This is a genomic window from Flavobacterium sp. FlaQc-48 (genome assembly GCF_044007335.1).
Taxonomy (GTDB): Bacteria; Bacteroidota; Bacteroidia; order Flavobacteriales; family Flavobacteriaceae; genus Flavobacterium.
On sequence record NZ_JBIPCR010000004.1, the window covers coordinates 115,344 to 230,686 of the forward strand.

103 protein-coding genes and 1 pseudogene are annotated in these 115,343 nt (G+C 35.2%); 34 read left to right on the forward strand and 70 right to left on the reverse strand.

Annotated features, from left to right (window positions below; translation table 11 throughout):
• Positions 1-59 precede the first annotated feature (59 nt).
• The 5 genes from ACHRWY_RS07960 to ACHRWY_RS07980 form a co-directional block, all read right to left on the reverse strand.
• Positions 60-2,369: a DNA topoisomerase 3 gene (locus tag ACHRWY_RS07960; RefSeq protein WP_395353730.1), complete on the reverse strand. Its 2,310-nt coding sequence runs from the start codon at positions 2,367-2,369 to the stop codon at positions 60-62.
• Between the two features lie 271 nt (positions 2,370-2,640).
• Positions 2,641-3,306: a hypothetical protein gene (locus ACHRWY_RS07965; RefSeq protein ID WP_395353731.1), complete on the reverse strand. Its 666-nt coding sequence runs from the start codon at positions 3,304-3,306 to the stop codon at positions 2,641-2,643.
• Positions 3,307-3,372: 66 nt separating this feature from the next.
• The gene (locus ACHRWY_RS07970; protein ID WP_395353732.1) at positions 3,373-3,813 is read right to left on the reverse strand and encodes a hypothetical protein; all 441 of its coding nucleotides are present in this window, start codon (positions 3,811-3,813) and stop codon (positions 3,373-3,375) included.
• A gap of 58 nt (positions 3,814-3,871) precedes the next feature.
• A complete protein-coding gene (locus ACHRWY_RS07975) occupies positions 3,872-4,951 on the reverse strand; it encodes an acyltransferase family protein (protein ID WP_395353733.1) in 1,080 nt (359 codons plus the stop codon).
• 68 nt (positions 4,952-5,019) lie between these two features.
• The gene (locus ACHRWY_RS07980) at positions 5,020-5,208 is read right to left on the reverse strand and encodes a hypothetical protein (RefSeq protein WP_395353734.1); all 189 of its coding nucleotides are present in this window, start codon (positions 5,206-5,208) and stop codon (positions 5,020-5,022) included.
• A 317-nt stretch (positions 5,209-5,525) separates the two neighbouring features.
• Between ACHRWY_RS07980 and ACHRWY_RS07985 the strand changes: the two genes are divergently transcribed.
• Positions 5,526-6,002 carry a DUF6932 family protein gene (locus ACHRWY_RS07985; RefSeq protein WP_395353735.1) on the forward strand — a complete coding sequence of 159 codons (477 nt, stop codon included), beginning with the start codon at positions 5,526-5,528 and terminating at the stop codon, positions 6,000-6,002.
• Positions 6,003-6,007: 5 nt separating this feature from the next.
• Positions 6,008-6,310 (forward strand): hypothetical protein, encoded by a 303-nt coding sequence (locus tag ACHRWY_RS07990; RefSeq protein ID WP_395353736.1) that lies wholly within the window; start codon positions 6,008-6,010, stop codon positions 6,308-6,310.
• A gap of 103 nt (positions 6,311-6,413) precedes the next feature.
• Here the strand turns inward: ACHRWY_RS07990 and ACHRWY_RS07995 are convergent, their stop codons facing one another.
• The 9 genes and pseudogenes from ACHRWY_RS07995 to ACHRWY_RS08035 form a co-directional block, all read right to left on the reverse strand.
• Entirely contained in the window at positions 6,414-6,872 is a 459-nt protein-coding gene (locus ACHRWY_RS07995; protein ID WP_395353737.1) for a hypothetical protein, read from the reverse strand.
• 44 nt (positions 6,873-6,916) lie between these two features.
• Positions 6,917-7,345 carry a copper resistance protein NlpE N-terminal domain-containing protein gene (locus tag ACHRWY_RS08000; RefSeq protein WP_395353738.1) on the reverse strand — a complete coding sequence of 143 codons (429 nt, stop codon included), beginning with the start codon at positions 7,343-7,345 and terminating at the stop codon, positions 6,917-6,919.
• Positions 7,342-7,791 (reverse strand): hypothetical protein, encoded by a 450-nt coding sequence (locus ACHRWY_RS08005; protein ID WP_395353739.1) that lies wholly within the window; start codon positions 7,789-7,791, stop codon positions 7,342-7,344. The genes ACHRWY_RS08000 and ACHRWY_RS08005 overlap by 4 nt, the downstream gene beginning before the upstream one ends.
• A 253-nt stretch (positions 7,792-8,044) precedes the next feature.
• On the reverse strand, positions 8,045-9,493 hold the full coding sequence (locus tag ACHRWY_RS08010) for a hypothetical protein (RefSeq protein ID WP_395353740.1): 1,449 nt from the start codon (positions 9,491-9,493) through the stop codon (positions 8,045-8,047).
• A gap of 263 nt (positions 9,494-9,756) precedes the next feature.
• Complete coding sequence (locus tag ACHRWY_RS08015; protein WP_395353741.1) at positions 9,757-10,263, reverse strand: hypothetical protein; 507 nt, start codon at positions 10,261-10,263, stop codon at positions 9,757-9,759.
• A 1-nt stretch (position 10,264) separates the two neighbouring features.
• Positions 10,265-10,390: a hypothetical protein gene (locus ACHRWY_RS08020; RefSeq protein WP_395353742.1), complete on the reverse strand. Its 126-nt coding sequence runs from the start codon at positions 10,388-10,390 to the stop codon at positions 10,265-10,267.
• 121 nt (positions 10,391-10,511) lie between these two features.
• Positions 10,512-10,670 carry a hypothetical protein gene (locus tag ACHRWY_RS08025; RefSeq protein ID WP_395353743.1) on the reverse strand — a complete coding sequence of 53 codons (159 nt, stop codon included), beginning with the start codon at positions 10,668-10,670 and terminating at the stop codon, positions 10,512-10,514.
• A 1-nt stretch (position 10,671) separates the two neighbouring features.
• Positions 10,672-10,998: pseudogene (locus ACHRWY_RS08030) on the reverse strand (DUF6934 family protein).
• Positions 10,999-11,331: 333 nt separating this feature from the next.
• Positions 11,332-11,808 (reverse strand): DUF3592 domain-containing protein, encoded by a 477-nt coding sequence (locus ACHRWY_RS08035; protein ID WP_395353744.1) that lies wholly within the window; start codon positions 11,806-11,808, stop codon positions 11,332-11,334.
• A gap of 195 nt (positions 11,809-12,003) precedes the next feature.
• On the opposite strand from ACHRWY_RS08035, the gene ACHRWY_RS08040 reads away from it, so the two are divergent.
• Positions 12,004-12,342, forward strand: a complete 339-nt coding sequence (locus ACHRWY_RS08040) for a hypothetical protein (protein ID WP_395353745.1) — start codon at positions 12,004-12,006, stop codon at positions 12,340-12,342.
• Positions 12,343-12,663: 321 nt separating this feature from the next.
• On the opposite strand, the gene ACHRWY_RS08045 is transcribed toward ACHRWY_RS08040, so the two are convergent.
• The 3 genes from ACHRWY_RS08045 to ACHRWY_RS08055 all read right to left on the reverse strand — a co-directional run bounded on the left by ACHRWY_RS08045 (position 12,664) and on the right by ACHRWY_RS08055 (position 15,490).
• Positions 12,664-13,182 carry a hypothetical protein gene (locus ACHRWY_RS08045; RefSeq protein ID WP_395353746.1) on the reverse strand — a complete coding sequence of 173 codons (519 nt, stop codon included), beginning with the start codon at positions 13,180-13,182 and terminating at the stop codon, positions 12,664-12,666.
• A gap of 197 nt (positions 13,183-13,379) precedes the next feature.
• The gene (locus tag ACHRWY_RS08050) at positions 13,380-14,570 is read right to left on the reverse strand and encodes a hypothetical protein (RefSeq protein WP_395353747.1); all 1,191 of its coding nucleotides are present in this window, start codon (positions 14,568-14,570) and stop codon (positions 13,380-13,382) included.
• Between the two features lie 530 nt (positions 14,571-15,100).
• Positions 15,101-15,490, reverse strand: a complete 390-nt coding sequence (locus ACHRWY_RS08055) for a hypothetical protein (protein WP_395353748.1) — start codon at positions 15,488-15,490, stop codon at positions 15,101-15,103.
• Between the two features lie 378 nt (positions 15,491-15,868).
• Here ACHRWY_RS08055 and prfA point away from each other — a divergent pair, with 378 nt between their 5' ends.
• Complete coding sequence (prfA, locus tag ACHRWY_RS08060; RefSeq protein ID WP_026981929.1) at positions 15,869-16,945, forward strand: peptide chain release factor 1; 1,077 nt, start codon at positions 15,869-15,871, stop codon at positions 16,943-16,945.
• Positions 16,946-17,540: 595 nt separating this feature from the next.
• On the opposite strand, the gene ACHRWY_RS08065 is transcribed toward prfA, so the two are convergent.
• The 11 genes from ACHRWY_RS08065 to ACHRWY_RS08115 form a co-directional block, all read right to left on the reverse strand.
• The gene (locus tag ACHRWY_RS08065) at positions 17,541-17,912 is read right to left on the reverse strand and encodes a hypothetical protein (RefSeq protein ID WP_395353749.1); all 372 of its coding nucleotides are present in this window, start codon (positions 17,910-17,912) and stop codon (positions 17,541-17,543) included.
• Positions 17,913-17,935: 23 nt separating this feature from the next.
• Positions 17,936-18,316 (reverse strand): hypothetical protein, encoded by a 381-nt coding sequence (locus ACHRWY_RS08070; RefSeq protein WP_395353750.1) that lies wholly within the window; start codon positions 18,314-18,316, stop codon positions 17,936-17,938.
• A gap of 35 nt (positions 18,317-18,351) precedes the next feature.
• Positions 18,352-18,636 carry a YtxH domain-containing protein gene (locus ACHRWY_RS08075; RefSeq protein ID WP_395353751.1) on the reverse strand — a complete coding sequence of 95 codons (285 nt, stop codon included), beginning with the start codon at positions 18,634-18,636 and terminating at the stop codon, positions 18,352-18,354.
• A 54-nt stretch (positions 18,637-18,690) separates the two neighbouring features.
• Entirely contained in the window at positions 18,691-18,843 is a 153-nt protein-coding gene (locus ACHRWY_RS08080) for a lmo0937 family membrane protein (RefSeq protein ID WP_109746162.1), read from the reverse strand.
• A 37-nt stretch (positions 18,844-18,880) separates the two neighbouring features.
• A complete protein-coding gene (locus ACHRWY_RS08085; RefSeq protein ID WP_395353752.1) occupies positions 18,881-19,534 on the reverse strand; it encodes a porin family protein in 654 nt (217 codons plus the stop codon).
• A gap of 39 nt (positions 19,535-19,573) precedes the next feature.
• Entirely contained in the window at positions 19,574-20,143 is a 570-nt protein-coding gene (locus ACHRWY_RS08090) for a DUF4142 domain-containing protein (protein ID WP_395353753.1), read from the reverse strand.
• Between the two features lie 311 nt (positions 20,144-20,454).
• Complete coding sequence (locus tag ACHRWY_RS08095) at positions 20,455-22,239, reverse strand: CHASE3 domain-containing protein (protein ID WP_395353754.1); 1,785 nt, start codon at positions 22,237-22,239, stop codon at positions 20,455-20,457.
• Between the two features lie 10 nt (positions 22,240-22,249).
• Positions 22,250-22,699, reverse strand: a complete 450-nt coding sequence (locus tag ACHRWY_RS08100; protein ID WP_395353755.1) for a response regulator — start codon at positions 22,697-22,699, stop codon at positions 22,250-22,252.
• Between the two features lie 20 nt (positions 22,700-22,719).
• Complete coding sequence (locus tag ACHRWY_RS08105; RefSeq protein ID WP_395353756.1) at positions 22,720-23,271, reverse strand: helix-turn-helix domain-containing protein; 552 nt, start codon at positions 23,269-23,271, stop codon at positions 22,720-22,722.
• 157 nt (positions 23,272-23,428) lie between these two features.
• Positions 23,429-23,614 carry a CsbD family protein gene (locus ACHRWY_RS08110; RefSeq protein ID WP_055098382.1) on the reverse strand — a complete coding sequence of 62 codons (186 nt, stop codon included), beginning with the start codon at positions 23,612-23,614 and terminating at the stop codon, positions 23,429-23,431.
• 107 nt (positions 23,615-23,721) lie between these two features.
• On the reverse strand, positions 23,722-24,195 hold the full coding sequence (locus tag ACHRWY_RS08115; protein ID WP_395353757.1) for a Dps family protein: 474 nt from the start codon (positions 24,193-24,195) through the stop codon (positions 23,722-23,724).
• A 164-nt stretch (positions 24,196-24,359) separates the two neighbouring features.
• On the opposite strand from ACHRWY_RS08115, the gene ACHRWY_RS08120 reads away from it, so the two are divergent.
• The 3 genes from ACHRWY_RS08120 to ACHRWY_RS08130 all read left to right on the forward strand — a co-directional run bounded on the left by ACHRWY_RS08120 (position 24,360) and on the right by ACHRWY_RS08130 (position 28,514).
• The gene (locus tag ACHRWY_RS08120; protein WP_395353758.1) at positions 24,360-26,543 is read left to right on the forward strand and encodes a DUF5723 family protein; all 2,184 of its coding nucleotides are present in this window, start codon (positions 24,360-24,362) and stop codon (positions 26,541-26,543) included.
• 115 nt (positions 26,544-26,658) lie between these two features.
• Positions 26,659-27,501 (forward strand): orotidine-5'-phosphate decarboxylase, encoded by an 843-nt coding sequence (gene pyrF / locus ACHRWY_RS08125; protein WP_395353759.1) that lies wholly within the window; start codon positions 26,659-26,661, stop codon positions 27,499-27,501.
• A gap of 212 nt (positions 27,502-27,713) precedes the next feature.
• On the forward strand, positions 27,714-28,514 hold the full coding sequence (locus tag ACHRWY_RS08130; protein WP_395353760.1) for an ABC transporter substrate-binding protein: 801 nt from the start codon (positions 27,714-27,716) through the stop codon (positions 28,512-28,514).
• 150 nt (positions 28,515-28,664) lie between these two features.
• On the opposite strand, the gene ACHRWY_RS08135 is transcribed toward ACHRWY_RS08130, so the two are convergent.
• A complete protein-coding gene (locus tag ACHRWY_RS08135) occupies positions 28,665-29,585 on the reverse strand; it encodes a helix-turn-helix domain-containing protein (protein ID WP_395353761.1) in 921 nt (306 codons plus the stop codon).
• A gap of 76 nt (positions 29,586-29,661) precedes the next feature.
• Positions 29,662-30,672, reverse strand: a complete 1,011-nt coding sequence (locus tag ACHRWY_RS08140; RefSeq protein WP_395353762.1) for an aldo/keto reductase — start codon at positions 30,670-30,672, stop codon at positions 29,662-29,664.
• 654 nt (positions 30,673-31,326) lie between these two features.
• Here ACHRWY_RS08140 and ACHRWY_RS08145 point away from each other — a divergent pair.
• Positions 31,327-32,820, forward strand: a complete 1,494-nt coding sequence (locus ACHRWY_RS08145) for a catalase (protein ID WP_395353763.1) — start codon at positions 31,327-31,329, stop codon at positions 32,818-32,820.
• Between the two features lie 158 nt (positions 32,821-32,978).
• On the opposite strand, the gene purU is transcribed toward ACHRWY_RS08145, so the two are convergent.
• The 6 genes from purU to ACHRWY_RS08175 form a co-directional block, all read right to left on the reverse strand.
• Positions 32,979-33,833, reverse strand: coding sequence for a formyltetrahydrofolate deformylase (gene purU / locus ACHRWY_RS08150; RefSeq protein ID WP_395353764.1), 855 nt, complete (start codon positions 33,831-33,833; stop codon positions 32,979-32,981).
• 104 nt (positions 33,834-33,937) lie between these two features.
• Complete coding sequence (locus ACHRWY_RS08155; RefSeq protein WP_395353765.1) at positions 33,938-34,660, reverse strand: DUF4197 domain-containing protein; 723 nt, start codon at positions 34,658-34,660, stop codon at positions 33,938-33,940.
• Between the two features lie 231 nt (positions 34,661-34,891).
• Positions 34,892-35,449 carry a hypothetical protein gene (locus ACHRWY_RS08160; RefSeq protein ID WP_395353766.1) on the reverse strand — a complete coding sequence of 186 codons (558 nt, stop codon included), beginning with the start codon at positions 35,447-35,449 and terminating at the stop codon, positions 34,892-34,894.
• A gap of 18 nt (positions 35,450-35,467) precedes the next feature.
• Positions 35,468-36,067, reverse strand: a complete 600-nt coding sequence (locus ACHRWY_RS08165; protein ID WP_395353767.1) for a hypothetical protein — start codon at positions 36,065-36,067, stop codon at positions 35,468-35,470.
• 22 nt (positions 36,068-36,089) lie between these two features.
• Complete coding sequence (locus ACHRWY_RS08170; RefSeq protein ID WP_395353768.1) at positions 36,090-36,509, reverse strand: cytochrome c oxidase assembly factor Coa1 family protein; 420 nt, start codon at positions 36,507-36,509, stop codon at positions 36,090-36,092.
• 219 nt (positions 36,510-36,728) lie between these two features.
• Positions 36,729-38,303, reverse strand: coding sequence for a murein L,D-transpeptidase (locus ACHRWY_RS08175; protein WP_395353769.1), 1,575 nt, complete (start codon positions 38,301-38,303; stop codon positions 36,729-36,731).
• Positions 38,304-38,596: 293 nt separating this feature from the next.
• On the opposite strand from ACHRWY_RS08175, the gene ACHRWY_RS08180 reads away from it, so the two are divergent.
• Both ACHRWY_RS08180 and ACHRWY_RS08185 read left to right on the forward strand, forming a co-directional pair.
• Complete coding sequence (locus ACHRWY_RS08180; protein ID WP_395353770.1) at positions 38,597-42,037, forward strand: methylmalonyl-CoA mutase family protein; 3,441 nt, start codon at positions 38,597-38,599, stop codon at positions 42,035-42,037.
• A 161-nt stretch (positions 42,038-42,198) separates the two neighbouring features.
• Positions 42,199-42,873 carry a hypothetical protein gene (locus ACHRWY_RS08185; RefSeq protein ID WP_395353771.1) on the forward strand — a complete coding sequence of 225 codons (675 nt, stop codon included), beginning with the start codon at positions 42,199-42,201 and terminating at the stop codon, positions 42,871-42,873.
• A 1,035-nt stretch (positions 42,874-43,908) separates the two neighbouring features.
• On the opposite strand, the gene ACHRWY_RS08190 is transcribed toward ACHRWY_RS08185, so the two are convergent.
• A complete protein-coding gene (locus tag ACHRWY_RS08190) occupies positions 43,909-44,226 on the reverse strand; it encodes a hypothetical protein (protein ID WP_395353772.1) in 318 nt (105 codons plus the stop codon).
• 189 nt (positions 44,227-44,415) lie between these two features.
• Here ACHRWY_RS08190 and ACHRWY_RS08195 point away from each other — a divergent pair, with 189 nt between their 5' ends.
• Positions 44,416-44,838, forward strand: coding sequence for a helix-turn-helix domain-containing protein (locus ACHRWY_RS08195; RefSeq protein WP_395353773.1), 423 nt, complete (start codon positions 44,416-44,418; stop codon positions 44,836-44,838).
• Positions 44,839-44,956: 118 nt separating this feature from the next.
• Positions 44,957-45,562 (forward strand): hypothetical protein, encoded by a 606-nt coding sequence (locus tag ACHRWY_RS08200; protein WP_395353774.1) that lies wholly within the window; start codon positions 44,957-44,959, stop codon positions 45,560-45,562.
• 57 nt (positions 45,563-45,619) lie between these two features.
• Here the strand turns inward: ACHRWY_RS08200 and ACHRWY_RS08205 are convergent, their stop codons facing one another.
• The 3 genes from ACHRWY_RS08205 to ACHRWY_RS08215 all read right to left on the reverse strand — a co-directional run bounded on the left by ACHRWY_RS08205 (position 45,620) and on the right by ACHRWY_RS08215 (position 47,718).
• The gene (locus tag ACHRWY_RS08205) at positions 45,620-46,006 is read right to left on the reverse strand and encodes a secretion protein (protein WP_395353775.1); all 387 of its coding nucleotides are present in this window, start codon (positions 46,004-46,006) and stop codon (positions 45,620-45,622) included.
• A 366-nt stretch (positions 46,007-46,372) separates the two neighbouring features.
• Positions 46,373-46,780, reverse strand: a complete 408-nt coding sequence (locus tag ACHRWY_RS08210; protein ID WP_395353776.1) for a T9SS type A sorting domain-containing protein — start codon at positions 46,778-46,780, stop codon at positions 46,373-46,375.
• A 512-nt stretch (positions 46,781-47,292) separates the two neighbouring features.
• Positions 47,293-47,718 carry a T9SS type A sorting domain-containing protein gene (locus ACHRWY_RS08215; protein ID WP_395353777.1) on the reverse strand — a complete coding sequence of 142 codons (426 nt, stop codon included), beginning with the start codon at positions 47,716-47,718 and terminating at the stop codon, positions 47,293-47,295.
• 449 nt (positions 47,719-48,167) lie between these two features.
• On the opposite strand from ACHRWY_RS08215, the gene ACHRWY_RS08220 reads away from it, so the two are divergent.
• The 4 genes from ACHRWY_RS08220 to ACHRWY_RS08235 all read left to right on the forward strand — a co-directional run bounded on the left by ACHRWY_RS08220 (position 48,168) and on the right by ACHRWY_RS08235 (position 53,179).
• Positions 48,168-49,040: an AraC family transcriptional regulator gene (locus ACHRWY_RS08220; RefSeq protein WP_395353778.1), complete on the forward strand. Its 873-nt coding sequence runs from the start codon at positions 48,168-48,170 to the stop codon at positions 49,038-49,040.
• A gap of 282 nt (positions 49,041-49,322) precedes the next feature.
• Positions 49,323-51,359 (forward strand): M13 family metallopeptidase, encoded by a 2,037-nt coding sequence (locus tag ACHRWY_RS08225; protein WP_395353779.1) that lies wholly within the window; start codon positions 49,323-49,325, stop codon positions 51,357-51,359.
• A gap of 337 nt (positions 51,360-51,696) precedes the next feature.
• Positions 51,697-52,566, forward strand: a complete 870-nt coding sequence (locus ACHRWY_RS08230; protein WP_395353780.1) for an alpha/beta hydrolase — start codon at positions 51,697-51,699, stop codon at positions 52,564-52,566.
• A 106-nt stretch (positions 52,567-52,672) separates the two neighbouring features.
• Entirely contained in the window at positions 52,673-53,179 is a 507-nt protein-coding gene (locus ACHRWY_RS08235; RefSeq protein ID WP_395353781.1) for a hypothetical protein, read from the forward strand.
• A 74-nt stretch (positions 53,180-53,253) separates the two neighbouring features.
• On the opposite strand, the gene ACHRWY_RS08240 is transcribed toward ACHRWY_RS08235, so the two are convergent.
• The 3 genes from ACHRWY_RS08240 to ACHRWY_RS08250 form a co-directional block, all read right to left on the reverse strand.
• The gene (locus ACHRWY_RS08240; RefSeq protein WP_395353782.1) at positions 53,254-55,062 is read right to left on the reverse strand and encodes a T9SS type A sorting domain-containing protein; all 1,809 of its coding nucleotides are present in this window, start codon (positions 55,060-55,062) and stop codon (positions 53,254-53,256) included.
• 169 nt (positions 55,063-55,231) lie between these two features.
• Positions 55,232-56,200 carry a TerC family protein gene (locus tag ACHRWY_RS08245; protein ID WP_395353783.1) on the reverse strand — a complete coding sequence of 323 codons (969 nt, stop codon included), beginning with the start codon at positions 56,198-56,200 and terminating at the stop codon, positions 55,232-55,234.
• 230 nt (positions 56,201-56,430) lie between these two features.
• On the reverse strand, positions 56,431-57,447 hold the full coding sequence (locus ACHRWY_RS08250) for a glutamine synthetase beta-grasp domain-containing protein (protein ID WP_055098610.1): 1,017 nt from the start codon (positions 57,445-57,447) through the stop codon (positions 56,431-56,433).
• 428 nt (positions 57,448-57,875) lie between these two features.
• Here ACHRWY_RS08250 and ACHRWY_RS08255 point away from each other — a divergent pair, with 428 nt between their 5' ends.
• The 11 genes from ACHRWY_RS08255 (at position 57,876) to ACHRWY_RS08305 (ending at position 68,589) form a co-directional block, all read left to right on the forward strand.
• Complete coding sequence (locus ACHRWY_RS08255) at positions 57,876-60,065, forward strand: glutamine synthetase III (RefSeq protein WP_395353784.1); 2,190 nt, start codon at positions 57,876-57,878, stop codon at positions 60,063-60,065.
• A gap of 398 nt (positions 60,066-60,463) precedes the next feature.
• Positions 60,464-61,309, forward strand: coding sequence for a hypothetical protein (locus tag ACHRWY_RS08260; protein WP_395353785.1), 846 nt, complete (start codon positions 60,464-60,466; stop codon positions 61,307-61,309).
• A gap of 70 nt (positions 61,310-61,379) precedes the next feature.
• Positions 61,380-61,901: a hypothetical protein gene (locus tag ACHRWY_RS08265; RefSeq protein ID WP_395353786.1), complete on the forward strand. Its 522-nt coding sequence runs from the start codon at positions 61,380-61,382 to the stop codon at positions 61,899-61,901.
• Positions 61,902-61,911: 10 nt separating this feature from the next.
• Positions 61,912-62,316: a hypothetical protein gene (locus ACHRWY_RS08270; RefSeq protein WP_395353787.1), complete on the forward strand. Its 405-nt coding sequence runs from the start codon at positions 61,912-61,914 to the stop codon at positions 62,314-62,316.
• Between the two features lie 23 nt (positions 62,317-62,339).
• Positions 62,340-62,642, forward strand: coding sequence for a CsgE family curli-type amyloid fiber assembly protein (locus ACHRWY_RS08275; protein ID WP_055098609.1), 303 nt, complete (start codon positions 62,340-62,342; stop codon positions 62,640-62,642).
• Between the two features lie 16 nt (positions 62,643-62,658).
• Positions 62,659-63,063, forward strand: coding sequence for a curli production assembly/transport component CsgF (locus ACHRWY_RS08280; RefSeq protein WP_395353788.1), 405 nt, complete (start codon positions 62,659-62,661; stop codon positions 63,061-63,063).
• A 1-nt stretch (position 63,064) separates the two neighbouring features.
• Positions 63,065-64,426 (forward strand): CsgG/HfaB family protein, encoded by a 1,362-nt coding sequence (locus ACHRWY_RS08285; protein WP_395353789.1) that lies wholly within the window; start codon positions 63,065-63,067, stop codon positions 64,424-64,426.
• A gap of 64 nt (positions 64,427-64,490) precedes the next feature.
• Complete coding sequence (locus tag ACHRWY_RS08290; RefSeq protein ID WP_395353790.1) at positions 64,491-65,975, forward strand: carboxypeptidase regulatory-like domain-containing protein; 1,485 nt, start codon at positions 64,491-64,493, stop codon at positions 65,973-65,975.
• A gap of 166 nt (positions 65,976-66,141) precedes the next feature.
• A complete protein-coding gene (locus tag ACHRWY_RS08295; protein ID WP_395353791.1) occupies positions 66,142-67,320 on the forward strand; it encodes an AIR synthase related protein in 1,179 nt (392 codons plus the stop codon).
• A 190-nt stretch (positions 67,321-67,510) separates the two neighbouring features.
• The gene (locus tag ACHRWY_RS08300) at positions 67,511-67,867 is read left to right on the forward strand and encodes a hypothetical protein (RefSeq protein ID WP_395353792.1); all 357 of its coding nucleotides are present in this window, start codon (positions 67,511-67,513) and stop codon (positions 67,865-67,867) included.
• Between the two features lie 116 nt (positions 67,868-67,983).
• A complete protein-coding gene (locus ACHRWY_RS08305) occupies positions 67,984-68,589 on the forward strand; it encodes a GNAT family N-acetyltransferase (RefSeq protein WP_395353793.1) in 606 nt (201 codons plus the stop codon).
• A gap of 45 nt (positions 68,590-68,634) precedes the next feature.
• Here ACHRWY_RS08305 and ACHRWY_RS08310 read toward each other — a convergent pair whose 3' ends face one another.
• Positions 68,635-69,258, reverse strand: a complete 624-nt coding sequence (locus ACHRWY_RS08310; protein ID WP_395353794.1) for a M949_RS01915 family surface polysaccharide biosynthesis protein — start codon at positions 69,256-69,258, stop codon at positions 68,635-68,637.
• A gap of 168 nt (positions 69,259-69,426) precedes the next feature.
• On the opposite strand from ACHRWY_RS08310, the gene ACHRWY_RS08315 reads away from it, so the two are divergent.
• On the forward strand, positions 69,427-71,760 hold the full coding sequence (locus tag ACHRWY_RS08315) for a GH92 family glycosyl hydrolase (RefSeq protein WP_395353795.1): 2,334 nt from the start codon (positions 69,427-69,429) through the stop codon (positions 71,758-71,760).
• 216 nt (positions 71,761-71,976) lie between these two features.
• Complete coding sequence (locus tag ACHRWY_RS08320; RefSeq protein ID WP_395353796.1) at positions 71,977-72,420, forward strand: hypothetical protein; 444 nt, start codon at positions 71,977-71,979, stop codon at positions 72,418-72,420.
• 210 nt (positions 72,421-72,630) lie between these two features.
• Here ACHRWY_RS08320 and ACHRWY_RS08325 read toward each other — a convergent pair whose 3' ends face one another.
• From ACHRWY_RS08325 to ACHRWY_RS08395, 15 genes are all read right to left on the reverse strand, one after another.
• Positions 72,631-74,490 carry a peptidase M61 gene (locus ACHRWY_RS08325; protein WP_395353797.1) on the reverse strand — a complete coding sequence of 620 codons (1,860 nt, stop codon included), beginning with the start codon at positions 74,488-74,490 and terminating at the stop codon, positions 72,631-72,633.
• A gap of 99 nt (positions 74,491-74,589) precedes the next feature.
• Entirely contained in the window at positions 74,590-74,868 is a 279-nt protein-coding gene (locus tag ACHRWY_RS08330) for a DUF2805 domain-containing protein (protein WP_055098339.1), read from the reverse strand.
• Between the two features lie 120 nt (positions 74,869-74,988).
• Positions 74,989-75,816: a sterol desaturase family protein gene (locus ACHRWY_RS08335; protein ID WP_395353798.1), complete on the reverse strand. Its 828-nt coding sequence runs from the start codon at positions 75,814-75,816 to the stop codon at positions 74,989-74,991.
• 124 nt (positions 75,817-75,940) lie between these two features.
• Positions 75,941-76,180, reverse strand: a complete 240-nt coding sequence (locus ACHRWY_RS08340; protein WP_395353799.1) for a GlsB/YeaQ/YmgE family stress response membrane protein — start codon at positions 76,178-76,180, stop codon at positions 75,941-75,943.
• A gap of 33 nt (positions 76,181-76,213) precedes the next feature.
• Positions 76,214-76,921 (reverse strand): aquaporin Z, encoded by a 708-nt coding sequence (gene aqpZ, locus ACHRWY_RS08345; RefSeq protein WP_395353800.1) that lies wholly within the window; start codon positions 76,919-76,921, stop codon positions 76,214-76,216.
• 31 nt (positions 76,922-76,952) lie between these two features.
• The gene (locus ACHRWY_RS08350) at positions 76,953-77,309 is read right to left on the reverse strand and encodes a MauE/DoxX family redox-associated membrane protein (RefSeq protein ID WP_395353801.1); all 357 of its coding nucleotides are present in this window, start codon (positions 77,307-77,309) and stop codon (positions 76,953-76,955) included.
• Positions 77,310-77,396: 87 nt separating this feature from the next.
• Positions 77,397-78,293 carry an EamA family transporter gene (locus ACHRWY_RS08355; protein ID WP_395353802.1) on the reverse strand — a complete coding sequence of 299 codons (897 nt, stop codon included), beginning with the start codon at positions 78,291-78,293 and terminating at the stop codon, positions 77,397-77,399.
• A 213-nt stretch (positions 78,294-78,506) separates the two neighbouring features.
• Positions 78,507-79,649, reverse strand: coding sequence for a peptidylprolyl isomerase (locus ACHRWY_RS08360; protein ID WP_395353803.1), 1,143 nt, complete (start codon positions 79,647-79,649; stop codon positions 78,507-78,509).
• Between the two features lie 40 nt (positions 79,650-79,689).
• A complete protein-coding gene (locus ACHRWY_RS08365) occupies positions 79,690-80,766 on the reverse strand; it encodes a peptidylprolyl isomerase (protein WP_395353804.1) in 1,077 nt (358 codons plus the stop codon).
• Between the two features lie 16 nt (positions 80,767-80,782).
• Positions 80,783-81,430, reverse strand: coding sequence for a gliding motility-associated peptidyl-prolyl isomerase GldI (gene gldI, locus ACHRWY_RS08370; protein WP_395353805.1), 648 nt, complete (start codon positions 81,428-81,430; stop codon positions 80,783-80,785).
• 6 nt (positions 81,431-81,436) lie between these two features.
• Positions 81,437-82,441, reverse strand: coding sequence for a bifunctional oligoribonuclease/PAP phosphatase NrnA (locus tag ACHRWY_RS08375; RefSeq protein WP_395353806.1), 1,005 nt, complete (start codon positions 82,439-82,441; stop codon positions 81,437-81,439).
• 225 nt (positions 82,442-82,666) lie between these two features.
• Entirely contained in the window at positions 82,667-83,911 is a 1,245-nt protein-coding gene (locus ACHRWY_RS08380; protein WP_395353807.1) for a voltage-gated chloride channel family protein, read from the reverse strand.
• 184 nt (positions 83,912-84,095) lie between these two features.
• Entirely contained in the window at positions 84,096-84,482 is a 387-nt protein-coding gene (locus tag ACHRWY_RS08385) for a RidA family protein (protein WP_395353808.1), read from the reverse strand.
• Between the two features lie 167 nt (positions 84,483-84,649).
• Positions 84,650-84,955 carry a chaperone modulator CbpM gene (locus tag ACHRWY_RS08390; protein ID WP_395353809.1) on the reverse strand — a complete coding sequence of 102 codons (306 nt, stop codon included), beginning with the start codon at positions 84,953-84,955 and terminating at the stop codon, positions 84,650-84,652.
• A complete protein-coding gene (locus tag ACHRWY_RS08395; RefSeq protein ID WP_395353810.1) occupies positions 84,948-85,871 on the reverse strand; it encodes a DnaJ C-terminal domain-containing protein in 924 nt (307 codons plus the stop codon). The genes ACHRWY_RS08390 and ACHRWY_RS08395 overlap by 8 nt, the downstream gene beginning before the upstream one ends.
• Positions 85,872-86,174: 303 nt before the next feature.
• Between ACHRWY_RS08395 and ACHRWY_RS08400 the strand changes: the two genes are divergently transcribed.
• On the forward strand, positions 86,175-86,891 hold the full coding sequence (locus tag ACHRWY_RS08400; RefSeq protein ID WP_395353811.1) for a hypothetical protein: 717 nt from the start codon (positions 86,175-86,177) through the stop codon (positions 86,889-86,891).
• Between the two features lie 54 nt (positions 86,892-86,945).
• On the opposite strand, the gene ACHRWY_RS08405 is transcribed toward ACHRWY_RS08400, so the two are convergent.
• The 3 genes from ACHRWY_RS08405 to ACHRWY_RS08415 all read right to left on the reverse strand — a co-directional run bounded on the left by ACHRWY_RS08405 (position 86,946) and on the right by ACHRWY_RS08415 (position 90,808).
• Positions 86,946-88,193: an MFS transporter gene (locus tag ACHRWY_RS08405; RefSeq protein WP_395353812.1), complete on the reverse strand. Its 1,248-nt coding sequence runs from the start codon at positions 88,191-88,193 to the stop codon at positions 86,946-86,948.
• 28 nt (positions 88,194-88,221) lie between these two features.
• A complete protein-coding gene (locus ACHRWY_RS08410; protein ID WP_395353813.1) occupies positions 88,222-89,958 on the reverse strand; it encodes a thiamine pyrophosphate-dependent enzyme in 1,737 nt (578 codons plus the stop codon).
• Positions 89,959-90,280: 322 nt separating this feature from the next.
• A complete protein-coding gene (locus ACHRWY_RS08415; protein WP_395353814.1) occupies positions 90,281-90,808 on the reverse strand; it encodes a hypothetical protein in 528 nt (175 codons plus the stop codon).
• Positions 90,809-91,146: 338 nt separating this feature from the next.
• Here ACHRWY_RS08415 and guaA point away from each other — a divergent pair, with 338 nt between their 5' ends.
• The 4 genes from guaA to ACHRWY_RS08435 all read left to right on the forward strand — a co-directional run bounded on the left by guaA (position 91,147) and on the right by ACHRWY_RS08435 (position 97,246).
• Positions 91,147-92,676: a glutamine-hydrolyzing GMP synthase gene (gene guaA / locus ACHRWY_RS08420; RefSeq protein WP_395353815.1), complete on the forward strand. Its 1,530-nt coding sequence runs from the start codon at positions 91,147-91,149 to the stop codon at positions 92,674-92,676.
• 62 nt (positions 92,677-92,738) lie between these two features.
• Entirely contained in the window at positions 92,739-94,655 is a 1,917-nt protein-coding gene (locus tag ACHRWY_RS08425) for a LysM peptidoglycan-binding domain-containing protein (protein ID WP_395353816.1), read from the forward strand.
• A 93-nt stretch (positions 94,656-94,748) separates the two neighbouring features.
• Entirely contained in the window at positions 94,749-96,845 is a 2,097-nt protein-coding gene (locus tag ACHRWY_RS08430; RefSeq protein WP_395353817.1) for a LysM peptidoglycan-binding domain-containing protein, read from the forward strand.
• Positions 96,845-97,246, forward strand: a complete 402-nt coding sequence (locus ACHRWY_RS08435) for an OsmC family protein (protein ID WP_395353818.1) — start codon at positions 96,845-96,847, stop codon at positions 97,244-97,246. The genes ACHRWY_RS08430 and ACHRWY_RS08435 overlap by 1 nt, the downstream gene beginning before the upstream one ends.
• 83 nt (positions 97,247-97,329) lie before the next feature.
• Here the strand turns inward: ACHRWY_RS08435 and ACHRWY_RS08440 are convergent, their stop codons facing one another.
• The 8 genes from ACHRWY_RS08440 to ACHRWY_RS08475 all read right to left on the reverse strand — a co-directional run bounded on the left by ACHRWY_RS08440 (position 97,330) and on the right by ACHRWY_RS08475 (position 114,866).
• The gene (locus ACHRWY_RS08440; RefSeq protein ID WP_395354063.1) at positions 97,330-98,652 is read right to left on the reverse strand and encodes a Gfo/Idh/MocA family protein; all 1,323 of its coding nucleotides are present in this window, start codon (positions 98,650-98,652) and stop codon (positions 97,330-97,332) included.
• Positions 98,653-98,905: 253 nt separating this feature from the next.
• On the reverse strand, positions 98,906-101,086 hold the full coding sequence (locus ACHRWY_RS08445; RefSeq protein ID WP_395353819.1) for a M1 family aminopeptidase: 2,181 nt from the start codon (positions 101,084-101,086) through the stop codon (positions 98,906-98,908).
• Positions 101,087-101,096: 10 nt separating this feature from the next.
• Complete coding sequence (locus tag ACHRWY_RS08450) at positions 101,097-104,201, reverse strand: DUF5107 domain-containing protein (protein WP_395353820.1); 3,105 nt, start codon at positions 104,199-104,201, stop codon at positions 101,097-101,099.
• Positions 104,202-104,363: 162 nt separating this feature from the next.
• Entirely contained in the window at positions 104,364-107,372 is a 3,009-nt protein-coding gene (locus tag ACHRWY_RS08455) for a glycoside hydrolase domain-containing protein (RefSeq protein WP_395353821.1), read from the reverse strand.
• Positions 107,373-107,415: 43 nt separating this feature from the next.
• Positions 107,416-108,405, reverse strand: coding sequence for a c-type cytochrome (locus tag ACHRWY_RS08460; protein WP_395353822.1), 990 nt, complete (start codon positions 108,403-108,405; stop codon positions 107,416-107,418).
• 296 nt (positions 108,406-108,701) lie between these two features.
• Positions 108,702-110,114, reverse strand: a complete 1,413-nt coding sequence (locus ACHRWY_RS08465; protein WP_395353823.1) for an aryl-sulfate sulfotransferase — start codon at positions 110,112-110,114, stop codon at positions 108,702-108,704.
• A gap of 97 nt (positions 110,115-110,211) precedes the next feature.
• Positions 110,212-111,723, reverse strand: coding sequence for a RagB/SusD family nutrient uptake outer membrane protein (locus tag ACHRWY_RS08470; RefSeq protein ID WP_395353824.1), 1,512 nt, complete (start codon positions 111,721-111,723; stop codon positions 110,212-110,214).
• Positions 111,724-111,761: 38 nt separating this feature from the next.
• Positions 111,762-114,866 (reverse strand): SusC/RagA family TonB-linked outer membrane protein, encoded by a 3,105-nt coding sequence (locus tag ACHRWY_RS08475; RefSeq protein ID WP_395353825.1) that lies wholly within the window; start codon positions 114,864-114,866, stop codon positions 111,762-111,764.
• Positions 114,867-115,343: the final 477 nt, after the last annotated feature.

A 115,343-nucleotide genomic window follows, 5' to 3' on the forward strand; every position in this document is an offset into this window, starting at 1 on the left:
CAAAAAGACACAACAAAAAAAGCATTTTAATCCTTTTGATCCGTGGCAGGAAAGATACGTTAAACGCTTTCGCCCAAAATAGCGTAAACTAATTCTTTTGTTGGTTTTTGATCTTTTAATTTAGCTCTTACATCATCAAAAGTCACTTTAAAATCGCAACCCAGTTTATAATCGCCACAGCCATAAGCAGTTTTTCCTTTCATGATGGTTCCTTTTTTACATTTTGGGCATGTTAAGGCATCCGAATCAGCTGTTGTAGTTGGTTTTGCTTTTGGTGCTGTTTTTTTGACTTCTAATTTTAGTTTATAGTTTTCTTCAAAACGAATTAAACCTTCTACAGTTCCTTCTTCGGTTTTAAAGCCTTTGATATTTACTGTTGATCCTTTTTGGACTAATCGTAAATATTGGTTCTCGGATATTTTTTTCTCTGCAAAAGTATAAGGTAAAACAAAATCACAACCTCCTTTATAATTGCCACATCCAAAAGCCGATTTTCCTTTTATTAAGGTTGCTTTCTGGCATTTCGGACAGGTTTCTGCCAAAATTCCTGCAGCTTTCTTTTTCTCTGCTTTTACGACCGGTTTTTCAATGGTTGCCGCATGTGATATATTGGCATGTCTGGTTTCACTTCTTACTTCAGTAACCAAAGCTTCGACCATTCGTTTCATGTTTTTGATAAACGCTCCGGCGGTAAAAGTGCCTTTTTCGATATCTTTTAACTGTTTTTCCCACGAACCCGTAAGCTCGGCCGATTTGATCAGTTCATTCTGAATCGTATCAATCAGCTGGATTCCGGTTGGTGTTGGTAAAACCTGCTTTTTATTTCGAACAATGTATTGACGCTTAAAAAGGGTTTCAATGATGTTTGCTCGTGTTGACGGGCGACCAATACCATTTTCTTTCATCAATTCGCGTAAATCCTCATCATCGACTTGTTTACCGGCCGTTTCCATGGCACGCAATAAAGTTGCCTCTGTAAACTGATTGGGCGGTTTGGTTTCTTTTTCTAAAAACGACGGTTCGTGCGGGCCTTTTTCTCCCACAACAAAACTCGGTAATAAATCGGCTTCTTTTTCTTTGGCGTTTGGGTCTTCAAACACAACACGGAAACCTTTTTTCAGGATTTCTTTTCCGGTGGTTTTAAACATGACTTCGGCAGCTTTTCCAATTACCGTGGTATTGGCAACGAGACAATCATCATAAAATACCGCAATAAAACGTCTTGTAATAATATCGTAAACCTGTTGCTGATTGTATTGCAAATTAGATTCTATTCCCGTTGGAATAATCGCGTGGTGATCCGTAACTTTTTTATCGTTGAAAACCTTAGGTGATTTTTTTATTTTTTTTCCTAAAAGCGGTTGCGTTAATTCGGCGTATTTGGATAATTTTTGCAGAATTCCCGGTACTTTTGGATAGATATCGTTTGGTAAAAAAGTCGTATCGACTCTGGGATAGGTTACTACTTTTTGTTCGTACAAAGTCTGTACAATTTTAAGCGTTTCATCTGCCGAAAATCCAAACTTGGTATTGCAATATACCTGTAAACCCGTTAAGTCGAATAACTTTGGAGCGTATTCGTTTCCGTTCTTTTTCTCAACCGAAACAATTTCGAACTCACTTTCTTTGACTTTGTTGGCTAAAAGCTCACCATCTTCTTTTTTCAGAAAACGTCCTTCTTCATAACTAAAAAGGGTTTCTCTGTATAAAGTCTGTAATTCCCAGTAGGGCTGAGGTTTAAAATTCTCGATTTCTTTCCAGCGGTCGACAACCATGGCCAATGTCGGCGTTTGTACGCGCCCAATAGACAATACTTGTTTGTAGCCGCCATGTTTTACGGTGTACAAACGTGTGGCATTCATACCCAATAACCAATCGCCAATGGCTCTGGAAAATCCGGCGTAGAATAAATTATCGTAGTTGGCAGAGGGTTTTAAGTTTTCGAAACCTTCTTTTATCGCTTCGGTTGTCAGGGATGAAATCCATAAACGCTGTACTTCGCCTTTGTAGTGGGCTTCGTTCATGACCCAACGCTGAATCAGTTCTCCTTCCTGCCCGGCATCCCCGCAGTTGATGACCAACTCGGCTTTGTCGAATAGACTTTTTACAATTTTAAACTGCTTTTGGATTCCTGAATTCTCAACGACTTTGGTTTCGAATTTCTCCGGAAGCATAGGCAGGTTGTTCAAATCCCAGCTTTTCCAGTGCGGTTTGTAGTCGTTAGGTTCTTTTAAGGTACATAAATGTCCAAAAGTGTAGGTCACGGCATAACCGTTTCCTTCAAAATATCCATCGTGTTTGGTATTAGCGCCCAAAACGGATGCGATTTCTCGTGCTACACTTGGTTTTTCAGCAATACATACCTTCATTTTTCTCCTTCTAATTTGAATGCGAAATTAAGGATTTTTTATAAGAAAGGAGCAAAGGTTCTTAGGAACAAAGGGACAAAGGTTTTTTCTGTGTGTTTTTTAATCGCGCAAAGTCACAGAGCCGCCACGTTTTTCTTTATTAAGTTTTTTTTTACGAAGGTTTTAAAAGATTTAAGCAGAGAATTTAATGAAATCTGTCAAATCAGCAGAATCTGTGTCAAATAAAAAATAAATCTGTTTTTGGGTGGTTTTACTATCCAGACAAGGAGTTTTAAAATCCTTTGGGTCTGTCTTCAGTTTTAATTGGGGAAATATTGAGATCCGAATTGTCTTTTGTTAAATTGCGGATTCCATTGTACAAATGCTCTCCTTGCACCGGAATAGGTGTGGTAGATTCAAGAGAGTAGAATTTATTATAGCCGTCCATTCCTACGGGAAAATTGGTTCTTTCAACCCAATTCTTTTCGAGTAATTCAGGAATAGGATTTATTTCGGCTTTCTCATCAAAACTTTTTTTAGCTCTGGCAATAAATTGCTCGTCAATATTAGAAGATACATTAGAAAAATATTCGATTCCATTGGCAGGAATGTGCAGAAGAAAAATTTGGGTTTTGTCCTTAAGTTTATAGATGTTCAATATTTTAAAATAGCTATTGGCATTAATACAGCAATGTCCGTATTTTTCGACATCAGGATTGATTTCGTATAATTTTGCTGCTTTAGAGGATGCAATAATAAATCGGGTATTTTTGTCTGTTCCTCCGCCTTTATAGCTTACGTCAAGAAAATAACCGTTTCTTAAAATCTGGCCTTCCTTGTATAATTCAAGTACCTTATTTTCGAGGTTGCAATCTCTGTAATATAAAGTAGCACCAGGATAGGTCCAATTGAAAATTGCTTCGGTATTTTTTAAAAATTTAGAATTGCTGTCTTCCATTATTACTTTTAGTTAATGAATTTTTATTTTTTATTTTGTACTAGGTGAGTCGACATCTTATTTTTATTATAAAACATCATTAAAATATAGTACTGCTTCTTCTCTCACATGTTCCAAATCTTCTTTGGCATTTAATAATACTGACATTTTCAAGCTACCTTCAAAAGTGCAGCCGCCACATACATGAACAAGCTCATCAGAATGATACAAATTTTTAATTTTATCCAAATCTTTTTGTGTGAGTTCTATTTTTCTTTTTTCAGCAAGTTTCTCACAAATTATAACTGCTAAAAATTTTTCAGCAGGACTTTTGGAATATAATAATTTGGTGACTTCCTGAAATTTCTTTTCAACCATAGTCTGGTAAACATGATGAACAGCTTTTGTCGCATTTCCGGTTCCGCCACAAGCAAATCCTAAAATTGTATTTGAATTCTTTTGCTGTGAGTACGTTAAAAAGCTTAAAAGGGAAACTATAATTGAAATGATTAGCTTTATTTTTTCCATAAATATTGAAAGAATTGTATCTTTAGAATATAAAAATACTGTTTGTTCTTTTAAATAATTAAGCCTTCTTGCTTCTTTCAGTTAAATACTTACGAATAGGAGTGTCATATAAAACCATCGTTAAATAAGCGATTCCCAATAACAGAATTGTTCCCGTAATCATAATCAAAGCCAGTTGACCCGCTGCAGGTTTGTATTTGGTGTAATAGTGGGCAAACATCCACATTACGGCATAATGCGTCATGTATAACGGATACGATATTTTTCCGAGGAAGATACAAAGTCTTTTTAAACCTTGTTTTAGTGTTGCTCCGGCTCCCATTACAATCAATAACGGAAAATAAATCAGCACTACAAAAGGTTCTGTGAGCCAGTTCCAGTTAGAAAAAGGCATGAAGAAGGTTAAAAGGAGCAATACGGAAAGACCAACAAAACCCAGTTTTGATTTGATAATCCAATTAGAACGGTAAATAAACATACCGGCTAAAAAAGAATACGAGATACGCGCGCAGCCATCCCAAAAGGTTTCTCCGCTCCATCCGCCCATTAAAGAACCTCCTGCACGCTGGCTGACAAAACAAATTCCTGCTGCAGCCAAAACGGTTAATAAAAAGAGCGAACGACGGCTTAGTTTATAAAGAAAAAGCGCATACAAAATATTGGCAACATATTCCCAAAACAACGACCAACCAGGGGCGTTTAAACCAAACAAATTAAAATAACGATCTGCCATTACCGGAAACGGAATCAGAAAAACCGAAGCCAGAACAATCAGAATCAGTTTACCGGTGTCATAGGTTTCAGGATGCCCGCCAAACGGGTCAAAAAGAAAAGCCAATACACCTAATACAGAACCAAAGACAACCAAAGGATGCAACCTGATCAGTCTTAATTTAAAAAAATCACTAAGTTTCATTTTGCCAATTCGGTCGTGATAGGCATAAGCAATAACAAATCCGGAAAGACAAAAGAAAAAATCAACCGCTAAAAAACCATGCGCAATAAAATTTTCGTTTGGAGGATAGACGATTTCCATAAAATGAAAAAAGACAATCGCCAGAGCGGCTACTCCTCTTAAACCGTCAAGGATTTCAAAATGTTGTTTGGGTTTTAGAGTTTCGGTATTTGGTGCGGTCATGTTTTTTATTTTGATATTTTGGCTTATAAATGGTTAAAGTTAAGTATAGGATACTTATGCTGGCTGAGTTAAGAGTTGTTTTCTTTTTTGCATTTCCCGTTTATTTCTTTAAATAATTCTGTAATTTCAGGAGTTTGAAATTTTCTGACTTTTGCAATTAACTGATCTGCAAATTCTTCTGTTTTATTACCTGCATACCATGACAATGTTCTAAATAATTCAGATAATTCATTTATTACTATTTCGTGATCTTTCATGTATTCTAAACAATATTATTGAATTCTTGGTTTAGGGTAGGTAAATAATACGTATAAAGCCAGTCCGGTTTACCATTCTTAAATTTGCTCAGCCTATGCTGTTTTTAACATATTTATTGTTTTTCAAATATATAACTTAACATTGAAAGACTTATAAAAATAGTGTTCCAAACCTGACTCTTTTTTTGATTTAGAAGCATCGAGAAAAATTTAAATAATTTATGCCTCTTTTTATTATGATGCAGGTTTTTGGCTGATGGGATATGTAACTGTCTGAAGTTTTATTTATTATCTTTGAATATAATTTTTTTTTAGATATGCTAAATTTTAATCATTCTGGCTTACTTGTTCCTGATGCTTTAATCAAATCAACACTTCATGAATTAGAGAATGAATTTGTAGACAAGATTCAAACTGAAAAGCGAAAAGAGTTATTTGACAATTATGTTAAATATAGTAATGATTTAAAAGAGGTATTTAATTTAAAAGAACTTCAACAATGGATTAACGGTTCATATGTTACGCAGAAAAGAAATCCGGGAGATATAGATTTGGTTACTTTTATAGACTATGATGTAATAAAACGATTAGGAGATACAGTAAATAAATTTATATTTCCGGCCTCTGAATCAATTTACGGAGTTGATGCTTATATTATTGAAGTATATCCCCAAGACCATAAAGACTATTTCAAGTATAGAGCAGACTATGCACATTGGTACGAGATATTTACAAGAACAAGAAGAATTAGGGGAAATAAATTAGCAAAAGGATTTTTAGAAATTTTTATTTAATTAGTATGAAAGACAATAAATTATATACTATTTTGGATCTTATTGAAGAAATAAACAAAGTAGATCAAATGATCGAAATTCATAAGACTACAGATTCTGCTTTAATGTTAAATCAGTATTCTCATAAAAAATTGAAATTATCAGGCTTTTTATTTAAAGAACTTTTGTCAAATAGTGGCAATAGTTCAGAGGTCATGCACGTCATTAAATTGTTTATTGAAAAATTTTACAGTAAAGAATTAAGTAATGTAAATTTTGAAAAAGACAATGATTTTAAGCAAATTGAAGATGTCTTTTTGCAGCATTAAAACTAAGTTAAACTAATCAGGATGGCAGGCAGCATTGGAAATAATGTCTTTTCAAAGCTGGATCATTTTGGGTACAGAGTCATTTGATCCGGTTTTATTCATTTTACCAATTCTCGTTTATATACTTAATCCTCATGTTTTTATAATTGGGATATTTTTTCTTGTTGATTTCCAGGCAAATCAAAGTAGAAGCAGCTTCACCAACAGGGCCTTTAATTGAATTTCCGGTATATTTAATGAGTACGCTATTATTTTTAATTTCTGCGGAGCATTTTTCTATAGGAACGTAGGTTCCGCCACCGCCAACTATAAATAAAAATTGTGCGGTTTCCTGATATAAACTATCTAAATTTCTTTTGTCCAGGCTTGAATCGAAGGTAAGTTTTGTTTTAAGGGCTTGTTGTTTATTTTCAACCCATTTGCTGTAATTGACCGGGTCGTTGTACTGAAGCTGATCAAACCCGCACGAATAAAGTTTAAAATCCGGATTCTCTGTTTTACAGCTTGTGATAATAGTTGTTATAAGTAATATGATCCCAAATTTGAAGTTGTTTTTCATCATAAGCTGAGTATTGTTTTTTACAAATAGTAGTATTTTTATTGTTTTTACACTTTAAAAACATCAAGCCTTTGCATCCATCGAATTTCTGATGCTACAAAAGTAAGTCTTGTTTTAACGACCTGATCTGTTTTGTCTCTGGGGTTTTTAGTTACAAATCTCGCTTGAGAATTATTAAAATCGAGGGTGTATTTTTCGTTAAAATCTTCTTTGTTGTTAGAAGAAAAAGTAATTATATTGTTTTTTGCAGTCCATTTTCCTTTTCCGTATGTATTGACTTCTGGTGGCGTGGCGCCCTGTATTTTCGAATAGGAGTGAAACACAAATGTTCCGTCTGCATTTAGAGTTAGTTTATATTCAATAATATGTTTTCCTTCTTCACTAAGGGAACGTGTATAATCGCCAACAAATTGATTTGATTGTGCAAATACTGTCAGGCTAAAAATTAAAAAAAAGGAGGTAATTACTAGTTTCATTGGTTTAGTTTTAAGTTTTTATTTTTCTTTTTGTAAAACGGAAAGACCCAAAGATCATATCCATCGGGCACGTATGTGCTGCAATCTTCTATTTTGCAAATTTGAAAGGAACGAATCAACTCCTCGTACGAAGTTTTTTTATTAAATTTTAAATGAATGCCTTTGTGAGGATCTTGGGCTTTGATTATTTTTTTTATTTCCAGTTGAAAAAGGTTTAAAATACGATCATCATATTTTTCGTTTCCGATAAGTTTTAATGAAACGATAGATTTTGTTTTAAGATATTCTTCTAAAGTATATCCCAGCGTTTTTTCAACCTCTTTATCGCGATAAAAAATAGTAGTAGCTCTTTGTGAGAATGTTCTGTTGCTTAGTATCCATAACAAACACGCCGAGATGAAAATGATAGCGAATGCACTATAAAAATAAAAAGGTTTTGGTTTCATGGCTTTAGTTTTTTATTGTTCTAAAAACAGATTAAAAAGCTTTTACCAAAACTAATTAGTTTAAAATCAAATTCCTTACGTGAAGCCGTAAACGCTGAATAAAGATTTATGAAATAAAATTAGCTTCTAAAACAATTACCGGATTTCCTTTTAATCTGATGGCCCATTTATAAAACATAAAAACCACAAACAGAAGCTTGTGGTTTTTGGTACTTATCAATTTTAGCTTTGCTTAAAAAGGTAAAGTGACTTGTTATTTTGATTGTCTTAATTTTAGACGCAAATTGAATTGTTTCTTAATTTCATTAACATGTGCCTGTTTGATTTGTTTTCTGTTTAAGCCCTGCAGATTTTCTACATATCCTGTAAAAACGTGGCTTATATAGAGCGGAGAAACAGTTCCGCCACTAGATGTATTATGGCAAGAGAAGCAATTAACAAGGTTGCCTACTGAATTCCCGTGTATTGATGTTGGACTAAAACCTACCTGAACATAGGTTTCCATAGTAATATTGTAGGCTGCAACGGAGCCTCTGGTTAATTTTCCGGGTGCAGAATTGGAAAGAGTATAACTTAACGAGTCTAATAAAGCAGCCTGAGCCTGATTAGTATTGTACCCTGCAGTATTAATCCATAGTGAACCATTGTAGAAATAATTGTTCCAGATACCTTTTAGTTGATTTTTAACACTTTGATTAATAGTACGAATATTATTGAAGTTTTGCGAACCATTTTGGCTTGTTTGCATATAAAGCTGAACATTATGAGATCCTTTCATTGCTTTTTCGACAGGAACGCCATATTTGTAAACAGAAAAAACATCGGTGTAAATTCCGTTTCCAGAAGTTATATTGTTAACCGTTGCCGTGGTGCTTTTATTAAAAAAAGGATAATCAACAGTACTCGTCACCGGCGCATCAGTTGTTGGCGTAGCTTTTGACCAGTCGTAAGCAGGTGCAAGATTTTCATGTTCAAAAGTAGCCCATACAAATTCAGGGTGATTTTGTACAACTCCCACTACATGCATTCCCAAAAGTGCTACTTTTGTTTTTACTCCATTGATTACTCCCTGAGTAATAAAATAAGTAGAAGGATCTTTAAGAACGCTCGCATCAATCCAGGAGGTTTTAAGTTCTAATGCGCCTACAGGAAAAGTGATACCTTTTACTTTTGAAGGATCATTTTTTGCTATTGGACCATATTTGAGCATTGTTCCATAAAGAAGGTTGTCCATAAATATAGAATAATATACCGTAGTAGATTTAGGAACACCCGACGGATAATTAGGCGTTTTTAAAATATCAGTCGTACCACTTGCCTGAGCAGTATCTGTCAAAACAATTCCATTAGTTGGGTCTAGTTTCTGACCTGCTGCATTGACCTGAATCAGATTCGTCATAAAAAAGGGCTTTCCGTTGACTTCATTGGTGAGCCAAAGAAATTTTTGCCACGACCATTGATGAAAGTCACAATTGGTTACCGTTGCATTGTTGGCAAATACGCTTGTTGGTCCTTCATTTGGCGGAGGAGTCTGGCGGGTGTTGTTTACGATTGCAAACCAACTGGCAGGAGCTAAACACTCAGAATCAGCAGCGCTATTTTTTAGAGTCGTATAATTATCTTTTTCTCCTTTTGGGTCCTTTTTACAGGCACACAATGAGATTAGCGTGATAAAAAGCAATACCATTTTTGTAGTTTTCATAATACGGGGCTTTAGTTAATTTTTGTAGTTATCTGTTTTTGAAGACCTGAAAGTAAATAATTAAGAAAGCGATTTCTGAAAAAATGTCATAAGGCCTTCATATTTAGGTATAAAGCCAATAAAAATGTGTATTAAAAGAGCAGCTAAGTTTCTAAGATGCTAAGCTGCTAAGTTTTTGTATGTAGTAGTGCTGACTTTTGTGAAGTCACGAGGAGGATTTTTTTGTTTTAGGATTGCGGGTAATTTCGTGCGATCTTGATTTATTAATAATTTAGATTTGTGTTTTTAGTAATAAAATCAATTGCCAATTTTGCTTTTTCTGATTTAGTCAAAGTCAAAATCTTTTTTGTATGAGTTTTGTTTTCGTCAGCCACTAATAGGTTAAAACAACGTACCGAATAATTTAAATCAGGTTCCCAATTATGCAATTCTTTAATGTCGTAACTATAAGCATAATTAGTTGAAAGCTTTCCTTGAGTCACAAAAAGGTGTTGAAAATCTGAGATTTCAATCAGGTTTTTTCGAAGATTGAAGCCAAACAAAAAAACAGCATTATAAAGTTTTTGATTTTCTATCAATAACCCTTTCTTCGTAAATAAGATGGAAATGAAGATTATAGTCAAAAAAAATAAAACAATCTCAATATGATAATAAGAATGAAAATCAACTGAGCAAATCATTCCAAGAAACATCATTGCTGTAACAAAAGTCAAAGCAACTAGATTTTGAAATTGTTTGAAATCTAAATTTCTTTCCAGAATAATTTTCATTTTAGTGCAAGGAATATTGTGATAGTTGTAAGTTTTGTGCAATCGCCAGAGCGGCTACTTCTCTTAATCCGTCAAGGATTTCAAAATGTTGTTTGGATTTTAAAGTTTCGGTTTGAGGTTTGGTCATGTTATTGGCTTTTCGATAGGAACTTAAATAAAATTAAGAAATAAAAAACAAAACCGTTACAAGAAAGTTCTTGTAACGGTTTAATTAATATAATATATATAGCTTTTTAAGGCAGAACAATTTATTTGAAACTTAGTTTAAATTCAACTTTTTTTATTTCTTCAGGCTTATTAGAGGTAAATTTTATGTTTTTTATGTTATCTAATTTTACATCTACTTTTACTGTAGAATTTACTTTTGCCTGTTTAGTAATCTCAGTATTTTTAATTAGTGTTTTCATGTTATTTTCTTTTAATAATAAATCCGTAAAAATCACCATTTGGATCAAAAGGAACGTCAAAAACATCTCCATTTTTATCTTCCATTGCACGAAAGATATGAAATGTTTCTGACAACTCTTCAAGATTAAGTGATATAGCTCTTCTGTATAATCTAGTTCATGCTTTAGTACTGCCTTTAATGAAAATATTTCTCTCTGGATATATTTCTGAAAATGTATAAGCTGATTTGGCAACTGTAGCCAAAACTTCATTCCTGTCTCCATTATCACTTACAACTAAATCGTCTATGATGTATATATTTTGGATTGGGTCAAAAACTAAATAAATCTTGCTGTCGAATTATTAAAATTTAAAGTATATTTCTCGTCAAAATCTTCATTTTTGTTATAGGAAAAAGTAATCATATTGTCTTTTGCGGTCCATTTTCCTTTTCCATAGTTATTGGTTTCCGGTGCAGTTCCGCCCTGATTTAAGGTTAGTTTATATTCTATGATATGTTTCCCTTCTTCACCAAGTGAACGTGTATAATTGCCAACGAAATTGTTTGATTGTGCGAATATTGTAGGTTGAAAATTAAAAGTAAAGTGGTTAGTAGTAGTTTCATCGACTTAAATTTTAAGATATTGTGTGATCTGTATTTTCGGAAAGGTTTTTAGTTTATTAAAATATATCATTATATCCGAGCAAATTTCCAACCGAAATCCAGCTAAAAACTAAGCCTACAACAATCAGGATTATTAAGCCAAAGTAGTTAAAATTATCTTTTAGAATAAATTTTTCAGGATCATTTGGATTGTAGATTATTTTAATAGTTTTATTTAGGTTTCTCTGGTAAGATTGAAATTTATCTAAATCTGATGATGTATGTAAAAAAGGTTTTCCTGTAAAATTGATTCCTTCAGAGATTTCAAACTCAATGATAGGCGTTTTATAACCTTCCTCATCTAATTCGTACGATACAATTTTCGCATGCTTCTCGATGCCGTTTTTGTTAATCCGAATCAAAAATGAAAAACTGTAAATGGCATAATATAATGCTAATGTTCCCATCATTAAGAAACAAATTACGGGTTTGTAAAGCATGAAGAAAATAAAAGCAATAGCGAAAACTACCCCAAATTCTTTGTTTAACTGCATTTAATATTGGTTTTACTTTTAATGTTTTAATGATTTAAATTATGACGAATATAAAGTTAAATATTCTAATTTAATACTCTTTTTTATACAATCGGTTGAATACAACTGATTGTATGCAATCACCTAAAAATAATCTATTGTTTGTAGTTTCGTTTTGATGAAAATCAAAATCAAAAATTCAATTAAATTTCAATCATGGAAATACAACATACACAACAAGTCAGAGATTTTTTAGAATCAATGAGTAGAATGAATAAATTCACTACGCTAAAATCAGAGGATAATAATGATAATTCGTTTAGTGTACCGCTAAAGGTTTCCGGTTATAACGAACTTAATCTAATGGTTTCAGATCTTCTGAAAGCAAGTATCGTTTTAATGAATAAGGAAGCCCGAAGTTTGGCTGTTTTTGAATCAGATACGGATATTAATGTCGTGACTTTGCTTGAAATTGCCTTGCAGCTTTTACCTGATCAGGAAATGGAAATATTGGATGATTTGCATAAGATTTGTTTAAAGTCTAATGCGAAATAAGATTTCTATTTCAATCAATGTTAGGTATTAAAAATGACCAATAAAAATATAAGTGTTCCAAAGAATATGACTCCAACCATATGATTTAAAGAGCTGTTTCCTTCCTTTTTTTTGTTACTGCCATTTGGTGACCATATACTTGAGAATGTCGTAAAGTCATCGTCGTTTAGTAAACATCTTAAGTTTAAATAAAGGAATCTAACTAATGCTCCTAAATACTCCAATAAAATTCGACCAGAAATTATTTCTATAAAATCCATTTGTATGAATTCTTGTTTAGGATTAGCGTAATGATTGAGTTTTCAGTTTTGTGTTCTTCGGCTAGCGCGAGCGTCGCGCTCGTGTTCGCGAAAAGATATATCTTTTTTTCCACCAAAATATATTCCAATTATATCTAATTCCGCCCAATTCCCAATTAACATCAAATTTATTTTTTTTGTTATTTAGATATGGAGGTAATGCTATTTTACAATGCAACATTGGTGGATTGTTAACTATTGTTTTTATATAATCAGGAGGCAGTTCGCTTTTAAGAAAATAGCTTATTTCGATTATGGTTCTATGCTTTTCTGATTTATAAACATGTAGATTTACATCATAAATCAAATCGTAAATTTCTTTTAGGCTAATTGTTACTTCTTTAAAGCTTTTTGGTATTTTCTTCTTATTGAGCTTATTTCTATTACTACGTTGAATAAAAAAGTTTTCACCTTCTGCTTCGGAAATATTTGAAAGTATAAACATTAAATTTCTTGAAATAGCATTCCAACAATTTAGATTTACCAGATCAAGTAATCTTATTGTTAGATTTTCTATTTCTTCTTCAATATTCTTTTCCATATTCCAATGCTTGATTATGTATATTTCTCGTTGTTATATTTTGCAATAATATGATTTTATTTCTTTGTGGCTTATTGAAGTGTGTACGAAGTCGGGAGACTTCGCACAGCGATCGCGATAATGGAAACACTTCGTAGAGCGGGGGGGGGGGGGGGGCTTGGGAAAGTAGGCATATTTTTTTTTATTAAATTAAAACACTACTTAATTATGAAATCAATAATATTCTTCTCTAAGTCCTTTAAAATTAAGTTAATAAGTTCATTGCCTTCAATATATGGCTTAAAAATCATTTTATTCTTAATGGATTCTTTAAACTTGGTAAGTCTATTCCATTCAGTTTCTATTTTAAGTTTTTCTGGTGAATCTAAAGATATAACAGGTGCTGTTGAAAAAAAATAAGCCATACCAATTGGATGATTTGATTTTGATGTATCTAGAGCTTGAAATAACTCTTCTACGGTACCTGATTCAAATCTTTCACTATTAGTATTTATATCAATTGTTGGTGTTCCTAATTTATGTTTGAAAATGGTCACCACGAAATCAGATTCTGTGATTATTTTTTCATTTATTACATCTTGAGGATAACCATTTTGTGATGCCAAATCTTCCCAACCATTAACTATTATTCTAAATCCACAATGCTTTTCGTGTAAATCTCTTCTGAATTTAACTTCCAGTGAATCAAGAAGTATTTTTCTTTCAGACGCAGTATCACCAGGAGAAGCAATAACGACCCGAATCGCATCAGATTTTTTTGCTTTTCTTTTTTGTATTTTACTTGTACTTTTTTTAATATCTGATAGAATATTCTTGTTCCATCTTGAGTATTCTGATAAAACATTCATTAAGACTTTTAAATCTTTAAAAATTTTAAAGTCATCTTCCGACATTAATGATTCTGAAATTCTTTCCAAACAATTTGAACAAAAGCCTGCTTGTCTCATTCCTGAATCAATTCCACTTTTGTCATATAAAAAATCATACATACACCCAGTATTTTCATAATGTCTAAATTCTGGGCGATTTATATAAAGTGCCAAATAATATATTATAAAATGCAATGTCCCATTTGACATTGGTAAATCTGTTAAATAATCCCAATCATAAAATGAAAAAATGGCTAAATTATTTTCATCATGCATAAAAAAATTATCTATGTATTGTTTGTCAGTAAAACAAAATAATTTATCATATTCTTTAGAAACAACTTTTATTTGATTTTCAACATCTTCAAATGTTTTAGACTTTGTCATTAATTCATTAGGAAAAGATATTAAATTTGAGTTGAATTCAAATTTAACAAAATCTGTTTTTTGATTTAAAAACTTAGTTAGTAATTCAAAATTAATTGGTAAATCCTTATCAAGAAGTAAAAGTATTTTCATAAATTTATTTGTATCTGGTTGTTTCTACATTGCTAAAAAATTGATTTATGAGCACAGAGTAAAAATCCGCACAATCTAAAGTGAAAATTTATTTACTATATGAATTATTTAGTTTTTATAAATTTTTACCAATTTGTAAATCATATAATTTTTACAAAAAACAAACTTCGTCTTTAATTTAAATTAATCACCACGTAAAAACACCTGATTTTATTTAATGATTTTCGATAAAATTAAATCCCTATAATTCAAATATTTTACGGAAATCCATAAAAGCCAATTAAAACCCGACAACCCTAGCCCTGATAGAAGCGGCATCCTTTTTAGGTAAACGAAAACATCTCATTTGTCTCTAAAAGATCTGCCTAAAAAGATATAGCGGATAGCAGGAAACAGCTCCTAAAAACCTTTCTAATCAGTTCAAATTTAAAACCTTAAAGAAACTAGCTCTGATAGAAGTAACAATAAAAAATACGCAAAAAGTCAGAAAAACTTTTTGCGCATTTTTACTTCAGCACTAAAGAGTTTAGTTACTGTGTTTGTTTTGTCAATATTTTAAATTGTAATTTAAAACTTTCCAGTTTAATTAGATAGAATATAGAAAACAGTAACACCCAGGCAATAAATGTCAAAAGTAGACTTGTGAAATTATAATCTATAAATGCGGCATATTGGCAAAAGAAACCAAAAAATATAAGCAGAATAAAATTATACAAAATGGCATTTTTTAAATTCATTTTGATACAGCCCGTTAGAAAATTCCAATTGGCAAGATGGTCAGAGATTATAATTTTTGAGGAATTTGATAAATCAAATACAACATTTTGAGAAAATTCGAGGGACACAACAATAACCTGATTTTTTACTTTGTATTTGTAATTATTCTCCTCTAAGATTTTTGTGATTTTATTTAGTTCCATCTTTAGATTTATTTTGTTTCTGATTTTTTAGATTGTGACAGGCCTATTTTTTCTCATTAGAAATTCAAATATAGATGTTTAGTAAGTAAAGTATTAATCGATAATCGGGTATTTCTAGTCGAAATTCGGTTAAATGGACGTATTAAGAAGATTTTATTTTGTGAATCATTATGTGGTGATTAACATTGATTCGGATTGTAAAAGCCTAAAAAGATAAAGCGGATAGCAGGACAGGGGAGATAGCGATTGACGAAGTACGAAGCTCCAAAAAACGAACCTAATTCCACTAAATTTCATGCTCAAAAAACACAAACCATCAATACTAGAATTTTAAACAAAAATTTCGTAAATTTGCACTCCAATAAAAGGAATTAGAAAATGTTAGATAGACTTCAAATAGTAAAACAACGTTTCGACGAGATTTCGGACTTGATTATCCAGCCGGATGTTATTTCTGATCAGAAACGTTATGTGCAATTGAATCAGGAGTACAAAAACCTGAAAGCATTGGCTGAAAAGCGTGATGAATATGTGCTTTTGATGGCTAATATAGATGAGGCAAACGAAATTATTGCTGATGGAAGTGATGCAGATATGACCGAAATGGCCAAAATGCAGCTAGATGAAGCAAAAGAAAGATTGCCGGAACTTGAAGAAGAAATCAAGTTTATGTTGATCCCTAAAGATCCTGAAGATGCTAAAAACGTAATGGTCGAGATTCGTGCCGGAACGGGTGGGGATGAAGCGAGTATCTTTGCAGGAGATTTATTCAGAATGTATACGAAGTATTGCGAGAACCAGGGTTGGAGAACTTCTGTAGTAGATATGAACGAAGGAACTTCCGGAGGTTTCAAAGAGGTTATTTTTGAAGTTTCGGGCGAGGATGTTTACGGAACTTTGAAGTTTGAAGCCGGAGTACACCGTGTACAACGTGTGCCTCAGACTGAAACACAGGGTCGTGTGCATACCTCTGCGGCTACGGTAATGGTTTTACCGGAAGCAGAAGAGTTTGATGTACAAATTGATATGAACGACGTTCGTGTTGATTTCTTCTGTTCATCAGGACCTGGAGGACAATCTGTAAATACAACGAAATCTGCAGTACGTTTAACGCACATTCCAACCGGATTGGTGGCGCAATGTCAGGATCAGAAATCACAGCATAAAAACAAAGATAAAGCACTGAACGTTTTACGTTCTCGTTTATACGAACAGGAATTGGCTAAGAAAGAGGCCGAAGATGCTACAAAACGTACATCACAGGTAAGTTCAGGTGACCGTTCGGCTAAAATTCGTACCTACAACTACGCACAAGGCCGTGTAACCGATCACCGTGTTGGTTTGACATTATACGATTTAGGAAATATCATGAATGGTGACATTCAGAAAATTGTTGCCGAGCTTCAATTGGTAAACAATATGGAGAAATTGAAGGAAGCTTCAGAAGTTTTTTAAATTTCTTAGACTTCTTAGACTTCTTAGATTTTTAGATTTTTAGATTGTTGGACTTCTTAGATTGTTGGACTTCTTAGATTATAAAAAAATATCCCGTTTCACTAATCGTGAAACGGGATATTTTTTTGATGTATAGGGATTAATAAACTGAATATAAACATGGATCAAGGTTTCGACCTTGGGGTGTGATAGTGATCATTTATTGTAATTATGTATTGTTATTACATCATATTCCTTGGGTAAACCTTTTTTTTCTTAGCAGCTTAGAGACTTAGCAAACTTAGCCACTTAAAACAAAAAGAGACTGTTTCACTATGGTGTAACAGTCTCTTTTTTAGTTCAGACTAAGTCTTGTTTTAAGTTTGCAAAGAAACCTTTGCGCCTTTGTAACTTAGTGTCTTTGAACCTCAATAAAATATATAGTGAAGGATATTAACTCTTTAACCGTTTGTTTAAAAACGTATAAAGCAAGTTAGATACCTAGAAATACTCTCGAGAATTCGAAACATTTATATAGGTTCGAGTAAACGTATACACCATTTTTTAATACTATTTCGCTTAACTTTTCCATAATACATAAATTTATGTTAGACAATTACTCTCTTGATGGTTCTTGTTGATATGATTCCTCACGGGAGGCTTCATGTGTTTTTTTTGAAACTAAATTAGTCACGGCAAGTTGTAATACAGATCCCAAAATGCTTTTAAACATCGAAGTGCTTTTTCCTACTACAAATCGTTTTGCGAGGTAGCCAATTCCGATACTTATGGCAGATTGTGCCATGTTGCTTTTAAATCCCACAGTTTCGTTCATTTCCTCGACTGTGTTTTTGATGAGGTTCAGGGGCTTTAAATTGTCCTTAATTTCATCGATTTCGTCTTTAATAGAACACCATTCTCTTTCCTGTCGAATTTCTAATTCCTGAATCTTCTGATCTAATGAATCAAAGGTGTAAATAGTTTCCATAACAGTCTTTTTTAGGGTATTGATTAATTTAAATCAGGATTAGTTTCTTTTTTAGTTTCTTTTAAAATACTGGAAATAATCATGTTTCCAATAGGTGTTTTAATAATCTTGTGTTGCAGGCTGTGCATGACCACGGCAACGACCAGATAAAAAAGGGCTACGATAAAAAAACCGTAATAATATTCTCCAAGGAGTTTACCAAGCCATAAACTAATCCCTATATTCAGGAACAGGGTAAAAAATGCAACAACAGCTCCAACTGCTATTCTAGATGTAAGTGTTGATAAAACATCAGCTACTGCAGATACCGTTTTAAGTTTTAGTAATTCTAAACTTGTTTTGGTATAATTCTCTGCTTTTTCATAAAGATTTAAGTTCTCGTTTGTCGTTGCATTTGATTCCATGATATAGGGTATTTATGGTTTAAAAAGTTCACTCTTTAGTAGTTCGTTTTTACAGTTTTTGCTTCATCTTTAATAGTGTTGAAGTCTTCTTTTGCCTGGTTGAATTTTGCTTTTCCTTCTTCGATAATATCTTTACCGTTTGAAGTAATTGTGCTTACAATATCATCAAATTTGGCTTTTGCTTTATCTCCGTAATCTTTAGATTTATCTGAGATTTTTTTTCTTGTGTTTGACCCTTTGTCCGGTGCAAATAATACACCTAAAAATGCTCCTGCAGCTGCAGCTCCTAAAATTCCTAAAATTGTGTTACTCGTTTTCATAATATTTGATTTAGTGATTAATATAATTATTTAATAATGTTTGATTTCTTTTTTTTAAACTTCACGACCTTTAATAAGTCGGAACAGAATTGCGATAATGGCAATTACCAGTAATATGTGTATGATACTTCCAAGGCTGTAAACAAAGAACCCAAGGGCCCATAGAATCACCAGGATTACTGCGATTGTATATAATAAATTTGACATGGTTTTTATATTAAGGGGTTAATAATTGTGTTTTTTCCTAGTTTAACTTATACGAAAGGTATAAAGTCAAATTGCTGTTTTTTGCATCCGGGAAAGTATAAGTTGTTCCTGTTATTGCATCAGTTCTTTCTTTACCAACATTTGTTAGACCGTAGTTGTAACGTAAACCTATACTAATTGGGTTAAAATCTACTCCAACACCTGCAGCAATACCGGCATCAAACTTGTTTAGATCATCTCTGTCAATTTCTTGTTCAAAACTTACATCTCCGCTACCCGTTACTTTTGAACTTACCAGGTATGATGCATAACCACCGGCATGAACGTTAAAATTTTTGGTGATATTTACCCTTACTAATAAAGGAACTTCGATATAGTTTAATTTGAATTTTGCATCTCCTGAAGCAAAGGCATTGTCATATTCTAATTTTGCTCCTTTTGTAGTAAACAAAATCTCTGGCTGTATGGCTACGAAATCTGAAATAGGTAATGTGGCATAAACCCCTGCGTTAAATCCGTATAATACATTATTGTCATTTACGTCATCTCCGCTACCGTATAGATTAGACATGTTAAATCCTCCTTTAACACCAAACTCTGTATTTACATTATTGTCCTGAGCGTGTAGCATTCCAAATGAAGCTGTTAAAAAAAGTGTTAAGGCGCATAAAAAATTTGATTGCATTTTCATAGTTAAAAATAATTTAGTTAATAATAGATATATAGGCATTTAATTAATCTCGTTTTTAATCTTTTGCATTTCGCGCAAAATCTGATACTGTTCAGGTAAATATTGTAATACCAGTTTTAATATTGTTTTGTCGTTTGTTTCTCTCGAAATCGATTCTAACAACTTAATTTGCTCTTGTAAGGATTCTGTAACAGAATTCAGATAAGTGGCATTAAAATCAGTACTACTGGCGTCAATCAGGTCGTATAAATCTATTTTATGTGTTGCATTTATTTCGGTAATGATAACGAGCTTTCTGTTCGCCATTTCGGATATATCCTGCAACAATTGGTTCTGATTGATTTCTATTTTTTTACTCAACTCCAGTATCGTAAAATCTGAACTTTTTTGTTGTGCAATTTGACTTTTCGAAATAATGGATTTACTCACATTTGCCGTTGCAATAAAAAAGAAGGCTTCGATTTCTTCTTTTTCCGTTTTAGTAAAAGTTTCATTTTTTAAAGAGATTTCTACCGGATTTATTTTTTTGCATGAAGCCATACAAACTGTGATTGCCAATAAAAAAAGTACTCTAAAAATTGTCGCTTTTATGCGGGGCGCTGCTTTCATTCTTACTTCATAAAGTATTACATTACAAAGATGCTAACGAAACAAACATTTTACTTTACAGCATAAAAAAGAATCTTTATATAATTCCCATAATCGATTTATTTACGAGATTATCCTTTGGTTTTCAAGGGTTTGTTGAAGGTGGGTTTAAGGCAAAAAAAAAGAAACCATAGTAGTTGCTATGATTTCTTTTTGTGTTGGGATAAAATGCAGTACACTTTTATTTTCTTACATATTAATATAGTCCCTGGTTTTTAGTTTCGGTTTTCGGTTGGTTGTTGTTGCAAACTGAGACTGAAAACTCAAAACTTCTATTCCGGAAGAAAAACGGTAAAAACAGATCCTTTTCCAGGAGTGCTGTCGGCTACAATATGTCCTTTATGATTGTCGACGATTTTTTTGCAAATGGCTAAACCAATTCCGGTTCCCGGATAATCAGTTTTAGAATGCAAACGCTGAAACAAAACAAAAATAGTTTCTTTAAACTGAGGGTCAAACCCCATTCCGTTATCCGTGAAAGTAATTTTATGGAATTTCTTAATATTCGGTTCCAGTAAATCCGGATAATCGCTTGAATTAACTTTTTCGCTTTCGATTGTAATTTCAGGTATACTGTCTGGCTGACTGTATTTTAAAGAATTTCCAATCAGGTTTATAAAAAGTTGTTCAATCTGATACGGTATAACAGCAAGTTTAGGCAATTTTGATGTCGTAATTATGGCTTTCTTTTCTTCGATTATTTCAGCCAGTTCCGATTCTGCATTTTCAAGCAAATCGTTTAAGCTTAGTTTTATAAACTCCTTTTTAGTGGTATTGGTTCTCGAGAATAAAAGCAAATCGTCAATTAAAACACGCATTCTTTTTGCCGAAACTTCAATTTTAGAAAGGTAATCCCTGGCACTTTGAGACATAACAGCTTTGTCAGCATCTGAAACCCTTGAAATAAAGGTCTGGATTTTTCGTAATGGCTCTTGTAAATCGTGACTCGCAACATGGTTAAAAGAGGCTAGTTCTTTATTGCTTTTTTCCAGTTCTCTGTTACGTTCCTGAAGTTCTATGTTGAGCAAATGCTCATCGGTAATATCAAAGTTAATTCCCAGTAAAATTTTGCTTCCGTGCTGATCCGTTAGCAGTTTTCCGGTCGATTTAAAATACCTGATTTCATAATCCGGACGTGTTATTTTGTAATAGACAAACGGCAATTGTTTTTTCTCGACAATGCCTTCCATTGATTTTGCAACGGTTGCCCTGTCATCAGGATGTACAAATTCAAGAAAAGTGGCTTTTTCAGGAACAAAGGCATTGGGTTCAAAGCCCAATAAACGATATTGGTTGTCAGAATAATCGATTTTATTCGAATCTAAGTCCCATTGCCAGGTGCTGAATTTTCCAATACTTTCAGATTCGGCCATCAGTCCGCTCGAAATCAATAGTTTTTTATTGTAGATTTTGAGACGTTCAAAGTCACGGCTAATTTGTCTGTAGGCCAATAAAATAAAACTTAACGCTACGAGAAACAAGGAAATAGAAAATATAGGGCTTAGAGAAATTTCGGCAGCATAAATTTTAAGTCTTTTTGCTAAGTAATTTTTCTCGATGTCGTTCATTTCGTCTACCTGAAAACGAATGTTCTCCATCAGGATTCGACCGCCAAACATATGATTGTCGAGTTTTCGCTTATCATATGTTTTGGGATCGCTGTATTTTAAACAATTTTCAAAAGAAACAAAACGCTGAATAATGAGTTTAAATAACTTTTGAAGATTTTGCTGCTGTTTTGGGTTATCAGCAGTTAGTTTTTTTAAGGTAATGAACGAGGTGTTGACTTTATCGCGTGAATAAATATAAGGCGTCAAAAATCGGGCATTTCGTGTTATAATATAACCACGTTGTCCCGTTTCGGCGTCTTTTATTGCAGACATTAATCGCTCTAATTGAATGTTTATTTCGTACGTATGCATGACCACTTTACTGGACTCATCGAGATCCCGATTGTGTTTGTATGCAATAGAAGAAAGAAATAACAGAATGAAAACCGCGATTACAAATATAACTCTCAATGAGTTTGAAGAATTAAAATTTGGGATCCATTTCATTGGTAAACTCTTATTTTAGGCGCAACAAGAAATTATCACGATTTAACCCGGAGGTATGATAGTGCCAGTTTACAGTAACGACTTCATTAATTATTTTTTTAAGCGTATTAAAATCGCTTGGCTTTTTGATATAAATATTGGCTCCCTCAATAAAAGTATCTTCAATATCTTCTTCAGATGATGAAGTAGAATAGATGGCAATAATTATGTTTTTAAGGTGTTCTGTTTTTTTAATTTCAATCAGACATTCTTTACCGGTTTTTTTCGGCATATTCAAATCCAGAAACAAAATATCCGGCAATTTATTGTCCGGATTCATTAAATGATCCATTAATTGCATTCCGTCATGAACAAAATCAACTTTTGTCTGAATTTTTATTTCTTCAAAAGCATCCTTAAAAAAAAGGCGATCATCTTCGTCGTCATCAGCCAATAGAATGTATAATGCGTTTTTTTGCATTTTAGTGGGGTATTTGGGTTTTATTTTAAATTTTCTCTACGTTTCTTAATTATTCTCTGAAAAGCCGATGGCGTAATTCCGGTTGTATTTTTAAACTGGGTACTCAAATGGGCAACACTCGAATAGTTCAGTAAAAAAGCAATCTCGGTCAAACTCATTTCATTAATAATAATTAATTGCTTGGCTCTTTCAATTTTTTGTAAAATGATAAAATTTTCAATAGAAGAATAGGTTACTTCAGAAAAAACATTCGATAAATAACCATAACTGTGGTTGAGTTTCTCTGCTAAAAATACAGAACTTTTATAATTATTACTGTCTTCCATGAAAACAAGTTCAATTATGGCGTCTTTTATTTTCTGGACCAAAACGCTTTTCTGATTTTCAACCACTTCAAAACCACAAGGTAATAAATTATTTTTTAAAGCCTCGAGTGCATCCGCATCAAAATTGTCTGCAATTTCAATTTCACCAAATCCCAGGGTAGTAAAACTTACGTTGTTTTGTTCCAGGTTTTGTTTTAAAAATAGCGAACAAATGGTGTTTATGTCGAACTTTATAAATAGCTTCATTTTATAAAAATTTGGTTAAAGATAATTAATTTATTTTTGGTTATAGAGTTTAATGCCGGTTAGCGATTTGCATCATGACAATATTTAAATAAAAGTCTCAAAAAAATACCGTCTAATAGGTGGTACTAGACGGTATTTTTGATTGAATAAGAAGGGGTTACAAATCTGCAATAATTTTACGAACCTCATCTTTAGTTTTTCCTAATTTTTGTTGAAGTTTTCCGTACATTTCGTCTTCTTTTCCTTCATCATATAGTAAATCATCATCTGTCAGGTCAGCATATTGTTGTTTTAATTTCCCTTTCAGCTCGTTCCAGTTTCCTTTTATTTCTGTAGTATTCATGATAATAGTTTTTTTGTTGTTTATAATAATGTAAAATTCCAAAATCTTCTTTGCATCTCTGTTATATGAATTTTGCAAAGCGTTTCATAATTCACATTTTGCTTTTTTTAGACCTGATAGCGGCGTAAAACCCAGGCCATTTTTTCATGTTCCTGAAGCAGGCCCGTTACAAAATCAGCTGATCCGGCATCGTGGCTTTCGTTTTCAAAAACCGGAATAAAACCTCTTAATTCTGTCACCACCTGTTCATGGTTTTCCAGAAGCTCTTCCAGCATGTGTTTTTGCGAAGCATATTCTTTTGGAGATTCTTTCAGGGTCGAATTCTCGATAAACTCCTTCATTGTTCCAATTGTTTTTTCGCCAAGCTGACTAATGCGTTCTGCAACTTCGTCGATATTGGCTTCCAGAATCCTGTATTGATCTTCAAATAATTTGTGCAGCTCCATAAAACTGTTTCCTGAAATGTTCCAGTGAAACTTTCTGGTTTTTACATATAGGGTCATTTCGTTTGATAATATCGTGGCAAGCATAGTAGTGCTTTTTTTTAAATTTTGCGGCGTGATTCCAATATGCAGACTCATAATGATTTGATTTAGGGTTCGTTACCAAAAATATAAAATAAGCAATTTGTTTTTCTTACATAATTTGTTGCAGATGTTACATGAATTCAATGTTTGCGTAACATAGATATGAATCTAAAAGTGTAGTTTTGCCGCCGAATTTACCTTAATAAACCAAATATTAAATGAAAAAAACTTTACTCAGTTTATTACTTATTACTCTTGCTTTTTCAGCCAAAGCCCAGTCTTATATGGGATATACGCATGATAATTATGCAGGTGTTCAGAGCGTGCTTTTTAATCCGGCATCGATTGCCGATTCCCGTTTTAAAACGGATATCAATTTGTTCTCTATTAGCGGATCTGTAGCAAATGATTTGTACGGAGTAAGCCTTTTTGATACCTATAAAAAAGGGTATGATTTTGACAGTCAGGCTAAAATGACACCAAAAAGCAACAATAATGGTATCGCAAATTTTGATATAATGGGCCCCTCTTTTATGTTTAATATTGCTCCCAAACACACTATTGCTTTGTTTACAAGAGCAAGATCTGTTACAAACGTAAGAAACATCAACGGAAGCCTTGTAGATCAGGTTAAAGAAGGACTGGATAAAGCGAGCGATTTTAATTTTAATGCCGGAAATGCCAATGGCGCTTCGAATACCTGGGCAGAACTTGGACTTTCGTATGCCGCAGTTTTATACCAGCAAAACCAACATTTTCTTAAAGGAGGTTTAACGGCAAAATACCTTCAGGGTGGCGTTAACGGATATGTTAAAGGAAATAATGTTACTTTAAAATACAATGAAAATACGGTACGCCCTGATCTGGGAACCCTTGTTTCAAGCGGACAAATTAGCGTGGGAACAAGTCAGGATTTTGAAGCAAAAGAAGATTACGAATTTGATTCAGCTGCAAGAGGGTTTGGTTTTGATCTGGGATTGGTGTACGAATGGAGACCGGATTATGAAAAATACGATTTAAGTAAAGCTAAAAAAGCAGATAATAACTTTCGCGACTTAAATAAATATAAAGTACGTTTTGGATTATCGGTTACGGATATCGGATCAATCAATTACAAAAATGCAAGACAGGATACCTACAATGTAAATGGTGTTATAACACAGCAAATGATTGATAATGCTGATAATTTCTATGATTTTCTTAACGAGCATTATACCAAAACATCTTCGACAAAAGGTATGAAAACCAATTTGCCTACAGCACTTCACGCAGATGTAGACTGGAATATGTACCGAAAATTTTATTTGAATGTTAACGGAGACATCAACATAGTTTCGGCCAATAAAATAAACGGTTACGGAATTGCAGATCGTGTAACTCTGACACCGCGTTACGAAAGCAGATGGTTTAGCTTTTATGTACCCGTGACGTATATGGAGTACAGCGGCATGCAGGTGGGTTCAGGATTACGGGTTGGGGCTTTCTTTATTGGTTCCGGATCTGTATGGACCAATTTAGTTTCGAAAGAATCAAAAGCTGCTGATTTTCATCTTGGGATAAAAATTCCGGTTTATGAGAAGAAATTCAAAGATACAGACGGAGACGGAATTATCGATAAAGAAGATGCCTGCAGAAAAGTAGCAGGCCCGGAAGAAAATAAAGGCTGTCCGTGGCCCGATACAGATGGAGATAAAGTTTTTGATAAAGACGATGCTTGTCCGGATGTTGCCGGTCCTGTAGAAAATAAAGGATGTCCCTGGAAAGATTCTGATGGCGATACGCTGTTGGACAATGTAGATGCTTGTCCTGCAATTGCCGGTCCGGTAGAAAACAAAGGTTGTCCGTGGCCAGACACAGACGGAGATGGAATTTTGGATAAAGACGATGCCTGCCCAACCGTTGCCGGTTTAGCCGAATACAAAGGTTGCCCGGTTTTAGACGCTGATAAAGACGGAGTTGCGGATAATGTAGATGACTGCCCGTTAATTTATGGTCCTGCAGATAATAAAGGGTGTCCTAAAGTTTCAAAAGCGACACTGGAGCAATTGAGGATGGAAGCAAAATCAATCTTTTTCACAACGGGTAAAGCTACTTTAAACGATGCCAGAAAAGGAGATACATCCGGAAGATTAGATGCGATAAAAGAAATTTTAAAGAACTATCCAAATGCTAAATTTGCTATTAACGGACACACAGATAATGTTGGAAATGCAAAAGCAAACCAAAAGTTATCCGAAGCCAGAGCAAAAGTGATTATGGACCTGTTAATTGAAAAAGGAGTAAATCCGGCAAACTTAACTTCTAAAGGTTATGGTGCTGCAAAACCGGTTAAATCAAATAAAACAGCTGCCGGAAGAGCAGAGAACAGAAGAACAGAAATTGTTTATTTGGGTAATTTATAAGCCTGAAATGAATATAAAGCCAAAAAGCCATTCGTAATTGAATGGCTTTTTTTATTTTTGCGTACTTCTAAAACAGAACTACTTCTAATGTAGTAGAAGAACTAAAAAATCAAGAATGACTACACAACAACTACACGAACAAATTCTTTTAAAAAAATCATTTTTATGCGTTGGATTAGATCCCGATCTGACCAAAATCCCGCCTCATTTATTAGAAACCGAAGATCCTATTTTCGAATTCAATAAAGCCATAATTGATGCCACGCATGATCTGGCAGTAGGGTACAAACCCAATACTGCATTTTTTGAGGCCTATGGTATAAAAGGATGGCTATCCTTGCAAAAGACAATAAACTATATCAACGGGAATTTTCCTGAAATTTTTACCATTGCCGATGCAAAACGTGGTGATATAGGCAATACGTCAAGCATGTATGCAAAAGCTTTTTTTGAAGATTTAAATTTTGACAGTGTAACCGTTGCGCCTTATATGGGCAAGGATTCAGTGGAGCCCTTTCTGGCTTTCGAAAACAAACATACGATCATGTTGGCATTGACTTCTAACGAAGGTGCTTTTGATTTTCAAACTTTAACCACAAACGGAACCCGAGGCGAAGCTAAAGAATTATACAAACAAGTTTTGGAAACGTCTAAAACCTGGAAAAACAGCCACAATCTAATGTATGTAGTTGGCGCTACCAAAGCAGAATATTTTGCCGATATCAGAAAAATTGTTCCGGACAGTTTTTTATTAGTTCCCGGAATTGGCGCTCAGGGCGGAAGTTTATCCGAAGTCTGCAAATACGGAATGAACGATCAAATCGGTTTATTGGTCAACTCAGCAAGGGCGATTATCTACGCTTCAAAAGGAACCGACTTTGCCGAAAAGGCAAGAGAAGAAGCTTTGAAGGTTCAACAGGAAATGGAAGAAATAATTAGTTTAAAGTTTCAGGTTTAAAGTTACTTTACTTTGAACATATATTTAACCGCAAAGTGAGCCAAGTTTTTTGGATCCTCGTGATTTTATAAAAATGCAAAGTTCGCAAAGCTTTATGTTCATTTAGCTTAGCGAACTTTGTGTTTACTGAACATACAATTAGATAAAAAACTTGACGCACTTTGCGGTAAAACCACACAATCCAACAACTTGAAACCTGAAACAAAATAAACATGAAACAACTAATTGATCAGCTCGGTACTATACATTCTTTTGAAAATTCTCCAAAAAGAATCATTTCTTTGGTGCCCTCTCAAACTGAATTGCTTTATGATTTGGGTTTAGAAGATAAAATCATCGGAATCACTAAATTTTGTGTACATCCATATCACTTAAAAGCAACAAAGAAAATCGTTGGTGGAACCAAGAAAATTCATTTTGAAAAGATAAAATTGCTGCAGCCTGATATCATCATTTGTAACAAAGAAGAAAACACAGCTGAAATAGTGGAGCAATTAAGTACCATTTGCCCGGTTTGGGTTACGAATATTGTTACTGTCGAAGATAATTTTCAGATGATTTCAGATTTTGGTCAACTCTTCAATTGCAGGACAGAATCTCAAAAATGGAATGACAAGCTGACTTTTGCTTTAAGCGATTTTAAAAAATATATTGAGGATATTCCGGTACAAAAAGCAGCTTATTTTATCTGGAAAAATCCGTTTATGGTGGCCGGAAATGATACTTATATCAATGAATTACTAAAACTTAATCATTTCTCTAATATCTACGAAAGCAAAGGGCGTTATCCTGAAATTGAACTCAAAAAAATGCGTCTGGAAGGCGATCCTGATATTGTTTTTCTTTCATCAGAGCCTTATCCGTTTAAAGAAGAAGATGCTTTCGAAATTGGACGTTTTACACATCATGCCAAAACCATCTTCGTCGATGGCGAAATGTTCTCCTGGCACGGCAGCCGATTGTTAAAGGCTTTTCCGTACTTTAAAATACTTCACGAAAGACTGAAAAACTAAAATTTAGTCTTAGGTTTTCTTTACTTTGAATATCATTTTACCGCAAAGTCCGCAAAGTTTTTTTAGGATTACGTTTTTATAAAAAAGAGAAGTTCGCAAAGCTTTGTATTGATTTAGCTTTGCGATAAAACATCCCCTTTTATTTAAAATTTAATTAAAGGAACTCCTGAATTCTAAAGGTGAAACATGGGTTTTGCTTTTAAATAATTTATTGAACGATTGCGGATATTCAAAACCCAATTGATACGCCATTTCACTTACACTTAAAGAGGTGGTAGTAAGTAACTCTTTTGCTTTTTCGATGATTTTATTATGAATGTGATGTTGGGTGCTTTGTCCCGTTAAAGAACGCAGCATATCACTCAGATAATTAGGAGAAACATGCAATTCATCAGAGATATAGGCCACAGTTGGTAATCCGAATTGCTGTACTTTATCACTTTCAAAATAATCAGACAATAACGCTTCTAATTGGGTTAAAAGAGTATTGTTGGCAGATTTTCGGGTAAGAAACTGTCGGTTGTAAAATCTGTTGCAGTAGTTAAGCAGTAATTCGATATGAGAAACCATCACGTCCTGACTAAAAGCATCAATAGATGAAGTATATTCATGCTCGATGTTTTTCATGATTCCGGTAATCATTCCCTGTTCCTTTTCAGAAAGATGCAAAGCTTCACTCACCGCATACGAGAAATAGCCGTAATCCTTGATGTTTTTGGCTAATGCGTAGTTCTGAATAAAATCAGGATGAATCACCAGCATTGCGCCGTATACGGATGTGTCAACAGAAACTTCTGTAGAAATAACCTGTCCGGGCGACATAAAAGTCATCACACCTTCGTCAAAATCATAATAATTTTGTCCGTATTTCATTTTTCCTGTAAAGCCTTTTTTGATGCAAACCGTATAAAAATCATAAACCACACTTTTTAAATTGTCATCAAAATGGCAGCTGATTTTACTTAAATCGACAAAACTCACAAGGGGATGTTCCGGTTTTGGAATTCTCAATAGGGCATGCATTTCTGAAATCGAATGAATCGTATACGGAATATGGGCTTCTTTTTTCATGATACAATATATAGGATATTTAAAGAAAGGTATAAGGAGGAAAAGCTACCGTAAAGATACCTTTTCCTAAGTAATTTTATTGATCTACTGATGCCATATTAGCTTCGTCGTAACGCATTCCGGTTTCAGTTCCCAACGGAATAATTTTTTCCAGGCGATGCATCTCATCTGCGGTTAATGTTATTTGAGCCGCTGCGATATTTTCTTCGACATATTTCACACGTTTTGTTCCCGGAATGGGTAAAATATTTTTAGCGACAATCCACGAAAGTGCTAATTGTGAAGCTGTAATCTGCTTTTCTTCGGCCATTTTTCTGATTTCATTGACCAGTTGAATGTTTTTCTCAAATTGCTCCCCCTGAAAACGTGGCAGGCTTCTTCTAAAATCATCAGCTGCAAAATCATCCGGACTTTTAATAGCTCCGGATATAAAACCTCTTCCAAGTGGAGAATATGCTACAAAACCAATTTCCAGTTGATCCAGGGTATCTAAGATCAAAAGTTCTTCGACGCTTCTTTCAAACAAAGAATACTCGGTTTGTACAGCAGTCAACGGATGAATTTGGTGGGCTCGTCGAATCGTGTCTGAAGAAACTTCAGATAAACCAATGTAACCCACTTTTCCTTCCTTAACCAATTCAGCCATAGCGGCAACGGTTTCTTCAATTGGCGTAGCAGGATCAAGGCGGTGTAAGTAATACAAATCAATATAATCGGTTCCTAAGTTTTTAAGTGAGCGCTCTACCGCTTTTTTCACATAATCCTTTTTACCGTTAAATTTCCAGGTCAGTTGCTCGTTATCGTCAATTTCAAAGCCAAATTTAGTAGCAATACTATAACCATTACGATTGCCTTTGATCGCTTTTGCAATTAATCTTTCGTTGTGTAATGGTCCGTACAGATCTGCGGTGTCTAGAAAGTTGCCGCCCAATTCAAGCGAGCGGTGAATAGTAGCAATAGCTTCTTTTTCATCGGCTTTACCATAAATATCAGCACCGGCAATTTGGGTCATTCCCATGCAGCCCAAACCAATATTGGGAACAATAAGTCCCTGATTTCCTAATTTAATCGTTTTGATTGTACCCATAACTTCGTTTGTTAATTTTAGTTTGAAAATTATAAGGCAAAGATCCGTGGGTATTTCTTTTATAAAGTATCTAAATCTCGTGTAGTTGTATCCAAAATGTAGATTTTTTGGTTTCAGGTTTCACGTTTTTTGTTTCAGGTTTCAAGTTTCAGGTTTCAAGTTTCAGGTTGTTGGATTGTGTTGTTGCCACAAAGTGCCACAAGGATTTTCGCAGCGTTTCACAAAGCGCTGTGTGTAAAATATTGTAATAAAAAAACTTTGGGAAACGCTGCTAAAACTACGCGAATCTTTGCAGTAAAATTATACTCAAAGTAAATCAACCTGAAACCTGAAACCTGAAACAAAAAAAACAAAAATTACCATAAAAAAAGAATGCCGGCATCTCGAAGACGCCGGCATCATTTAACTAACCAAAACCAAAATAATAAATAACCAGTTTATTACACTACAAAGATCCAACATATATGAATGTTTTGCTGTTAAGGTTTTGTTATTACTTTGTTGAACATAAGTTAAGATTTTTTAATAGTGGATTCTGAGCTTTCTGCAACGTTTAATAACTTTTAGTTATTAAAATATAATAACAATCAATTTTGTTTATTAATATCGTAAATATATCTTCTTATATTTGATAAAACATTAAATATCAGCAATATGGATTCAAACAAAAAATTAACAACTGCAACAGGAACCCCTGTTCCGGACAATCAAAATATTCAAACAGCAGGTCCGCGAGGACCCGTTTTATTGCAGGATTTTTGGTTTTTAGAAAAAATGGCACATTTTGATCGTGAGGTAATTCCGGAACGAAGAATGCATGCCAAAGGTTCAGGAGCTTACGGAACTTTTACTGTAACTCATGATATCACCAAATATACAAGAGCCGATTTGTTTTCGGAAATTGGTAAAAAGACAGAAATGTTTGCGCGTTTTTCAACTGTTGCAGGTGAAAGAGGTGCAGCTGATGCTGAAAGAGATATTCGTGGTTTTGCCCTGAAATTTTATACCAATGAAGGAAATTGGGATTTGGTAGGAAATAATACTCCGGTTTTCTTTTTTCGTGATCCAATGAAATTTCCGGATTTAAATCATGCCGTAAAACGTGATCCAAGAACCAATTTAAGAAGTGCTGATAACAATTGGGATTTTTGGACTTTATTGCCCGAAGCTTTACATCAGATAACAATAGTAATGAGTGATCGCGGAATTCCAAGATCCTACAGACAAATGCACGGATTTGGAAGCCATACGTTTAGTTTCCTGAATGCGCAGAACGAAAGGCATTATGTGAAATTTCACTTTGTAACACAACAAGGTATCGATAACCTTTCTGATGAAGAAGCCGCTAAATTGGTAGGTGGTGATCGTGAGAGCCATCAAAGAGATTTATATGATGCCATTGAAGAAGGAAATTTTCCAAAATGGAAAATGTTTATTCAAATCATGACTGAGGAACAAGCAGCGACTTATCGTTTCCATCCTTTTGATTTGACCAAAGTTTGGTTAAAAGGTGATTTTCCGTTAATTCCCGTTGGAGAATTCGAATTGAATAAAAATCCTGAAAACTACTTTGCCGAAGTAGAGCAAGCCGCTTTTAATCCGGCACATGTGCCTCCGGGAGTTAGTTTTTCACCGGATAAAATGCTGCAGGCACGTTTGTTTTCTTATGGAGATGCCCACCGTTACCGTTTAGGGGTAAACAATTATCAGATTCCTGTAAACTCATCCAGATGTCCTTATAATACGTTTCACAGAGATGGCGCTATGCGTGTAGACGGAAATAATGGAAGCCGTAAACACTATGAGCCTAATAGTTTTGGCGAATGGCAGGAACAGCCTGAATTTAAAGAACCACCATTGGCACTCCATGGCGATGCATATGCGCATAATTTCAGGGATGATGATAATGACTATTTTACACAACCAGGTTTATTATTCCGCTTACTAACCGACGAGAAAAAACAATTATTGTTTAAAAATACTGCGGGACAGGTAGGAGGAGCCCAGAAATTTATTCAGGTAAGACACATTCGCAATTGTTACAAAGCCGATCCGGCATACGGAGAAGGTGTTGCAAATGCTTTGGGAATGACGATGGATGAAGTAAATAACTTTAGTGATCCAAGATTGTCTATTGTCGTTCGATAAAAAGGTTCAAAGGCTCAAAGCCAAAGGCTCAAAGTTTTTAAAAGAACCTTTATCTCTGATCTTAAATAGTAAACCCGACAGGTTTTAAAATCTGTCGGGTTTTATTTTTTAGTTTCAAAGAAAAACCTTTGTCCCTTTGTTACTTTGCCTCTTTGAACCTAAGAAAAAACAACCGTCTTATTACTATAAACCATTGTTTTACGTTCTGCATGTAATTTTATAGCACGGGCCAGAACAATACGTTCCAGATCGCGACCTTTCATGATAAAATCATCAACAGAATGTATGTGAGAAACCCTTGCAATATCCTGCTCGATAATTGGGCCTTCGTCTAATTCGGCCGTAACATAATGACTTGTGGCGCCAATAATTTTCACACCACGCTTAAAAGCTGAATGATACGGTTTTGCTCCCGGAAAAGCAGGTAAAAACGAATGATGAATGTTGATAATCCTGTTCTCGTAAAGCGCAATAAGATTGGGCGTAATGATTTGCATGTAACGCGCCAAAACGATAAAATTGATCTGGTATCTTTTTAGTAATTCAATTTGTTTGGCTTCGCCTTCTTCTTTATTGTCTTTTGTAAAAGGCACGCAGTGAAAGGGTATATCAAATCGTTCTGCAATCGATCTTAAATCGTTATGATTGCTTATAATTACCGGAATCTCCACATTTAGTTCCCCGGCACTGTAACGTCCTAAAATATCAAATAAACAATGGTCGTATTTAGATACAAACAATGCCATTTTAGGTTTCTGTTCCTGATTGTATATATCCCAGGACATATTAAAATCTGTTGCGATCGTTTGTGTAAAGTCTTGTTTTATAGATTCGATGCTAATAGTATGGTTGATGAATTCACATTCCAGTCGCATAAAAAATACATTTTGCTCTACATCAACATGCTGGTCGATATAGGTAATATTTCCTTCTACTTTTGCAATAAAAGTCGTCACTGCCGCGATAATCCCTTTTTGGTCTTTGCAATGAATCAGAATGGTTATTTTTTGCATTTTAAGCTTTAGTTTTTTGGTTAGTCATAAGCCGCAAAGGTTCAAAGTTGCAAAGGCTGCTTTGTGCCTTTGTTACTCTGAGCCTTTGAACCTTAGTGGAAAAATTATTTTTTATCCTGCAGTGCAAAAACGCTTTTTAATAAAGGCGAAGTTCGTGCACTGATATTGGTACGGATGTCTTTTTCTTCAACGGCAATCATTTTAAAAACACCTTCCAAAGCCTTATTGGTTGTGTAATCAGTTAAATCTGGATTTACTTTTCTGACTAACGGGATTGCATTGTATTTGTTAATGATGTTTTTCCAAACAACATCGGCACCCACTTTTTCAAAAGATGTTTTGATTACCGGATTAAATTTTCCGTACAAAGCGGTAGTCGTACCCTTTTGTAAATAGCTGGTTGCAGCACTCTCGTTTCCTAACAGGATATTTTTGGCATCGGTAAACGACATGTTTTTTACAGCCGAAACAAATATTGGAGTTGCTTCTTTTACGGCATCTTCGGCAGCACGATTTAGTACTTTTACACCTTCGTCAGCAAGAGATGAAAGTCCAATTCTGCGTAAAGTAGCGTCAACTTTTTGTAATTCTTCGGGCATTAAAATTTTTACGGCTTCATTTTTATAAAAACCATCAACAGCAGTCAGTTTGCTTACTTGTTGTGTAATTCCTTTGTTTAAAGCTTCTTTTAGTCCGGATGCAATATCAACGCCGCCAACTCCTGAAATTTGAGTAGATAATTTGGATAGTTTTTGAGCTAAAGTTTCTTTTACCTGAGCATGAGAACTTAGAGCAAATAGAAGAGACAGAATTAAAATCTTTTTCATAGGTAGGTTTTATATAAGTTTCAAAAATACTACTTATTCAAAAATAAAGCCACAATTTTCTTTTGGGAGCGCAAACAATTTGTTCCAAAATTAACATTGGGGTTGCGATCTGTTCTTATTATTGTTTTTAATGGATTTTCAGGATAAAAATTAACTTTTCTCATTTTCATGGAAACAAGTCATATTGTACCACACAGCAGCTTAGAACCTGTAGTAACTGAGGATCTGAGGCTACGGCCAATACATTCGGACATTATAATTCCAATAGGTCTTGCTGGAGATATAGGCAGGCTGAAATTCTCTTATCGGAAGATTATTTTGATCGTACAATTCTACCCTTATAATTTTTTCGTTGTGATCCTCTTTTAGCTCAATGTTGCCTTCGGCAGCGTCAATAAGTTTCTTTTTCTTTAAATATAAATCAGGCTTTTCAATTGTAAACGTTACGGCAGCTTCGTTTTTTGATTCTCTTTCCCCTGCCAGCTTTCCATTAACATCAAAGTTTTCAATGCGTTGCAAATAATCATTTTGATAGTAAAAAAGCTGAAAGGCGATTCCGCCATGTTGTATTTGTAATTTCTTGTTGAGTACTCGAAAACGAAGTACTTGTTTTCTGGCATTAGTGAATTCGACAGAACCGTTTCCGGTTGCATCAATATTTTGGTATAAAACTCTGGCAGGTTTTGAAAACTGAACTATTTTATTGGTATATATTTGATATTTAGTGTCGGATTGAGCAAATGTGAAAAGACTTTGAAGAAAAACTAAATACAATAAGAGTGATTTCATTTTTTACTAAATGATATTTTAATTAAAACTTCCGTTAATGTTTTTTCGATGAATTTGTTTAATTGCGTTTGCGGTAAAGGAATATTCAGATTCTTCTGCCCATCTCCATTCTTGTTGACTTTGACTATCAGAACCAGCGGCCGTATATATAATTTTAATAGTTTGCTTATTGGTAGCCATTTTAATTCCAATAAATCGATCCTGGATTTTTGAAGAAGATACTGTTCTTTTACAATTTTCTAAACGCTGTAAAACATTTTGGTCCTCTTTAAACCACTTTCTCAAAAAAGATAAATGCGTATCAGAACATTGATACCCTAAATTTAAAGCCCAGATAAGTTGGCATTTTAAATTACTTTCATCCTCTTTTTGATCCCCGTCCCAATAGCATTCATTGCCAATATCAGTGGCGATATAGCCCAAAGCTGCGCGTTGTGGATCAGTCAGGGTTTTAAGATAATCTTCGTTGAGCCGGAGTTTGTTGTTTTGGTCTAGCCACAAAATGTTAATATAATGATCTTCTGTTTTCTTTCTTTCGGTTTGTTTTTGTGGGATCGTTTGCGGGAAACAGCACATAGTAAACCCCAGGAATAATAAAATGGAAAGGCGTAAAGGCATAGTGTTTAAGTTTAAATGATTTCTATTTCTGCAACAAATCAATTTCTTCATCCGTTTTCTCTATGTAAACAGACATTTGACTGTATTTCCATTTTCCTCTTTTTTCTGCAATCACAAACAAAGTTCCTTTGCCTTTTGGCCCTTTTATGGGAATTTGTAAATTGCAGTGCCCTGTATTATTGCTGGTACTGATACTGCCGGACACCATTCCGTCATTTTCAATTGGGTTTCCCAGTTTCTCTATAATTGTTTTATTCTGTGCTACAATAGTCATGGATTCTTTGTAAGCATCAGAACTTTTCATCATGGAGGTTATCCCGAAAAAGAGGCTGGCTATAAATAAACCAAAAATGACTAAAATACTTAAACAACCAGTTGGCACAAACCATTTCCAGTTTCTGTCCCACCAACTTCTTTTAGGCTGATAATAATCTTCTTCCATAATTAAAAGGGGTATTTTAAAATGAGTTTAAAGTTAGAAAGATACTATGAATTAAAATTGAAATACAAATGAATTTTTTAGATTGGAAAACTGGATAATGTAAATTTAAAGCAATTTGGAACAGAAATCCCATGTTAATCCGGGCAAAAGAACCGCGCTAAAAAAAATGGCTCGCTTCAATAAAGAAACAAGCCATAAGAATATTTTAGTGTAAGGGTATTAATTCGTTACTACTTCAGCTTTTGGAGAAAGCGTTTTATTTAATTCGCTGTCTCGCTCATAAACATCCTGAAAAAAACCAATTTCGCCATTTTCATTGACCAGCGAAGTAAAGTAAGTGATGTAAATAGGTACTTTTTTAGCTAATTTAAAACTGTTTTCTGTTTTACCTTCCATCGCTTTATCAATTTTAGCGGTAGTCCATTCCGGATAATCTTTAAGCATGGCTACAGCTAGTTCTTTTGCCATTTTTACGTTGATACAACCATGACTAAAAGTTCTTTTTTCAAAATCGAATAAAGTTTTAGACGGAGTATCGTGCAAATAGATGTCATCCGGGTTTGGAAACATAAATTTCACCAATCCTAAAGAATTGTCCGGACCCGGTTTTTGTCTTACCTGACCATTTACTATTTCCATATTTTTTTCGGCCAGATAATTTTTATCTGAAGCGATTTTACTTTTCAATTCATTGTTCACAATACTTTGCGGAACTGTCCAGTAAGGGCTAAAAACAATTCGGTCAATTTCACTGTTAAAAATGGTTGTTTTAGTTAGTGGCGCCCCAACAAATACACTAGAGGTCAATTGCACCTTTCCGTTTTTAACATAGATTAATTCATACGAAGGAACATTTACTAAAACATACTCATCGCTACTGGCAATCTGAGCCGAAATAGCACGGCATCTTTCCATGTTAAGTTGTAAGGTTTCCATTTTATCCGTAAGCGGCACATTCATTTCTTTAATGTGTTCTTCTGCAAGAATGTAGTTCGGTTTAAAACCGTTACGAACTTTATATTTCATTACCGCATCCATCAATTCACGGTCGTAAACATTACTTTTAGAATCACTTTTTAAATCCCCTAATAAAAACAATCGGGTTCTGACCTGGGCAATAGTGCCTGAAACAGCATCCGGGCGTAAATCTTTATAAGGTGTTTCTTCCGGAACAATAGGTTTCCATTTATTAGAGTGGTCTAATTTTTTATATTTTTTCAGAACGTCTTGTAATTTGTAATATTGATCATATTCTACTTTAACATTTTCAGCTGTTGAAGCGGTGGCTTCTTCGATAGTGCTGTAATTTAGAAAATCTGTCAGCATAGCGTCATAAGATACTTTTTTCCCGGCATCTGAATTGCTTTTTTTGGCGTAAGCAATATATAATGAACTTAAAAGCATATCTGCATCTGTTTTGGATAGCTTTGTTTCTGAGGACGAGAAAAGATCGTCAATTTCTTTTTGGTAAGGAACAACTAAATCATTTGTTTTTTTTGCTTTTTCATATAATACAGAACCAAATTCATTGATATTATCTTCATCAAACCATATAGTTCCCAGCGTTCTTTTTTTGTATAATGACATGACATCAGATTTATATTTTTTCAAATCCGAATATCTTTTAAAGAAGTCGTTTGAAATTTCTTCTATATTATTGTTATCTGAATGGTTGTAAACGGTCGCAATAGTTGCAGTTTTTTTATACGAAACAAGATCATTTTCAATGCTGCTGAAAGAGGATACAAAAAAACTCAAGCTTAAAATTAGGGTGAATGGATACAATGTTTTCATTTTTTTAAATTTTTACGTTTATTACTTAATGGTAAAAATTTGGGGCTTTTCTACCATGCTAAATTACTTTAGGTATCTGAAAAACAAGTTGTTGTATTTTATTTAAATTTTTCAAGATTACCATGTTGCTAACATTTCTATAAGACTTATATAGGATAAATACGCCAGCTATTTAAAATGTTACCCCCGTAGAGAAAAAAAGATTCTTTTTTTTTGTTAACAAAAAGATATAAGGAGGAACAAATATTATAATATTTTGTAAATTGCTCCCTTAAAATTATCATATTCATAAAATGGAACAACAAATACCATATATTCCTAAAAATAAAGTAAGAATTGTCACAGCAGCATCTCTTTTTGACGGACATGATGCAGCGATTAATATTATGCGTCGTATTATTCAGTCAACGGGAGTCGAAGTAATTCACTTAGGACATGACCGTAGTGTTGAAGAAGTGGTGAATACCGCTATTCAGGAAGATGCCAATGCGATCGCCATGACATCATATCAGGGCGGACACAACGAATACTTTAAATATATGTATGATTTGCTTCATGAAAAAGGAGCGGGGCACATCAAGATTTTTGGTGGCGGAGGCGGAGTAATCCTCCCAAGCGAAATTGCCGAACTGCATGAATATGGTATTACGAGAATTTATTCTCCCGATGATGGGCGTTCTTTGGGTTTACAGGGAATGATCAACGATTTGGTAGAACAATCCGATTATCCAATAGGAGATCAACTAAACGGAGAAATCGATCATATCGAAAATAAAATTCCAACAGCCATTGCGCGATTGATTTCGGCGGCTGAGAATTTCCCCGAAATTGCAAAACCGGTTTTTGACCAGATACATACTAATAATACCAATTCTATAATTCCGGTTTTGGGAATTACAGGAACGGGTGGAGCAGGAAAATCATCTTTGGTAGATGAACTGGTTCGTCGTTTTTTAATTGACTTTCCGGAAAAAACAATCGGATTAATTTCTGTCGATCCTTCGAAACGTAAAACGGGAGGAGCACTTTTAGGAGACAGAATCCGTATGAATGCCATAAATAATCCTCGTGTTTACATGCGTTCTTTGGCGACACGTCAGTCTAATTTAGCATTGTCTAAATATGTTGCCGAAGCCATTCAGGTGTTGAAAGCAGCCAAATACGATTTGATTATTCTGGAAACTTCGGGAATTGGACAATCTGATACCGAGATTATGGACCATTCTGATGTATCCTTATATGTAATGACACCGGAATTTGGAGCGGCAACACAATTGGAGAAAATCGACATGCTTGATTTTGCTGATTTAGTTGCTTTAAACAAGTTTGATAAAAGAGGAGCTCTTGATGCCATTCGTGATGTGAAGAAACAATACCAGCGCAATCATAATTTATGGGATAAAAATCCGGACGAAATGCCGGTTTTTGGAACCATTGCCTCACAGTTTAACGATCCGGGAATGAACACGCTGTACAAAGCAATCATGGATAAGATTGTCGAGAAAACAGCATCTGAACTGAAATCGACTTTTCAGATTACCAAAGAAATGAGCGAGAAAATCTTTGTGATTCCGCCTCACAGAACCCGTTATTTATCTGAAATCGCAGAGAACAACCGTTCTTATGATGAAAGTGCCCTTTCACAGCAAAAAGTAGCACAAAAACTATACGGAATCTTTAAAACCATAGAATCGGTTTCAGGAAAAGTTCCGCAGATTAATAAAGCAGGAATCGACGATTCGACTGTTTTGCCAGGTGCAACCGAAGCACATGACGAAAACAGAATCTTTTTAAATCTTTTACTAAATCAGTTTGATAAAGTAAAAATGGACTTAGATCCGTACAATTGGGAAATCATCCTAAGTTGGGATGAGAAAGTAGCCAAATATAAAAATCCGGTTTACAGCTTTAAGGTTCGTGACAAAGAAATTAAAATCGCGACCCATTCTGAAAGTTTATCGCATTTACAAATCCCAAAAATAGCTTTACCTAAATATGAAGCCTGGGGCGATATTTTACGTTGGAATTTACAGGAAAATGTTCCGGGAGAATTTCCGTTTGCTTCAGGATTATATCCGTTTAAACGTGAAGGCGAAGATCCGTCAAGAATGTTTGCTGGCGAGGGCGGACCGGAAAGAACTAACAAACGTTTTCATTATGTAAGCGCGGGATTGCCGGCAAAACGACTTTCGACTGCTTTTGACAGTGTGACGTTGTACGGAAACGATCCTGATATTCGTCCTGATATTTACGGAAAAATCGGGAATGCCGGAGTTTCGATCTGCTGTCTGGATGATGCCAAAAAACTGTATTCAGGTTTCGATCTGGTACATGCCTTAACCTCTGTAAGTATGACCATCAATGGCCCGGCGCCAATGTTGTTGGGTTTCTTTATGAATGCGGCAATCGATCAGCAATGCGAATATTACATCAAAGCCAACGAATTAGAAAAAGAAGTTGAAGCCAAAATCAACAAAATATACAAAGACAAAGGACTTGAACGCCCTAAATACCAGGGCGATTTACCCGAAGGAAACAATGGTTTAGGATTAATGCTTTTGGGCGTTACCGGAGATCAGGTTTTGCCTCAGGAGGTTTATAACGATATTAAAGCCAAAACCTTATCGCAGGTTCGTGGTACAGTTCAGGCCGATATCCTAAAAGAAGATCAGGCGCAAAATACCTGTATTTTCTCTACCGAGTTTGCTTTGCGATTAATGGGAGACGTTCAGGAATATTTTATTACTAAAAACGTTCGTAATTTCTATTCGGTTTCGATTTCAGGATATCATATTGCAGAGGCAGGAGCGAACCCCATTACGCAATTGGCCTTTACGCTTTCTAATGGTTTCACTTATGTGGAATATTACTTAAGCCGTGGCATGAGTATCAACGATTTTGGACCTAATTTATCGTTCTTCTTCTCCAACGGAGTAGACCCTGAATATTCGGTTATTGGTCGTGTGGCACGTAAAATCTGGGCAAAAGCCATGAAAAACAAATACGGAGCCAACGAAAGAGCACAAATGCTAAAATATCATATTCAGACTTCAGGACGTTCGTTGCACGCTCAGGAAATTGATTTTAATGATATCAGAACCACTTTGCAGGCATTGTATGCGATTTACGACAACTGTAATTCATTGCATACCAATGCTTACGATGAAGCGATTACAACACCAACAGAAGAATCTGTACGTCGTGCGATGGCAATTCAGTTGATTATCAATAAAGAATTAGGTCTGGCGAAAAACGAAAACCCAATTCAGGGATCGTTTATCATCGAAGAATTAACCGATTTAGTAGAAGCAGCCGTTCTGCAAGAATTCGACCGAATCACAGAACGTGGCGGAGTTTTGGGCGCAATGGAAACGATGTACCAGCGTTCTAAAATTCAGGAAGAAAGTTTGTATTACGAAACCCTGAAACACAACGGAGATTTCCCAATTGTGGGTGTCAACACATTCCTGAGTTCAAAAGGTTCTCCAACGGTAATTCCGGCAGAAGTAATTCGCGCCACCGAAGAAGAAAAACAATATCAGATCACGATGCTGGATAATTTACACCAGTTTCACGAAGCACAAGTAAACGAGCATTTAAATACATTACAGGAAGCAGCCATTAAAAACGAAAACTTATTCGACCATTTAATGGAAGCTACAAAGGTTTGTTCGCTGGGTCAGATTACTTCGGCATTGTTTGAAGTGGGCGGGCAGTATAGAAGGAATATGTAAATATTTTTAGATTTAACGATTTTGAAACGCATTTGACTATTTGATCAAATGCGTTTTTTTGTTAATTATCATACCTTCATCGAGTATTTTTACATTATAACGACTAAATTTTTGAATAAGAAATGTAAGGCTTAATTTGCTAATTAATAATAAGTTAAGCTATGGAGAAGATTTCGTTAAACAAATTAATTGATTTTAGAAGAAGATCTGATAAAGCAAAATTAAGTTTTATAAATAGTATAAATAAAGCTGAAGTTAAAGAGTCTGATGGAGGAGGAGATTATTGGGTTAGTTGTGTAAGTGCAATAAATTATATCTTCAAAACTGATGATACAAGTTTTATTGAAAAAAAGATAGATTATTTATATACTAAAATTGATCAAACGGAAAAGAAAGGAACAAAGGATAGATTTCAAAAGAATATTGATATTTTACACATATTTGAGGAATTTGATTATCAGCATCTAAAGCCGACCGAAGAATTAAATTTTCATAAAAATTCTAATTCTAAATCTTTAATTACTCTAAATGGAGTTGTAATCGAAATAAAACCAACTCATATATTTTCATACAATAATCTTGATTTTAAAGAAATTGGAGCAGTATGGTTTATTGTAAAAAAGGATGGTTTTAAACAAGGGGAATTGGGAATGTTTTCTGAAATTATGTATAGATATTTAGACGCAAACTATTCTAAGGAATTTAAAATTAGTCCTGAGAATTGCATTGCAATAGATTTATTCAATGGATATGATGTTAACTATTCTCAAATTGTTAAAAATGAGATTCCGCATTTGTTAGATAATACAATAGATGATTTAAAGAGATTGCTTTAGAAAAGGTTTGTTCGCTTGGTCAGATTATTTCTGCATTGTTTGAAGTGGGTGGGCAGTATAGAAGGAATATGTAGAATTTTACTGTTTTATAGATTTAAAGGAAACCTCTCAGAAATGGGAGGTTTTTTTGTAATTGGAATTTTTTTAAGATAATAATATACTCTTCGCTAGCGCTAGCATCCCGGTGGAAGTGTTCGAAACCTATTGCTCTGAAAGAGCCTTAGCAATAGCATGGTGCAAAGCACTATGAATATAAAACGATTGTTGTTTTAGCCCTGTAAGGGCGAAAGCCTTACCGTAAAGAAAATCTTTATTATATATTGTTATTTTCTAACAAGTTACATATTCTTAGAATCTGTATTGTCTATTTGCTTTTACCCTTTCAGGGCAATGATAGAGATTAATTTAGTTCGTAGTGCGTTGCACTACGCTATTGCTTTTTAGGGCTTTCAGCCTATTTATTGAGGTTTCGAACACTTTTGGCGTCCCGCTCGTGAACCCAAATTTTATATAACAGCATTGAAATTAAGCTGATGCGCACGAGCGGGACGCTCGCGCGAGCAGAAGAATAGCCTTTTTTATTGGAATAAATTAATCCCACTGCTAGCGCGAGCGCAATGTCATTAAGTTAAGGGAAAAAAGATAAAATAGTTACTATTTTTGACTAACGAATTTTGATTTCAGATGTTTGAAACAGCCTAAAATAGACAATCATATTATTTATGCCCATTAAGATTTGAAAGCATACAATTTGTGCCGTTAGGCACTAAATATCGGTAGTTAATATAGATTAGAAATACATTGGCGTGCCGTAGGTACGCAACAAAATGATAATTATTGCGTACCTACGGCACGCTACATTTATTCCCATTCCTATTAACTACCGATATTTAGTGCCTAACGGCACATTTAAACTCTTGGTCCCAATATTCATAATTATAAAAAAGCTTAACTTAATGACATTGCGCTCGTGCCAGCAGATGAAAAATAGTCCAAAAACTTAATAAGAACTTTTAACTATTAAATATCAGAATCTCAAACCAACACCTTATTAACTTCGGTTATCAACTCAAATTCATCCAGAGGAAACATCTCCAACACCATTTCTAAAACGAGCGCTACATTAATAGGGGAGTATTTAATGGTAGTTGAGGTTTGATGTGCGTCTTGCTCTAAGGCTACGATACATAATTTTATGATTTCGGTAATGGTACAGCCAAGTTCATAATAATTGACCATTTTAATCTGGGCGGTATAGGTTCCTGTTTGATCTGTAGAAGGCGTTAGAGTATTGCAATATCTGGTGGTTAATTTTCTAAGATTCTCTAATTTTTTAATTTCATTGGTTTCCATAAGGCGTATATTTTTATTTGTTAATCAGCTACAATTAGTTTTTATTATAAGAAAAATTGTACTTTTGTTTGATTCGGCGAAGTAATAAACAGATTGTATCGTACCAAACCGTTTTGGCTGGTATCTGAACAGTCTAAATAAGTTTTTTACCAGTTGAAGTTTTTCACACTTAATTATTATCTTTGAATTATGAGCACACTAACAAAACCAAATCATATAGGGCGAAAAATAAGCCGTATTCGTGAACTTCGTGATATGAAACAGGAAGCTTTGGCACAGGCTTTGGGCATAAGCCAGCAAACGATATCTGCTATTGAAAACAGCGAGACTGTAGAAGAAGAAAGGCTTATCGAAGTGGCAAAAGCGCTTGGTGTAACGGTTGAAGCCATTAAGAATTTTTCGGAAGAATTGGCAATTAATTATTTCAATAATTTTACTGATACAAAAGACAGTCAAATGAATTTTGGAAATGGAAACGGACACAATTGCACTTTCAATCCGTTAGACAAATTAATGGAAGCGGTAGAAGAAAATAAAAAACTTTACGAACGTTTGCTCAAAGCAGAACAAGACAAAAACGAATATTTAGAAAAATTGCTTCAGGGGAAATAATATTCCTTAAGAAGTTTATTCATAAAAAAGCATCAGCCACGGTTGGTGCTTTTCAATTTTAAAGCAATCTTTCGGAGAATTTTTTATTGTATCTTTTAAACCAAATCCTGAAGTTATAATGAGTATTGTACTAGAAAATAAAGGAATTAAAACAGCTGCTTTTTATGTTCCGCCTTTTGTTTTGCGGGAAGGCGAAGTCGTTGTTTTGTTTGTCTATAATGGAAGTTATTTCTATGATGCGGAGATGTATCTTAAAAACATTTTTTGCGGAAATATAAAACATGAAAATGTTACCGTACATAAAAAAATGACTTTTGTTGATTTTTTTAGGGAATCAAACTTTAGAGCTGTTTTTTTTCCTTCGACTGTAAACAGATATCTTAAAAACCCCGTAGATCTTACAAACCCTTTTCTTGTAAAATTATTTGAAGATAAATACGTTACGAGAAAAACTAAAATGAATAAATTGGGAGGAACCCAGCGAAAACTCCTGAATTTATATGTGACTCTATCAAAAACAAAGGACATCGTATTTGATTTGGCAGGACAAGACCCCAGAGGGGCCAATCTTACGTTTAAAATGGTAAAAGATGCAGTAAAAGATGGAGGATCAGCGATTTTACTGGATAATTTTTCTGATATGCAGGAACACGCCTCAAAATACATTGAATTAGAATGGAACGAAGGGTATGTACCACCGCCTAAGGCGAAATTTAAATTTTGAACTAAAACAAAAAAGCACCAGCCGGGGCTGATGCTTTTCGTTTAATGTAAAAAACAATTAACGACGAAACGAAGGACTTTCGTTTACTGATTCGTCTAACTTAACAGTTTTTGTTTTCTTAGCAGAAACCGCAATATCGTGTTTCGCAACTTTACCATTTTCTTTTACTTCCAGGACATAAGTTCCGGCTGGAAAACCTTCTAAACTTATTGTTTTTGAAATCTCTAATTTGTTAGTAGCAGATTCGCCAGTGTACACTAAATTATTATTTTCATCGTAGATAGTAAAAATTGATTTTTCAACGGTGTTGAAGTTAAAGCTAACTACTTTTCCGTTTCCGGTTTTTATATTCAAAATATAATCCCCTTTTCCATCAATTGCATACGTAAAGATTGTTGTTAAAAATACGGCAACAACTAAGCCCATTCTTGTAAATTTTGTCATGTTTTTTTTAATTGTTAATTACTATTTTTGGAACGCCCAAAACTACAAATAGAAATTTAATTTTATGCAATAAAAGTGCTTTTTTTAGCATCTAAATTGCTGAATTAAAGATCTTTGTGCGTTTTACCTGAACTATGTACGTAATTACTGGGCTTATGGATGTTTTGGAGTAATGATTTTTTAATGGTTTGTAAACCAACTTTTTAGATTTATTAAGAATAGTTTTCTAAAAATAATTTTACTAAAAACTTTAGTTCAGAACAGCGCATAAAAAAACAGCTCAATAACCACAAAGAGCTGTTTTAAAACGTAAGTTTTTTTACTAACTATCTAACCTCATTTTATACTGTATGCAGTATAATTTTTTTAGCGTGCTGCCACACTTGTATTTTTAGCAGAAACTCCTGCTTTGTAAACTGATGAAACTGCTTTTCTGGATAATGATGTAGCATCATCTGTAATGGTAATTTCATGTCTCACTTTTTTTACACTATCTTCAATTTCTAAGAAGTAAGTTCCGGCTGGAAACTCCTCCAGGCTAAAAGTTCTCAAAATTCCTTCTTTGCCTGAAGCACTTTCAGAATAAATTAAACTACCGTCTTTATCATATATGGCCAGGTTTGCTTTTTGCACTTTATTAAGGGCAAATGTGATCAGCTTTCCGTTAGCTTTTAATACATGAAGATTAAAATCTTCATTCCCGTCAATTGCATAAGTACTTAATCCTGAAAAAAGTACCGCACATACTAAACTTAATTTTAAAATCTTTTTCATGACATTTGTTTTTAGATTAATAATCTGTAATTCTCTGATGCTAAATTACTTCCAAATGGTCTGTTTTTTCACAACCCTGTTTTCTTATTTCGATGCTGTATTCTCATTTACGAAACCGTTATAGGTTAATTTTTGAATTATTTTTATCGTTTTTGTTAATTCGGTTATTATTTTTCAACGTTTTATTAAAATTAAGAGAATGTAAATTTATCCGTCTTTCTTACAAAAAGAATGTTTCAAAATGAGGTTTAACCGCAAGGAGCGCAAAACTCTTTTATATGCAAGGTTTATATAAACGCAAAGTTCGCAAAGCGATATCAATAATCAGCTTTGCGAACTTTGCGTTAAGTACTACATAAAAAACTTTGCGCCCTTGCGGTTAGATTAACATTAAAATAAGGCACAAAAAAAAACAGCTCAATAACCACAAAGAGCTGTTTTAAAACAATCAAGTTTTTAACTTTACTAACTATCTAACCTCATTTTTATACTTTATGAGAAGTATAAACTTTTTAGCGTACTACTACGTCTGTATTTTGAGCAGAGAAACCTGCTTTATATGCTGATGAAACCGCTTTAGATGATAATACAGAAGCATCATCAGTAATTTGAATTTCATGTCTTACTTTTTTTACACTGTCTTCAACTTCTAAGAAATAAGTTCCGGCTGGAAATTCTTCTAAGCTAAAAGTTCTTAGGATACCTTCTTTACCAGAAGCGTTCTCTGTATAGATTAAGCTTCCGTTTTTGTCATATATACTTAAGCTTGCTTTCTGAACCTGGTTTAGAGCAAACGTAATAAGCTTTCCATTAGCTTTTAATACATGAAGATTAAAATCCGCGTTTCCATTATCATTGCCATTTCCATCAATTGCATAAGTGCTTATTCCTGTTAATAGTACTGCACAAACTAAACTTAATTTTAAAATGTTTTTCATAGCTCTTAGTTTTAAATTATTTGTTCTAATTCTCTGGTGCTAAATTACTCCGGTAATGGCTTTTTTATCACAACTGTATTTTCCAATTTATGTGCTATATTCTCATTTACGAAACCGTTATAGGTTAAAATTTGAATTATTTTAGGTGTTTTTGTTAATTCAGCTATTATTTTTCAAACATTTTTAAATGTTAACATTTTTTCAAAACATCTAAAATTCTTACATAAATGCTATATGTCTATAAAAATGGTAGAATTAATACGATATATGAAAAAAATCATCAAAAAAAATATTGGTCATTTAAAAAATAGGGAAAATGTGATAATTTTACAATTTAACTTTTGCGTATTTTGATGAGAAATCCTCATTTACGAAACCGTTATAGGTTAATTTTTAAATTATATTAGGCGTTTTTGTTAAATTTGCTATTATTTTTTAAAGATTTTATCATGAAGACAATTGCCCCAGCTCTTGAAGTGATATCTAACTCATACGGAAGTTCTTTTACCTACACCAAACATCCTGAAAAAACCAACAGTAAAGCCCATGTGTGGCATTATCATCCTGAAATTGAGTTGGTTTACATAAACGGTGGTGCGGGCAAAAGACAAATAGGAAGCCACGTTTCTTATTATACCAACGGGAGTTTGATTCTGATAGGTGCCAATTTGCCACATTGCGGTTTTACAAATGAACAAACAGGAAACACAAACGAAACTGTTATTCATATTAAACCTGAATTTTTAGGGAATGATTTTTTTATTGCTCCCGAAATGAGAAAGGTTCAAAATCTTTTTAGTCAGGCAAAAGGCGGCATCGCTTTTGGCGGAGAAACTAAAAAACGCATCGGGGAGAAAATCGAGATGATGGAAAACCAGGTTCCGTTTCAGCGTTTGCTGACACTCCTGAGTATTTTAGACGAATTAGATTCTTCTGACGAATATACTGTGCTCAATGCCGATGGCTTTTCATTAGAATTGCAAACACAGGACAATGACCGTATGAATGTTGTTTTTAACTATGTTAAAGATCATTTTCAGGAATCGATTGCTATCGACGAGGTTTCGAGCCTGGTGAGTATGACAACACCATCTTTCTGTCGTTATTTTAAAAAGATATCCAATAAAACCTTTACAGAGTTTGTCAACGAATACCGTTTGGTACATGCGTCAAAACTTTTGGCCGAAAAACCAATCAGTATCAACGAAGTATGTTACGAAAGCGGTTTCAATAATTTTAGCCACTTTAGTAAATCCTTCAAACAATACACCGGTAAGAGCGCTTCGCAATACCGCCACGAACACAAAATTATTATCAGCTAATTAAGATAGACTGGCAGGGCTGACAGCAATCGAAGCCCAAAAGAAAATGTTAGGTTATTTTGCCGCGATCTCAAACCTGTCCAATAGGTGAAGCCTTAGTTTTTGCGGAGGTTGAACAGGGACAATGGTGAATTGTCGCGCAAAATTAGAATTTGGAATTTAAAATTTAGATTTTTCACAGTAACCATATTGTTATAAAAATTATATTTACATACTTGTTATACCTAAATTATAACAAGTATGTAAGTAAAGATTTAATCCATCACCAAATTTTATAACTAAATGAACTTATTTCGAAAACCTATTGCATTTCTTCTTATCGGAATGACATTGCTGAGCTGTAATAAAAAAGAAACAGCATTTTCAGATCCATTAATTACCAACCGCGACACAACAGTAAATCCTGCAGATGATTTTTTTAATTATGCTAATAACGGATGGTTCAAAAAAAATCCAATTAAACCTGCCAACAGCAGTAACGGAATCATGAGAATTGTGATGGATACTATTAATGAACAAATTAAAAGTATCTGCGAAAAATCAGCCAAAGACGCATCAGCAACAAAAGGAAGCAATCAGCAAAAGATTGGTGATTTTTATGCCTCAGGAATGGATACCATTGCGATCGAAAAAGCAGGTTTGTCTCCGTTAAATACCGAAATCAAAAAAATCAACGAAATCAAAGATATTTCGGGCCTGGTAAATACCATTGCACATTTGCAGACAATAGGAGCAGAGTCGGCATTTTCGTTTCATGTGGGACAAGATGATAAGATAAGTACAAAATATGCCTTGTTTTTTGGGCAGGGCGGTTTAGGAATGAAACAAAGAGATTATTACCTCGACTCAGACAAACGAAATGTCGCCATTCGTTCAGCCTATTTAGGATACCTTAAAACCGTAATGCAGGCAACGGGAGAAGAAGAAACCATTGCCGTAAAAAATGCCGCAACGGTTATGAAACTCGAAACAGAACTGGCAAAATCTTCCCGAAAATTAGAAGACCTTCGCGACCCTTTAAAAAATTATAATAAACTTTCGGTAGCACAGTTTAATGCCCTTACGCCCAATATCGACTGGAAAAAAGTACTGCCGGCTTTAGGTATTGCAAAAGCAGATTCTGTAATTGTAGGGCAGCCTGAATTCTTCAAAGCATTGAATACCACGATTAAAAGTTACACGATTGAAGAATGGAAAACCTATCTTAAATCGAGTGTTATCAATACTTATGCACCGTATTTAACAAAAGACATCGAAAAGCAGAATTTCAAATTTTATTATACTGCAATGAATGGCGTATCTACACAAGAACCACGCTGGAAGAGAGTAGTAGAGCAAACCGATACTTCGTTGGGAGAATTAATAGGACAAATTTATGTTACTGATTATATGCCAAAAGGGGTAAAAGAAAAATTATTGGAAATAGGAAACAATATCAGGGATGTCTTTGCTTCGCATATTAAAAAGTTAGACTGGATGAGCGAGGCGACCAAACAAAAAGCCTTATACAAGCTTAGTAAAATGGTCATGAAATTGGGATATCCGGATAAATGGAAAGATATGAGCCAGCTTTCTATAGACCGAAAATCATATTGCAGCAACGTGATCAGCGCCAATAACTGGGAGTACAAAGACATGATCAGTAAATATGGCAAAGCCGTAGACAGAAACGAATGGGTCATGCAGCCACAAACCTATAATGCATATTACAATCCGAGTAATAACGAAATTGTAATTCCGGCCTGTAATATTATAGTTCCGGGTTATGAAGGACGTATGCCGGATGATGCGATATTGTACGGTATAATTGGAGGTTCTTTCTTTGGACATGAAATAACTCACGGTTTTGATGATCAGGGAAGTCAATATGACGAAAAAGGAAACCTGAACAATTGGTGGACACCGGAAGATTTAAAGAAATTTAAAGCCAAAACCAAACTAATAGTAGATCAGTATAATGCATTTTCTGTGCTGGGAAAACACGTAAATGGTGAAGCGACCCAGGGTGAAAACATTGCCGATTTAGGTGGTGTGGTCATGGGATATGAAGCATTTGAAAAAACAGCACAATTTAAAAACAAAGAAAAAATTAACGGACTAACTCCGGAGCAGCGCTACTTTTTGGCTTATGCCTATTCGTGGATGATCAACCGCAGGGACGAATCAAAAATCAATCAAATCATGACTGATGTGCATTCGCCGGAACAATTCAGGGTTAACGGACCATTGAGCAATATTCCTGAATTTCATAAGGCATTCAATGTCAAAAAAGGAGACAAAATGTACCAGCCGGATAGTGTAAGAGTCGTAATCTGGTAAAAGATATTTTAAATTAAGAAAAACCATTCGTTGCGGCGAATGGTTTTTTTTTTTTGCCATGATTCGCCCAACTTTTACGAATTAAAAAGATTGATTTTTTTTCTAATCTGTGTAATCCTTTTAATTTGTGGGTATTTTTTGCAGCACATTTGTTTCGTTCCGGTTCCTGAAAAATTTGTGGTCAGCCTTTTTTTTCAATAATCCATAAATCATTGCAAGCTGCGGCAAGAGAAATATCACAAATACATAACCTTAAAGCGTAAAAACAAGTCGGATTTTTCAGATGATTTATTCGGAAAAAGTTATATTTACAATCCCTAATCAGAAAAATATAACTATGAAAAACTTTAGATTTTTAGTGTTTGCTATTCTTTTGGGCGTGACCTCAGTAAGTTACGCTGCCAAAGTAGATACTTTACAAGTTGCAAGTACAGCCATGAGCAAAACCTACAAAGCCGCGGTTGTTTTGCCAAATTCGTATGCAAAAAGCAAATCGGCATTTCCGGTTATGTATTTGTTGCATGGTGCTTATGGCCATTTTGGCGATTGGTTAAAGAATACACCAAACAAAAAATTAGTTCAGGGCTTATCAGACCAGTACAATATTATTATTGTAATGCCCGAAGGCGAAACCTTTAGTTTTTATCTCGACAGCCCTGTAAACAAAGGGAGTCAGTTTGAAACTTTTATTACACAGGAAGTCATTCAAAAAGTAGATAAAACCTATAGAACGATAAGCAACAGATCCGGACGTGTTATTACCGGGCTTTCTATGGGCGGACACGGCGCTTTGTACCTATCTGCCAAACATCCTGATTTATTTTGTGCCGCCGGAAGCATGAGCGGAGCAGTAGATATGAGTACCATGCTCAATCGCGAATCGTCTGCACAGGTCGTAAAACTAATGCAGCCGGTTTTTGGCGATAAAAGCGACAGCTCAGAAATGTATGCACAATATGCCGTAATGGGAATGCTGGATAAAATTAAAGCCAACAAACTTCCGTTGGTTATCGATTGCGGCGTAGATGATTTTCTAATAGAACCCAACAGAGAACTTCACCGAAGATTGGTTTATAACAAAGTAGAACACGATTATACCGAACGTCCCGGAGCCCATACCTGGGATTATTGGGAAAATTCATTACCCTATCATGTACTTTTTTTTAATAAAATTCTGCTTAAAAATCAGCAGGTTGTGAAGAAATAATAGTTTTTTTTTAACAATTGCAGGGTAAATATTTTTTTTGGTTTGATTTTTGGAATACCTTTATGTATATAAATGTTTTCTAAAAACAATAAATACCACAAATACCATGAAAAAGATACTTACACTTTTTGCAGTCGTTGGGCTGTTTGCATTTTCTAGTTGTTCGGATGACAAAGACAATGATACAATTCCTCAAGCATTTGAAGTTAAAAATGTTAGTTTAACCAGGCTTACAAATACTCATTATGAATATGCTAATGATTTTAGGCCATTTATAGGAGGAGATTTATTTAATGATGAAACGCTTTTGATCTATAGATTAACAGATTTAACGAATTCAGGAGCTCCAGTTTGGCAATTAATACCAAAAACAACTAATTATGATAATGGTGATGTAGCAGATTATTTCTTTGATTTTAGTAAAGAAGATTTTGTAATTACAGTTATTGCTTCTTTTAACTTGGCTACTCAAACAGATTTAATAAATAATCAAACTTTTAGGGTTGTAATTGTTCCTTCTGCTCTTGCTTCTACATTAAATAAAAATAACTATTTAGATGTAATGAAAAGTTTAAAGTTAAATGAAAGTGAAATTAAGAAAGTTAATTTCTAATCTCATGAGTTTAATAAATAAAAAAAAAGGAAATCGTAAGATTTCCTTTTTTTTATGATTGTGTTTTAATAATCTTAATTACTTTTTATAAATGTAAATTGTTTAGTATTTCTTCTTCCTCCATTAAAAGTTTCGATGTTAATGAAATAAGTTCCGGGAATTAAATTTGAAATATCTATGTTTATTAAATTGGGATTTATTGTAGAAAAATTGTTTGAATTTACCTCGACTCCCATTATATTCACTATACTTATTGTGGTTTCGGATAATGATGCTGTGGTATTCTTGTTTTCAATGTTTATGATAGATGTTGCTGGATTTGGGTAAATAATAAATCGAGGTTCTGCAGATTTATAACTGGCTGAGGATAAGTTTATTTCATTACTATATGAAATCTCTTCGTTTGAAAATTGTGGAATTGTCAAACGTCTATAATTGTATGTTACGGGTGTTGACCAAGTGGTTTCTTGTCTTCTGTTACTTGAAACAAGGATTAAGGGTGGAGGTGAATAATCTTTATCTGTTGCTCCGGGAATGTTTGACCAATTACTTAATGCGTTACCATTATTGTAATCAATAGATTGGCTTTGCCAGCGATATGTAAAAGGTTGATTTGAACTTGCTACTGCTGTTGAGCCTGTAATTAAATTTGGTAAATCGATTTCATTTGAAAGAGATATCATTAAAATTTGATTACAACAAATTGTATTGTTGTTACGAATGCTCCTTATGATAATTTTTAAAGTATTGCTAACACTTCTTAGATTTTTATAAATAGCAATCCTCCTTACTAAATAATAATTGTCTTCGTTTTGTGTAATATTTGAAGGAGTAAAACTATCTAAGTTACTAGAGTTTGCATTATTGATTGTAATCCATTGTGAAGGCCCTGATGTAGGTTTTGTTTTTTGGTATTCCCATTCATATCTTTCAATAGATGTTGTAATATCTCCTCTTTGTTGAATGTGAAAAGGATCTTGTAAAATATTTAGATTTACTTTTCCTTCGGGTGCAGTTCCATTTATTTGTTTTGGATTAGTATCGATTATTTCGAAAAAGCCATTAGAATTTATTGGAGCACTGATAGAAATTTTATTTTCAATTATTGGCGAAGGAACGACGGTTATAGTTATTGTATTACTTTTATTAGGGAAATCACTATTTCCATTATATCCTAAATTTCTTTTTATTGTAATATTATTAAGTTCGCTGGTGTAGTCTAAGTATAAAGTTTTATTTGTATTGTCTAAATCTAAAATAGAACCATTTGTAGCAGTCCATTGACTATTTATACCATATATTTCATTTTTATAAGGATTATTATATTGAGATCCTGTTATAGGTGTTGGTTTTTCCCCTTGTCTAATGGTTTGATTACAGCATAAAGTATTAGCAATTTGAGTTGGGTTAGGAGCGTCAGCAGGAGGGTTAACAGTTCCTCCATTAAGAGTTGCATTTTTTATAACTGCAATGTTTGAACTTTTATAGGCAGTTCCCGCGGGGTTTCTGTATTCAGCAAATATGTAACCACTTGATGTTAAAAAATCTCCCCATATCAAGTTTATATTAAAGCTTTTGGTTGCAACTTTTCCTCCACCAAAATATAATGAGCCTCCATCACCACCTATAGTAACATTGGCTCCTAGCGCAGCAGAGTTTGAGCAGTAAATTTTTATTGTGCCCTGGTCTCCAACAGCTACATTGCCTGGAATTTCTACTTTAACGGATAATGAAATACTCGAATAAGATACACCACCTAAATTAATAGCGCCACCGCTAAAGCTATTGCCATTAACAGAAGTAGGTGTAAGGGTTACTGTTTGTGCAGATACTGAAACGCTCATTATAATAATTAGAGCGAGATAAAAGGAAAATTTTCTCATAATAAAGGCATTTAAAAGGTTTATAATGAGATAAATATAGTTTTAAAATATGTTAAATCTTATTTTTAGTGTGTTAAATATAATAATTATCTTATAATTTAACACTTTGAACATAAAAAAAAGGAAATCGTAAGATTCCTTTTTTTATGAATATGTATTTCAAAGAAAATTAATCTTCATCCAGATCTGTAAGTACTTTTTCTTCGCCAAATTTTAAAGAAACCAAAATTCCCACTAAAAGCGAAACTGCAATAAAACCTAACGAAGCCCACTCCGGTACAACGAACCATTCGTGCAGTAACATTTTTAATCCCACAAAACTTAAAATAGCGATCAGGCTGTATTCTAAATAACTGAATTTTGTCAGCATATTGGCGAGGAAAAAATACATCGAACGTAATCCCAGAATCGCAAAAATATTAGAACTAAACACCAAAAAAGGATCTTTTGTAATGGCTAGAATGGCAGGAACACTGTCGACTGCAAAAAGAACATCCATAAATTCAATTACAATCAATGCGACAAATAAGGGAGTTGCTGCTTTTTTACCTTTCTCGGTCAGAATAAAGAATTTCTCGTGTTCCATTTCAGAAGTGATCGGAATTACTTTTCCCAAAAACTTATAGATAAAAGAATCTTTAGGGTGAAAATCATCTTCTTTGCCTGAAAATAACATTTTTAAGGCTGTAAAAAGTAAGAACACGCCAAATACATACGTGGTCCAGGCAAATTTATTGATAAGCATCACACCAAAGAAAATCATAAGTCCGCGAAAAATCACAGCGCCCAGAATTCCCCAGAACAAAACACGATGCTGGTATTTTTGCGGAATTTTAAAAGAGGCAAAAATTATAGCAATCACAAAAATATTGTCAACGCTTAAAGAGAGTTCGATCAAATACCCCGTAATAAACTTCATTGAAGCGACTGCAGGTTTCAGATGATCAGGATTGGCAATATAATCAGTAGTATAAAGCCAGTAAATAACCCCTGAAAAAAGAAAAGATAAAGTAACCCAGATAAGTGTCCACTTGCTGGCTTCTTTAGTGCTGATAATGTGAGGGGTTTTATTAAAAACGCCTAAGTCTAAAGCAAGAATAAGAACTACGCCTAATAAAAATAAAATCCAGACTATCATAATTCGTTATTTTTAAGTGGTATACACAAAGATAGCTTATGAAGTTTAACTTAAAAAGGAATTAGCGAAAAGTTAACTTTCAAAATTTAGAGGGTGAGAGGCTGGTTCGTTTTCCCGACTCCGCCAGAACATTTGTCCCATTCAGTGTAGCCGAAATGCCTGGTTTTTATCCATAAAAAAAGTGCCAACAATGACGATGGCACTTTTTGATATATAACTTAAGCTTTGAATTATAGCGCTGAGTTAACAGTTTTGATAATTCTTGCAGCAATTTTGTATGGATCTCCGTTTGAAGCTGGTCTTCTGTCTTCTAACCATCCTTTCCATCCTTTTTGAACGGTCATTAAAGGAATTCTGATAGAACATCCTCTGTCTGAAACTCCGTAAGAGAAATCGTGAATAGAAGCAGTTTCGTGTTTACCAGTTAAACGTTGGTCATTGTAAGCACCGTAAACCGCGATATGTTCAGCAGTAACAGGACGGAAAGCCTCACAAATTTTTTCGTAAGTAGCCTGGTCTCCACATGTTCTTAACACCTCGTTAGAGAAGTTAGCATGCATACCTGAACCATTCCAGTCTGTATCTCCAAGTGGTTTTGGGTGATATTCGATATAGTAACCGTATTTTTCAGTCAAACGATCTAATAAGTAACGGGCTACCCAAATTTCGTCTCCGGCTTTTTTAGCACCTTTAGCAAATAATTGAAATTCCCATTGTCCGCAGGCAACCTCCTGGTTGATACCTTCAAAGTTAATTCCGGCCGCGATACATAAGTCAGCATGTTCTTCTACTAATTTTCTTCCGTGTGTGTTTTTTCCACCTACAGAGCAGTAGTACATACCTTGTGGAGCAGGATAACCTCCAACAGGGAAACCTAATGGCAATAAAGTTTTAGTATCCATGATGAAATACTCTTGTTCGAAACCAAACCAAAAATCATCATTATCATCATCAATTGTAGCTCTTCCGTTAGAAGGGTGTGGAGTTCCGTCAGCATACATAACTTCTGACATTACCAGGTATCCGTTAATACGGGTTGGATCCGGGTAAATCGCAACAGGAACTAATAAGCAGTCTGAAGACCCACCTTCGGCTTGTTTTGTCGACGAACCATCAAATGACCAGTTTCCAAGTTCTTCTAATGTTCCTTTGAAATTTTCGTGCTCTTCAACTTTAGTTTTACTTCTAAGATTTTGAGTTGGTTCATATCCATCTAACCAAATGTACTCTAACTTAATTTTAGCCATAATAATATAAATTAATTTTTTTGTTTTTTTTCGTTGGGTCAAATATAGATTTATTTTTTTAGCCGTAAAAATTAGGGGGCTATTTTGTTTTGCCGAGTATAATTTTTCGGATAAGCGCAATTTTCTAAGGGGTATATTTTATAAAAAGCAATTTTTAACAGCTTAAAAAAATAAATTCGTAAAAATCAAACCTCTTTTTTGAAATTATGGGTTAAGGAATTATGAAAAAATGTTTATTTAATGAATAATAGCGGGGTATTTTGTTACATTTCTTTAAAACAAATTCATTATTCTTTGAAAAAATGATTTTCCGTTGAAAAATCATCGCATAAAAATCGAAAATATATGTTTAAAACAGCTAGTTTTATTGTTTATATTTGTTCCTCTTTTTTTAGTGAAAATTATTACGAATTTTTAAAATTATATACATGTCAACATTACGTTTCCAAGCTTTAAAAGAAGCTTCTACAAGAAAGCCGGTACATTTTGAAGAAATAGACAGAAAGTCTAACATTTTTGGTTCAAATGTGTTTAATGAAAAAGCCATGAAGCAGTTCTTAACTTCAGATGCTTTAAAAGGAGTTAGGGACGCCATTCAGCACGGAACTAAAATAGACAGAAAACTGGCAGATTACATTGCCATGGGAATGAAAGAATGGGCCTTGTCAAAAGGGGTTACACATTATACACACTGGTTTCAGCCGCTTACAGGCACAACAGCAGAAAAACACGATGCTTTTTTTGAAACGTCTTATGACGGCAGTGACCCTGTAGAAAAATTTGGCGGGGCACAATTGGTACAACAGGAACCGGATGCATCAAGTTTCCCGAATGGCGGAATCAGAAATACATTCGAAGCCAGAGGGTATACTGCCTGGGACCCAACATCTCCGGCCTTTATCTACGGAACAACGTTATGTATTCCAACTGTTTTTATTGCGTATACCGGAGAAGCTTTAGATAATAAAATTCCGTTGTTAAGAGCTTTATCTGCAATGGATGAAGCAGCGACAGAAGTTTGTAAATATTTCGATAAAAATGTAAAAAAAGTAACTGCCACTTTAGGATGGGAGCAGGAATATTTTCTTATTGACAAAGCTTTAGCCAATTCACGTCCCGACTTAATGATGACCGGAAGAACCTTATTAGGGCACACCTCGGCAAAAGGGCAGCAATTAGACGATCATTATTTTGGCTCAATTCCAACGCGTGCCTTAACCTACATGAGAGATTTAGAGCAGGAATGTATGTTGCTGGGGATTCCGGTAAAAACACGTCATAACGAAGTAGCACCCAATCAGTTTGAGCTGGCCCCTATTTTTGAAGAAACAAATCTTGCTGTAGATCACAACTCCTTATTGATGGATGTGATGCAAAGAGTCGCAGAACGTCATGATTTTAAAGTGCTGTTTCACGAAAAGCCATTCAAAGGGGTAAACGGTTCAGGAAAACACAACAACTGGTCATTGGCAACAGATACGGGAGTAAACTTACTGAGCCCAAGTAAAACGCCAATGAGCAATTTACAATTCTTAACCTTCTTTATTAATACCATAAAAGCAGTTAACGATTATGAGACTTTATTAAGGGCTTCTATTGCCACTGCCAGTAACGATCACAGGTTAGGAGCAAATGAAGCGCCGCCGGCTATTATTTCGGTTTTCATTGGGGCACAATTGACCAAAGTTTTATCAGAGTTAGAAAGTGTTACAACAGGGAAACTTTCTCCGGAAGAAAAAACAGATTTAAAACTGAATGTGGTAGGGAAAATTCCGGACGTTCTTTTAGACAATACAGATCGAAACAGAACATCTCCTTTTGCCTTTACAGGAAATAAATTCGAGTTCAGGGCTGTAGGTTCAAATGCAAACTGTTCGAATGCCATGACGACATTAAATGCCATAGTGGCCAAACAATTAAAAGATTTTAAAACAGCAGTAGATACTTTGATCGAGTCGAAAGACATGAAAAAAGATGATGCTATTTTTAATGTTTTAAGAGAGTATATCAAACAATCTAAAAAAATACTTTTTGAAGGCGACGGATACAGCGAAGCCTGGGAAAAAGAAGCCGCTAAAAGAGGTTTAAGTAATTTTAAAACGACCCCTGAAGCGATTAAAGCCAAGGTATCAAAACAAGCTTTGGATTTATTTGATGAATTAGGAATCCTAAACCATGTTGAAGCCGAAGCGCGTTACGAAATTGAATTGGAAGAATACACAAAGAAAATCCAGATCGAAGGAAGGGTCTTAGGAGATATTGCCAGAAATCATGTAATTCCAACCGCTATTCGTTATCAAAATACATTAATTGAAAATGTAAAAGGATTAAAAGAAATCTTCGGTAAGGAGTTTGAAACGATTGCCAAAGAACAAATCGTTTTGATTAAAGAAATTTCAGGTCATATTGAAGGAATCAATTCTAAAGTATTGGCAATGACAAACGAAAGAAGAACAGCCAATCATTTAACTGATGCCCAAAAAATGGCAGAAGCCTATTGCAATAACGTAAAACCGTATTTTGAAGATATTCGCAATCATTGTGATAAATTAGAGCTCTTAGTCGATGACGAAAGCTGGACGTTAACCAAATACAGAGAGTTACTGTTTACCAAATAAAGAGTACTGTAACAATGCTACTAAGCCCATCGGATTACGGTGGGCTTTTTTTTGGCTTAATGTTAAAATAGGATCGTTTTATTATTGTTTTTAGCAGATTTATAGGGGTAAATGTAAACAAATTGCAAGTATTAAGTAATTTCCTACTTATGTTTTTAACGATTTCAGTAGTTCATCGAATAAGTTTTACAGTTCATCGAAAAGAGGTTAACTTATTGAAAAATAGCTGTTTCTACTTGAATTGTATATCGATAAGTTTTCTAATTTTGGTCATGAAGAAAGAAAATAAGAGTTCTGCTTTTTATTTTCAAATGAAGATTTTTTGATAGCCTGATTTCCCCCAAATCACACTGACCTACATAATAAGTTGTATTAATAACCAATTAAATATATCTATTATGAAAAAAGTAATTTTGAGCATCTCAGCGATGCTATTTGTAGGGGCAGCAGCTTTTGCGCAAGGAAACACTTCATCAGTGAATCAGGTAGGAAATTCTGATCAGGGAATTGTAACTCAAAACGGGGCAAACAACGGATCTCTTGTGGACCAAAATGGTAACAGCAACAAATCTGAAGTGTATCAGGGAATTCAACCGGGATTGTATGCAGCAAAAGACAATAAAGCAGATGTAAAACAAACCGGAAACAGCAATGGTGCATTTATTTCTCAAAGCAACCACGACAACAAAGCGTATCAAACCCAAACCGGAAACAGCAATAGTGCTACCATCTGGCAAGATCAGATTGTAGGACCGGCAAGTGCATTGGGAGGATTTGATATTGCGACTCAAAAACAAACCGGAAACAGTAATACCGCTACAGTAGATCAGGGTACAACAGGAAATGAAAAACCAACCGGACTTCCTTTCAATGCTACTCAGCTAGGATATGTTGCAGCAGTTAATGTTCCATTTGCTCCTCATAGCAAAAATGAGGCTACACAAACTCAAAACGGAGACAACAATGTGGCTTATGCTTCTCAGGGTGGTGTTCATAACCAATCATGGCAAACTCAAAAATCTCCAGTTGGTACTTCTGCAGCCGATAAAAATACTTCAAACCACTATCAATATGGTGATGAAAATAAAGCTACAAGTACACAGGATGGTATCAAATTGACTGAAAATACATTGCAAATTGGTAACAGCAATACCGCTACGATTTCTCAAACAGGAGCAGCTCACAGCAGTATCGCTTTCTCAAAAGGAAATTTCAATACCATTACAGTTACTCAGACTAACTAGTATTTTACATTTTTTAAATGAGATAGTCATAGAACGTGACTATCTCATTTTTTACTCTAAACCAATCAGGATGAAAACTTTCATTTTATATAGTGTATTGCTTTTACTCTTTTCCCCTGTATTTTATGCACAGGAAAAAGAAGATAATTCAGACTTTAAACCCTATAGCTCCTCTGTCTTTAATTCTAAAGAAAAAGCTTTAAGTGTGGTTTCAGGTATGGATAAAAAAGCACAAAATGATTTAAATGCTAAAATTCAATCCGGTATCCAGATACAGCAAATAGGGGATTTAAATAAAGTCATAGCGAATTTAAAATCAAATGAAACCAAAGTTGCCGTTGATCAGAACGGAAACCGCAATGAATTGTTTTTGGATAAAAATGCCAAAACACTGACTCAGAACATTGTTCAGCAAGGCGATAATAATAAAATTTCTGATTTTACATTACACACCAATTATAATGTAAACATGGAAATGATCCAAAAAGGAGACAATCAAAACATTCAAAGTATCGGAACCAATTCGCTGTCAAAAAACATGAAAATTACACAGACAGGAAATGGTGCTTCGATAATTCTTATCAATAAATAAATTTAAAAACATGCGTTTTTTATATCGACATATCATTTTCGTATTGCTGTTTTTTACGGCCGTCATCTATGGTCAGGTTCCCCAGGACAAAATAAAAGCAAAACTGGAAATCGAAAAAATTGAAGGTAATATAAAAATTACAGGTACTGCTGAAAACCTTACAGACGTGATCAGGAGTGCTGCCTACAGAATGTCAGTTATAAAAAATAATAGTAAAAGTAATAATCAGTCTAACAACGATCAGGTTGGTGTTTTTACCCTGCAACCCAATGAACTGCAAAAGTTATCTACTTCTCAGATCAATCTTTCTGAAGATGATGAGGTCATCGTGTTATTATTGTTTTATGATGAAAACAAGCAAATAATAGCGAAAGACCGTGTGGTATTGGGCGAAGAAAAAAAAAAGATGATGTAATACTACTTCCTGCTGACGGATTTATGTTAAGAGGAATCATTACAGACGACACCAAAACAAAAATCGGAAAAGATTTTTATGATCGGTATTATTACAAATACAATGATATTGGAATAAATGCTGAAAAAATAGTAACCATAGGTGAAGAATATAGTTTTGCAAGAAATACAGCCATAACCATAACCATTGACAACGAGGTTATTTATGAGTTTTTAGCCAGACCGGACGACGAATTTTTAGACGCAGTTGCAGAGGAATCTGTCAATGCCACCTTTACCTATTTTAAAGAAAAAGAAAAACAGCGAAAATATTTCACTCAGTATTAATTTTATTATTAACGACATGAAATTTATTGTAACCTTAGCAGCACTGCTGCTCATTTCTCCATTTATAAACGCGCAGGCCCTGGTTTATAAGCCCGTTAATCCGGCCTTTGGGGGAGACACATTCAATTATCAATGGCTTTTGAGCAGTGCAGAAGCTCAAAACAAGCAGAAGGATAAAACAGCCGAAACAGCTACACAAACAGATCTGGAACGATTTAAAGCCAGTTTAAATTCGCAATTATTGAGTCAGATTTCCAGTCAGCTTTACAAACAGCAATTTGGTACTGATGGGATTAAAGCAGGTTCTTATACTTTCGGAAGCTATTCCGTCGACGTTTACCCATCTTCAGGCGGGCTCACACTTAATATTCTGGACACCAATACAGGAGAACAAACTCAGGTAATTATCCCAAATCAATAACATGAGATTACATCACTACTTACTTATCGTATTCGGATTTCTTTTTTCGGGTTGCGGTGCTTATTACAATCAGCCAACCGGAGTCGAAAAAGCAGTTTTGGGAGAAGGAACTCCTGCAACTTCCCTGTTAAAAGATTTGCCAAAGCCAAAAGAACCTGTTGTCGTAGGGGTTTATAAATTTAGAGACCAGACCGGACAATATAAACCTCAGGAAAACGGAAGCAGTTTTAGTACTGCCGTAACTCAGGGTGCTACTTCTATATTAATAAAAGCGTTGGAAGATTCGAAATGGTTTGTGCCTATTGAGCGTGAAAATATTGGTAATTTACTTCAGGAACGAAATCTGATTCGGGCCACACGTCAGGAATATGTAAAAAATGCCAATCCAAACGAACCTCAGTTAACCCCATTGTTATATGCAGGGGTTTTGTTAGAAGGGGGAATCGTTTCGTATGATTCTAATATCATTACAGGAGGTTTTGGCGCACGGTATTTTGGCGCCGGGGCATCCGTAAAATACCGTCAGGATCGTGTTACGGTATATTTAAGAATGATTTCAACCTCAAACGGAAAAATTCTGAAGTCTGTTTATATTTCCAAAACCATTTTATCGCAGGCCATTGACGAAAGCTTATTCCGATATGTAAACTTTAAAAGACTGCTTGAAGTCGAAACAGGTTATACAACGAACGAGCCTGTACACATGGCCGTTACAGAAGCGATCGAAAAAGCCGTTGAATCTTTGGTTTTAGAAGGCATAAAAGATAATATCTGGGAAGCCGACGCACCAAAATGGCAAGTCGATAATTTATTGAAAGCATACAATGAAGAAAATAAAACGGCTGATATAACAGGGCTTTACGGCAGGGTTATGGAAGACAGAAGGGGTAAATTTGCGATCGAAATTTCAGGCGGTTCCACTTTAATGGATGGTGATTACAAAGATCCGCTTTTAAGACCATTTGGACGCGGGGCTTTGAAATTCTTTATTACACCTGCTTTCAATATAAGCGCTTCAACAAACGTTGTAAACCTCGCCAATAAAAACCTGCTCGATGTAGGCTATATCACTTATGATCTTAATCTCGAATGGATCTTGCTTCCTAAAGACAAACTGACTCCTTACTTATACGGAGGAGGCGGATTTGCGATGAACAAAAAAATTGAAAACACCTACAGTAAAATTCAGTTTGGTGCGGGTTTAGAATATATGGCCTCTGACCGCATTGGAGTAAAATTATTTGCAGAAGAAAATATCAACTTCAGTGATAATGTCGACTACATCAAAGCAGGAACACGGGATGATTATTATTACAAATTCGGATTGGGGCTTACCTATTATTTTGGAAAAAAGAAAAAATAGTGTAATAGAAAACAGCATATTTTAAAATACAACGACAAAGTTTAAATTTAAAAACAAATTAATAATGAAGTATATATACAACATAACAAGCGTACTTTTTTTATTGTTTTTGGTTTCATGTAGCGAAGAAAAAATAGGAGACTCCGAATATGGTACCGTTACCGGAAGAGTAGTCAATGCAGATACTTTTGTGCCTGTCGAAAATGTCAAGATACTTTCCAGTCCAACTTCAAGTACCGTGTTTACAGATGCAGATGGTAAATTTACAGTTTCGAATGTAAAGACTGGAGAATACTCCTTTCAGGCTCAAAAAGATGGCTTTGTTGCAAAATTTGAAGCCATAACCGTTACTGCAAACAACACCTCAGAAATTGTTTTTGAGCTCAAAACAGCAACAGCCAATAATAAACCGCCAACAGTTCCGGTATTGGTAAGTCCGGTAGACAATAGTACAGGCCAGGCTGTTTCATTAGATTTAACCTGGACCGATACAGATCCGGATAATGATGCGCTGACTTTTAAAATAACCCTTAGAAACGATAGCAATAGCGACGTAAAAACCTATGACGCCATAAAAGACAAAAAGCTAACCTTAACAGATTTAATATACGGGGCAAAATACTATTGGCAGGTTGAGGCAACAGATGGTATCAACACACCGGTTTTAAGTGCGGTAAGTGCCTTTACAACATTGGCTTTTCCAACTACGAGATACTTATTCGTCAAAACGGTAAATGGAAACAATGCTATTTTTACTGCCGATGATGCAGGAAAGCAATACCAATTAACCAGTTCAGACAAAAATTATTGGCGTCCTAGAAGAAGCAATCAGGCGAAAAAAATTGCTTTTATAGGAACAAACGGCTCTCAAAATGATATATATACTATGAATTTTGATGGAACCGGAATAAAAAGAATAACCAGTTCTGTACCTATTGCCGGTTTTAACTCCGATTATATAGACTATTCCTGGAATGCCTCAGGAAGTGAATTGATTTATCCAAATTTTGACAAACTATATAAAATCAGCAGTGACGGAAGCGGTTTAACCAAAATATTCCAAACACCAAATGGTAAATTCATATCAGAATGTGACTGGAGTGCAGACGGGTTACAAATTGCCTTAAAAGTAAATGACGCAAACGGATATAATGTAGAAATCTATGTCATCAATATTTCAGGGGTTGTAACCGCAACAATCCTTTCAGGACAAACGGGAGCAGCCGGCGGATTGCATTTTTCGGTAACAGGACAAAAACTAGTCTATACCAGAGATGTTTCAGGTTTTGAAAATTTAAATTACAGACAACTTGATTCCCGCATTTTCGAATACAATTTTGCAACAGGAACATCAACCCAAATCATAACAGAAAAAACACTGGGAACAAATGATTTCGACGTTAGATATTCTCCAAACGAATCAGAACTTATTTTTACGAATACCTCCAATGATGGCATTTCAGTAAAAAATATTGTAAAAACAACCATTAGCGTTACCAATTCCAGAACACTCTTGTTCTCAGGAACAGCAATGCCGGATTGGGAATAACTTTTAAAGACCAAAATTTAAAACCAATATTACCCGGAAAATTCGGCAGTGCTGTAAAACCTGCCGAATTTTTTTTGTGAATCAAATATTCTAATTTTAAATCGTATATCCCCAAGAATTAAAAAAAGGGATTATCTTTGCACCACATCAACACAAACTAAGTTTCATGAGTTCAGATTCAAGCAAAAGGTACGCACAAAGAGGTGTTTCGGCATCAAAAGAAGACGTACACAACGCCATAAAAAACATCGATAAGGGTTTATTTCCTCAGGCATTTTGTAAAATAGTTCCTGATTATTTAACACAGGATCCGGAATATTGCCTGATTATGCATGCAGATGGTGCCGGTACAAAATCATCATTGGCCTATATGTACTGGAAAGAAACAGGAGATGTTTCCGTTTGGAAAGGAATTGCTCAGGATGCTTTAATCATGAATATCGACGATTTATTATGTGTTGGGGCAACCGATAATATTTTACTGTCTTCAACCATTGGAAGAAATAAAAACTTAATTCCTGCTGAGGTTATTTCGGCAATCATCAACGGAACCGAAGAATTAATCAACGAATTAAAATCATTTGGAGTAACCATTCATTCAACAGGCGGGGAAACTGCCGATGTGGGAGATGTAGTTCGCACCATTATTGTAGATTCTACCGTAACCGCCCGTATGAAACGCAGCGATGTGGTCGATAATGCGAATATTAAGGCTGGTGACGTAATTGTTGGTTTGACCTCTTTTGGTCAGGCAACCTACGAAAAAAGTTATAACGGCGGAATGGGAAGCAACGGTTTAACCTCTGCACGTCACGACGTTTTCGGAAAATATTTAGCTAAAAAATACCCGGAGAGCTTTGATGCTGCCGTGCCCGAAGAATTAATTTATTCAGGTCAGGTAAACTTAACAGATGAGGTTGAAAACAGCCCAATAAACGCCGGTCAGCTGGTACTTTCTCCAACCAGGACTTACGCCCCAATTATCAAGAAAATTCTAGATACCTACACACCAGAGGATATTCACGGAATGGTGCATTGTAGTGGAGGAGCGCAGACTAAAATTTTACATTTCGTTCAGAATTTACACATTATAAAAGACAATTTATTTCCGGTTCCGCCATTGTTCAGGTTAATTCAGGAACAATCAAAAACCGATTGGAAAGAGATGTATCAGGTTTTCAATTGTGGTCACCGTATGGAAATCTATGTTCCCGAAAACATTGCACAGGATATTATTGCAATTTCAAAATCGTTCAATGTCGATGCACAAATCGTAGGCAGGGTAGAAGCGGCAGATGCTAAGAAACTAACGATCACCAGCGAATACGGAACATTCGAATATTAATATTTTTTGAGTTACAAAGGTTCAAAGGTTCTGAGTGACAAAGGTTTTTTATACCGGAGTGTACAACAGAACCTTTTTTATTAATAATTAGCTTTTTTAGGAGCTAATCCCGCTATCCGTTACAATCTTTTGTGCCGAACCCCGGCACAAAAGGATTTTCACTACTATCGGGGCTAAAAAACACCAGGCTATGTACGAATTACTTTTTTGGAGATATTTAGAAGAAGTTTACCTAAACCACCACGAAGTTTACGAAGCTCTTACAGAGAAAGAAACAGTTGAAGGTCTTGAAACACTTCCGGTTGAGGTCATCATGAACCGAATCGCTTCGGTATTCTCGCAATGGGAAAAAGTAGATGAAAACAGCTGGCAAAATACTTCAGGAAAAGGCGCTTTTCAGGTAATTACAACGCCACAAAGTGTAAAAATCGACTGCTATGGAACCGAAGGCAAAACCATGAACAAATTGGTTGAGCTGATGGAAGAATTCAAATGTCCGTTGTACGATCCGCAAGTGCCCGAACGATATGACGAAATGAGTGAATAATTTTTTCTCTTTTATACCTTTGTGAATCTCTGTGTAAAACTTCGCGCATCTCTGTGAAATAGTTTTTACACAAATTCACGTAAAGATTCACACAGAGCATCACAAAAAAGCAGCTTATGACAACACCAAATTTCAGTTTCTCAGACCATATAATTTTAGAAGACAACCTGGTTTTATTACGTCCTTTACAAGAATCAGACGTTGATAATTTATTGGAAATTTCGATCAGCGAACCAGAAACCTGGAAATATTCTTTGGTTGGTGCAGACGGAAAAGAAAACCTGATCAAATACATCCAATCGGCCATAAAAAACCGTGAGGATAAAAGAGAATTCCCGTTTATAGTGTTCGATAAAAAATCTCAAAAATATGCCGGTTCAACGCGTTTTTACGATATGAATCTGGAGTTTAAAACGCTTCAATTAGGATTTACCTGGTACGGTTCAGCTTTTAGGGGAACCGGACTCAACAAACATTGTAAATTTTTATTACTGCAATTTGCCTTTGAAACCCTCGGAATGGAGCGCGTAGAATTTCGTGCCGATAATAATAACGAACGAAGTATTGCCGCCATGAAAAGCATTGGCTGCAAAGTCGAAGGCGTATTACGCAGCCATATGCCAACCGCAAATCAAGAAGTACGCCGTGATTCTATTGTTTTAAGTATCTTAAGAAACGAATGGTTTGACGAAGTAAAAGAAAACCTAAAGCAAAAGTTATAGTTTACAATTTGGGATTTAGATTTTAGTATTTGGGATTTAATTTACCTATCCATCCTTCAATAAAAGATTTTGTTCCTTTCTTAGCTTTACAACTAAATGATCAACATAAGTTTTTATTTTTTGAGGTAACAAATTCCAGTTTGCATCTTTCTTAAAACTTCTGCAAACATCTAAGTCGCATTCTACAGCCCGAATTGCATATTTTTTGTTTTTATAAACCGTGATAATTTTCACGCGTCGTATTTCATCATTCTCATTTCTGGTTCCGTAAACAATTACCGGGTCAATGTATCCGTCACCATCAAGATCTTTGGTGGTGCAATATTTTGTCCAGAACCAGATATTGGTTTCTTTTGGCTCAGTGCTTTCTAATAAATCATTAATTCTCCATTTTTCAAGAAAACCACCATGATCAGCCATAGTACAAATCGCCTGAATTTTGGTGTTTAAAGTGTCTTTTTTTGAAATGGTTTTTTGGTTTTCGCATAAAAGTAAATTATATACACCACTTTTATCGGCACAAGTAAAAGCTTTGTAAACAGGAAAATCTGAAACCTGGTCTAGTTCCTGTTCTTTTATTTCTTCTTTGGTTAGCCTGTAACTTTCGACTTTTTGCGAAAAACCAAATGATGAGAAAGAAAGTACCAGAAATAAAATATAATTTTTCATGTTTGAATTGTATTTTTAGATACTTCAAAGATATTCAAAACCTTTTTAGCCTATATTTTTAAAAAAGCATATTTTATTGTAATTTTCTAACCTGAAAATGGTATTAAATCGTTTTAGTAAGACATTGATTTTACTATCGACATAAAAATAATAATTAAAAAATAGCTGATGAATATTGTAAATAGCAAAGGTTTTCTCTTTGGGTTATCCATTTTAGCGTTTGGTTTTGCCAATGAAATTAAAGCACAGAAAAAAGCAATTGAAAAACGAAACCTGATTCAGTACGTCGATCCTATGATTGGTACGGCAAAAATGGGGCATACTTATCCGGGTGCAACGGTTCCGTTTGGAAGCGTACAGTTAAGCCCGGAAACCGATACAATTGCTTACGGTTTAAACGGAAAATACAATGGAGACGTTTATAAATACTGTGCAGGATATCAGTACGAAGACAAAACCATTGTAGGTTTCAGTCACACTCATTTTAGCGGAACGGGACATTCTGATTTAGGCGATTTTTTGATTATGCCTACAACCGGAAAATTGCAATTGAATCCAGGAACAGCATCAAAACCATTATCGGGCTACAGATCAGCATTTTCTCATTCGACTGAAAAAGCAGAGCCGGCATATTACAGCGTACTTCTTGAAGATCATAAAATCAAAGCCGAACTTACTGCAACAACAAGAGTAGGAATGCATCAATACACATTTCCAAAGTCTGATGAAGCACACATTATTTTAGATTTGACGTCCGGAATTTACAATTATGATAAAAAGAATGTCTGGACCTTTGTTCGCGTAGAAAACGATACCTTAATTACAGGATATCGCCAGACAAACGGCTGGGGGAGAACCAGAACGGTTTATTTTGCGATGTCTTTTAGCAAACCCATTAAAAGCTATGGTCAGGCAGCAGCAGAAAAAAGTGTTTACAGAGGTTTTTGGGGCAGATTTGATCAAACCAAAAACTTTCCTGAAATGGCAGGTCAAAACTTAAAATTGTTCTTTGATTTTAATACTGAAGAAGGTGAAAAAATCAAAATAAAAATGGCGTTGTCTCCAGTAAGTTCTGCCGGAGCATTAGAAAATATGAAAAAAGAAGTTCCGGGCTGGGATTTCGAAAAGGTTAAAAAACAAAGCCAGGAAATTTGGAATGATGAGTTGAATAAAATTCAGGTAGAAACCGTTCAGAAAGAAGATCTGGTAAACTTTTATACCGCCATGTATCACGCCTTTTTAGGGCCAACAGAATACATGGATTTAGACGGAAACTACAAAGGCCTTGATATGAATGTTCATAAAGCGGAGAATTTTACAAATTATACCAGTTACTCATTATGGGATACATATAGGGCTTTACATCCGTTATTTAATTTAGTTCAGCCTAAACGCAATGCTGATATGATCAGTTCCATGCTGGCACATTCAGATCAGAGTGTGCATAAAATGCTGCCAATCTGGTCGCATTATGCCAATGAAAACTGGTGTATGATCGGGTATCATTCTGTTGCCGTAATTGCTGATGCGATTGTAAAAGGCAATACCAGTTTTGACCCTGAAAAAGCACTTCAGGCTTGCGTGAACACAGCAAAAGTACCTTATTATGACGGATTGGAATATTATATGAAAATGGGTTATGTTCCGGAAGACAAAAACGGTTCTTCGGTTTCTAAAACCTTAGAATATGCTTATGACGATTGGGCAATTGCCCAGGCAGCACAGAAATTAGGAAAAACAGCTGTTTATAATGAATTCATCGAAAGATCTAAAAATTATAAAAACGTTTACGACGCAAAAACAGGTTTTATGCGTCCTAAATTAAACGACGGAACTTTCAAGAAAGAGTTTGATCCTCTTGACACACACGGACAAGGGTTCATTGAAGGAAATTCATGGAATTATAGTTTATACGTTCCGCAAGATCCTGCCGATATGATTCAAATGATGGGCGGGAACGACAAATTTAACGTGCGATTAGATTCCTTATTCAGCATGCACTTACCGGATAAGTATTTTGAAAATACAGAAGATATTACCAGAGACGGAATCATCGGAAATTATGTGCACGGAAATGAACCTTCACATCACGTAGTTTATTTATACGACTGGACCAATTCACCCTGGAAAGCGCAGGATAAGATTAGAATGATCCTGAAAAAAATGTACCGAAATGGTGCCGATGGTTTAGGCGGAAATGACGACTTTGGACAAATGAGTGCCTGGTATATTTTTAGCAGTTTAGGATTTTATCCGGTTGCGCCCGGTTCTGATGAATATGCACTGGGAAGCCCATTGGTGAAAAAAGGAGTTTTTAACTTAGAAAACGGAAAAAGTTTCGAAGTAGAAACAGTAAATCAATCGGATAAAAATGTCTTTGTAAATAAAGTACTTTTGAACGGAAAACAATTAGCTAAACCTTTCTTAAAACATGCAGATATTATGAATGGCGGAAAGATTACTTTCTATATGAGTGCTAAACCAAATAAAAAGAATTATTAAATTATAGAAAGTCTAACCTGACAGGTTTTTAAAACCTGTCAGGTTTCTCTATCTCAGTCACTCAGTCAGACCCAACAGGATTACATAAAACTAGTGCAATTGCTTTGCCTGTTCCCTTCGGTCGAGTTGTGGCGAAAAAATAATAAAAATAGAATTGTAATGGAGTTTGCAAAAAACTTCACGAAATTTGCAGCTCAAATAAAAACGATACACATTATGAAAATAAATCTAAAATCTGGAATTGATAAATTGCTTTTTGGAATGAAGCAAAACGATGTAACAGCTGCTTTAGGAAAACCTGATAAAAATTACAAAGACGAAGATGATAATGTGATTTTTGTATACAACGCACAAAAAATCAGATTGACATTTTATCAGGAAGAAGATTTGAAATTAGGTTATCTAGTGGCTTCAGGCAATGATTTGGAAGTTTTTGGATATAAGTTAATCGGAAGAAAAATTGCTGATGTAAAGAAAGATTTAGCAACTAAAGGAATTACAAAATACACCCAGGAAACTTTTGATACTTTCGAAAATTATTTCAATGAAGACAATTGGTTCATTCTTCAGACAGAATTTGATGAAGTAGTGAAGTTTGAAGTTGGGGCGATTATCAATGATAAAGATGAGTTTGACTGGAAATTTCCGGTTAAGAAGTAAAAACAGCTGCTAAGAACTTTATAAAGTTTTTTCACGAAAAAAAGAACCACAATCTTGTCATCCTGACGAAGGAAGGATCAGACCAGCGAATCGGCAAAGATTGTGTCAAAATTCTCACTAAGGTTTCTGGTGCGATCCCTTTTCGCTCAGGATAAAAAACAAAAAAACCGACAAGTAATTGTCGGTTTTTTTGATAATGCTAAAAAGAAATTACCCTTTTAGCCATGCATTTCTAAGTTTCTCTTTTGAAGGATCTGTAACTTTAAACGTTTCTTTTTCTTCAAAGGGTACTTTTACAGTTCCTTTAATAGTTTGTTCAGTACCGGCACGTTTTATTTTAATTGTAATTGGATCATTTTCTTTCCAGTTTTCGCTTTCTGTAATTAAATCATAGATATTATCCAGATTATACGTTTTATTGTTTACTGCAAGGATTTGATCGCTGGCTTTAAGGTTTAAATGGGTGAAAAATACATTCAGGTCAATTTCAGGACGAACGCTGATTACTTTAGTCGTTTTATCAACCCCAATATATGGATTTTGTCCTTTGATGAAAATTGATCCCGGAACTTTTTCAGATGCTTTACCCACACCAACTTTTGCCAAATAAAAATCGTAAGGAATTGGAGTTGTTCCGGCAACATATTTATTTAGGAATTCCCCAACTTCAGGATAGGTCAATTGAGTTATTTTAGCAAAAAGCTCGCTATCGTTAAATGGTTTTTCAACGCCATACTCATTAGATAATTTATGCATCAGATCCAGGATTCCTCTTTCTCCATTGCTTTTCTCCCTGATGATAATGTCAATACACATTCCAATTAAAGCCCCTTTTTGGTATACATTTAGGTATTGGTCTTTATAAGGCTGCTCTAATACATTTTTGCTCATTACCGTAAACGACATGGTATCGTTTAAGCCTTTTGCTTCTTCGATTTTATCTGCTATACGGGTGTAAAATTCATTTTCATTAATTAAACCCTGATTGATCTGGAACAAGTTTGCAAAATATTCTGTTACACCTTCATACATCCATAAATGTTCAGACATTTTAGGTGCATTATAGTCAAAAAACTGAATTTCTTTTGAGTGAACGGTTAACGGAGTTACAATATGAAAAAATTCGTGTGAAACCACATCTTTCATCGATTCTACCAATTTATCTTTTGGCATAGATTCCGGTAAAACAACTGTTGTTGCTGTGGGATGTTCTAAAGCTCCAAAACCATGGGCATCATCTTTAGCCATGCTTGATAAATACAATATGACAGTGTATTTTTTTGTCGCGTTTACTTTGCCTAAAAAGTTTTTTTGCGCCGTCATGATAGTTTTCATTTCCGGTGTGATACTTTCAGCAGTAAATTTTCCGGTTGGAGAATACACTGCAATCAAAATATCCATTCCGTTTACATTAAACGTAGTATAATCAGGTTTAGAATACATGATTGGATTTTCGACCAAAACAGCATAACGGGAAGTGGTAAAAACGTCACTTGTATTGCTTGCATCCTGATCTGTCATCGAAGTCGCGCCCCAAAGGGTTTCAGGGTGTGTAATCGTAACTTTGTATGGAATATCTAATTTATCCTGGAAATAACCTACAAAACCATGCGTATTAACCAAAAAATTGATTCCTGCATTGATATTGGTTCCGGCCGGAGAAAATACATCGTCGTTACCAAATCCGGTTCCTTTTTCAGTATCAAAAGTATCGCCAACTAAATACGTAATCTTTTTTAATGTTTTTGCGTTCGAAATAGACCATGAATTGTCGTCAATTCTTTTTACCGTTAACTCATTTCCTTTAGCATCAAAAGCTTTAAAACCGTCTGAATACTTACCGTAATTATCTGTAGAATAAGTTCCCGGAACTGTTTTAGGGATACTGTAAACAATTTCGTCTGTTTTTATTTGTGGAGGAGTAACGGTTACTAAAACCTTATCGTCTTTTACATCAACAAGATTAATGGTAACATCTACAACATTGCTTTTTGCAGCACCTGATGAACTTCCTGTTTTACAACTCCAAAGAGTTACTGCGAGAGCTAAGGTGTAAAGTATTTTCTTCATTTGTTTGAGTTTAAGTATTGCTATTTGACTTACAAAATGTAAAAAAGTTACATTAAGTTAAAAAATATAAAAAAAACTCCTGAATTTCAGGAGTTCTGTCTAGTCTAGTTTATTTTTTATATAATATTTACCATCCAAATCTTCATCAAAATCATCTATTTTAACGGGTTTTGGTTTTGGTTTATTTGCAATTGCCTTCTTTTTCCACATCTCAAATTTTTCAAGTGGCATCTTCTTCTTCATGATCTCCAGAACTTCTTTTTCTGCCAATCCAAATTCTTTTTTAATGATCTCAAATGGATTTTTTTCTTCTAAGGCCAGCGAAACAAGTTTTTCGGTTTGCTCCCAATTCAATTCTTTGCGGTTACTCTTTTTCATCACGTGAAAATTAATTCAAAATAGGGGTTAATGATTAATAGATTGATTTTCAATTTAAGTATCAATATTAATAAAAAAAATAATTACTTGGTTCGATGAAGGATATTTTTTTTAATGATTTTAACTGTTTTTTATGGATCTTGATTTTTGAAACGGAATTTGCAGCAGATTTTTCAATTGATTGTTTTCTTCAGCGGCCATATGTGTGTCTACGCCATAAACAATTTTTTCTTTTGATAAGGTGGTAAAAGTGCCAAAAAGCCGGTCCCAGACCGAAAAAATATTTCCATAATTGCTATCTGTATAAGGTAAAACATAATGATGATGTACTTTATGCATATTAGGGGAAATGATGAAATAACTCAGGAAGTGATCTAATTTATCCGGTAAAGAAATATTGGCATGATTAAACTGTGAAAAAATAACAGACAGGCTCTGATATAAAAATACCATCCACATAGGACTGCCTGCAATTAAAACGCCAAGAGTCGTAAATAGAAACCGAATAATACTTTCTCCCGGATGATGTCGGTTTGCAGTGGTGGTGTCAATCCAGGTATCTGTATGATGAACGATATGAAAACGCCACAAAAATTTAATTTTATGCTGAACATAGTGTGCCAGATAAGCACCAATTAAGTCCAACAAAAGCAATCCAACGATAGTATATACCCAAATAGGCAATTCGGGAAGCCATTGTAAGAGGCCAAAATGATTTTCGGTTGTCCAGTTCGCGGTTTTAATTAAGATAAAAGCCAAAACAAAATTGACGATAATTGTTGTAAACGTCAGAAAGAAATTAATTCCGGCATGATGCCATTTTTTGTATGACATGCGAAAGAACGGAAAAGTATTTTCGATGAGCCAGAAAATAGTAATTCCTCCAACCAGAATTAAACTTCTGTGTGTAGAGGGAATTATACTGAAATACGCTATTATATCATTCATATGAGTAAAATTTTGCGTGTTCTATAAAAAGATCAATCAGAACTATTAGCTTTAAAAAAAAAGAGAAAACCGAATATTACTATATTTGATTTTCTCTTTTGATGGATTTATAAGATGAAAAATTTTATGATTTGATCAGGCTGATGATAAAAAGCAATACCCAGGCTCCTCCAACAGCAATTAAAATTTGCCATACAAGCCCGCCACCGCCAATACCCAGATTACCGGCAATCCAGCCACCAATGATGCCGCCCACAATACCAACGATAATATTGCCCAGAAGCCCAAAACCAGCACCTTTCCAGATTTGACCTGCCAGCCAGCCGGAAATTGCCCCTATAAGTAAGAAATACAAGAATGCCATAATTTTAAGTTTTATTGATTAGTAAGATTTTAGTTAAACTTCTTCCGTTTTTTGTAATAGTGTCTTATAAATAAATCCGGCCAAAACAGCTCCTAATATCGGAGCGACCCAAAACAACCAAACTTGTGATAAAGGTTCTCCTCCCGCAAAAATAGCCTGCGATAAAGATCTTGCAGGATTCACAGAAGTATTAGTAATAGGAATACTGATTAAGTGAATTAAGGTGAGCCCTAAACCAATAGCAATACCACAAAAATTTGTATTTGCACATTTGTCTGACGCGCCTAAGATTATGATTAGAAAAAAGAAAGTCAGTACAAATTCAGCTATAAAAGCAGATTGAAGCGAATAACCATCAGGGGAGAATGCCCCGTAGCCATTTGAGGCAAAGGCCCCGGCTTTAGTATTATCAATTGCAGTTCCTGCTTTACCGGACCAGATGATAAATAATGTTCCTGCAGCGGCAAGGGCACCAATACATTGTGAAATGATATAAGGTACAAGATCTTTGGCAGGAAATCTTCCGCCAGCCCATAAGCCAAGTGAAACGGCAGGATTAAAATGCCCTCCTGAAATATGGCCAACAGCATATGCCATTGTTAATACAGTCAGACCAAATGCCAGGGCAACACCGGCAAAACCAATTCCTAAACCAGGATATCCGGCAGCAAAAATGGCGCTTCCGCAACCACCAAAAACCAACCAGAATGTTCCGAAAAATTCTGCAAATAATTTTTTCATAATAAAATAATTTTAATTAATAGTTTGATTATTAACGGGTATATAAGTACGCCCAGAAAATCAATACGATTTGTAAGGGCAAACGTATTAATAAAATAAATTTCAATAAAGAAAAAGGACCTTTTTTCTTTTGATACATGAAGATATTTGAAGGAAATACAGCAATTAATAAGGCTATAATTCCCCACGCAGCAAAATGGCTTGTAGCAGGAAACAGGAGCAGAATGCCCAGAATAATTTCGGCAGCTCCGCTTAGGGTATTTAGTAATTTGGGATTGGAGAAATAGGGAGGAATGATCCTGATATACATTCCGGGGTTCCAAAAATGATTTAATCCGGCAATAATATAAAGCACAGCCATTAAATATAAATGCCAGGGTAAATTCATGATAGATAATTGTTTAACACGAATTTATAAAAAAATTAACAATTACACGGTTTTAATGGGCTTTTTTTTGACCGTACTCAAAATATGTTAATTTTTGCGCTTGAAATTTACATTCATAATAATTATGGCCAGAATGATTAAAACAATTCCAACCCATTGCGTAAAAATCACTTTTTCATTTAAGAGTACATAAGCCATCATAACCGAAACAGGAAGTTCGAGTGCAGAAACAATACTTCCTAAACCAATTCCGGTTAAAGGGAAACCCGCAGTCATAAGCATAGGTGGGATTATAGTACCAAATAAAGCAAGGATAATACCCCATTTCATGAAAATTTCAAAATTAAAGGGCGTTACCTGCGTTACAAATGCAAATGAAAATACAATTATAGCTCCGCCTAATAACATATATAAACTACGTTGGGCAGAAGAAATTTCAGTAGCAACGCGATTTGCCGTAAACATAGTGGTAGTAAAAGAAGCTGCGGCTAAAATTCCCCAAACAAGACCACGCCAGTCCAGTTTTATATCATTGTGAATGATATTAGTAGCTAAAACAGTTCCTATAAGTACAATAATTACAGCAAATACTTTTTGTTTTGAAGGTAATTTTTTTTCTAAGATCATCTCCAGTAAAACCCCCATCCAGACAGTTTGCATCAATAAAACAATACCAATAGAAACAGGAATATATTTTACGGCTAAATAGTAAAATAAACTGGTCATCCCTAATGAAGTACCGGCAAGCATCAGGCTGAAAATGTTTTTTGGAGTTGCTTTTACCACATTGTTTTTGTGTTTTATTTTCTGGAAAGCATTGATTATTAGAATACCAATAATTCCTAATATAAATTGAGATGTGGTTACTTCGGCAGTTGTATATCCTTCAGAATAGGCCATTTTTACAAAAGTGGCTAACATTCCATAAGTTGTAGCTCCAATTGCTACTAAAAATACTCCTTTTAATACGTTGTTTTGTGACATCTTAATTTGTTTGTTTTGAAAAATTAAAGCCGGCAAAGGTAAGTTATTTTGTTTAGGATTTAATAGAAAATCTGTATAAACGTTGGTATTAATTTGTTTTTACCCTTTTTTAAAGTTTTAAAATTACAGATATCACAGAATGAAGCGAAATAAAAAAGCCATCAGAAAATATCCTGATGGCTCATTTTAAGTAGGTAAACAGAAAAGTTTAAATTATTTTACGGGTTGATTCTGATAGGTTTCAATTTCAAAAATCAATGTTGCATTTGGCGGAATAACTCCTCCGGCGCCTTTTTCTCCATAAGCTAAACTTGAAGGAAGAAAGAATATTGCTTTTTCTCCATCTGTCATCATATCTAAAGCTTCGATAAAACCAGGAATCATTCCGTCTTTTTTGCCAACAGTAAACGGAAATGCCTGATATCCTTTTTGAGCGTCACGGTTTGCATCGTATTTGCCATAAGCTTTTGCTACACTGGACATGCTGCTGTCAAAAAGATTCCCATCTTCAAAATAACCTGCATAATGAAAATAAATACTGGATCCTTCAGCACCTTTAATTCCCGTTCCTTTTTTGGTTATAACATATTTTAACCCGGATGCAGTTGTAGTTGCTTTGGCTTTTGTAGCAGCAAAATAAGCCGCTTTTTGCGTAATTACTTTTTGGGATTCCCCTTTTTTAGCTTCTTCTTTTTTAGCATCATCAGCTAAAACTTTCACAGCATTAAATTTTTTGGCTGCATCACCTTTGCGGGTAATCGTAATTTTTGTCATGATATCATCCTGAACAATTTTGTTTACATTGTCCATTCCTGAAACTACGTGACCAAAAATAGTATGCTTTCCGTTTAACCACGGAGTATCTTTATGGGTGATGAAGAACTGACTTCCGTTTGTAGCGGGACCAGAGTTAGCCATCGCTAAAACACCGCCTTTTTCGAATTTTAATTCTTCTGTAAATTCATCTTTAAATGAATATCCTGGGCCTCCTGAACCATTTCCGTCCGGATCTCCACCCTGAATCATAAAATCATTGATCACTCTGTGAAATTTTAATCCGTCATAAAATGGCTTTCCTTTAAGTCTTTCCACTTTTACATTAGGATTAGTACCTTCTGCCAGCGAAATAAAGTTAGCAACAGTAACCGGAGTTTTTACATATTCAAGGGATACAACAATATCGCCTTTTGTTGTAGAAATCGTTGCGAAAATCCCGTCATTAGGATCTGTTTTAGGTGCTGCTTTCGTCGTCGTTGCTGCTGCTTTAGGTTTTGCCTTTGCAACAGGTTTTTTAGTAGTCTGAGCCTGAATATTTACTACTGCCAGGCAAAATAAAAATAGAAATTTCAACTTCATGGTATTCCGAATTTAAGTCTGTGTTAAACTTTAAAATGTATTATTGTGGTTTTTCTAATAATTGAATTTCGAAGATAATGTTCGCATTTGGCGGAATTACTCCTCCGGCACCAGTTGCTCCGTAAGCTAAGTGTGATGGGATAAAAAGAATCGCTTTATCTCCAAATGAAAGCTGCTCAATTCCTTCGATAAATCCCGGGATCATACCGTCTTTACGACCTGCCTGAAATGGAATTGGCTGATATCCGTGTTGTTCTGCTCTTGCTGCATCGAACTTTCCGAAAGCTTTATTAACTTCTTCTACGCTGGAGTCAAATAAAGTTCCGTCTTCTAAGAAACCGGAATAATGAATGTATAATTGAGTTCCCGTAGCCGGTTTTTTACCAGTTCCTTTTTCAGTAATTATATATTCTAATCCTGAACTTGTTTTAGTAGCTTTTGGTCGAACAGAGGCAAAGTAATCTACCTTTTCTTTTTGAACTCCGGCAGATTTGCTTTTTTCTTTTGCAATTTCAGAGAAATAATCGTGAAAAACTTTTACGGCGTCAAACTTTTTAGCAGCTTCACCGTTTCTGATAATGGTAACAGAAACAATCTTATCGTCTTGTTTTATTTGGTTAACCACTTCCTGGCCTTTATCTACAACATGACCAAAAATAGTATGTTTTCCGTCTAGCCATGGAGTCTCCACATGTGTAATGAAAAACTGGCTGCTGTTTGTTCCCGGGCCATTGTTTGCCATTGCCAAAACACCGGCTTTGTCAAATTTTAAATCTGTGATTTCATCTTTAAACCTATATCCTGCATCTCCGGAACCAGTTCCTTCAGGATCCCCGGTTTGAATCATAAAATCTTCAATAACTCTGTGAAATCTTAATCCGTTATAAAAAGGTTTGTTTTTTAAGTAATCTTTTGTTACAAATTCACTTTTACCCTCGGCCAAAGTTACAAAATTGGCTACCGTAACAGGTGCCTTTTTATAATCCAGTTCAACAATAATATGGCCTTTGTTGGTTTCGATATCTGCATATAACCCATCAGGTAAATTACTGTGTTCATCTTTACAGGAATATAATGAGCTAACGGCCAATAGTAATAATAAAATACTTTTTTTCATTTTCAAATTGTTGTTTTTATGGGTTTATTGTATCTTTTTTAGTTGAAACAGGAACCACTGTTTTTGGAACTGCTTTTTTGGGTGTTTGCCCAACAACAGTGGCGGGCTGAGCAGCAGGATCCGGTACAAAATTACGAAGTGTAACAGTGCAGATTAAAGATTCATTTGTTCCTATTTTTTTGTTGTCTCCATGATATCCGTAGGCGATATGAGATGGAAACAAGAAAGTGACAGTCTCATTTTTATGCATCATTTTAATACCGTCACGTAATCCCATCATGATGTCTTGTTTGTCTACATAATAGGTTTGCGGGCCAAGATCAGCTTCAGAATAGATAATTTTGCCTTCGATGTCTTTTACTTCTAAATTGAAATAGGCAATATCTCCTTTTTTAGGTGTCGCAGTATCGGTATGGTTTTGTTCGTCGTAATACAGCCAGTATCCTTTTCTGGTGGCGTAATACTTTATTTTTGGATTGTTTTTGATTATTTTCTTAATAACATCTTCTTCATTACCGATAAGTTTTTTATTGCGGTCGACTGACTTTTTCATGAAAGTACCCGAAGCCTGTGAGATGGGTCTTCTGGCTTCTTCATGATGCTTGCAGCTGACCAGTAAAACAGCAAAAAGCAGGATGTAAATGCTTTGTTTTAAGTAATTCATATGGGGTTATATTTTTAGTTTTTGTACTAAATTTTCAAATTTTTTGATTGTTTCTTCCATCGAAACATCAGATCTTCCGCCGGCTGCGTTGCTATGTCCACCGCCATTAAAATGATCCCTTGCAAATTGATTGACATCAAATCCGCCTTGCGAACGGAATGAAATCTTGATGATTTTCTCGTCTTTATTTTCGATAAAAATAGCCGTAAAAACAATACCTTTTATGCTTAATCCGTAATTAACGATTCCTTCAGTATCCCCTTTTACATAATTAAAGGAATCCAGTTCGCTCTGGGTAAGTGTTGTATAGGATGTTTTATGCTCTTCGAACACTTTCATGTTTTGTAAAGCACGACCCAATAATTGCAAACGACTGTAAGAACTGTTGTCAAATAATAAAACCGGAATTTCAGTATTTTCAACTCCCAGATCAATCAGTTCGGCAATGATCCTGTGTGTGTTTCCTGTAGTCCCCGGAAAACGGAAAGAACCTGAATCAGTCAAAATTCCTGTGTAAATGCAGGTAGCAATGGTTTTGTCTAAATCTTCTTTTTTTCCTAAGAAAGAAATAAAATTGTAAATCATTTCACAAGTAGAACCAAATGCGGTGTCAGAATACGTGTAGACAGCATAATCATCAGGTTTTTGATGATGATCGATCATGATAAATGGAGCTGTTAGTCGGGCTAAAGTATGTTCCATTTCACCTGTACGATGAAAAGCATTAAAGTCGAGTGTGAAAATTATCTCGGCTTCTTCTAATATTCTGGTACAATTTTCAGTGTCTTTTTCGAATATTTTTACTGTTTCAGAACCGGGTAACCAGGCTAAAAAATCAGGAAAGTCATTTGGGGCAATTACAGTTGCCTGGTGATTGTTTTTTATTAAAAAGTGGTATAAACCTAAGGTTGAACCCATAGCATCGCCGTCAGGACCTCTATGCGGAATTATGGCGATTTTCTTTGGGCTTGCGAGTAACAATTGTATCGCTTGAATATCTTGTATTTTCATAGTGTGCGAATTTACATTTTTTTAATGTAATGTTGAAATCATTTTACAGATTAACACGCTTTTATGTTGGTGAGGAATTGTAAGATGTAAAATGTGAATTGCAGGTTTGGAATTTAGAGTTTGCTTTTTGGAATTTTTAGTTCCTGTTCCACAAAAAGGCTCAAAGAAAATCACAAGAATATTGATTAGCTTTTTGCTATTGGTGTTTTTATTGAAATCTGGAATTTAAAAATTAGAGTTTAATCTCTGGTACAATTTATATTTGGCCCCTTTTACAATTTGCGATTTATAAATTCCTACCGAACCTGATGAAAAATAAGCGATTGTACAGGCAATAGCAATGAAAATTGCAGGTTGAATTCCAAAAAGTTCGATTCCCATAACAGTGCAGGCGATAGGAGTGTGGGTAGCTCCTGAGAATACCGCGACAAATCCCAAACCTGCCAAAAGGGCTATTGGTAAAGGAATTACAAGAGATAAAGCACTGCCTAAGGTGGCGCCAACGAAAAATAACGGAGTTACTTCTCCGCCTTTAAAACCAGCACCTAAAGTAAAACCGGTGAATAAAATTTTAAGCAAAAAATCATACCACGGATTGGCATTCGAAAAGGAATCTACGATTACCGGAACTCCTAATCCGGAGAATTTCGTAAGTCCAAAACCCGCAATAGCAATAGCCAGGATAATTCCCCCAATAAAAGGACGTAAAGGCGGATATTTGATGTTTTTTGAAAAAAGTGTACCCCAAAAATGAGTGCTTCTGGAGAATAATAAAGCAGCTAAACCGGATAAAGCCCCAATTAAAAGGACATAACATAAATTGATGAAGCCAAGTTCAGGAACAACCGGAATACTGTAATGTGTATGTTTGACTTGCCAGAATTCGACAGTAAAATAAGCAACATAAGCGACTAAAAAGGATAGAATAATACTTTTTAAATTGATTTTACTAAAGTACAAAACTTCTAAAGCAAAAATAGCACCTGCTATAGGCGTTCCGAAAACCGATGCAAAACCAGCACTAATGCCCAGGATAATTAAAATTTTGCGATCAGTATTTTCTAATTTAAAAAGCCTGGTAAACTGATCTGCAATTGCGCCGCCCATTTGTACAGCCGTGCCTTCGCGACCGGCAGAACCTCCAAACAAATGGGTAAGTAATGTTCCTAAAAGTACCAAAGGGGCCATTTTGAACGGGATTACTTTCTGAGGGTTTTCGTATTCATCGAGCAATAAATTATTGCCTTTTACAACAGCTTCTCCCCAGTAATAGTAACTCAGCCCCACTAATAATCCGCCAAAAGGCAAAAACCATACAATCCAGTCGTGATGAATTCTAAATTGTGTCACCCATTCTAAAGCCACTAAGAAAAATGCCGAAGCAGATCCGGACAAAATACCAATCAAAATACAAATGAAAATCCATTTGAAGATTGTAAAAAGCATTTGTTTTGGATGTTGAAAGTTCATTAAGTCTAAATTTTTCGCCACGAATTTCACGAATTTTCACGAATTAAAGCATTATAAATTAAAGAAAATGGAATAATCATTTTAAATCTTTCTAATCTGTGGCAAAAAAATGTGATAATTCGTGAAATTGCTTCGCCTGTTCCTTTTGGTCGTGGCGTGATAAAAAAAAATCGTGACAAAAAAATTATCCCTGTATAACAGCCGTAAATTCAATTTCAACTAAATATTCAGGGGCAACCAGTTTACTGATTTCATAAAAGCCGGTTGTTGGTTTTACATCTTTAAAAAATGAAGCATGCGCTCTTGCTACCTCTTCAAAAGAAGTAATATCAGTGGTGAAAATTCGGGTTCTGATCACATCTTTCATGCCCACATTCAAATCTTCCAAAACTTTTTCTACACGTTCCAGAATGTTGTAGGTTTGAGCATAGGCATCATCAGCTTTTACTTTATCACCATCAACAATAGCCACGGTTCCTGAAACTTCAATAATATTGCCAATTCTTACCGCACGGCAATATCCCATTTTGTCCTCCCAAGGCGATCCTGTTAAGATGTTTTCTCTTTTCATTTTTTCTGTTTTAGTGAACTTGTTTTGTCTTTTTAAATCAAATTCGGGTTAGTTAATTCAGCCGCAATTTATAAAATATGCAGATGAAAAGAAGTACGATTGAATTGAAATCACTTCGCAATTGATTCTTTTTTGTGATATTTTAATGGAATAGGTTTTAATCTCCTTTATTCCGTTTGATGCTGTTCATAAAGACGAAGTTTGTTTTGTGTCGCCGTAAGGTTTTGCTGCAGTACTTCGATTTTGTTTAACAGGTTTGCAATGGCATCGATGCCTTCTAAATTGATTTTGAGATCATAATGAAGCCGGATCATTTTTTCGACCGCAGGCAGTTGTTCCGGCTGTAAATATTCATCTTCCTCGAGAACAATAATTTTTACCAAACCATAATTGTGTAATTCTGATATAAAGGTATTTTCAATTTCGTGATACAAACAAAATTGTTTTATTTGAATTAAGTCTTTATTATTCATGATTTCTTAATTTAGCTAATTCCTGAAATAATTCTTTTTCTTTCTCAGATAATTTTGTTGGGATTTTTAAGGTGTAGGTAATGTATAAATCTCCAAACTGATTGTCTTTTTTGTAGACAGGAAAACCTTTTCCTTTCAATTTTACTTTAGTTCCCGGTTGAGTTTCCGGAGCAACTTTTATTTTTACTTTTCCATCAAAAGTGTTCACATAAATTTCTCCTCCCAAAATTGCAGTATACAAATCGAGATCGACATCGGCATACAGATTGTTGCCTTCCCGTTTAAAATCTGAATTGTTATCGATTAAAAAAGCAATGTATAAATCGCCATTTGGTCCGCCGTTTGCGCCCGGAGCACCATGATTAGGGATTTTTATAATTTGCCCGTTTTCGACTCCGGCCGGAATTGTAATCCGGATATTTTTTCCATTTACGGTCAGGTTTTGTTTGTGCGTGGTGTACGCAGCCTCCAGATCTAATTGCAATTCAGCATTAAAATCCTGTCCCCTGTATTTGGCCTGGCTTCTTGAACTTCTTCCTGCAGATCCATACATCGAATTAAAGAAATCAGAAAAATCACTTTCGGAAAAATCACCTCCGCCAAAGTCCGAATAACTTTGATTGCCGCCTTGCTGTTGTCGCGAATATTGTTGCTGGTTAGGATCGTAGCCTGCTTTTTCGAATTCATCGGCATGTTTCCAGTCTTTTCCGTACTTGTCGTATTTTTTACGATTTTCAGCATTGCTTAAAACTTCATTGGCTTCATTTATTTCCTTGAATTTTTTCTCCGCTTCTTTATCATTCGGATTTAAATCAGGATGATATTTTCGGGCTAATTTTCGGTAGGCCTTTTTGATTTCAGCTTCTGTAGCCGATTTCGTAATTTCTAATGTTTTATAGTAATCAATATAATCCATTGGCTTAAAATTTAATGGGTAAATTAAAACATTGAAGTTAGTGAATAAGTTGTTAACTATCAAAATGATGAATGCTTTTTAAATAAAATAAATAAGTAGTATTAAGAGAAGCTGTACAGGATTCAGATTTTTTTTATTCTCATTTAATTTGATAATTGGCAGGTTTTTTGATTCCAAAAATTAGCCTAATATATTGTTATAATAGTCTTAAAGTTGTAGAGCCTAACTAAATTATGCTATTTTTGTGATGCTATACTTTGATTTTATAAAAATTATAAAAGCCGATTCGATAATACTTTTTCAATGAAGCACATTTTATTTTTCATATTATTTTTTACTGCTGTAACTGTATCAGCCCAAACTGAATTTGGAACAAAATTCAAGCCTATTGCGGCACCAAAATTTAGTGCAAAACCTAAAAAGACACCTATCCCTGAGGTAAAAGACCCGCAGGCTGATAATCTGGATATGCCAGGCATTAAAACCCCCAATGTTTTTAATAATACGAGTATTACGCCAAAATCCCAATTTCAGATTGGAGCAGAGAAAAGCAAATTTACCATGTCTACTGAAACAGATTTTGCGAATCCGGGTGATCGTTATATTCCTAAAATGGAGAAGGATTTAGATAAAGCCTTAAAAGATGCGGGATTAAAAGAAGGTCGCGGGACTTTGGTAAAGCATAATATTTCATTAGGGGATTTCAGGACAAAATCGAAATATTTTATTGTGAAATTCCGTGATTTTGGTGCAATCGACGGCGATTTGGTAAAAGTGTCTTCTAATGATAAAGTAATACGCGATCAATTGTTTTTAGATGCTAATTTTAAAGATGTAAAAATAGATCTGGCAAACGGATTTAATAAATTAGATTTTGAAGCACTGAACATTGGAACTTTAGGAGGGAATACTGCCGAGATTCAGGTTTATGATGATAAAGGGCAATTGGTTACCAATGATTATTGGGATAACCTTGCAGCAGGATTTAAAGCTTCAATAATCGTTACAAAAGAAGAATAAGATACAACCTGAAGCCCTGTTGCATCTTATTCTGCATTTCGTATCTCACATTTTTTACAAATTAATTGTTTTTCCCTCACCGGTTTCTTTTAGCATAAAACTCACCAGGATAGCTATCGAAATTCCGACCACCCAAAACAGACCTGCTTGTTGAAAATGAAGGGTTTTATCAAGAGTATCATTCAGGGTCCTGCCAAATAAACGACTGAATAGCGGACTTAAAAGTGTTGTTACCCCAAAAGTTATAAAATTAATAGCTCCGGTAGCACTTCCTTTTACATGATCAGGATTTGATTCCTTGATAATAGAATACGGAATCATGGCAGCTCCGGAAGCGACGCCTAGTAAAAACATACTGAATTTAGCGGGAAGCAGCTCCGGGAAATACAAGAGCTGAACTAAGGCTACAATCATCAATAAAGCACCAGCCACTAAAACAGGTTTACGCTTTTTTAATTTGTCTGTAATATATCCTAATAGCGGACATCCGAAAACCCAGCCAAAAGCAACCATAGCACTTGAAATTGTGGCGGTATGAAAGTCTAAGGCGCGGTCTTTCTGAAAAAAATCAACAGCCCATGTCATGGCAAATATAGTGGTTGGAGCAAACAATAATCCTGAAATAATGCCACAGAACCAGGATTGAGGATTGCTAAAAACAATTTTATAAGGGTCTAATAAACCTTGTTTCTTTTCATTGCTTTCCGGTTTTTGATCAGCCCTGTTTGCAGGAGTTATAAACCAAAGTCCAAAAGCTACAATTATGGTAAAAATTCCAATAGAGAGCCAAAAAGTAGGGATGTTCATTCCTTTTTCAATTAACGGACCAACAACAAATTGTCCTGCTGAACCACCAAGCATGCCCAGACATTGTGTAAATCCAATGGCTGTTGCCAATGATTTTGCCGAAAACCCTTTACTGGCCAGATATACACAACCGGGAAATGCAAAAGCACATCCTGCACCTTGAAACAATCTTCCCGTAACTCCGCTAAACTGACTGGAAATCATAAACAATAAGCAGCCAATCCCTAAAATAAGTGCTCCTGTAAAAAGGGAGTATTTGGCCCCAAAGCGATCCAGGGCAATTCCGGCAATTAAACTACAGGTCGAATAGGTGTAATAATAAGTTCCAACGATTGTTACCAATCGAATTTCGTTTACAGAAAAACTTTGGGCAAGTTCCGGAAGCATCACGGCCGGAGCTGAACGTATTACATAATCTAAAAAATAGAAAAGCAGACCAAATACCCATGCAATGACATAATATTTGGTATACGATTTAGTCTCGTTTATATCCATAAAATGATTTTTAAATTAAGAGATGATTTTATAAACCTTCTTTTAAGTGTTTATAATTAGATTTAATGGTATCGAAAACTTCATCCATTTTACCGCCAAGCATTAAACGGGTCATTGATTTTGCCATACCCACAACTTGTTCCCATTCTACTTTTGGAGGCATTGCCAGTGCATTCGGATTGGTAAAGACATTCAGTAAAACAGGACCATTATGACGGAATGCATTTTCAATTGCTGCTTCAACTTCTTCCGGTTTGTGGACATTTACACCCTGAAAGCCCATTGCCTGGGCAATCAGCCCAAAGTCAGGATTAACCATATCTGTTTCGTTATCCGGTAAGCCATTTACTTCCATTTCAAGTTTTACCATGCCCAAAGCACGATTGTTAAAAACTATGATTTTAATCGGGATATTATATTGATGAATGGTGGCCAAATCGCCCAGTAACATTGATAAACCGCCGTCACCACACATCGCGATCACTTGTCTTTCCGGATGTGCCAAAGCGGCTCCAATGGCCATTGGCATTGCATTTGCCATTGATCCGTGATTAAAAGAACCCAGCATTTTTCGTTCTCCCGTTCCTTTAATAAAACGAGCCCCCCAAACACAAGTCATTCCGGTATCTACCGTAAAAATGGCATCTTTAGTAGCCAGTTTATCAATAACATGTGCAAGATATTCGGGCTGAATTGTGTCTTCATCGCCGTTATCCTTAATATAAATGTCCATGTTTTCTTTTACACTAGCGTAAAATTTAAGCTGTGCCTGTAAAAAACTATCGTCAGTTTTAGTTTCCAATAATGGTAATAAAGCTGCTATAGTATCGGCAACATCGCCACACAATCCCATATAAAGATTGGCTCTTCGTCCTAAACGTTCAGTGCTGGTGTCGATTTGAATGATTTTGTTATCTGTAGGCATGAACTTATCGTACGGAAAATCAGTTCCCAGTAATAAAACCAAATGTGACTCATGCATGCTGTGATAAGCTGAAGGCTGACCCAGTAAACCTGTCATGCCTATTTCATTGGGATTGTTGGGCTGAATACTCATTTTTCCACGGAAAGAATATCCAACAGGAGCTTTAATATGTTGGGATAACTGAACGACCTGATCGTGTGCTTTCTCAGCTCCGATTCCGCAAAAGAGCGTTATTTTAGTACTTTCGTTTATAGCTTGGGCTAAATGCTGTAATTCCTGATCCGAAGGCCGGATAACGGGATTACAATGAAAATATTGGGTAGAGATATTGCTTTCAACCGCTTTTAATTCTGACACATCACCGGGTAAACCAATAACTGCAACCCCTTTTTTCCCTAAAGCATGTTGTATGGCAGTTTGTATGATTCGGGGGGCCTGCTCGGCTGTCATAATCATCTGATTGTAACAACTGCAATCGTCGAAAAGTTTAATAGTGTTGGTTTCCTGAAAATAATCCATTCCCATTTCACTGGTATTTATGGTAGAGGCAATGGCTAATAAAGGGACATGCGAGCGGTGTGCATCATACAAACCATTGATCAAATGTACATGTCCGGGACCACAACTTCCGGCACAGACTGCAAAACCATCCAACTCTGCTTCGGCAGCTGCCGCATAAGCCCCAACTTCTTCATGGCGTACATGAATCCATTTTATTTTTCCGTTTCTGCGTATCGCATCATTAAAATGATTTAAACTATCACCGGTAACTGCGTAAACGCGTTTTACTCCGGCCTCTACCAACATGTCAACTAATTGTTCTGCAACTATTTTACTCATGGATTATATTTTTAAAATTAATATTCAGATTGTATAAACAGTGGTTATGGTTTAGTTTACTTTCTTAATAATTAGATTTTAAGATACACCTGGTTATGATGTAAAAGCAGCTTTTGGTATGGTTTTATAAATTTAATGAAAAGATTTGGTTTGAGGAAGGTTCTAAGCAACAAAGGTTCAAAGGGACAAAGTTTTCACACCTTGTCTGCCTTTGAACCTTTTATAATGGATGGGCTAAGTCACTATGAATTTGAGTTTCTAAGTTTTTCTTCCCGATGTTAAAAAGCGTAAAAACTTAGTATCAGAAACTCGGCAACTTCATTTAGAATGGATCCGCAGTTACTCTAAACTTCATATCTGCTTTAACTGTTACATCTTTAGTAAGCGTTTCTTTTAAGGTAACTTTTGTTCTGATTTTATATTTATCAGCTTTAATATATTGGTCTAATCTGGTATCGGTACAAATTAAATCGATAGTATTGGTTGTAGCGCTAATATTATCCATATATGCCAATTCGATCTCGTCAGAATCTGATGTAGAAATGTACAAATGAACTGATTTCAGAAACGTAAAGGTTTTGTCTGACGGATCAGAAATCGTTAATTTAAGAGATCGGATTTTTACATCTTTTACCAAACTGGCTTTGGTTTTGTTGTTCTGAAATTCAGCCGAAGAATTTGTAGTCACGTCAGGCGTAAGAATTTCTGAAGGTAAGTTGACAGGAAAAGTGCTTTGAATTTTAATTGAAGCTGAATTAGAAATATTGAAACTCAATAAGTCATCTACAGCACTGCACGAAGTTAAAAACACTGATAATAAAAGGGTAAGGACAATAAGTTTTGATTTCATAAACATGGTTTTTTTTCTAAATACGATTTTTTTCAGGAAATGGTTTTTGTTTTTGAGGTACAAAGTTACAAAGTTACAAAGGTTCAAAGTTACAAAGGTTCAAAGTTACAAAGGTTCAAAGTTACAAAGGTTCAAAGTTACAAAGGTTCAAAGGTAAAAAGGTTCATAGTTACAAAGGTTCAAAGGTTCAGAAAAATAAAGATATTGCCTTCTATTTTCAAACCCTTGGACCTATGAGCCTTTTTACCTTTGAACCTGAAAAAGGGAGCAATTAAAAAAAATATTATTTTTTCATTGTTCCGATTTTTCAAATTCGAATATAAAAAGTATTTTTGCGCATGCAACACAACGTACTTATTTTAGATTTCGGATCGCAATATACACAGCTTATTGCGCGTAGAGTTCGCGAATTAAATATATTCTGCGAAATTTTCCCTTACAATCACTTTCCTAGTGATTTATCACCTTATAAAGCCGTAATTTTAGGAGGAAGCCCATTTTCTGTTCGTGCAGAAGATGCTCCACATCCTGATTTATCTCAAATTCGAGGCAAGCTTCCTATGCTGGCAGTTTGTTACGGAGCACAATACTTAGCTCACTTTAGCGGAGGAGAAGTAGCGGCTTCGAACACCAGGGAATATGGAAGGGCTAATTTATCTTATATTAAAGAAGGTGAAACTTTTTTTAACGGAGTTTCAGAAAACAGCCAGGTTTGGATGAGCCATAGCGACAGTATCAAGGCTTTGCCAACCAATGCAGTAAAATTAGCGAGCACTCATGATGTAGAATTTGCTGCTTACAAAATTGATGGCGAAACCACTTACGCGATTCAATATCATCCGGAGGTTTTCCATTCTACAGACGGATCAAAAATGCTGAAAAACTTTTTAGTAGATATTGCCGAAGTTCCTCAAAACTTTACACCAAATGCTTTCGTTGAAGAAATGGTGGGAGAATTAAAAGAGAAATTAGGAAATGATAAAGTTGTTTTAGGACTTTCCGGTGGAGTAGATTCTACTGTAGCGGCAGTTTTATTACATCAGGCAATTGGTAAAAACTTATATTGTATTTTCGTAAATAACGGTTTACTTCGTAAAAACGAATTCCAAAATGTATTAGATCAGTACAAAGGAATGGGATTGAACGTAAAAGGCGTTGATGCCGGAGATCGTTTTCTGTCAGAATTAGCCGGAATCAGTGATCCTGAAACCAAACGTAAAACCATTGGCCGTGTATTTATCGAAGTTTTTGATGATGAATCGCACCTTATAGAAGACGTAAAATGGCTGGCACAAGGAACCATTTATCCTGATGTAATCGAATCGGTTTCGGTAAAAGGACCATCGGCAACCATTAAATCACACCACAATGTGGGTGGATTGCCGGATTATATGAAACTACAAATTGTAGAACCACTTAGAATGTTGTTTAAAGACGAGGTTCGTAGAGTGGGGGCTACTTTAGGAATAGATCCTGAATTATTAGGAAGACACCCTTTCCCGGGACCAGGATTATCCATCAGAATTTTAGGAGATATTACGCCTGAGAAAGTTCAAATCCTGCAAGATGTAGACGCTGTTTTTATCGACGGATTAAAATCATGGGGATTATACGACAAAGTTTGGCAGGCCGGAGCAATTTTACTTCCAGTAAATAGTGTTGGTGTGATGGGCGATGAACGTACTTACGAAAAAGTAGTAGCGTTGAGAGCAGTAGAATCAACAGACGGTATGACTGCTGACTGGGTTCACCTGCCTTATGATTTCCTGATGAAAGTATCGAACGATATTATCAATAAGGTAAAAGGCGTAAACAGAGTCGTTTACGATATAAGTTCAAAACCACCGGCAACAATTGAGTGGGAATAATACTATATTTCAAATTAAGGCGTTACATTTGTAACGCCTTAATTTTTTAAAACCTACTGTTTATGAGAGAACTTTTAATGATTTCTCTTGTGTTTATTTTGTCTTTTAATCAGATAAATGCGCAAGATTCAATAATTGAACACAAAATTCAAAAAGGAGAAACTGCTTATTTTATTGCCCAAAAATATAAGGTTTCTGTTGATGAAATTTATAAACTCAATCCCGACTCGCAAAACGGAATCAAAGACAATCAAATTATTAAGATTCCCGTCCACTCCGCAGAAAAACAAAACTCACCACAGCAAATTACTCACATTGTTGCGGCAAAAGAAACACTATTTGGCTTATCAAAACAATATAATGTCTCTGTTGAAGCCATTCAAAACGCAAACCCGGTTCTTGCCGGCGGACTACAAATTGGCCAGGAATTAAGTATTCCGCAAAACCCTGCAAATCTTTCTAAAACTGAAATTGCGGTTTCTTCAAAAGTAACCCATCAGGTTGTTGCCAAAGAATCGTTGTTTAGTATCGCAAGACAATATAATGTATCAGTTCAGGATCTGGAAAATCTAAACAAAGAATTATTGCAAAACGGACTGCAAATTGGACAGACTATTTCTGTTCCAAATAAACGAAAAACACTAGACGGAAGAGTTCGCGTAATCAATCAGGAAACCGTTTTTCATGTGGTCGAGCCAAAGGAAACTAAATTCTCGATTGCTAAAAAATACGGGATTTCGATCGATCAGTTAGAATCTCAAAACCCTGAAATTGTAAACGGTTTAGTTGTAGGCAATAAATTAGCTGTTAATACTACAGCAGTAAAACCTGCCAACGAAAGCGAAGAATTGATGCTGGCACTTGCTGAAAAGCAAGTGGTAGTTGAAAAAGGTAAGGCCAAAACCGTTGAATTAGAAGATTTAAAAGACAGGCTGGTTGTTCAGAAAGAAATGAATCAGAAAATTATAAAGATTAATGATTTGAAAGTCAACCTGAATGATATGAATGGTTCTAGAGAAAATTCGGTCGAAAAATTACGTTTGGTTTTAGAAGCCAATAAAAATGTTCAGGATATTTTAATGGCAAAACTGGATTCATTGGTCAATACCATGAACAATGATTTAATCGATTTAAAAAGAATGGATATTTTAAATGTCGATGAATCGAAAAGATTAGAAAAACAATCCTATGCAAGCATTGGTAAAACAAGCGAATTATCTTCTCAACTTAAAAAAGAACTGGCAGAAAACCGAAAAGCTTATGCCGGTTTAATGAACAAAGTAGAGAAAATTGCCGTAGAAGAAAATCAGGAATACAAGAAGAAAATCCGCGAAAGCGAAAAAAACAACAATACGGCTTCATTGCAACAACGCCTTTCATTAGAAGATATAAAACGTTACAAAACAGAGCAGGAAAAAGGCGATGCGCAAAATCAGCTTTTGATTGCTAAAATTGATTCGCTGGATACTCAGAAAACCATTGAGATAAAACGCCATATCAGCAAGGCCTCTTATTATAGCATGGAAGCACGAAAATTTGATGACAAAGTGGCTTTGATCAAATTGAAAAAATATCAGGATGAGGCGTTAAAAAACCAAAATAAAACAAGCCTGACCGAAACTTCGAAAACAGTTTCATTAGAAGAAATGAAACGCGAACTCAAGGAGAATCCGCTTAGAACGGATAAAACGGTAAAGGTTGAAGTTTATGATAATCTTAAAGAAGTTTCAAACGGCTATTACTTAGTTTTAGGTATATTTACAGACGCAATACCAAGAGATAAGTTCATTATGAAACTCATTGATTCTGGTGATTTTAACGCTAGTTTCTTTTTTAATATAAACAGTCTTTCGTACTATGTTTACTCAGATAAGTACCAAAACATGGAAGAAGTGCTTTATAAATGCAAGAAAAAAGAAGAAGATGAGTTATATAAAGAGATTATTATTGCCAAAGTAGAAATTGATCTTAGAGAATAATTGGCGCTGAATTTATAAGTGGCAGGAATCTTGATTTAAAGAGAAATTACGAACTTTGTTTGAATTAGAAATTAAATTGTTTTAAGCCTTACTATGAAATATTATTCAACATTATTGTCTTTAGTTTTTTTTGTAACCAGTAATGCATTTTCGCAGGAAAAAGTAGTGAAATATACAGTTTCAAGCGGAGAGACTATTAATCAGATTGCTGTAAAATTTAAGGTTACGCCTTATGATATTTATGCCTTAAATCCGGATGCCAGAAGTGGCTTAAAACCCAATACGGTCTTGTTGATTCCAATGAATGCTTCAAAATCTGCAGCAGCTAAAACAGGGCCGGCAGTAAAGAGCACCGTTTCCGGAAAAGCAACGACGCATGAAGTACAGCCTAAAGAAACTTTATTTGGAATCGAAAAAAAATATGGCATTTCTGATGAAGCGTTAAAAGCTGCAAATCCTTTTTTGGTAAATGATGGCTTACAAACCGGCCAAACCCTTGTGATTCCGGCAAAAGGAAGTACACCAAAAACAACCACGGCTGTTGCTGCCAAAACGACTAAATCCCTTGTTCAGGAGAAATATGTATATCATGATGTAGTGGCAAAAGAAACGAAGTTTTCGATCGCAAAACAATACGGAATTACTATCGAAGACTTAGAAAAGCGCAATCCTGAAATTGTTTCCAGTTTACCGGTTGGGTATCGATTAACTATAAAAGGAACAGCCCCTAAAGCTGAAGCTTCAAATACCGCCAATACAAAACCAGCTGAAGCTAAAAAAGGAGCTGAGACTTCTAAAAAAGCAGTTTCTTACATGGATTATCAGGTAAAACCAAAAGAAACCTTTTATAGTTTAGGAAGAACATTTCATATTACTCCCGAAGAATTAACAGCATTAAATCCGGCACTTTCAGAAGGGGTAAAGGAAGGAATGGTTTTAAAAGTTCCGGCAGGATATCTAGCACCGGCTCCAATTGTCGTGCAACAGCAGCCTGTAGAAAAAGAAACAGAGAAATCAGTTGAGAAATCAACAGAAAATACAGCAGGTATTAAAATTGTAGATAAAGTAAAATCTGAAACCGTTTCTGCCAGTCCGGAAGTAGTGGAGCTGACCAAAAAGAGAGGGCAAAGTGATCGTCAGAAATTAGTTTTATTGCTGCCGTTTAACCTGGCTAAAATGCAAAATGATACGACAAGTGCTGCTACACGAATTAAAAATGATAAATTCCTGAATATGACTCTTGATTTTTATTCAGGGGCTCTAATGGCAATTGATTCAGCCAGAACTTTAAAATTGCCTATTGACGTGGCTATTTATGATTCTCAGGAAACCAAAAGTAACTCCAACGTTTCAAATTTAATAGCACAAAATAAATTACAGGATGCCAATGCTGTGATCGGGCCATTTTATCAAAACAATGCCGAATCTACAGCCAATACATTACGTTTGTATAATATTCCCGTGATTTCGCCATTGTCAAAAGACAAAGCAAACCCAATTGACAATTTGTACCAGTCAATTCCGTCGAATGATGTGGTTCGAAATGCTGTTTTTGATTATATGCGTGCAAAAAACGGAAATATTGTTGCTGTGGTTGACAAGAAGAAAGAATCGGTTATCAACTACATCAAACAGAATCAGAAAGGAGTTGTCTTTGCTGCCCTGACAGAAACAGGAGGTTTGGATGTAGCCAATTTAAAAAGCCTGTTATTACCAAACCGAATGAACTATGTGGTAATGGAAACAGCCAATACGGCAATGGTTAAAACTACCATTAAGGCATTATTGGATGCACAAAAATCATGTCAGGTACAATTGGTGATTTTAGAACCAAACAGCACATTAGATACTGATGAAATTAGTTTTGATAATCTGATAAAATTAAAATTAATGTATCCTTCTGTGACGCGTGAAAGTGATGAAGCCGGAGTTTTAATTTTCGAAAAAGAATACCGATTGAAAAATAAAGTAAATCCAAGTACTTATGCAACACGTGGATTTGACGTAACTTTCGATACGATGATGCGTTTGGTACAAGGAAAAACATATCAGGAAACAGCAGATTTAATGACAACAGAACAGGTTGACAATAAATTTCAATTTTATAAAAAAGAAGATGGAGGACACGCCAATAAAGGAGTGTACATTTTATATTACGATTCAGACTTAACTTTAAAAGTAGCCAATTAATGACATCAAAAGTAACCTATTTAGGAGATTTAAGAACAAAATCAATTCATGTGCAATCAGGAAGCGAAATCATCTCTGATGCACCACTAGACAATAACGGAAAAGGAGAAGCATTTTCTCCAACAGATACAGTTGCCAACGCTTTAGCGAGCTGTATGATGACCATTATGGGAATCAAAGCACGCGATTTAAACGTAGATTTTATTGGTTCGACTGCCGAAGTAACAAAAATAATGAATGCTGAACCAAGAAGAATTGGGGCAATCGAAATTGTTTTTGAAATGCAGGGTGTTGAAGATGAAAAAAACAAAACGATTCTGGAACGTGCTGCAATGACCTGTCCGGTATTTTTGAGTTTAAGCAGTGAAATCGAAAAGAAAATTACTTTTAACTGGAAGTAATTTCTAAGAGATAACAAATAACAAAAGGGTACTTTTAAAAGTACCCTTTTGTCGTTTTAACTATCAACTAACCAATAAACATATTATTCTGAAAATTCTAATTTTTGTAGTTTGTTCCATCCGCCACGAGTAAAATCAGGGATTTCTACAGGAGAAGAATTATGGTCCAGAGAGATTTCTGTTAATGGGCCTAAACACGACCATTCGGCCAGATCGTAAACATCCATATCTAAAGGAAGCCCTTTTTGCAGGCAGTGAATTAAACGATAATCCATGATGAAATCCATTCCGCCGTGACCGCCCACTTTTTTGGCTTGTTCTTCGATGTTTTTTACCATTGGATGTTTGTATTTTTCCATTAAAGCTTTTTTAACTTCTTCAGGAACAAATGAGTGTGCGCTTAATTTCTCATGATTTGGTTTTACATCATCGCCTAGTTCTTTTCCGTCCAGGGCATAACCTTCTAAGGGATATTTGTTGGCAAAACCTTTAGTGCCGCTCAACTGGTACATTCGGCTGTAGGGACGGGGAGAGGTAACGTCATGCTGAATCTGGATTGTTTTTCCGTTTTCAGTGCGGATCATGGTCATCGTATGATCTCCGTTTCTAAAATCTTTTATTTCCTGTCCTGATTTTTCTTTGATATAAGCCGGATTTCCAACTGCTTTGGTATCCATAGAAACCAGAAAATTCATTTTATCGCCACGATGGATATTCAGAGCCTGACAAGCCGGCCCCATTCCGTGGGTAGCGTATACATCACCACGATGTTTGATGTTGTAATCCATTCTCCAGTTGTTCCAGTATTCGCCCCAAAAAGGCTGAAGTCCGTGAATATAAGAACCTTCGGCATGAAGGATTTCTCCAAATATACCTTGTTGCGCCATGTTTAATGTGGTCAATTCAAAGAAATCATACACACAATTCTCAAGCTGCATACAATGTTTACGGGTTTTCTCAGAAGTATCTATAAGTTCCCATATTTCTTTCATGGTCAAAGCTCCCGGAACTTCTATGGCGACGTGTTTTCCGTCTTTCATAGCCTGAACGCCAATAATCGCGTGATGTTTCCAATCTGTAGCCACATACACTAAATCAACATTGGGTAAGGCTGTTACTTTTCTCCAGGCATTTTCATCTCCATAAAATTCCTGGGCTTTAGGAAGTCCGGCTTTCGTTAAAATTTCATTTGCCGATTGGGTGTTTTTTTCCAGCATATCACAAAGTGCCACAATCTCAACACCAGGAATATGTGTCATACGTTCCACCGCTCCGGGTCCCCGCATTCCAAGACCAATAAAAGCAACGCGGACGTTTGGAATTGGTGCTGTAGCCAGACGCAAAACATCTTGTTGCCCTTTTGCACGGTTTGGTGTTTTAGTCCTGATCATTTGTGCCGAGGCCATTGTTCCGCCAAACAAAATACAAGTGACCAAAATGAATTTTAAAATATGATTTTTCATAAAGGAATAATTTGATTTGAAATGATGACCATCAACAGGTCGATTTTCAGGTTTATTTTTTTGAATTACCTCTCTGATACACTACTATCAGAGAGGCCTCAAAAACAAACAATATTTAAAAAATTACTAATTTAAAATAATGTTCTTTCTATACTTATAAGCTCTGCTGGGCTTATTTAAAGTATTATAGGATGAATTATTTGGGATTATTGAACTTTTTAATAAGTGGTGTTACATGATTTTTGGTATCGTCATCTAATGTTGCTAAGGCTTTATCAGCTTCATCATTTGAGAATTTTGATAATCCGCATATTCCGGCAGCGATTACATTGTAGGATTGGTTTTTAGTGCTTTCAACCATTAAAGTTTTATAAGAAGCATCGCCTGTTGCTGCTAATTTTATAATTGCGGCGGCTCTTGCGTTGGTCTTTTTGTCATTTTTAGCGATGTTAAGCAAACTTTTTAAAGCAGCCTCTTTGATCTGGTTGTCATTTAAATCTAATCCTTTAATACTTAATGTTCTTAGATCGTCTTGTTGATCTTCTAATGCTGCCAGTAAAATTAACTGGGCTTCGTGACTTTTATCTTTGGCCGCAAATTTTACAGCTTCAATCCTGTTATAATAAGATGGGACGTTTTTATACTGATATAAATAATCTGTTACTTTTTTGTTATCAAGAACCTGGCCTACTAAAATTTTATCAGGATCCAGATCTGTAAATTCCGGTTTTACAGGTACATCAAAACTGAAATTTTGTTCTCTTTTATCAATAAGAATATCTTTTCTGATTTTAGTTCCGTTGACATAAAAATCAACTTTTAGCGGAAGGCTAAAGGTTTGGACAGTACTTTCCTGAACTTGTTTTACGGCAATTGTGGCTTTTCCGTTGGCATATCCGTATTCGACATTTAAAATTGGATTTCCTCCCTGATAATACCATTGGTTAAAATACGGGCTCCAGTCTTTTCCGGATATTTCTTCCATTGCCAGACGTAATTGGTGTGTTTCTCCCGATTTGTAGGCATTTGCATTTAAATACAGGTTTAAGGATTTAAAGAAGGCTGCATCGCCCATTTGGTTTTTTGCGGCATAGAGGATGATTGAGCCTTTTGAATAGCTGATATTATCAAACATATCATCTCTGTTCTTGTAGTAGAAACGAGCTAAAGGCGGACTTATTCCGTCTTTGGAAGAACGTAAACAGTTTTGCAGTTTTTCATAACGTGACCGGTCTTCCGCATCTTGTCCTGCGTCGTGACCGTGCCAAAGCACTTCTCCAAAAGTTGCAAAAGACTCGTTCATAGTTAGATTTGACCAGGATTCGGCTGTTACGTAATCCCCAAACCATTGATGAAAAAGTTCGTGTGCAACTGTACTTTCCTGATTGTCATCTAATAATTCTCTTTCGGTTTTTTGTACATAGCTGCCATGAACGGTTGCTGAAGTATTTTCCATTGCACCGCCAAAATAATCAGTTACAACAATTTGTGCATATTTTGCCCACGGATATTCTACGCCTAGCATTTTGCCATAAAAGTGCATCATATCCGGTGTTTTTCCGAAGATTTGCTTGGCATAAGGTGCGTATTTAGGTTCCAGATAATAATTTACTTCTTTTCCGTTGTATGTGTCTTTATATATTTTAAAATCGCCGACAGCCATCATAAATAAGTATGGAGCATTGGGTTGATCCATTTTCCAGACATCAGTTCTGGTCCCGTTATTGTTGGCTTTTTGCGATGTTAGTTTACCATTGGATAAGGTGGTATATTTTGACTCCACAGTCATGGCTATTTCAGAGGTAGTTTTCTGATTGGGTTTGTCAATCGTAGGAAACCAGCAAGACGATGCTTCGGTTTCTCCTTGTGTCCAGATTTGTACAGGCTTGTCACTTCTTCCGTCAGGATTTACAAAATACAATCCCTTTGAATCTGTGATAGATTCACCGCCTTTTGTTTTTAGTTCCTCAGGTTTTGCAGTGTAATTAATAAACAGGGTGTATTTTTCTGTGTTTTTGTACTTTCTGTTTAAGGTAATAAACAGCTGCTCCTTGTCGTAAGTATACTTTAAGGGAATACTTTTTTTACCATCGATAATAGCAATTTCTTTAAAGTCCATTCCTTTGGCATCCAAAGTAAGTGAATCAGTTTCGTAAAAGTGTGGTTTTAGCGTAAGCCATTCTTTTCCGTACAAATAGCGTTTGCCATAATCAAAAGAAACTTCCAGTTTAGTATGTACCAGATCATTTACTTTTAAAGCAGTAACTCTGTAAATGGATAACGGATCTTTATTTTGATCTGTATGCTGAGCCTGTATTTTTGGGCCCATTGAAAGGATAAGGCTCAAAAATGTATATTTTAAAAATAACTTCTTCATGTTTATTTTTTTATAAGGTGTAAAGTTTTTCTATAATTCTGACTTCTCCGTCTTTTTCGTCTTCCGTTAATAAACCCGACTGTTTTTTAGTATAAACTTCTAAACCCCATTGTATTATTTTATTATCCGGATATAATTTTGCCTGATGTTGCAACCAGTCTTCCGCTTTTTGTACTGAAGTTGTTTTTTCAATAGCCCAGGCTGAAACCAGTTGATTTGCCGGTAAAAAATTCATTACTGTGTTGTCAACTTTTGGATTAAAAGAAATGATTTTTTGTAATGATTTTGCTGCAGTCTGGGTGTTGCCTAAACTTGTGTAACATTGATAGTCTAACCAATTTTCAAGTCTTTCGTCAATATTTTCGTCGTATGGTTTTCCTACACCCAGATTTTGGGGCCAAAATTTGGCTTCGGCAATAAATTTTAAGGCCTTTTTGTATTGCTTGTTTTGCATTTCAGTTAAGGCCTGCATCAGTTTGGCTTCGTGATACAATTGTCTTCCTGCAGTTGCCCCTTCAAACGGAAGGATTTCTAATTTGGTTAAAAAAGCATCGGCAACAGCGTATTTTTTATTGAGTAATAATGTTTTGGCATATAACATTCCTATTACATAATTTTCAGAATGTTTTTTATAGAAAGGCTCTGCGATGGCTAAAGCTTTATCATATTGTTTTTGAATGATATAATGTTCTGCCAGTAATTTATGATATCTCCAGCCCTGATTATCGAGTTTAATAGCTTGCTGAAGACTGGAGACTACCAATTGCGAATCGTCTTTCATCAAGGCTGCTTTTGCAGCATAAAAGGCCGGATCTATTGGTTTATTGGCACATTGCAAAAACAATTCTTTGGCTTGGGAAATGTTTTCATGGTTCCATTCGATTAAGGCTAAATGATATTTTAATAGCCATTGATCATTGGTTTGGATCAGTTTTTTTAGAATTTCAGCTGTTTCTGAACGGAACGGAAAACTAATTTGAGGTTGAATTTGACGCAAATCAACTTTTGTATTTTCTAAAAAGGCTTTCCAATACATCATTTCAGCATTGGGAACAGCTAGTGAGAAAACCTTCAAAGCTTCGTCCTTAAGTCCCAGTTGTGCATACCAGATTCCTAATTCAAGGTAAGTCTGCTCCGGCATTTCATTTTGAATAGAAGTGGTAAAATTCACTTTTGAGGTATCTGATTTTTCCAAAAGAAATTTTTCAAAGCCCACAAAATGATTTAACGGATCTGCTTTGTTAATGGTATTTAGAATTTCAGCTGCCTTTATGGTATTATTTTGCAAACGATAAATAACTGCCAATACCTGCAGTCCTTCGAGATTGTATTGATTATTCAGTAAACTTTTTTCAGCATATTCAAGGGCTTTGGCCTGTTCCTTTTGAGTAAAATAAATTTTACTCAAAGCAGTATAAGCAGGACTGCGGAATTCAACACTTGCAGCGGCAAGATCAAAACCATCTTTGGCATCGGTTATATTTCCTGCGTGTAAATTGGCAAGCCCGTAATAATAATTGGCAGCAGGATCATAAGTATTTACAGATAAAGCTTTACTGGCGGTAACAATGGCTTCGCTGTATTGAAATTTACGAATTTGTAAAGACGCCAGGTCAGAAAGGGCAGGAGCGTAGTTAGGATCTTTTTCGAGACAGGCGGTTAGTTTTTCTTCGGCTTTCACATAGTCTTTAAAACTGATATAGTTTTTTCCCTGCAGGTATAATCCGTATACCGAATTGTTGTCGAAATCCTTGGGAATTTCTAAAGGCCTGTTTAGGTTTTCATCTTCCGGAGCCGAATTCCAAACCAGTTTATTTTCGCCAAGGGTTAGTTTTAACTGGTGTTCGTTAACGGCAACCTGAATAGAATCTTTGAATACCTGAAGTGTGTTAACAGCAATATCTTTCGAATAAATTTTCTTTCCATTATCAAAAACTTCCAGCTTTTCGTTTAGTTTTTGAAGGGGCGAAAAATAGATTTTCAACCATCCGTTTTCGTTTTTGACATTGACTGCACCGTAATTATTGGCTTTTACAAAACCTTTGGTTTGTTTTACCGGAAACCAATATTCTGTCCAGGAATCGGTTTGATATGGTGCGAAAGAGCGTTGCTTAAAAGGGGTATAATTACTGCCTTCACTTGCCTGATTGAACAATCTGCCGCTTTGAACTTCTACATACTGACCGTCAGTATCGGTTAGTAATTTTTCCCAGATCATACCTTGTTGAGAGAGTCCCCAAATCCATATTTTTTTGCCGGGTTTGTCATCGTAATTACCATATCTGCCCATTCCAAAATCTTCGTTGTGATAATATCCGCCAAAGAAATCATTGTATTTGCCAAATACATGGTAGGATTTATAACCTCCAAAATCATTGTTTTTGTAATAGGATAAATCTTTGCCGTTTTCTTTATCAATTGGCCATGAATTGTGTTCACCGTTATGACCAATATAGCTTTGTCCGGGATAGATAAATTGTAGATCCTGAGCTGCTTTGATACCGGTATTCATCCAGGTATAATAGGGTTGTTCTGCTTCGGTTGCATTAAACCAAAACGAACTTGTTGTAAAATAAGCTTTGTCTTTTGGTAAGTTGATGTCGAGTTTCCATGAAGTACGCGTCAGTAAATCTAATACTCCAATCACGCAGCTTATACTTCCGTCTTCTTTTTTTACAATAGTATAATCGACCGGGGTGGCACAATTTGGCGTATGTCCAATGATGCCGTAATTGCCTTCGACGCCGCCGCTTGTCCACGGACCACGCATGGCAATATCTCTGAATTTGATAACGTGATTGTTATAAATAAAATCTTTTCCGGTTGATTTCTCTACAGCCGACCAGACCTTTCCGCCTATTTCGGGCAGGATCATTAATTTGATATAATCGTTTTCAAGTTCAATTACTTTCCATTCTTTTTGAACCGGTTTATTGGTAAAACCATCAAAACGATAATACGGATAAATTTTAGTGTCTGGTTTGGGAATCGGATCGGGATCTGAAAACGGATAGGTGGTGAATACTTTTTTGTATTCTTTTATAGTGGTTTTATTTTGTGCGTTGACAAAGAGGCTTCCAAAGAGCAAAATGGATAAAAACGGTCTTAGTTTCATATGGAGCGCTATTTTTTGTGGTTATTTTTTTTACCACAGATTAATACCGATTACTATATTGAGATAGATTTGAAACAATCTTTTTAATCTGTGTTAATCTGTGGCATTCAACTTTTTAGTTATGCTGTAAACTTTCCGCAAACAAGACGGGACAATTGTTTATTACTTAACAATTAATAACCATCCTTTTCCTTTTGCAACAGGCAATTCATCTTTTGGTGTAAACGTTTTTGCAGGTTGGAAATTTGTAATTTCAGGAGCAGTGATTGTTGCATGTGCAGGATTGATTCCTAATTTTTTCCAGTCGATATTCAGTTTTACATTTACATCAGCATCTGCCCAGCTTGCGATTGAGATTAGGGCTGTTCCGTTCTTTTTATACACAGTTGCCAAAACTTTATCGTTGGAGGTTTTTACCGGACAGTTTTCGCTCCAGTAACCCATCATTTCAGAACCTTTGATTCCGAAAGTATCCCAAAGTTTCCAAATATTTCTAGGGTCAGCGTTATCGCTCCACGGTAATCTGTTGGTCATTCCGTAAACCATTCCTCTCCATGGATTTCCGCCGTCCTGAAGCATTTCTCCCATTAATCCAAACGGAATTCCGCTTACCTCGGTTAAGAAAAAGTCAGGTTGGTTTTTTTCATAATCAAAATATTCCCCGAACCATAATTTATTGATGTACGGAAAGTGCTCCATATACAAGTTGGCACTATTATTAAATCCGTCGCTTTTATTGTACTGATTGGCACTGTGCAAATCGATAATTCCCGGATGTCCGTCTTTTGTCAATACTCTTTTGATACGTTTCATGGTGATTCTGTCAAAAGCAACATCATCCAGATAAATACCGTCGATGCCTACATTTTGAGTTAGCCAGTTCATGCCTTCAACATAATAATTATGCCAACGGTTCATACCACTGTTTACGATTGCTGCGTCTTTAATTTCAGGTACAAACCAGGCTGCAATATAATCGTCGCCAACGTGTTCCTGCAACCATGAGAATCCGCCACCTTTTCCGGGAGAATAAATTTCATGGCCTAAACTTCTTAAAGCAAAGGTTTCATAGGCTTTGTTTGAAACCTCTCTGACGGTATTGTAAATCTTAACTTTTAATCCTTTTTCATGTGCTTCATCGATATAACTTTTCATCTTTTTAAATTCGATAAAAGGATAATTGATATAGGGATTGATGGCATTTGCATGGTGAATATTGATTACCGTTGCCCCGGTTTTTGCAATAGAATCAATTGGACTGTATTTGTGGTAGAATTTAGTATCCCATTGAAAATCGGTATTGATGGTATGGAATGGGGTGATTAATAAGGTAAAGTTATAATATAAAATATCTCCTTTTTTCATGCTGCGGGCCCCGCTGTAGGCATTTACCAAAACTGATTTTGGGTTTGGCATGATTGTAATTCCCCCTTTATTTTCATTACCCCATGAAGTTGGTAATAATAATGGTTTTTGTAAATAGAAATTCGTGTTTAAAGGGCGGCTGTATTTTTCATCTCTTAAAGAAAACTGCAATCCGGAGTTTACATTTCCGATCCAGGCACCGTCTTGGTTTTTATGTGCCACATCCCATTTCCAGTCAAAAGTTACAGGACGATCGCCTCCTTTTTGTCCCAATCCCATCATATATTTGGCTGATGCCGGCTGCATTGGTATTTGAAAATTAATATCATTAAAAGCAGCATCTTCAAGTGCGGTAACTTTTACGGTGTAATGTAAAAAGCCATCAAATTCAATCGAAGCGTTTACATCCATCTGGATAGCTTTAGAAGTAGAAGTATTTTCCCAGGAAACTGTTCCGGCTTCTTTTTTAGTGAATTTTAATCCGGAGTTTTTCCATTGTGTGGTTTCTTTTCCGCTTGCATCTATAAAATGGAAGGCGAAAGGGGCACTCAAAAGATTATTCGCTTTTGTCGTAACCTTAGTCATTTCCGGAGTAAAAAAAGTTTGAATCTGGGTTGGAAAACCGTTTGTACCTAAAACTAATTTCCTGCCTAATAAAGAGATTTCAGCATCTTTTACCATTAAAGGAGTATAAGGAGCGATAACAGTATTTTCCTGAGCCAGAGTAGAATTCAGCCATTTTAGACGTGTCATTTTCTCCGGACTATCGATTCCTCCGTTTTTAGTAACTTCAGCTGTTACTTTTATCTCAAGTGTAACTGCTGTAGATTTTCCGTCAGCAACAACTGTCGCTTTTCCTGTATACGTTCCGGCAGCAGCAGTTTGGGGAACATCTATTCCGCACCACATTGCCTGAACTTTTCCTTTTGAAACAGAAACAGTATTAGTAAAAAGATTTCCATCATATTTCACACCGTCTGTATTGATACAATTGATGTCTTTTGCCGAAATGATTGCTCCGTTACTGTTTTTTAAATCTGAAAAAGTAACTTTTACATGGCTTAAATCCTGTAAAGCATAAATCCCGAGCTGAAAAGCCAGATACTCTCCTTTTTGTGCGGTATCTGAAAATGTATTTTGTACTCCTTTTTGAATCCATCTTTGTGGTAAATCATTTTTCATTCGGATCGAATACAATCTGTCTTCCGGGAAAACTAAGAAAGTGTTACCGCTGTTTTTAGCAATAAGATCTTTGGTTTCGGCAGCAGTTGCAATGATTTCCATAGGGTAAAAACTATTGAAAGCATTTATACTCTGAATCTCGGTTACAGTACAATTATCAGCCAGATTAGGGGTGATTTTTGATAGCCATTGTGCATCTGTTTTATATTCCGGTTTTGCATAAATTCCTTTAGGATAATTAGCCGTTCCCTCATCAATATAAGGCATATAATACACGTAATACATTCCTTTTCCTGAAACAGGTTCAAAGAAAACAGTTCCGTTTTCTCTATTGATATTAGCGGTTTTTATGTTTTGGACTTCCTTGCCTGAAGCATCCTGAACAATGATTTTTTTCAGCTCGGGATTTTCATCTCTTCTGCGCCATTCTATAGTCGTTTTAGCTACATTTCCTGTTCCGGAAAATGTTACTGCAACACGATGATTCCCTAATTGATTCGGGTTCCAGCTGTCGTTTCCATCTGTATATTTTATTTGTTGTGCGGCTAATGGAATACTGAGTATGAAAAAACACAGGATCACTATTTGGCTTAAAATTGGTTTGTTGTGTGAGTTTAGTTTCATTGTTTTGATGTTCGGGTTAAAAGGGTATGCTTATTTTGTAAAGTTAGTAAACGGCTTTCCATCCATTTTTTTTCCAATAGGCAATTATAGGTTTGTATGGACCGTATTTGTGTTGTTCTTCAGAAAAATTATCGTTGAAAGGGCTATGCGCATAATCAATTGGTTTACCCATTTTGTTCGGATAATCGAATGTTTTCGGGTTTGGTCTTGTATGTATTTTATCGTCATTTACATAAGCTGCAATGTCCAGTGCCTGATTGTCTGTAAGGTACGGTTTTCCCAGGGTTACTTTGTCATAAGGCATATTGCTTTTTAACCATTGTGCCTGTTTGATGACCCTGTGCATACTGGAACCGGGTTGATATCCGTATTCGCCCCAAAGTGGAGGATAGGTATAACCTGATTTATCAGCGTTGTATTGTCCTTCGCCATTATTTCCGTGGCAGCGGGCACAATTTTCAATAAATAATGCTTTTCCTCTTTCCGGACTTGCGGCTACATCAGGAAATTCTATTTCTAAGTTTTTGGCGCCTTTAAAGTTGCCGTCTTTTGGAACAAATTTACTGATCCACTTAAAATAGGATAAAAAGGCAACCATTTCTTTTCCGTCAAGCGGAAGTGCTTTTCCGGAATGTGGGCGCATGATACAATTGTTAACGCGTTCAGCCAGCGTAAGGACTTTATTTTCACGCCCGCGGTATTGTGGATAATTATCATGAGAAGACATTAAGTTGAAGGCATGAGGTTTTGTACCAGCGTCCTGATGGCAATTGGTACAATTCATTTTGTTGCCTAAATATTTTCCGTTAACCCCATTTGGACCTATATAATAAGCTGTTTTAAGCATTAGTTCTCTTCCATAACGTACAGACTCCCCAAATTCATCATCCGGAATTTTCGATGTATCGATCGTGATATACGAATCATCTTCAGTTGTTTTTGCTGCCAATGTCTGCGAATTTGAAGTATTGCAGGAATTGAAAACAACCATTGGCAATGCTGAAAAGAGACCAATAAGAATTATTTTTTTCATGTTTACTATTTTTATCCTGACAGGTTTCAAAAAACGGTCAGGTATTTTTATTTGATGTTCTTAACCTGTTGGTTGCAATTATCTTTAACGCACAGAAACATAGCTTTTGCTTACTTAAAAAAGGCGTTTCACTTAATTTAAATACACATAGCGATCTATGTGAGAGAAATGTATTTCTTTTTGTTTTCTTTTTTACACATAAAAATCTATGTTTCTATGTGTTTAATATTTAATAACTAACGAGCTTTTATAATACCTGTAAGGGTTTCAAAAATCCTGCAAGAGAATCAATTTATTTAATTGACAAGAAATGGTTTCATTTTTTCCTGCGGAATAAACTCTACCCGATAAGGCGGAATTTCGGATTCTAAAGCCCAAAGCAAAACTCCTTTTTTATTGGTTAAAACAGTGATATGTCTTTTCGAGCAACAACACAGGACTGTTTCTTTGTTGATCATATAAGCACTTCCCATTCGGTCATTGTAAATTTCTTTGGGAAGATTAATGTGGAAATCCAGTTTTACCGATTTTCCTTTTTCATCTACTTTTAAAGCAAAAACCGAAGATTGTTTTTTATCTACGCCATTATCAAAAAACAGTAAACTTCCTTCGGGATTAATGTGTGCGGCATGGGCCTGAGAGAAATCACTATCTTTAGACATGGCCATATTTCCTCCTTTTCCTAACTTCCAGATTACTTTTCCGGTTTTTGAATCTACTTTCCAGATTTGTCCGTTGTTGTAAAAAGAAATTAGAAAATTGCCGTCTTTATCGTAATTCAGGCTGTTGGCATGCGTCCAGTCTTTTTTTGTTTTTAGTAAATCCTTATCTTTCATTGGGTCTAAGTCGTCAAAAACGCTCCATTTCCAGAGCTCTTTTCCTTTTCGATCCAAAATTAGAATTCCGTCTCCGTTGATTGTATCGTTCTTTTTTCCTCCAATAGAAGTTAAATCCATTATTTTTTGGTCGACAGTTAGAGTGACAATTTCGTTAGCCGATTTTTTAATGATTTCGTGATGAAGTACTTGTTTAAAATCGCCCTGACCTTTTTTAATGTGTGTTAAGGTATCGCCTTGTAAATTGATTTCGAGAATTTCGCTTCCGTAACTGGTGGGTTCATCATTTTTTCCTAAAATAGCAATAATGCTTTGCTCTTTGGTAAAATGGGTTACTTTAAAACCTGTTCCTTCAACAGTATGATACCATCTTAAATTGCCTTTGTAATCTACTATGTAAGCCGTTCCGGGAGTTTCTCTCTTGGCTAAAAGCATAAAGCCTTTTTTAAAATTTTCCGGCAATAATTCCGGTTTTGGAATATTTGCTTTGAATTGTTTTTGCAGCCATTCCGGCAATTTTCGGGATTTAAAGGTATAGATTTTACTGGTGTCTTTTTCCTCGCCTTTAAGGGTAACTAACTGAAAACTATAATTGGTTTCGGGAGTGATATTGCAAAGTACCAAAGAATGGGAGAGGCCTGTTTTTGAAATTGGAGAGGTTATTTTATTTTTTATTCCTTTTTGATCAGACCAATATTCTGCATATACCTGCACATCGTCCTTCGTAGTAACATCGATTTGAATTTTCAATTCGTTGTTGCTATGAGTCCCAATATTGATATTTGAGATCGAATTACCCTGATTTTTAGAACAACTTGCCAATACAAGTACGACTAAAACAAAACTCCATTTTACGATTAATTTTTGTATCATCTTTAGGCTTCTTTTATGAAACAGAAAAGTACATTTTTTTATAAAAAATCAAGAATAGACAGTTTTAACTGATCTGCCTATTCCTGATCTGATTCCTTTATTGTCTGTCGGCATTACTTAACTTAGGGTTAAGATCTACCTGACTTTGAGGATATGTGTAATATTTATTTTGTGGCATTTTAATTTGTGCCGCTTCTCCAACTCTTAAGTGGTACGCATTTACAAGAACATCGTATTTGTTCATTCTGATTAAATCCTGACGACGTTTTCCCTCATAGAAAAGTTCCCATCCTCTTTCCTGTAAAATAGCATCTCTTAAGCTATTCTGATTGTAATCACTAATATTTAAAAGCTTTGCGTGTGATCTTGCTTTAACTTTATTAATAAGGTCGATAGCTTCCTGAGTTGGGCCACTAATTTCGTTTAAGGCTTCGGCTCTGCTTAACAATACATCTGCGTAACGTAAAATGTTTACACTATGCCCGTCATAATAGGTAGTAGTCTCATCATCTGCGTATTTTCTGGTTGATACATCCGGCATGTAAAGTACACCGGCAGGTGGTTGAGCGCCCAAAGAAGGAGCTTGCTTGTGTAACAAACCGTCTGATCCCATAAATTCAGGGAAAAAGCATTTTTTTCTGTCGTCTTCATCACCAAAAGTGTTGTAGAAATCCCAGTTTACGGTGTAATATTGCCATCTGTTCTGAACAACCGGATGATCTGTTGGCCCAAAATGGTTCAATAATTCAGTTCCGTTTGTATTGGCATCACTTAATGAAGAAAAGATGTTTTCGCTGCACCATTTGTTACTTTCTTTAAACAAACCTAAATAAGTAGGGAAGAGACTGTATTCATTCAAATTGATTACTTGTTGTGTCAATGTCGCTACTTTCTGCCAGTCATGATTGCGCAGATACAATTTTGCTAATAAAGTAAGTGCTGCACCTTTTGTGGCACGACCTACATCATTAGTACCGTAAATAGCATTTTCTTTATAATTAACGGGCAATACTTCTGCCGCTTCATTCAATTCTTTAATCATAAAAGCATCAATTTCTTCAACAGATGTTGGTGGTGTCTGATCTAGATACCCCGGATTTCCCAAATTGGCTTCTGTAATTAAAACTACAGGACCCCAGGCATCGGTTAAATCCATATAAGCAGATGCTCTTAAAAATTTAGCTTCGGCTAAAAACTGTGCTTTTTCGGCAGCAGTAATTCCTGACATTGGTGTAATGTTGAAGATGGCACTGTTGGCATTAGCAACTAATTTATACATCGCGTTCCAGTCCTCCTTAAGCAAACCATTTGTCGAACTCCAGGTACCTAAAGACAATTGTCCCGGATCTCCACCAAATTGGCAATGACCTAAATCTGTTGCAATATCTGTCAATGCAAAGTGTCTTGTTGCCCAGTACGAAAAGTTATCTCCTACTGACGGACCTTTTAATCTGCCATAAATTGAGTTAATGGCTGCTATAGCATCTGACTTGGTTTGATAACCGTTTGTATTGGTCAGGTTACTATACACCGTAGGATCAAGATCCTGATTACAGGAAAACTGTGTTCCTGCGGTAAGTAGCAGTAATAGTATGGTATATTTTTTCATTTTAATAAATTTAATGTTACTACAAAAGCTTTTTTAGACTAGTGAATGGCGACTTTTATTCCCAAAATAAAGGTTCTTGAAGCCGGGAATGAGTTAAAGTCGATTCCTCCTCCTAAGTTTTGCTTTGTGGTGTTGTCAGGAGTAAAGTGACCATTTACTTCAGGATCGTTTCCGGAATAATTGGTGATCGTAAATAAATTTTGACCAATGGCGTACAATCTGATACTATCGATGAATTTTGTTGGTTTCAAAAGGCTTTCCGGAATAGAATATCCAATAGAAACATTTTTCAAACGGATATAAGAGGCATCTTCAACAAATTTTGAATTTACATAACTACCGTATTTACTTTTGTAATATCCGTCTCTTGGAATATCCGTGTTTTCATTTGTTCCGGCAACCCAACGATTCAAAGCATCTGTACTGGTTGAGGATTCACCTACCATTTTTGTCATATTGTAAACTGAATAATCAAAAGCGCCCTGGAAGAAGATATTCAAATCAAAATTTCCGAATTTGAAATCATTGTTTAATCCTGCCGTATAATGTGGCGTAGAATTTCCTAAATACGTTCTGTCATCAGCATTAATTACTCCGTCACCGTTAACATCAACATATTTTGGATCTCCGGCTACAGACAGCGGCTGAGCAGCATATGTTTCTCCGGTTTTTATTACCCCTGCATATTTGTACCCGAACAATTCGCCCATTTCTTTTCCCGGAACTAATCTTGTAAATTCCTGGCCCGAAACAGTACCGCTTGGGTTAGAAGTATTTGTGCTTATGATCTTTACATTGTCAGCAAGTGATATAATTTCTTGTTTATTGTAAGCCACATTCAGAGAGGTTGTCCAAGAAAATTTATCGTTTCTAAAGTTTGTGCTGCTTATTCCAAGCTCAATTCCTCTGTTTTGAATTACTCCGGAGTTGACTCTTTGTGTATCAAATCCCCACCATCCTCCAACAGGAACATTCAAAAGGGCATCAGTAGTTCTTTTTTCGTAAACGTCGATTGTAGCAGTAAGTTTATCATTGAAGAATCCCATGTCTAAACCAAAGTTGGTCTGAGCAGTTTGCTCCCATTTTAGGTTAGGATTGGCTAAATTGGCTGGTTCCGTCCCGCCAACAAAGTTACCCTCTCCAATAGTTACTCCCCACGATGTTAATCTGTTCATGTAAGCATAATCTCCAATACCGTCATTTCCGGTAATACCGTAACTGGCTCTTAATTTAAGCTCAGAAAAAGTAGTTTGTTTTTGCATAAAAGGTTCATTCGTTATTTTCCAGGCAATAGCTCCTGAAGGAAAAATTCCGAATTTGTTATTTGGGCCAAAACGAGACGAACCATCTTTTCTTATTGTGAAAGAAAGTAAATATTTATCATCAAAACCATAGTTCAGCCTTCCAAAGTAAGAAGTCAGTTTTGTTTCTGTTTTTTCTGTTTCAGGTTTCAGGTAAACTGCTGCACCCTGAAGATTGTAATACGTCAGCAAATCATTAGAGAACCCGGAACCCGAAGCTTTCATTCTTTCGAAAGTATCTTTTTGATTAGAAGTACCAATCATGGCTGAAAAAGAATGTTGTTCTTTTATATTGAATTTATAGGTTAAATATTGCTCTGTACTCCATCTGAAATAAGTTTTGTTTTCTTCAGATCCGGTACCATTTAGGGCTGCTCCGGCTACTAAAGTTCTAGGGGTATATTTTCCCTGAATATTTTCCTGCCATTCAGCTCCCGCACCAAAATGATAAGTAAGTCCTTTAATAATTTCATAGTCCAAAAACATATTTCCGTTAACCAATCTGTTTATGGTATGATCTGTTGGTTCCAGTAAAAGGGCCAAAGCATTATCTTTTCCCTGATATTTATAATACGTTCCGTCAGCATTATAGATGGGAAGATTAGGCGCAGCTGTTTGAATGGAATACATAGGAGATAAAATATTATCACCAAAATCACTATTATGTCCTTCACTTGCAGCACCGTAAATATTAGTACCAATATTTAATTTATCACTAAATTTTTTCTCGGCACCCATTCTGACAGAATATCTGTTGAAATCCGTATTTTCTAAAGCACCTGTTTGTTTTAAGTAATTTCCTGAAAGAAAAAATTTAGATGTTTTATCGCTTCCGCTAAAGTTAATCGTTCGGTTCAATACTTCTCCCGGACGTGTTGCCGCTGCAAACCAATTGGTATTGGCTACCGGAAAACTTGACGGAAAAACCGGAGGTCTGCCGTTTTCTTTTGCAATTGCATTTTGAATATCAGCATATTGCTGTCCGTTTAACAAAGAAGGTTCTTTGATAATATTTTGAAAACCATCAGAGATTTCAGCTTCAATTTGCATTTTTCCTGATTTTCCTTTTTTAGTGGTAATCAATATTACCCCATTTCCACCTCGTGCACCATAAATTGCCGTAGACGAAGCATCTTTCAAAATCTGAATATTCTCAATGTCATTCGGGCTAATTTGTGCACCTGTACTGGTAATAAAGCCATCAACTACATACAATGGCGCATTAGAAGTATTAAGAGAGTTTCCGCCTCTAATTACAATCGACGGGCTGCTTCCCGGAGCATAACTGTTTTGTTGTACCTGAACTCCTGAAGCACGTCCTTGCAAAGCCTGTCCAACATTAGAAATGGTTCCGCCTAAGTTTAAGTTGTCTTTACCTATAGAACTTACAGAACCGGTTAAGTCCTTTTTCTTCGCTTTTCCGTATCCTACAACTACTTCTTCTAATTTTTGACCTACCTCTTTCATTACAATTTTCAGAGGAGTGCTACCAATTGTTACTTCCTGATCTTCCATGCCAATATAAGTCACAATAAGTTTAGTAACATTATCAGCTACAGTAATGGCAAAACTTCCGTCAACATCTGTTTGCACACCATTTGTACTGCCTTTTACAATAACATTGGCACCTGCAATAGGAAGTCCGTTTTGATCTGTAACTTTTCCTTTAATAGTTTTCTCAAAAAACAGAGAAGCACTATTTTTTTCGGATATTTTTATTGACGAAGCTGCTGAAGCCTGAAATGTAAAAACTAATAGCGAAAGAAATGTGAGTTTAATTTCTTTACTCGCCAGAATGTTAATCCGAAAATCTCTAGGTTTTTTTTGGGTTAATAATTTCATACTTAAATTGGGTTTGGTTAATGATTAATTTGCTTTGTTTTGTTTGTAAGTTTTAGATTTCTTTTTTGATGATTTAATTTTTTTGATTCGTAATCTGTTTTTTTTTAAAGAGTATTTTTTTTAAAATAAGGAACGCGCTCTTTCAATCTTTTTTCAGCTTATTTCTTCCATTTTTATTCGTTTTTAAGAGCTTAAAAACCGTTAAAAAAGACCTTAATTAACTTAGTTTTAAGATTAATATGTGACGAAACTATTGATTATATTTTTATTAAACAAGAAAAAACACGAAAAATGTGCTCGAACACACAAAATTAATGTTCTCGAGCACATAAAATTGTGCGAATCGTTTTTTTTGACTTAAATTCGTGTCATTATTATAAAATAGCGGGGCATAAAAAGCCTTTTTGATTTTGTCATTCTTTCTGGACAAAATATCAATTGTGGTGATAATAACAGGTGTTGCTTTAAAATATTAAG

Coding starts and splice junctions, on each gene's coding strand:
- ACHRWY_RS07960 (WP_395353730.1), bottom strand. CDS start 2,369: ATGAAGGTATGTATTGCTGAAAAACCAAGTGTAGCACGAGAAATCGCA.
- ACHRWY_RS07965 (WP_395353731.1), bottom strand. CDS start 3,306: ATGGAAGACAGCAATTCTAAATTTTTAAAAAATACCGAAGCAATTTTC.
- ACHRWY_RS07970 (WP_395353732.1), bottom strand. CDS start 3,813: ATGGAAAAAATAAAGCTAATCATTTCAATTATAGTTTCCCTTTTAAGC.
- ACHRWY_RS07975 (WP_395353733.1), bottom strand. CDS start 4,951: ATGACCGCACCAAATACCGAAACTCTAAAACCCAAACAACATTTTGAA.
- ACHRWY_RS07980 (WP_395353734.1), bottom strand. CDS start 5,208: ATGAAAGATCACGAAATAGTAATAAATGAATTATCTGAATTATTTAGA.
- ACHRWY_RS07985 (WP_395353735.1), top strand. CDS start 5,526: ATGCTAAATTTTAATCATTCTGGCTTACTTGTTCCTGATGCTTTAATC.
- ACHRWY_RS07990 (WP_395353736.1), top strand. CDS start 6,008: ATGAAAGACAATAAATTATATACTATTTTGGATCTTATTGAAGAAATA.
- ACHRWY_RS07995 (WP_395353737.1), bottom strand. CDS start 6,872: ATGATGAAAAACAACTTCAAATTTGGGATCATATTACTTATAACAACT.
- ACHRWY_RS08000 (WP_395353738.1), bottom strand. CDS start 7,345: ATGAAACTAGTAATTACCTCCTTTTTTTTAATTTTTAGCCTGACAGTA.
- ACHRWY_RS08005 (WP_395353739.1), bottom strand. CDS start 7,791: ATGAAACCAAAACCTTTTTATTTTTATAGTGCATTCGCTATCATTTTC.
- ACHRWY_RS08010 (WP_395353740.1), bottom strand. CDS start 9,493: ATGAAAACTACAAAAATGGTATTGCTTTTTATCACGCTAATCTCATTG.
- ACHRWY_RS08015 (WP_395353741.1), bottom strand. CDS start 10,263: ATGAAAATTATTCTGGAAAGAAATTTAGATTTCAAACAATTTCAAAAT.
- ACHRWY_RS08020 (WP_395353742.1), bottom strand. CDS start 10,390: ATGACCAAACCTCAAACCGAAACTTTAAAATCCAAACAACATTTTGAA.
- ACHRWY_RS08025 (WP_395353743.1), bottom strand. CDS start 10,670: ATGAAAACACTAATTAAAAATACTGAGATTACTAAACAGGCAAAAGTA.
- ACHRWY_RS08035 (WP_395353744.1), bottom strand. CDS start 11,808: ATGCAGTTAAACAAAGAATTTGGGGTAGTTTTCGCTATTGCTTTTATT.
- ACHRWY_RS08040 (WP_395353745.1), top strand. CDS start 12,004: ATGGAAATACAACATACACAACAAGTCAGAGATTTTTTAGAATCAATG.
- ACHRWY_RS08045 (WP_395353746.1), bottom strand. CDS start 13,182: ATGGAAAAGAATATTGAAGAAGAAATAGAAAATCTAACAATAAGATTA.
- ACHRWY_RS08050 (WP_395353747.1), bottom strand. CDS start 14,570: ATGAAAATACTTTTACTTCTTGATAAGGATTTACCAATTAATTTTGAA.
- ACHRWY_RS08055 (WP_395353748.1), bottom strand. CDS start 15,490: ATGGAACTAAATAAAATCACAAAAATCTTAGAGGAGAATAATTACAAA.
- prfA (WP_026981929.1), top strand. CDS start 15,869: ATGTTAGATAGACTTCAAATAGTAAAACAACGTTTCGACGAGATTTCG.
- ACHRWY_RS08065 (WP_395353749.1), bottom strand. CDS start 17,912: ATGGAAACTATTTACACCTTTGATTCATTAGATCAGAAGATTCAGGAA.
- ACHRWY_RS08070 (WP_395353750.1), bottom strand. CDS start 18,316: ATGGAATCAAATGCAACGACAAACGAGAACTTAAATCTTTATGAAAAA.
- ACHRWY_RS08075 (WP_395353751.1), bottom strand. CDS start 18,636: ATGAAAACGAGTAACACAATTTTAGGAATTTTAGGAGCTGCAGCTGCA.
- ACHRWY_RS08080 (WP_109746162.1), bottom strand. CDS start 18,843: ATGTCAAATTTATTATATACAATCGCAGTAATCCTGGTGATTCTATGG.
- ACHRWY_RS08085 (WP_395353752.1), bottom strand. CDS start 19,534: ATGAAAATGCAATCAAATTTTTTATGCGCCTTAACACTTTTTTTAACA.
- ACHRWY_RS08090 (WP_395353753.1), bottom strand. CDS start 20,143: ATGAAAGCAGCGCCCCGCATAAAAGCGACAATTTTTAGAGTACTTTTT.
- ACHRWY_RS08095 (WP_395353754.1), bottom strand. CDS start 22,239: ATGAAATGGATCCCAAATTTTAATTCTTCAAACTCATTGAGAGTTATA.
- ACHRWY_RS08100 (WP_395353755.1), bottom strand. CDS start 22,699: ATGCAAAAAAACGCATTATACATTCTATTGGCTGATGACGACGAAGAT.
- ACHRWY_RS08105 (WP_395353756.1), bottom strand. CDS start 23,271: ATGAAGCTATTTATAAAGTTCGACATAAACACCATTTGTTCGCTATTT.
- ACHRWY_RS08110 (WP_055098382.1), bottom strand. CDS start 23,614: ATGAATACTACAGAAATAAAAGGAAACTGGAACGAGCTGAAAGGGAAA.
- ACHRWY_RS08115 (WP_395353757.1), bottom strand. CDS start 24,195: ATGAGTCTGCATATTGGAATCACGCCGCAAAATTTAAAAAAAAGCACT.
- ACHRWY_RS08120 (WP_395353758.1), top strand. CDS start 24,360: ATGAAAAAAACTTTACTCAGTTTATTACTTATTACTCTTGCTTTTTCA.
- pyrF (WP_395353759.1), top strand. CDS start 26,659: ATGACTACACAACAACTACACGAACAAATTCTTTTAAAAAAATCATTT.
- ACHRWY_RS08130 (WP_395353760.1), top strand. CDS start 27,714: ATGAAACAACTAATTGATCAGCTCGGTACTATACATTCTTTTGAAAAT.
- ACHRWY_RS08135 (WP_395353761.1), bottom strand. CDS start 29,585: ATGAAAAAAGAAGCCCATATTCCGTATACGATTCATTCGATTTCAGAA.
- ACHRWY_RS08140 (WP_395353762.1), bottom strand. CDS start 30,672: ATGGGTACAATCAAAACGATTAAATTAGGAAATCAGGGACTTATTGTT.
- ACHRWY_RS08145 (WP_395353763.1), top strand. CDS start 31,327: ATGGATTCAAACAAAAAATTAACAACTGCAACAGGAACCCCTGTTCCG.
- purU (WP_395353764.1), bottom strand. CDS start 33,833: ATGCAAAAAATAACCATTCTGATTCATTGCAAAGACCAAAAAGGGATT.
- ACHRWY_RS08155 (WP_395353765.1), bottom strand. CDS start 34,660: ATGAAAAAGATTTTAATTCTGTCTCTTCTATTTGCTCTAAGTTCTCAT.
- ACHRWY_RS08160 (WP_395353766.1), bottom strand. CDS start 35,449: ATGAAATCACTCTTATTGTATTTAGTTTTTCTTCAAAGTCTTTTCACA.
- ACHRWY_RS08165 (WP_395353767.1), bottom strand. CDS start 36,067: ATGCCTTTACGCCTTTCCATTTTATTATTCCTGGGGTTTACTATGTGC.
- ACHRWY_RS08170 (WP_395353768.1), bottom strand. CDS start 36,509: ATGGAAGAAGATTATTATCAGCCTAAAAGAAGTTGGTGGGACAGAAAC.
- ACHRWY_RS08175 (WP_395353769.1), bottom strand. CDS start 38,303: ATGAAAACATTGTATCCATTCACCCTAATTTTAAGCTTGAGTTTTTTT.
- ACHRWY_RS08180 (WP_395353770.1), top strand. CDS start 38,597: ATGGAACAACAAATACCATATATTCCTAAAAATAAAGTAAGAATTGTC.
- ACHRWY_RS08185 (WP_395353771.1), top strand. CDS start 42,199: ATGGAGAAGATTTCGTTAAACAAATTAATTGATTTTAGAAGAAGATCT.
- ACHRWY_RS08190 (WP_395353772.1), bottom strand. CDS start 44,226: ATGGAAACCAATGAAATTAAAAAATTAGAGAATCTTAGAAAATTAACC.
- ACHRWY_RS08195 (WP_395353773.1), top strand. CDS start 44,416: ATGAGCACACTAACAAAACCAAATCATATAGGGCGAAAAATAAGCCGT.
- ACHRWY_RS08200 (WP_395353774.1), top strand. CDS start 44,957: ATGAGTATTGTACTAGAAAATAAAGGAATTAAAACAGCTGCTTTTTAT.
- ACHRWY_RS08205 (WP_395353775.1), bottom strand. CDS start 46,006: ATGACAAAATTTACAAGAATGGGCTTAGTTGTTGCCGTATTTTTAACA.
- ACHRWY_RS08210 (WP_395353776.1), bottom strand. CDS start 46,780: ATGAAAAAGATTTTAAAATTAAGTTTAGTATGTGCGGTACTTTTTTCA.
- ACHRWY_RS08215 (WP_395353777.1), bottom strand. CDS start 47,718: ATGAAAAACATTTTAAAATTAAGTTTAGTTTGTGCAGTACTATTAACA.
- ACHRWY_RS08220 (WP_395353778.1), top strand. CDS start 48,168: ATGAAGACAATTGCCCCAGCTCTTGAAGTGATATCTAACTCATACGGA.
- ACHRWY_RS08225 (WP_395353779.1), top strand. CDS start 49,323: ATGAACTTATTTCGAAAACCTATTGCATTTCTTCTTATCGGAATGACA.
- ACHRWY_RS08230 (WP_395353780.1), top strand. CDS start 51,697: ATGAAAAACTTTAGATTTTTAGTGTTTGCTATTCTTTTGGGCGTGACC.
- ACHRWY_RS08235 (WP_395353781.1), top strand. CDS start 52,673: ATGAAAAAGATACTTACACTTTTTGCAGTCGTTGGGCTGTTTGCATTT.
- ACHRWY_RS08240 (WP_395353782.1), bottom strand. CDS start 55,062: ATGAGAAAATTTTCCTTTTATCTCGCTCTAATTATTATAATGAGCGTT.
- ACHRWY_RS08245 (WP_395353783.1), bottom strand. CDS start 56,200: ATGATAGTCTGGATTTTATTTTTATTAGGCGTAGTTCTTATTCTTGCT.
- ACHRWY_RS08250 (WP_055098610.1), bottom strand. CDS start 57,447: ATGGCTAAAATTAAGTTAGAGTACATTTGGTTAGATGGATATGAACCA.
- ACHRWY_RS08255 (WP_395353784.1), top strand. CDS start 57,876: ATGTCAACATTACGTTTCCAAGCTTTAAAAGAAGCTTCTACAAGAAAG.
- ACHRWY_RS08260 (WP_395353785.1), top strand. CDS start 60,464: ATGAAAAAAGTAATTTTGAGCATCTCAGCGATGCTATTTGTAGGGGCA.
- ACHRWY_RS08265 (WP_395353786.1), top strand. CDS start 61,380: ATGAAAACTTTCATTTTATATAGTGTATTGCTTTTACTCTTTTCCCCT.
- ACHRWY_RS08270 (WP_395353787.1), top strand. CDS start 61,912: ATGCGTTTTTTATATCGACATATCATTTTCGTATTGCTGTTTTTTACG.
- ACHRWY_RS08275 (WP_055098609.1), top strand. CDS start 62,340: ATGTTAAGAGGAATCATTACAGACGACACCAAAACAAAAATCGGAAAA.
- ACHRWY_RS08280 (WP_395353788.1), top strand. CDS start 62,659: ATGAAATTTATTGTAACCTTAGCAGCACTGCTGCTCATTTCTCCATTT.
- ACHRWY_RS08285 (WP_395353789.1), top strand. CDS start 63,065: ATGAGATTACATCACTACTTACTTATCGTATTCGGATTTCTTTTTTCG.
- ACHRWY_RS08290 (WP_395353790.1), top strand. CDS start 64,491: ATGAAGTATATATACAACATAACAAGCGTACTTTTTTTATTGTTTTTG.
- ACHRWY_RS08295 (WP_395353791.1), top strand. CDS start 66,142: ATGAGTTCAGATTCAAGCAAAAGGTACGCACAAAGAGGTGTTTCGGCA.
- ACHRWY_RS08300 (WP_395353792.1), top strand. CDS start 67,511: ATGTACGAATTACTTTTTTGGAGATATTTAGAAGAAGTTTACCTAAAC.
- ACHRWY_RS08305 (WP_395353793.1), top strand. CDS start 67,984: ATGACAACACCAAATTTCAGTTTCTCAGACCATATAATTTTAGAAGAC.
- ACHRWY_RS08310 (WP_395353794.1), bottom strand. CDS start 69,258: ATGAAAAATTATATTTTATTTCTGGTACTTTCTTTCTCATCATTTGGT.
- ACHRWY_RS08315 (WP_395353795.1), top strand. CDS start 69,427: ATGAATATTGTAAATAGCAAAGGTTTTCTCTTTGGGTTATCCATTTTA.
- ACHRWY_RS08320 (WP_395353796.1), top strand. CDS start 71,977: ATGAAAATAAATCTAAAATCTGGAATTGATAAATTGCTTTTTGGAATG.
- ACHRWY_RS08325 (WP_395353797.1), bottom strand. CDS start 74,490: ATGAAGAAAATACTTTACACCTTAGCTCTCGCAGTAACTCTTTGGAGT.
- ACHRWY_RS08330 (WP_055098339.1), bottom strand. CDS start 74,868: ATGAAAAAGAGTAACCGCAAAGAATTGAATTGGGAGCAAACCGAAAAA.
- ACHRWY_RS08335 (WP_395353798.1), bottom strand. CDS start 75,816: ATGAATGATATAATAGCGTATTTCAGTATAATTCCCTCTACACACAGA.
- ACHRWY_RS08340 (WP_395353799.1), bottom strand. CDS start 76,180: ATGGCATTCTTGTATTTCTTACTTATAGGGGCAATTTCCGGCTGGCTG.
- aqpZ (WP_395353800.1), bottom strand. CDS start 76,921: ATGAAAAAATTATTTGCAGAATTTTTCGGAACATTCTGGTTGGTTTTT.
- ACHRWY_RS08350 (WP_395353801.1), bottom strand. CDS start 77,309: ATGAATTTACCCTGGCATTTATATTTAATGGCTGTGCTTTATATTATT.
- ACHRWY_RS08355 (WP_395353802.1), bottom strand. CDS start 78,293: ATGTCACAAAACAACGTATTAAAAGGAGTATTTTTAGTAGCAATTGGA.
- ACHRWY_RS08360 (WP_395353803.1), bottom strand. CDS start 79,649: ATGAAGTTGAAATTTCTATTTTTATTTTGCCTGGCAGTAGTAAATATT.
- ACHRWY_RS08365 (WP_395353804.1), bottom strand. CDS start 80,766: ATGAAAAAAAGTATTTTATTATTACTATTGGCCGTTAGCTCATTATAT.
- gldI (WP_395353805.1), bottom strand. CDS start 81,430: ATGAATTACTTAAAACAAAGCATTTACATCCTGCTTTTTGCTGTTTTA.
- ACHRWY_RS08375 (WP_395353806.1), bottom strand. CDS start 82,441: ATGAAAATACAAGATATTCAAGCGATACAATTGTTACTCGCAAGCCCA.
- ACHRWY_RS08380 (WP_395353807.1), bottom strand. CDS start 83,911: ATGAACTTTCAACATCCAAAACAAATGCTTTTTACAATCTTCAAATGG.
- ACHRWY_RS08385 (WP_395353808.1), bottom strand. CDS start 84,482: ATGAAAAGAGAAAACATCTTAACAGGATCGCCTTGGGAGGACAAAATG.
- ACHRWY_RS08390 (WP_395353809.1), bottom strand. CDS start 84,955: ATGAATAATAAAGACTTAATTCAAATAAAACAATTTTGTTTGTATCAC.
- ACHRWY_RS08395 (WP_395353810.1), bottom strand. CDS start 85,871: ATGGATTATATTGATTACTATAAAACATTAGAAATTACGAAATCGGCT.
- ACHRWY_RS08400 (WP_395353811.1), top strand. CDS start 86,175: ATGAAGCACATTTTATTTTTCATATTATTTTTTACTGCTGTAACTGTA.
- ACHRWY_RS08405 (WP_395353812.1), bottom strand. CDS start 88,193: ATGGATATAAACGAGACTAAATCGTATACCAAATATTATGTCATTGCA.
- ACHRWY_RS08410 (WP_395353813.1), bottom strand. CDS start 89,958: ATGAGTAAAATAGTTGCAGAACAATTAGTTGACATGTTGGTAGAGGCC.
- ACHRWY_RS08415 (WP_395353814.1), bottom strand. CDS start 90,808: ATGAAATCAAAACTTATTGTCCTTACCCTTTTATTATCAGTGTTTTTA.
- guaA (WP_395353815.1), top strand. CDS start 91,147: ATGCAACACAACGTACTTATTTTAGATTTCGGATCGCAATATACACAG.
- ACHRWY_RS08425 (WP_395353816.1), top strand. CDS start 92,739: ATGAGAGAACTTTTAATGATTTCTCTTGTGTTTATTTTGTCTTTTAAT.
- ACHRWY_RS08430 (WP_395353817.1), top strand. CDS start 94,749: ATGAAATATTATTCAACATTATTGTCTTTAGTTTTTTTTGTAACCAGT.
- ACHRWY_RS08435 (WP_395353818.1), top strand. CDS start 96,845: ATGACATCAAAAGTAACCTATTTAGGAGATTTAAGAACAAAATCAATT.
- ACHRWY_RS08440 (WP_395354063.1), bottom strand. CDS start 98,652: ATGGCCTCGGCACAAATGATCAGGACTAAAACACCAAACCGTGCAAAA.
- ACHRWY_RS08445 (WP_395353819.1), bottom strand. CDS start 101,086: ATGAAGAAGTTATTTTTAAAATATACATTTTTGAGCCTTATCCTTTCA.
- ACHRWY_RS08450 (WP_395353820.1), bottom strand. CDS start 104,201: ATGAAACTAAGACCGTTTTTATCCATTTTGCTCTTTGGAAGCCTCTTT.
- ACHRWY_RS08455 (WP_395353821.1), bottom strand. CDS start 107,372: ATGAAACTAAACTCACACAACAAACCAATTTTAAGCCAAATAGTGATC.
- ACHRWY_RS08460 (WP_395353822.1), bottom strand. CDS start 108,405: ATGAAAAAAATAATTCTTATTGGTCTCTTTTCAGCATTGCCAATGGTT.
- ACHRWY_RS08465 (WP_395353823.1), bottom strand. CDS start 110,114: ATGATACAAAAATTAATCGTAAAATGGAGTTTTGTTTTAGTCGTACTT.
- ACHRWY_RS08470 (WP_395353824.1), bottom strand. CDS start 111,723: ATGAAAAAATATACCATACTATTACTGCTACTTACCGCAGGAACACAG.
- ACHRWY_RS08475 (WP_395353825.1), bottom strand. CDS start 114,866: ATGAAATTATTAACCCAAAAAAAACCTAGAGATTTTCGGATTAACATT.